The 107,928-nt window shown below is 67.5% G+C and carries 99 protein-coding genes and 2 pseudogenes; 68 read left to right on the top strand and 33 right to left on the bottom strand.

Translation table 11 applies throughout. The features are described 5' to 3' along the window. Nucleotides 1-587 precede the first annotated feature (587 nt). Both H4687_RS45635 and H4687_RS45630 read left to right on the top strand, forming a co-directional pair. Complete coding sequence (locus tag H4687_RS45635) at nt 588-1,430, top strand: GNAT family N-acetyltransferase (protein ID WP_192781852.1); 843 nt, start codon at nt 588-590, stop codon at nt 1,428-1,430. A 1-nt stretch (nt 1,431) separates the two neighbouring features. Continuing rightward, nucleotides 1,432-1,884 (top strand): hypothetical protein, encoded by a 453-nt coding sequence (locus tag H4687_RS45630; RefSeq protein ID WP_046913088.1) that lies wholly within the window; start codon nt 1,432-1,434, stop codon nt 1,882-1,884. A 411-nt stretch (nt 1,885-2,295) separates the two neighbouring features. On the opposite strand, the gene H4687_RS45625 is transcribed toward H4687_RS45630, so the two are convergent. From H4687_RS45625 to H4687_RS45590, 8 genes are all read right to left on the bottom strand, one after another. After that, nucleotides 2,296-2,499, bottom strand: coding sequence for a hypothetical protein (locus H4687_RS45625; RefSeq protein ID WP_046913087.1), 204 nt, complete (start codon nt 2,497-2,499; stop codon nt 2,296-2,298). A 20-nt stretch (nt 2,500-2,519) separates the two neighbouring features. Next, nucleotides 2,520-3,086: a mobilome CxxCx(11)CxxC protein gene (locus tag H4687_RS45620; RefSeq protein WP_046913086.1), complete on the bottom strand. Its 567-nt coding sequence runs from the start codon at nt 3,084-3,086 to the stop codon at nt 2,520-2,522. Between the two features lie 133 nt (nt 3,087-3,219). Continuing rightward, nucleotides 3,220-3,480, bottom strand: coding sequence for a hypothetical protein (locus H4687_RS45615; RefSeq protein ID WP_046913085.1), 261 nt, complete (start codon nt 3,478-3,480; stop codon nt 3,220-3,222). After that, nucleotides 3,477-3,782 carry a DUF6247 family protein gene (locus tag H4687_RS45610; RefSeq protein WP_046913103.1) on the bottom strand — a complete coding sequence of 102 codons (306 nt, stop codon included), beginning with the start codon at nt 3,780-3,782 and terminating at the stop codon, nt 3,477-3,479. Before H4687_RS45610 ends, H4687_RS45615 begins: the two co-directional genes overlap by 4 nt. 77 nt (nt 3,783-3,859) lie before the next feature. Next, nucleotides 3,860-4,429, bottom strand: a complete 570-nt coding sequence (locus H4687_RS45605) for a hypothetical protein (RefSeq protein ID WP_046913084.1) — start codon at nt 4,427-4,429, stop codon at nt 3,860-3,862. A gap of 14 nt (nt 4,430-4,443) precedes the next feature. Next, entirely contained in the window at nt 4,444-5,001 is a 558-nt protein-coding gene (tpg, locus tag H4687_RS45600; protein WP_046913083.1) for a telomere-protecting terminal protein Tpg, read from the bottom strand. A gap of 3 nt (nt 5,002-5,004) precedes the next feature. Beyond that, the gene (tap, locus tag H4687_RS45595) at nt 5,005-7,152 is read right to left on the bottom strand and encodes a telomere-associated protein Tap (RefSeq protein ID WP_046913082.1); all 2,148 of its coding nucleotides are present in this window, start codon (nt 7,150-7,152) and stop codon (nt 5,005-5,007) included. 581 nt (nt 7,153-7,733) lie between these two features. Continuing rightward, nucleotides 7,734-8,177, bottom strand: a complete 444-nt coding sequence (locus tag H4687_RS45590; protein ID WP_159026067.1) for a hypothetical protein — start codon at nt 8,175-8,177, stop codon at nt 7,734-7,736. 216 nt (nt 8,178-8,393) lie between these two features. Here H4687_RS45590 and H4687_RS45585 point away from each other — a divergent pair, with 216 nt between their 5' ends. Both H4687_RS45585 and H4687_RS45580 read left to right on the top strand, forming a co-directional pair. Further along, on the top strand, nt 8,394-8,795 hold the full coding sequence (locus H4687_RS45585) for a restriction system modified-DNA reader domain-containing protein (protein WP_046913080.1): 402 nt from the start codon (nt 8,394-8,396) through the stop codon (nt 8,793-8,795). Nucleotides 8,796-8,892: 97 nt separating this feature from the next. Then, nucleotides 8,893-10,695, top strand: coding sequence for a zeta toxin family protein (locus tag H4687_RS45580; RefSeq protein WP_233443619.1), 1,803 nt, complete (start codon nt 8,893-8,895; stop codon nt 10,693-10,695). Here H4687_RS45580 and H4687_RS45575 read toward each other — a convergent pair. Next, the gene (locus H4687_RS45575) at nt 10,659-10,889 is read right to left on the bottom strand and encodes a hypothetical protein (RefSeq protein ID WP_046913102.1); all 231 of its coding nucleotides are present in this window, start codon (nt 10,887-10,889) and stop codon (nt 10,659-10,661) included. The two genes, H4687_RS45580 and H4687_RS45575, sit on opposite strands and share 37 nt — an antisense overlap. Before the next feature lie 296 nt (nt 10,890-11,185). Here H4687_RS45575 and H4687_RS45570 point away from each other — a divergent pair, with 296 nt between their 5' ends. Then, entirely contained in the window at nt 11,186-13,846 is a 2,661-nt protein-coding gene (locus H4687_RS45570; protein ID WP_046913078.1) for a YfgM family protein, read from the top strand. Between the two features lie 84 nt (nt 13,847-13,930). Here H4687_RS45570 and H4687_RS45565 read toward each other — a convergent pair whose 3' ends face one another. From H4687_RS45565 to H4687_RS45525, 9 genes are all read right to left on the bottom strand, one after another. Then, on the bottom strand, nt 13,931-15,439 hold the full coding sequence (locus tag H4687_RS45565; RefSeq protein WP_046913077.1) for a hypothetical protein: 1,509 nt from the start codon (nt 15,437-15,439) through the stop codon (nt 13,931-13,933). Nucleotides 15,440-15,873: 434 nt separating this feature from the next. Further along, nucleotides 15,874-17,034, bottom strand: coding sequence for a protein kinase domain-containing protein (locus H4687_RS45560; RefSeq protein ID WP_046913101.1), 1,161 nt, complete (start codon nt 17,032-17,034; stop codon nt 15,874-15,876). A 139-nt stretch (nt 17,035-17,173) separates the two neighbouring features. Beyond that, complete coding sequence (locus H4687_RS45555) at nt 17,174-17,698, bottom strand: hypothetical protein (RefSeq protein WP_046913076.1); 525 nt, start codon at nt 17,696-17,698, stop codon at nt 17,174-17,176. Between the two features lie 21 nt (nt 17,699-17,719). Then, nucleotides 17,720-18,625 (bottom strand): DUF721 domain-containing protein, encoded by a 906-nt coding sequence (locus tag H4687_RS45550; RefSeq protein WP_233443620.1) that lies wholly within the window; start codon nt 18,623-18,625, stop codon nt 17,720-17,722. Continuing rightward, nucleotides 18,622-20,877, bottom strand: a complete 2,256-nt coding sequence (locus H4687_RS45545) for a hypothetical protein (protein ID WP_050399366.1) — start codon at nt 20,875-20,877, stop codon at nt 18,622-18,624. The genes H4687_RS45550 and H4687_RS45545 overlap by 4 nt, the downstream gene beginning before the upstream one ends. Nucleotides 20,878-21,850: 973 nt before the next feature. Beyond that, a complete protein-coding gene (locus tag H4687_RS45540) occupies nt 21,851-23,080 on the bottom strand; it encodes a tetratricopeptide repeat protein (RefSeq protein WP_107082295.1) in 1,230 nt (409 codons plus the stop codon). 365 nt (nt 23,081-23,445) lie between these two features. Continuing rightward, entirely contained in the window at nt 23,446-23,778 is a 333-nt protein-coding gene (locus H4687_RS45535; RefSeq protein WP_046913075.1) for a hypothetical protein, read from the bottom strand. A 79-nt stretch (nt 23,779-23,857) separates the two neighbouring features. Beyond that, complete coding sequence (locus tag H4687_RS45530) at nt 23,858-24,418, bottom strand: UTRA domain-containing protein (protein ID WP_046913074.1); 561 nt, start codon at nt 24,416-24,418, stop codon at nt 23,858-23,860. An 84-nt stretch (nt 24,419-24,502) separates the two neighbouring features. Continuing rightward, a complete protein-coding gene (locus tag H4687_RS45525) occupies nt 24,503-25,315 on the bottom strand; it encodes a GntR family transcriptional regulator (RefSeq protein WP_233443621.1) in 813 nt (270 codons plus the stop codon). A gap of 475 nt (nt 25,316-25,790) precedes the next feature. Here H4687_RS45525 and H4687_RS45520 point away from each other — a divergent pair, with 475 nt between their 5' ends. The 19 genes and pseudogenes from H4687_RS45520 (at nt 25,791) to H4687_RS45430 (ending at nt 41,399) form a co-directional block, all read left to right on the top strand. Next, nucleotides 25,791-26,357 carry a hypothetical protein gene (locus tag H4687_RS45520; protein ID WP_046913097.1) on the top strand — a complete coding sequence of 189 codons (567 nt, stop codon included), beginning with the start codon at nt 25,791-25,793 and terminating at the stop codon, nt 26,355-26,357. A gap of 268 nt (nt 26,358-26,625) precedes the next feature. Then, the gene (locus H4687_RS45515) at nt 26,626-27,111 is read left to right on the top strand and encodes an ATP-binding protein (protein ID WP_318787742.1); all 486 of its coding nucleotides are present in this window, start codon (nt 26,626-26,628) and stop codon (nt 27,109-27,111) included. Nucleotides 27,112-27,192: 81 nt separating this feature from the next. Beyond that, nucleotides 27,193-27,513, top strand: coding sequence for a WhiB family transcriptional regulator (locus H4687_RS45510; RefSeq protein WP_192781851.1), 321 nt, complete (start codon nt 27,193-27,195; stop codon nt 27,511-27,513). A gap of 212 nt (nt 27,514-27,725) precedes the next feature. After that, complete coding sequence (locus H4687_RS45505; RefSeq protein ID WP_046913094.1) at nt 27,726-27,917, top strand: DUF5999 family protein; 192 nt, start codon at nt 27,726-27,728, stop codon at nt 27,915-27,917. A 110-nt stretch (nt 27,918-28,027) separates the two neighbouring features. Further along, entirely contained in the window at nt 28,028-28,393 is a 366-nt protein-coding gene (locus tag H4687_RS45500; protein ID WP_233443622.1) for a hypothetical protein, read from the top strand. 58 nt (nt 28,394-28,451) lie between these two features. Then, complete coding sequence (locus H4687_RS45495) at nt 28,452-30,665, top strand: coiled-coil domain-containing protein (RefSeq protein ID WP_046913072.1); 2,214 nt, start codon at nt 28,452-28,454, stop codon at nt 30,663-30,665. A gap of 124 nt (nt 30,666-30,789) precedes the next feature. Beyond that, entirely contained in the window at nt 30,790-31,281 is a 492-nt protein-coding gene (locus H4687_RS45490) for a hypothetical protein (RefSeq protein WP_046913071.1), read from the top strand. Next, entirely contained in the window at nt 31,278-31,514 is a 237-nt protein-coding gene (locus H4687_RS45485) for a hypothetical protein (protein ID WP_159026066.1), read from the top strand. The genes H4687_RS45490 and H4687_RS45485 overlap by 4 nt, the downstream gene beginning before the upstream one ends. Nucleotides 31,515-32,096: 582 nt before the next feature. After that, the gene (locus H4687_RS45480) at nt 32,097-33,923 is read left to right on the top strand and encodes a hypothetical protein (protein WP_046913070.1); all 1,827 of its coding nucleotides are present in this window, start codon (nt 32,097-32,099) and stop codon (nt 33,921-33,923) included. Nucleotides 33,924-33,938: 15 nt separating this feature from the next. Then, on the top strand, nt 33,939-34,355 hold the full coding sequence (locus tag H4687_RS45475; protein WP_046913069.1) for a hypothetical protein: 417 nt from the start codon (nt 33,939-33,941) through the stop codon (nt 34,353-34,355). Nucleotides 34,356-34,435: 80 nt separating this feature from the next. Continuing rightward, nucleotides 34,436-36,532, top strand: a complete 2,097-nt coding sequence (locus H4687_RS45470) for a hypothetical protein (RefSeq protein ID WP_050399368.1) — start codon at nt 34,436-34,438, stop codon at nt 36,530-36,532. A gap of 81 nt (nt 36,533-36,613) precedes the next feature. Next, nucleotides 36,614-36,802: a hypothetical protein gene (locus tag H4687_RS45465; RefSeq protein ID WP_046917524.1), complete on the top strand. Its 189-nt coding sequence runs from the start codon at nt 36,614-36,616 to the stop codon at nt 36,800-36,802. Between the two features lie 68 nt (nt 36,803-36,870). After that, nucleotides 36,871-37,425: a DUF6197 family protein gene (locus tag H4687_RS45460; RefSeq protein ID WP_050399369.1), complete on the top strand. Its 555-nt coding sequence runs from the start codon at nt 36,871-36,873 to the stop codon at nt 37,423-37,425. Between the two features lie 119 nt (nt 37,426-37,544). Beyond that, nucleotides 37,545-38,354, top strand: a complete 810-nt coding sequence (locus H4687_RS45455) for a hypothetical protein (protein WP_046914984.1) — start codon at nt 37,545-37,547, stop codon at nt 38,352-38,354. A gap of 260 nt (nt 38,355-38,614) precedes the next feature. Beyond that, on the top strand, nt 38,615-39,079 hold the full coding sequence (locus H4687_RS45450) for an RRQRL motif-containing zinc-binding protein (protein ID WP_046914985.1): 465 nt from the start codon (nt 38,615-38,617) through the stop codon (nt 39,077-39,079). 119 nt (nt 39,080-39,198) lie between these two features. After that, on the top strand, nt 39,199-39,663 hold the full coding sequence (locus H4687_RS45445; protein ID WP_046914986.1) for a Pycsar system effector family protein: 465 nt from the start codon (nt 39,199-39,201) through the stop codon (nt 39,661-39,663). Continuing rightward, the gene (locus H4687_RS45440; protein ID WP_046914987.1) at nt 39,660-40,016 is read left to right on the top strand and encodes a hypothetical protein; all 357 of its coding nucleotides are present in this window, start codon (nt 39,660-39,662) and stop codon (nt 40,014-40,016) included. Before H4687_RS45445 ends, H4687_RS45440 begins: the two co-directional genes overlap by 4 nt. Then, nucleotides 40,013-40,162, top strand: a pseudogene (locus H4687_RS45435) (ATP-binding protein); the annotation flags it as partial. The gene H4687_RS45440 and the pseudogene H4687_RS45435, both read left to right, overlap by 4 nt. Nucleotides 40,163-40,559: 397 nt before the next feature. Continuing rightward, on the top strand, nt 40,560-41,399 hold the full coding sequence (locus H4687_RS45430; protein ID WP_225968463.1) for a hypothetical protein: 840 nt from the start codon (nt 40,560-40,562) through the stop codon (nt 41,397-41,399). Nucleotides 41,400-41,939: 540 nt separating this feature from the next. On the opposite strand, the gene H4687_RS45425 is transcribed toward H4687_RS45430, so the two are convergent. Then, nucleotides 41,940-42,836, bottom strand: coding sequence for a helix-turn-helix domain-containing protein (locus H4687_RS45425; RefSeq protein WP_046914989.1), 897 nt, complete (start codon nt 42,834-42,836; stop codon nt 41,940-41,942). A gap of 255 nt (nt 42,837-43,091) precedes the next feature. Here H4687_RS45425 and H4687_RS45420 point away from each other — a divergent pair, with 255 nt between their 5' ends. From H4687_RS45420 to H4687_RS45400, 5 genes are all read left to right on the top strand, one after another. Beyond that, nucleotides 43,092-43,586 (top strand): (2Fe-2S)-binding protein, encoded by a 495-nt coding sequence (locus tag H4687_RS45420; protein WP_046914990.1) that lies wholly within the window; start codon nt 43,092-43,094, stop codon nt 43,584-43,586. Next, the gene (locus H4687_RS45415; protein WP_046914991.1) at nt 43,583-44,578 is read left to right on the top strand and encodes an FAD binding domain-containing protein; all 996 of its coding nucleotides are present in this window, start codon (nt 43,583-43,585) and stop codon (nt 44,576-44,578) included. Before H4687_RS45420 ends, H4687_RS45415 begins: the two co-directional genes overlap by 4 nt. 169 nt (nt 44,579-44,747) lie before the next feature. Beyond that, entirely contained in the window at nt 44,748-46,931 is a 2,184-nt protein-coding gene (locus H4687_RS45410) for a xanthine dehydrogenase family protein molybdopterin-binding subunit (protein WP_046914992.1), read from the top strand. Between the two features lie 259 nt (nt 46,932-47,190). Continuing rightward, complete coding sequence (locus H4687_RS45405; protein WP_046914993.1) at nt 47,191-48,363, top strand: XdhC family protein; 1,173 nt, start codon at nt 47,191-47,193, stop codon at nt 48,361-48,363. Between the two features lie 171 nt (nt 48,364-48,534). Continuing rightward, nucleotides 48,535-48,870, top strand: coding sequence for a YnfA family protein (locus tag H4687_RS45400; protein WP_046914994.1), 336 nt, complete (start codon nt 48,535-48,537; stop codon nt 48,868-48,870). A 458-nt stretch (nt 48,871-49,328) separates the two neighbouring features. Here the strand turns inward: H4687_RS45400 and H4687_RS45390 are convergent, their stop codons facing one another. From H4687_RS45390 to H4687_RS45380, 3 genes are all read right to left on the bottom strand, one after another. Continuing rightward, the gene (locus tag H4687_RS45390; RefSeq protein WP_046914995.1) at nt 49,329-51,446 is read right to left on the bottom strand and encodes a hypothetical protein; all 2,118 of its coding nucleotides are present in this window, start codon (nt 51,444-51,446) and stop codon (nt 49,329-49,331) included. Then, entirely contained in the window at nt 51,443-53,104 is a 1,662-nt protein-coding gene (locus H4687_RS45385; protein WP_159026140.1) for a hypothetical protein, read from the bottom strand. Before H4687_RS45385 ends, H4687_RS45390 begins: the two co-directional genes overlap by 4 nt. Before the next feature lie 74 nt (nt 53,105-53,178). Beyond that, nucleotides 53,179-54,681 carry a tyrosine-type recombinase/integrase gene (locus H4687_RS45380; RefSeq protein ID WP_233443623.1) on the bottom strand — a complete coding sequence of 501 codons (1,503 nt, stop codon included), beginning with the start codon at nt 54,679-54,681 and terminating at the stop codon, nt 53,179-53,181. Between H4687_RS45380 and H4687_RS45375 the strand changes: the two genes are divergently transcribed. The 15 genes from H4687_RS45375 to H4687_RS45305 all read left to right on the top strand — a co-directional run bounded on the left by H4687_RS45375 (nt 54,589) and on the right by H4687_RS45305 (nt 63,476). Further along, on the top strand, nt 54,589-55,572 hold the full coding sequence (locus tag H4687_RS45375) for an ATP-binding protein (RefSeq protein ID WP_078907521.1): 984 nt from the start codon (nt 54,589-54,591) through the stop codon (nt 55,570-55,572). The two genes, H4687_RS45380 and H4687_RS45375, sit on opposite strands and share 93 nt — an antisense overlap. After that, a complete protein-coding gene (locus H4687_RS45370; protein ID WP_046914998.1) occupies nt 55,569-55,769 on the top strand; it encodes a hypothetical protein in 201 nt (66 codons plus the stop codon). The genes H4687_RS45375 and H4687_RS45370 overlap by 4 nt, the downstream gene beginning before the upstream one ends. Nucleotides 55,770-55,875: 106 nt before the next feature. After that, entirely contained in the window at nt 55,876-56,181 is a 306-nt protein-coding gene (locus tag H4687_RS45365; RefSeq protein WP_046914999.1) for a hypothetical protein, read from the top strand. A gap of 92 nt (nt 56,182-56,273) precedes the next feature. After that, entirely contained in the window at nt 56,274-56,951 is a 678-nt protein-coding gene (locus H4687_RS45360; RefSeq protein WP_046915000.1) for a GGDEF domain-containing protein, read from the top strand. Next, nucleotides 56,948-57,388, top strand: coding sequence for an ASCH domain-containing protein (locus H4687_RS45355; protein WP_046915001.1), 441 nt, complete (start codon nt 56,948-56,950; stop codon nt 57,386-57,388). The genes H4687_RS45360 and H4687_RS45355 overlap by 4 nt, the downstream gene beginning before the upstream one ends. After that, nucleotides 57,385-57,675 (top strand): hypothetical protein, encoded by a 291-nt coding sequence (locus H4687_RS45350; RefSeq protein WP_063778521.1) that lies wholly within the window; start codon nt 57,385-57,387, stop codon nt 57,673-57,675. Before H4687_RS45355 ends, H4687_RS45350 begins: the two co-directional genes overlap by 4 nt. Nucleotides 57,676-57,695: 20 nt before the next feature. Beyond that, nucleotides 57,696-57,869 carry a hypothetical protein gene (locus tag H4687_RS45345; RefSeq protein ID WP_167358664.1) on the top strand — a complete coding sequence of 58 codons (174 nt, stop codon included), beginning with the start codon at nt 57,696-57,698 and terminating at the stop codon, nt 57,867-57,869. Between the two features lie 12 nt (nt 57,870-57,881). Further along, nucleotides 57,882-58,709 (top strand): Lsr2 family DNA-binding protein, encoded by an 828-nt coding sequence (locus H4687_RS45340; protein WP_046915002.1) that lies wholly within the window; start codon nt 57,882-57,884, stop codon nt 58,707-58,709. Beyond that, a complete protein-coding gene (locus H4687_RS45335) occupies nt 58,709-59,179 on the top strand; it encodes a hypothetical protein (protein ID WP_046915003.1) in 471 nt (156 codons plus the stop codon). The genes H4687_RS45340 and H4687_RS45335 overlap by 1 nt, the downstream gene beginning before the upstream one ends. Next, complete coding sequence (locus H4687_RS45330) at nt 59,179-59,361, top strand: hypothetical protein (RefSeq protein ID WP_046915004.1); 183 nt, start codon at nt 59,179-59,181, stop codon at nt 59,359-59,361. The genes H4687_RS45335 and H4687_RS45330 overlap by 1 nt, the downstream gene beginning before the upstream one ends. Before the next feature lie 94 nt (nt 59,362-59,455). Continuing rightward, a complete protein-coding gene (locus H4687_RS45325; protein WP_078907522.1) occupies nt 59,456-59,899 on the top strand; it encodes a RapZ C-terminal domain-containing protein in 444 nt (147 codons plus the stop codon). Beyond that, nucleotides 59,896-60,564 carry a hypothetical protein gene (locus tag H4687_RS45320; RefSeq protein ID WP_046915005.1) on the top strand — a complete coding sequence of 223 codons (669 nt, stop codon included), beginning with the start codon at nt 59,896-59,898 and terminating at the stop codon, nt 60,562-60,564. The genes H4687_RS45325 and H4687_RS45320 overlap by 4 nt, the downstream gene beginning before the upstream one ends. Then, nucleotides 60,561-61,088, top strand: coding sequence for a hypothetical protein (locus H4687_RS45315; RefSeq protein WP_046915006.1), 528 nt, complete (start codon nt 60,561-60,563; stop codon nt 61,086-61,088). The genes H4687_RS45320 and H4687_RS45315 overlap by 4 nt, the downstream gene beginning before the upstream one ends. Before the next feature lie 253 nt (nt 61,089-61,341). Then, nucleotides 61,342-62,547 (top strand): ParA family protein, encoded by a 1,206-nt coding sequence (locus H4687_RS45310; RefSeq protein ID WP_046915015.1) that lies wholly within the window; start codon nt 61,342-61,344, stop codon nt 62,545-62,547. Beyond that, nucleotides 62,544-63,476: a ParB/RepB/Spo0J family partition protein gene (locus H4687_RS45305; protein ID WP_046915007.1), complete on the top strand. Its 933-nt coding sequence runs from the start codon at nt 62,544-62,546 to the stop codon at nt 63,474-63,476. The genes H4687_RS45310 and H4687_RS45305 overlap by 4 nt, the downstream gene beginning before the upstream one ends. A gap of 245 nt (nt 63,477-63,721) precedes the next feature. Here the strand turns inward: H4687_RS45305 and H4687_RS45300 are convergent, their stop codons facing one another. Continuing rightward, nucleotides 63,722-64,282 (bottom strand): hypothetical protein, encoded by a 561-nt coding sequence (locus H4687_RS45300; RefSeq protein ID WP_046915008.1) that lies wholly within the window; start codon nt 64,280-64,282, stop codon nt 63,722-63,724. Nucleotides 64,283-64,726: 444 nt separating this feature from the next. Between H4687_RS45300 and mobF the strand changes: the two genes are divergently transcribed. Next, nucleotides 64,727-66,631, top strand: a complete 1,905-nt coding sequence (mobF, locus tag H4687_RS45295; RefSeq protein WP_078907563.1) for a MobF family relaxase — start codon at nt 64,727-64,729, stop codon at nt 66,629-66,631. A 104-nt stretch (nt 66,632-66,735) separates the two neighbouring features. Continuing rightward, complete coding sequence (locus tag H4687_RS45290; protein WP_046915009.1) at nt 66,736-67,467, top strand: hypothetical protein; 732 nt, start codon at nt 66,736-66,738, stop codon at nt 67,465-67,467. 546 nt (nt 67,468-68,013) lie between these two features. Here H4687_RS45290 and H4687_RS45285 read toward each other — a convergent pair. Continuing rightward, nucleotides 68,014-69,225: a hypothetical protein gene (locus tag H4687_RS45285; RefSeq protein WP_046915010.1), complete on the bottom strand. Its 1,212-nt coding sequence runs from the start codon at nt 69,223-69,225 to the stop codon at nt 68,014-68,016. Nucleotides 69,226-69,595: 370 nt separating this feature from the next. Here H4687_RS45285 and H4687_RS45280 point away from each other — a divergent pair, with 370 nt between their 5' ends. After that, nucleotides 69,596-71,578, top strand: a complete 1,983-nt coding sequence (locus H4687_RS45280) for a helix-turn-helix domain-containing protein (RefSeq protein ID WP_050399371.1) — start codon at nt 69,596-69,598, stop codon at nt 71,576-71,578. A gap of 1,019 nt (nt 71,579-72,597) precedes the next feature. Here the strand turns inward: H4687_RS45280 and H4687_RS45275 are convergent. Beyond that, on the bottom strand, nt 72,598-73,026 hold the full coding sequence (locus H4687_RS45275) for a hypothetical protein (protein ID WP_046916111.1): 429 nt from the start codon (nt 73,024-73,026) through the stop codon (nt 72,598-72,600). Nucleotides 73,027-73,326: 300 nt separating this feature from the next. On the opposite strand from H4687_RS45275, the gene H4687_RS45270 reads away from it, so the two are divergent. The 6 genes from H4687_RS45270 (at nt 73,327) to H4687_RS45245 (ending at nt 78,538) form a co-directional block, all read left to right on the top strand. Continuing rightward, nucleotides 73,327-74,412, top strand: coding sequence for a replication-relaxation family protein (locus tag H4687_RS45270; RefSeq protein WP_046916110.1), 1,086 nt, complete (start codon nt 73,327-73,329; stop codon nt 74,410-74,412). A gap of 239 nt (nt 74,413-74,651) precedes the next feature. Continuing rightward, nucleotides 74,652-74,855 carry a cold-shock protein gene (locus H4687_RS45265; protein WP_046916109.1) on the top strand — a complete coding sequence of 68 codons (204 nt, stop codon included), beginning with the start codon at nt 74,652-74,654 and terminating at the stop codon, nt 74,853-74,855. Between the two features lie 138 nt (nt 74,856-74,993). After that, complete coding sequence (locus H4687_RS45260) at nt 74,994-75,260, top strand: hypothetical protein (protein WP_046916108.1); 267 nt, start codon at nt 74,994-74,996, stop codon at nt 75,258-75,260. Nucleotides 75,261-75,849: 589 nt separating this feature from the next. After that, entirely contained in the window at nt 75,850-76,275 is a 426-nt protein-coding gene (locus H4687_RS45255) for a hypothetical protein (RefSeq protein ID WP_046916107.1), read from the top strand. A 212-nt stretch (nt 76,276-76,487) separates the two neighbouring features. Then, a complete protein-coding gene (locus H4687_RS45250; RefSeq protein WP_046916106.1) occupies nt 76,488-77,066 on the top strand; it encodes a hypothetical protein in 579 nt (192 codons plus the stop codon). 407 nt (nt 77,067-77,473) lie between these two features. Next, the gene (locus H4687_RS45245; protein ID WP_046916105.1) at nt 77,474-78,538 is read left to right on the top strand and encodes a hypothetical protein; all 1,065 of its coding nucleotides are present in this window, start codon (nt 77,474-77,476) and stop codon (nt 78,536-78,538) included. A 376-nt stretch (nt 78,539-78,914) separates the two neighbouring features. Here the strand turns inward: H4687_RS45245 and H4687_RS45240 are convergent, their stop codons facing one another. The 4 genes and pseudogenes from H4687_RS45240 to H4687_RS45225 all read right to left on the bottom strand — a co-directional run. Beyond that, nucleotides 78,915-79,871 carry an ATP-dependent DNA ligase gene (locus H4687_RS45240; RefSeq protein ID WP_046916104.1) on the bottom strand — a complete coding sequence of 319 codons (957 nt, stop codon included), beginning with the start codon at nt 79,869-79,871 and terminating at the stop codon, nt 78,915-78,917. 146 nt (nt 79,872-80,017) lie between these two features. Then, entirely contained in the window at nt 80,018-80,227 is a 210-nt protein-coding gene (locus H4687_RS45235; RefSeq protein ID WP_046916103.1) for a DUF6207 family protein, read from the bottom strand. A gap of 396 nt (nt 80,228-80,623) precedes the next feature. Beyond that, nucleotides 80,624-80,971: a hypothetical protein gene (locus H4687_RS45230; protein WP_046916102.1), complete on the bottom strand. Its 348-nt coding sequence runs from the start codon at nt 80,969-80,971 to the stop codon at nt 80,624-80,626. Between the two features lie 359 nt (nt 80,972-81,330). Continuing rightward, a pseudogene (locus H4687_RS45225) lies at nt 81,331-81,846 on the bottom strand (DUF6233 domain-containing protein); the annotation flags it as partial. A 772-nt stretch (nt 81,847-82,618) separates the two neighbouring features. Between H4687_RS45225 and H4687_RS45220 the strand changes: the two are divergent. From H4687_RS45220 to H4687_RS47865, 3 genes are all read left to right on the top strand, one after another. Next, a complete protein-coding gene (locus H4687_RS45220) occupies nt 82,619-82,837 on the top strand; it encodes a hypothetical protein (RefSeq protein WP_046916101.1) in 219 nt (72 codons plus the stop codon). A 267-nt stretch (nt 82,838-83,104) separates the two neighbouring features. Further along, nucleotides 83,105-83,743: a sigma-70 RNA polymerase sigma factor region 4 domain-containing protein gene (locus H4687_RS45215; protein ID WP_225968454.1), complete on the top strand. Its 639-nt coding sequence runs from the start codon at nt 83,105-83,107 to the stop codon at nt 83,741-83,743. Continuing rightward, nucleotides 83,740-84,567, top strand: coding sequence for a hypothetical protein (locus tag H4687_RS47865; RefSeq protein WP_046916116.1), 828 nt, complete (start codon nt 83,740-83,742; stop codon nt 84,565-84,567). Before H4687_RS45215 ends, H4687_RS47865 begins: the two co-directional genes overlap by 4 nt. A 106-nt stretch (nt 84,568-84,673) precedes the next feature. Here the strand turns inward: H4687_RS47865 and H4687_RS45205 are convergent, their stop codons facing one another. Further along, nucleotides 84,674-85,669: a hypothetical protein gene (locus H4687_RS45205; RefSeq protein WP_225968453.1), complete on the bottom strand. Its 996-nt coding sequence runs from the start codon at nt 85,667-85,669 to the stop codon at nt 84,674-84,676. 501 nt (nt 85,670-86,170) lie between these two features. Here H4687_RS45205 and H4687_RS45200 point away from each other — a divergent pair. Genes H4687_RS45200 through H4687_RS45185 form a run of 4 tightly spaced genes read left to right on the top strand, consistent with a single transcriptional unit; the run spans nt 86,171 to nt 89,243 of the window. Continuing rightward, on the top strand, nt 86,171-86,320 hold the full coding sequence (locus H4687_RS45200; protein WP_167358666.1) for a hypothetical protein: 150 nt from the start codon (nt 86,171-86,173) through the stop codon (nt 86,318-86,320). 19 nt (nt 86,321-86,339) lie between these two features. After that, nucleotides 86,340-87,512 (top strand): ribosomal protein uL16 3-hydroxylase, encoded by a 1,173-nt coding sequence (locus tag H4687_RS45195; RefSeq protein WP_046916099.1) that lies wholly within the window; start codon nt 86,340-86,342, stop codon nt 87,510-87,512. After that, nucleotides 87,509-88,420, top strand: a complete 912-nt coding sequence (locus H4687_RS45190; protein WP_046916098.1) for an aldo/keto reductase — start codon at nt 87,509-87,511, stop codon at nt 88,418-88,420. Before H4687_RS45195 ends, H4687_RS45190 begins: the two co-directional genes overlap by 4 nt. A 19-nt stretch (nt 88,421-88,439) precedes the next feature. Further along, entirely contained in the window at nt 88,440-89,243 is an 804-nt protein-coding gene (locus H4687_RS45185) for a hypothetical protein (protein WP_225968452.1), read from the top strand. 16 nt (nt 89,244-89,259) lie between these two features. Here H4687_RS45185 and H4687_RS45180 read toward each other — a convergent pair whose 3' ends face one another. Continuing rightward, entirely contained in the window at nt 89,260-90,318 is a 1,059-nt protein-coding gene (locus H4687_RS45180) for a hypothetical protein (protein WP_046916096.1), read from the bottom strand. Nucleotides 90,319-90,571: 253 nt separating this feature from the next. Between H4687_RS45180 and H4687_RS45175 the strand changes: the two genes are divergently transcribed. The 7 genes from H4687_RS45175 (at nt 90,572) to H4687_RS47225 (ending at nt 98,583) form a co-directional block, all read left to right on the top strand. Then, complete coding sequence (locus H4687_RS45175) at nt 90,572-90,742, top strand: hypothetical protein (RefSeq protein WP_159026176.1); 171 nt, start codon at nt 90,572-90,574, stop codon at nt 90,740-90,742. A gap of 256 nt (nt 90,743-90,998) precedes the next feature. Beyond that, nucleotides 90,999-92,957: a helicase HerA domain-containing protein gene (locus H4687_RS45170; RefSeq protein ID WP_046916115.1), complete on the top strand. Its 1,959-nt coding sequence runs from the start codon at nt 90,999-91,001 to the stop codon at nt 92,955-92,957. A 111-nt stretch (nt 92,958-93,068) separates the two neighbouring features. Beyond that, nucleotides 93,069-93,878, top strand: coding sequence for a hypothetical protein (locus H4687_RS45165; protein ID WP_050399381.1), 810 nt, complete (start codon nt 93,069-93,071; stop codon nt 93,876-93,878). A gap of 199 nt (nt 93,879-94,077) precedes the next feature. Further along, the gene (locus H4687_RS45160; RefSeq protein WP_159026175.1) at nt 94,078-94,908 is read left to right on the top strand and encodes an AbiTii domain-containing protein; all 831 of its coding nucleotides are present in this window, start codon (nt 94,078-94,080) and stop codon (nt 94,906-94,908) included. Then, nucleotides 94,905-95,702, top strand: coding sequence for an AbiTii domain-containing protein (locus tag H4687_RS45155; RefSeq protein ID WP_159026174.1), 798 nt, complete (start codon nt 94,905-94,907; stop codon nt 95,700-95,702). Before H4687_RS45160 ends, H4687_RS45155 begins: the two co-directional genes overlap by 4 nt. 378 nt (nt 95,703-96,080) lie before the next feature. After that, on the top strand, nt 96,081-96,701 hold the full coding sequence (locus H4687_RS45150; RefSeq protein ID WP_159026173.1) for a hypothetical protein: 621 nt from the start codon (nt 96,081-96,083) through the stop codon (nt 96,699-96,701). A gap of 208 nt (nt 96,702-96,909) precedes the next feature. Further along, complete coding sequence (locus tag H4687_RS47225; RefSeq protein ID WP_225968451.1) at nt 96,910-98,583, top strand: competence protein CoiA family protein; 1,674 nt, start codon at nt 96,910-96,912, stop codon at nt 98,581-98,583. A gap of 141 nt (nt 98,584-98,724) precedes the next feature. Here the strand turns inward: H4687_RS47225 and H4687_RS45140 are convergent, their stop codons facing one another. Next, nucleotides 98,725-99,384 carry a hypothetical protein gene (locus H4687_RS45140; protein ID WP_159026172.1) on the bottom strand — a complete coding sequence of 220 codons (660 nt, stop codon included), beginning with the start codon at nt 99,382-99,384 and terminating at the stop codon, nt 98,725-98,727. A gap of 331 nt (nt 99,385-99,715) precedes the next feature. On the opposite strand from H4687_RS45140, the gene H4687_RS45135 reads away from it, so the two are divergent. After that, on the top strand, nt 99,716-100,234 hold the full coding sequence (locus tag H4687_RS45135; protein ID WP_159026171.1) for a DUF4760 domain-containing protein: 519 nt from the start codon (nt 99,716-99,718) through the stop codon (nt 100,232-100,234). Nucleotides 100,235-100,304: 70 nt separating this feature from the next. Here H4687_RS45135 and H4687_RS45130 read toward each other — a convergent pair whose 3' ends face one another. Beyond that, a complete protein-coding gene (locus H4687_RS45130) occupies nt 100,305-100,538 on the bottom strand; it encodes a hypothetical protein (RefSeq protein WP_192781850.1) in 234 nt (77 codons plus the stop codon). Nucleotides 100,539-107,928: the final 7,390 nt, after the last annotated feature.

Raw genomic sequence — 107,928 nt, 5'->3', positions numbered from 1 at the left:
GGACAGTGGATACCTGAAGTCAGGCTCATGAACACCGCCTTGGGCAGCGAGCGCCGTCACGGCGCTTCGGGGTCGTCACGGTTCGGACGGTAGAGAGCGGCACTGACAACCCGTCACCCGCAAGAGGGAACGAGGGGAGTCGCGGGCGAGAGATTCACCCGTACGAGGAGGCGCGGCGTCCTTGGTGACATGGAGGGCAGGGCGAACACAACGGCGGAAGCCGCCGGTATCACGGGCTCCCTCACACCCTCACAGCCTCATAAGTTCACCGCGTCTAACTGGGGAAACGCCCTGTGAGTCTCTCAGCCTCACAGTGTGACGCCGGGTGGGTGACCCCTGTCCGCAGTGCATTTGGTGCGCACAGCGTGTCGCCGCCGACGGCGGATCGCTGCTTGGTGACGGTCGTCCCTCCAAGGGATGATCTCGGGCCGCTGGTGGGGCGAAATGCCAAAGCAGCTCGTTGGGAGGGCATGGGACGAGCATCGCGGGTGCGGGCGGCGGGGCGGGCGCAGCGTACGGCGAATAGTGGGCTGCTGGTTCGGGAGCCGCGCCCGGCTGACGAGGCGGCGCTGGCGGAGTTGCTGGGGATGGTGGAGTTCACCCAGCCGGGGATCGGGGCGGAGATGGCTCATGCCGTCGCGCTCCGGCACCGGCTCGAGCCCGCTTGTGGTGTGCGCGCGTCGTGGGTGGCCGAGCGGCGGCGTGGCGAGGTGGTGGGTGTGCTGACTGCGGCGCCGCCGCTGGGGTGGATCGGTTCGATCGAGATGCTGAGCCCGGAGCACCGCTCGTACGTTGCCCACCACATCGTGGAAGCGGAAGCGCTGTCGATCGCGCCGCAGGTGCGCGGGCGCCGGCTGGGGCATCGCCTGATCGAGACGGCCGCCGTGCACTACGCAGGTCTCGGTTACCGGCTGATGCTCGGTACCACCACTGTCCTGTCCCTGGCGCCGTACTACCGGCAGGCGGGCTTCACTGTGCTGGAGCCGGGCGAGGTGATCTCAGTTGTCGATCCGCTGGGCATGGTTCTTCACCGGCCTGCGGATCGGCACGTCGTACAGATGTGGAAGGCCCTGCACGCGGAGGTAACGGTCGTGGGCAGCCAAATGCCGGACGGCACGCCGCTGCAGCTGCTGACGCAGGTGTTGGTGCCGCCAGCCGGCTCGCCGGAGGTGGTCCGGCATGACGACGGGAGTATGACGATCAGCGGCGGCGGTGTGCGGCAGATCATGGACGCCCGGACGGCGGGGATGATGGAGCGGATGTACCGGACGCCGGTCACGGAGGGGGAAGTCCGGGAGGGAAAGGCGGAGGCCTTGCGCTACGGCTTCGAGCCGGTCATGGCGGCCAGGCTCCGCAAAGCGTCCGGGTACTCGCTGCCTGAGCTCATGGGTCCCCCGCGCGGTGCCCGGGATTCGACGGGGCGGCAGTAGCGTGTCCATCGAGCCGCTGAAGCTGCGCAGCGACACCGGCGAGCCGTACCTGCTTGCCGTGCCCCACCGGCCGATCACCGACTCCCGTCTTTCGGCGGCCGACGTCGGTGTCTACATGCGGTGCCGGTGGCTGGGGGAGATCTGCGCCCCGTACGGCGACCTCGACTGGCTGATCGCCGAACTCCAGATGCCCCCGGCGGAAACCCGGGCCTCGGTCCGGCGCTTGGTCGAACTCGGCTATCTCGACACGGCCGGGCCCGTCGAGATCGAGGCCATCACGGCCCAGGACATCGCGGCGCGTGTCCGTGATGCCATCGAGGCGACCATGGACGAACTCACCCCGGCCGAGCGCACAGCTGCGGCCCGCCTTGCGGATCTTGTGGACCGGCGCCGGGACCGGGCCTTGGAGGCGGCGCTGGACGCCCAGATAGGGCGTGGACATGGCCTCCAGTGACCGGGGACGGATCCGTCGAGCTGTGCCGCGGGCGGATCACGTCTCGGGCCGGCAGCGTCGCCGCCCGGCTGGCTACTGGTGGATACGGCGGTGGCTACGGCGGTGGCTACGATCAGAAACGCCCTGCTCCCGTCAGTTGCAATGCCGGGAGCAAGGCGTTGTCGCGGGTGGCTATCCGAGCCAGGTGATGGTTAGGACGGACAGGCGGCGCAGCGGCCGGTTCACCCAGTAGGTGAGGGAGAGCTGCCCGACGGACGCGGCGCGGACGTCTTCGCCTTCCGGGTCGCCGGCGTCCAGGCCCTCAAAGCTGTGTCCTGATCTCGGTCATCCGGCGGAGCGCCACGGCGCTGTCCTACCAGTCCCACAGCCAAGCCGTGGCGGTGCGTGCCGTGGGTCGGGAGGGGTCGGCTGCTACCGGCCGCAGCAGGGGCAGTTCTGTGAGGTCGGCCCCAGATCGACGTGGGTGATCCAGTCCCTCGCGGAGTCTTTGCGAATGCGGTCTTTGGTTAGCCAGTCACCTTCGATGTATCTGTTGACGGCGGTGACGAATTCGTCGCGTTGGGTTGGGGTGAGGGCGATGAACCCCTGCACGACCGCAGCTGCCTTGCTGTCCATCTACTGGTCCTTACTGGTTGTCAGAACTGTCCGCAGACACCGCAGTTGGATGGCTCCATCGTTGTCGGTGCTTGGTGGCAGGTCGCGCACTGGCGCTGAAACTTCCGGAGCGCGGCGCGCATGCCCATGCGGCGCTCCTTATCCGTTACGCCCTTCTCGTTGTCCCTGTCCCGCCTCGCGGTGTCTTCGACGGTGAGCTTGTCGACCTGGGTCCGCAACGTCTGAAGCCCTGGGGGGTCTTCACCGAGTGCGGCGAATCTGGAGGCCAGCGATTCGTTGGCTGTGGCCGAGGAAGAGGAGTAGGCCAGTTCCTCCGGCCACCGCTTGACGAGGGACCACAGGCTCACAACGAGCTGTACCGCCGCGATCACAGTCCCGACAGTAAGGACGACGCTCCAGAGCTTGTTCTGACCGAACGTTCCTACTAGCGCTCCGATAAGCAGCGGGACTGCGAAGCCGACCCAGGTCAGCACGTCGGTCTTGCGCTTCAGGTTGGCGGCCCGCTTCTGGAAGATGTAGCTGGTCCCATAGGCGTGCAGAGCCGCGTCCCAGCACCTGCGCCGGTAGTCATCGATGCCTGCCGCCATGTGTCCTTATTCATCGCAGTTCCTCGCCGTCCGGCCGAAGGCCAGAGGTCATTGGAGTCTACTGGGATGCCTGAACTCGCCTGGCCTGCTCCCGTCAGTTGCGATGCCGGGGTCAGGGCGCCTGCACGGGTGGCTATCCGAGCCAGGTGATGGTGAAGACGGACAGGCGGCGCAGGGGCCGGTTCACCCAGTAGGTGAGGGAGAGTTGGCCGATGGAGGCGTGGCGGATGTCCTCGCCCTCGGGGTCGTCGGCGTTGAACTGCCGGAAGCCCCACGGGTCGCCGGCGGCGGCGTCCAGGACGTCCCAAGCCATGTCTTCGACGTGCTCGGGCAGGGTGGCGAGGACCTTGGCGGCCTGGGCGGAGAAGCGGACCGCGTACGGCTGTCCGGTCACCGGCGCCTGCCGCGGAGCTCCGCCATGTCGATGAAGTCGCTGTCGTTGTAGCCGGAGGCGACGAACGCGTCGACCGCCGGAGCCGAGGCGATGAGGCCCTGCCACTCCTGGACGACTTCGTACAGCCCGGCGAGGGAGAACGTGCGGCGCGATTCCTCGAGGGCGGCCGCCCACTGCTGCTCGAAGGCCGGCACCCACTGCGCGGCGCGCCGGTCGGCGCGCAGCTGGGCGAGGAGTTCGGCCGGAGCCCCGGGCGCGGGAGCGTGCGGCGGGACGGGTGCGTGGTCGGGCTGCGCGCTCATCAGGTCCTCCCGGCGGGTCGTCACCTCACCGTACGCGCGCAGGTGGGCCGTGGATGCGGGCATGGACGGATCCCCTTCTACCGGGTGCGCAGGGTGCGGGCGACGGCCTGGGCGTGCTCGCGCAGCGGCAGGTCCTGCTTGTCCCAGGTGGCGGCCACGTAGTTGAGGAGTTCGGCCGTGGCACGCTCCGAGTCGCTCGGGTCGCTGGCGAGCAGCTTGTCGGCGGCGAGGGCGACGTCGACGGCCGGGGTGGACAGGTCTTCCTGGGCGAGGGCGTTGCCGCGGTCGACGTCCAGGACCAGGAGGTGGCGCACCTGGTTGCGGGTCTGGACGGTGATGGTGTCCTCGCGCGGCGAGTCCGCGTCCGCGGTGACGAAGCCGGGGTGGTTGAGGATCGCCGCGGCGATGGCCTCGGTGAGCACCGGCTCGAGCAGCAGGTCGTCGTCGGTGGGCTCCGCGTCCTTGAAGGTCAGCGTGTAGTTGATGCCGGCCTCGCTGGTGAACCACACCGTGTCGCCGCCGGGGTCGGCGTCTGCGGCGGCGAAGTGCGGGCTGCGGCGCAGCGCGTCGGCGATGCGGACCGGGTCGTGGTCGGCGTCGAACAGCGGGCTCTTGTCGCGGTCGATGGGCGGAAATTCAGCGGTCATGTATTCGCTCCTATTCAGTAATCCAGATCCAGGTAATCAATATCGTTGATTTCCACGTCCGAGAGTCCCATAGCGCGACCACCGCCGTCCTGGAAATACACGTCCTTAAACCCTTCAGCGATGATCCCACGCATCTGCTGGTCGCTGGCACCCGCGTCGCGGGCCTCGAACAGGCGGCGGGCGTACTCCGGAGGGAGGTGCACGGTGAGTCGCCGGAACCTCCCGTCGTCGGTCGTGCCGACCGGCGCGGTGTAGCCGAACCGGGCCCGGGTCTCCACCGTGATCCCGCCGGTGGTGGCGGCCTGGCGGTGCCGGCGCTTGCGCACCTGCGGCTGCCACCGCTGCCGTACCGCGTCGTCGATCTTCGCGGCGACGTCAGCGCGGGCGTGCTTGCGGGCGCCGCGCCGGTAGCGGTTGACGGAGTCGGCGGTGACCCCGAGCTCCTGCGCGACGGCCTTCGCGCTCCCCAACTGCTTGAGCAGGTAGCCGATCTGGCCCTTCAACGTCTTCGGCGGCTCGCGGGTGAAGGCTTCCCGGTCGGCCCGCTCGATCGCGTCGTCGATCTCGCCCACCGGTTACTCCCCTTCGTCCAGGACGGCGTCGCCGCCCTTGATGTGGCGGGCCGGGTTGAGGCCCTTCTCCATGAGGTCGACCGCCCACAGCATCGTCTGGACGCCCTCCAGCTTCGCCAGGCCCGGCGTGGGCCCGAGGCGGAACCCGCCGGGCTGCGGCTTGCCGGACGCGGCGTACGGCAGGAAGTCCAGCGGGCTCTCCCCCGGCGAGGGGTAGACGACGCAGTCGGACAGCACGGCGAGCGGGTACAGGCCCGTCATCTTGACCATGTTGTTGAGCTTGCGGTGCATGTTGACGCGGGCCTTGCTGATGACGGCGGCGCGGATGTCGGGGCGCCAGGTCGGCCGCTGCAGGGCCGGCCACGTCTCGCCCTCCTTGTAGGACTTGCCCTGCGGACGCTCGCGGAGCTTGCCGACGCCGCCCTTCACCGTCGCCTTGATGGCCGACAGGACAGCGGCCAGGGCCGGGTCGTTCTGCTTGTGCTGCTCCATCGCGGCGAGGAAGGCCCGGTCGTCCAGGTCCCGGGTCACGCCCAGGTCGGCGAGGGTGTCGACGTAGGCCGTCTTGAGGCGGTCGTGCCACGGATCGAGGTAGGCGCCGGTCTCGCGGCGCAGGTACGCCTCGATCGGGTGCACGTCGTGCCCGAGCTCCTGGGCGTAGGCGACGGTGTGCGTCTGGTACCAGGCCGGGCCCGTCGGGCGGGTGCCGTCCGGGGTGAACGGGCTGGGCAGGCGCGGGTCCAGCTCGATGTGGGAGAGGTCGACCAGCCAGGAGCCGGGGATCTTCGGGTTGAACTTCGGGGCGTGGAAGTGGTCGGGCGCGGACAGGCCGGCGACCAGGCGCGCCGCGGCTGCGAGGAACGCCGTGTTCAAGTCGAGGCCGACGGCGAAGGGCAGGGTGCACTCCTCATCGGTGAGGGTGTCCACCGACCGCACCCACTGGTACGCCTCTTCGTTGAGGAACCCGCCCCTCCAGCCGGAGTTCACGACGACGGGGTGCTCCGGGGTGGCCTCCGGCGGCGCCGGGTCCATCGGCTCCGTCCCCAGCGAGCCGGAGTTGTAGCCCGACACCCAGTTCCCGGTCTCCGGGTCCTGCACGGCCTTCGTCGGCGGGCGCAGCGCCGTCATCAGCTCCAGGCCGGACACGGCCGTCGACCCGCGCGGAGTGATGACCCTGGTCGCGTACACCCCGAGGACGCGGGCGACGTCGGCCGGCTCCATGTCTACGACGCCCGGCCAGGACCGCTCATCGAGGGCGTCCCACGACAGGATCGCCAGCTGCACGCACTGCCGCTCGCGCCCCTGGGCCTTGCGGTAGATCCGTGCCCACGGGCCGAACCCGCGCTGCGTCAACTGCCACTTCGCCTTCGCTACCTGCTTGACCACGGGGTGGTCCTCGGGCAGGCGCAGGGAGCGGCGCTGCTCGTGGCCCTCCAGGCGCTCCGGCAGCCCCAGCTTCACGGCGGCCGCGGCGGTGAGCACGATCAGCGGATCGGAGTCCTTGCCGTACCGGTTGAGCTTGGCGGCACCGAGGCCGGACTCGCGCAGCGTCCACTCCACCAGTTCCGGGATCGTGGTTGCCGGACAGTCCAGTACAAGACCGTCGACGCCGTACGCGCTGCCGTCACCGTCCAGCACAGCGAGCGGGCCGTGCGGGAAGCGCGGGTCGACGGCGGGCTTCGCGGTCTTCTTTGCCACCGGGCGGCGCGACGACGTCGACGGGCGGGGCGCCGCGGGGTGCTGCGGGGTGCTCTGGTCTGTGGTCATGTCCGCAGCCTCCGCCGCCGGACCTGTGGACAGTGTCCGCCGATCACTGGCCTCGGGCACGGCCGGGCCCGTGAACGTCTCCGGTGCCACCGGCTGCGGCGCGGCGGCCGGGGCCGGAGCTGCCGGGGCGCCGTGTGCGGGGTACTTCGCTGCCCAGCCCTTCAACAGGCGCTGGTACGCCTCGAGGCGCGGCGGCTTCGGCTCGGAGCGGCCGTTCTCGTAGTTCTTCACCGTCTGCGTCGACGTCTTCAGCGCGACCGCGAGACGGGCCTGGGTGATCCCAGCGGCCTCACGCAGCCGGGCACGCTCCGCCGGGGGCGGGAGCTGCGGCTCCTCTTCCAGCAGGGCGTCGATGTTCGCGAACAGCTCTTCCTCAGTTGCCATTTGTATCTACCTCCACCACGAACAGTAGCACCCTTACCCCATATATTTAACTCAGTTTTTTAACCCGATCGGATTCTTTGCTCGGGGTGGAAAGTGACGGTTTGCGTACCGGTAGCCCAGACCCCGGCTCGCGCTTCCAGGCTGTCCGGTCCCAGCGAAGTGTGGGCAGTCCCGCAGTTCTGTAGGCACGCAGGTCAACGGCCTGCGGCTGGACACGAACCCTCAGAACGTCATCCCGCACAAGTCGAGGCACCGCAGGTCAGCGACTCACGATGCCTCGACATATCTGGGACCGGACACAGGCCCGTGCCGCACCGCGTCTGCCTGGGCAAACGCCGTGTGAGGCTCACAAGGAGCGCCGGTCCGGTCGGCCAGGGCGAGTGTCCCGTGCGCGCTGAAGCCGCTCCGCCCCGAACCCCCGGCACATGGCCAGGGGTTCGGGGCGGCGGGACTATCGGCTCAGGGTGGCTACTCGCCCTCCTGGGCCAGCCGCGTCGGCCACATCGAACTGGGCCATTTCTGGTTCTCTCCCGAGGGCGTCGCGAGCCTGCCGCACATCGTGGAGCACGAGCTTGCACACATCAGGCGCGCACCCGGCGAGCGGGACCACTGCCCGCCAGTGTCTTCGAGGTCCGCGCGGAACGGGCGGTACCCGCCCAGCCGAGGCGGGCACCGGTCACGGCCAGGGTGATGCGCTGCAGGCCGTGCGTCGCGGCGAAATCCGCGGCCCGGGCTTCGACTCGGCGCATCCGTTCCACCTCGGCCGCCAGTTCGGCCTCGTGCGGCTCCCACGCCCGGTCCCGGTACACGTCCCACGTCATCTGCTGGCGCCACAGTCTGGTGAGCCGTGAGTTGCCCAGGGCGGTGAACCCCAGTCCGGCGTGTAGGCCGCCGGTGACGAGCGCGGAAATCAGGACGAAGACCAGGGATGTATGACCCCGGTCATGGGCCACGGCCATGGTGCCGATGATGACGGTCGCCACGGTCACTCCGCCCCACCTGTGCAACACCCATTCAGCAGCCACGGAGTTGACCGTATCGGTGCCGCTGCGTGCTGGGGAACCTAGGCCGGCCTGTCCGCCGACCTGCCGGATGTCGTGCCTTGTCGAAACCCCCAGCCCCCTCGCCCCAACTTCTACTGAACTGCTGAAATCAGGAGTTGAAATAAGCTGCTTGCACTGCTTAAGATCGAAGTTGAAATAAGCGGAAGGCTCCTCGGGAGCCCACTGGCAGGAGACCGCATGGCCACGCTCAGCATCCACTTCGACCCCGCCGTCATCGCCCGCCTCACCAGCGCGAGCGGCGACGACGCCATCCACGTCACCCTGTCCCTCGGCGGCGGGTCCGATGGGGCGCCGTCCGCGCCCGTCGTCCCCCACGGGCCGCTCGCCGCGCTGATGCAGGCCGGCCTGCTGAAGCCGGACACCGTGCTGACCTTCACCCAGCGCCGCGCGGGCCGGTCGGGCCGTGCTGTCGTGACCGCGGACGGTCAGCTCATCGTCGACGGCCACTCCTCGCCGTTCCCCTCGCCGTCGAAGGCGGCGGAAGCCGTCACGGGGAACGTCATCAACGGCTGGACCCTGTGGCACACGCCCGACGGCTCCACCCTGGACCAGCTGCGCCACAAGCTGGACACCCAGTAGGAGGCCGGGGCCGGTCCGGCCTGCGGCGGTGTCACGCGCGGGCCGGACAGGCACACCGGATCGGACAGTAGAACTCGAACGCGGCCGGGAGACGTTGGTGGAGGAGTACGGCGAGCTGCTCGCCGAGGTGATCATGCCGAAGCTGACGGCGGGCGCGGTCACACAGGAGCACCCGGTGGTGGTGTTCGTGGCCGGGCAGGCCGGCAGCGGCAAGACGCTGGCGATGGACCTGGTGCAGGCGGCCCTTGAGCAGCGTGGCGGCGCGGTGCGGGTGGACCGGGACACCTACAAGGCCGTCCATCCGCACTACTGCGGCTTTTTGGCGGAGGACGTGCGCACGGCCGGGGTGCGGGTGCGGCCGGAGACCTACAGGTGGCAGGCCGAGCTCGAGGCGCACGCCCGTACGCGCCGCTACGACGTGGTCGCCGAGGAGGCCCTGGCCGACCCGGTTGCCTTCAGGGCCACGGTCGCCGCCTACCGCCGGGCCGGGTACCGGATCGAGTTCGTGGCCCTGGCCGTGCCGGAGGCGGTCAGCCAGCTCGGGGTGCTGGACCGTTACCTGCGCCTGGCCGAAGAAGGCCGGGCCCGGTATGTGTCCTGGGACAACCACGACGCCTGCGCCCAGGCTCTGGTCGACGTCCTGGCGGACATCGAGGCCGAGCACCTGGCCGACCGGGTCGTCGTCGTACGCCGCAGCGTGCAGGTGCTGTACGTCAACGAGCACACGGCTGGCGGGCAGTGGTCCCGCTCGCCGGGTGCGCGCGAGACGGTACTGGCCGAACGCGCCCGCAAGTGGACTCCGGCCGAGACCGGCGCCTTTCGCCGTCAGCTCGCAGATGCCGACCGGCGCGCCCACGATTCGCGCCTGCCCGAGGACTGGTCGCTGGCCGTACGGCGCAACGCCGAACGCGCCGCTGCCCTGGCGGAGCCTGTCCGGCGGATCGCCCAGCCCAGGAGTGAGGCTCCCGGCGTCGACTACCACCGGCTGACCGGCGAGGAACACCGGTGGATCTTCGACAACCTGATTCTGCCGGACCTCGCCGCGCGCACCAGCCCGCAGGACAGGCCCGTCGTGGTCTACCTGTTGGGCCAGCCCGGGTCCGGCAAGACGAACATGACGCGGATGGTCCTGCGCTCCCTGCGCGGCCGGCCCACCCGGATCAGCGGCGACGACTTCAAAGCAGCCCACCCCGACTACTACCAGCTGCTGCAGGAGGAACCCCGCACCGCCGGCGCCCGCATCCGAGCGGACTACCGGGCGTGGCAGGTCCTGGCCGAACAGTACGTACGTGAGCGGCGCAGCGACGCGGTCATCGAGATCGCCCCCTCCAGTGCGGCCGCGTTCGTCAACGCCGCGCTGCTGTACCGGCAGGCGGGATACCGGGTGGAAGTGGTGGTGCTCGCCGTGCGGGCCGCCGACTCGCGCCAGGGCACCGCCGGTCGCTGCGCGCAGCTGCTGCAGCTCGGCTCAGTGGGCCGGTTTACCACCGCCGACGGGCACAACGAGCACTTCGCGGCGCTCGGGGAGGCGGTGGCAGCCGCCGAGCACGTGCCGGTGGCCGACCTGGTGACGGTGATGCGGCGGGACGGCAGCGTGCTGTACCGCAACGAGCGTGGCCCCGCAGGGATGTGGGCGCGGCCGGCGGGTGCGCTCCACGCGCTGGTCGCCGAGCACCACCGCCCGTACACCGATCAGGAGGCCGCCCGGTTCTGGGCGATCCAGCGGCGGCTGCACACGCAGCTGCCGCACTACCGCCGCGACCTGGAGCAGATCGCCCAGCTGGCACGGCTGCTGATGCCCGAGCACCTGCTGCCGCACCGGCTGAGCGGGCCCGCCGCTGTGGCCGCCCTGCCCGCACGCCCCTACGAGTCCTGCAGTTCCTTCAGCCGGGCCGCGTAGAGGGCCGCGAGACGCGCCACTTCCTCGGCGTCCGCTTCCGGGAGGCGCGCGCGGTCCTGTACGCAGGCTCGCTGCTGGGCGAGCAGTTCGTCGAGCCGCCGCGGATCCGATCCGCCCCGGCGTTCGGCTTGGATCAGCTGGGCGTACCGGGCGAGCACCTGCGTCAGCAGGCCTGCCGTCGCCGCATCGTCCACCGTTGCCCCCCTGCCGTCCGGGGGCGCAGCCCCCGAGTCCTGGCCGGGCTGTGAGTCAGCGTCGGGGTCGGGGAGCGCGGGGTCGTGCACAAGAGCCACCAAGTCGAAGTCGAACGAGAAGGGCTCATTCTCAAGGCCCCGCCACATCCCGGCAAGCTGCGCGCTCCTCCACGGGCTGGCGCGCTGCGGCCGGATTAGGCCCGGCACCGGGCGCGGCGGCCGGGCTGGGACTGCCGGGCGGGGCGGGCACGGGCATAGGCTTGAACGCCTGGTGATCATTCGGTGGGGGGAATCAAGTGACCGACCTGCGTGCCCTGTTCAGCTCGAACGAACCCATCGACACGAGCGAGGCGTTCACCAACCGCGAGCGCCAGTGGGAGCTGTTCGCCACCGCGCTCGAAGAACACCTCCGGCACGCCACAGCGCCCGGCTTCGACCCGGCCGACCTCGAAGCGCCGCGCACCAACATCGTGTCCTTCCATGGTGTGGGCGGCGTGGGCAAGTCGACCTTCCTGCGCAAGGTCGAAGCCGCCCTCGGCGGCGTTGGTCAGCGGCCCGCCCAGTGGGGCGAGCCGGTATGGGCCGGGCAGACGATCCTTCCCGTCCGGATCGACCTGGCCCGCTCCGCCGGCACCAGCTTCGAGGACGTCGTGCTGACCATCCGGGCCGCGCTCGCCGCAGCGGTGGCACGGCCACTGCCCGCCTTCGACCTCGCCCTTCGCCGGTACTGGGAGGTGCGGCACCCCGGCGACCCGTTGGAGTCCTACCTCGAACGCGGCGGGCTGGCCGGGCGGTTCGGCAAATCCTTGCCGCAGCAGACGCAGAGTGCCCTGAGCGACGTCGCCCAGGCGCTGCTGCTGCCCGGCACCGTCGGCTCGGTGGTCGGGCAGGTCACCGGCGCGCTGGTCGGAGCGCTGCGCGAGCGGCGCCAGACGGTGAAAGCGCTGGCCGGCTGCGCGCGGCTGGCCCCGCTGTTGGAGGCCGAACCCGACCTGGAAGCGCTGTCCTTCTACCCGCATCTGCTGGCATGGGAGCTGAACCGGCTGCCCGCGGGCAGGAAGGTCACGCCGGTGATCCTGCTGGACACCTTCGAGGACGCCGCCGACCGCCACCGCGACTTCGAGCGGCTGCTGCAGCGGGTGGTGTGGCTGATGCCCGGCTGCCTGTTCGTCGTCAGCGGCCGCTCCCGCCTGCAGTGGGCAGATCCGGCCCTGCACGGGCAGCTCGACTACACCGGCCCCACCGCCTGGCCCGGCCTGGCCACCACGTCCGGCACGGTGCCGGCACCGCGCACGCACACGGCGGGCGTGCGGCAGCATCTACTGGGGGACCTCTCCCCCGAGGACTGCGACGACCACCTCGCCCGCCGTCTGGTCAAGGACGGCCAGCCCCTCATCAGCCCCGCCATCCGCACCGTGATCACCGACCGGTCCCACGGCCTGCCCCTCCACCTCGACCTCGCCGTCGGCCGGTTCCTGGAGATCCGCCGCACCGGCCGCACCCCCGAGCCAGCCGACTTCGACTGCACCTTCCCCGCGCTCCTGGCCCGGGTGCTGTCCGACCTCACCGCCGACGAACGCCACGTCCTTCGCTCGGTGTCGCTGCTGGACGCCTTCGACCTCGAGCTGGCCACCCGCGCCGCGGGCCTGACTCACCAGGCCGTGGCCCGGCGCCTGGTGGAACGCCCCCTCGTCACGGAGAACCCGTTCGCCCTGTGGCCCTACCACCTGCACCGCGCGATCCGCAGCGTGGTGCGCACCGACGACCACAGCGAGGACCGCTGGACCGACACGGACTGGCACCAGGCCGCCGCCCGCGCCCTGGCCGCGCTCGGCGAGCAGTGGACTACCGCCGCGGCCGCGACACCCAGCCGCGTGCTGCTGGTGGCGTGCCTTCGCCAGGGGCTGCTCCTGGCGCGCGACCACCGCCTGACCGGCCTGGGCTGGCTCATCGAAGCCGCCCACGCCTACACCGACGACTCCGTCTGGGAACCCCTCGCCCTGCCCACCCCCGCAGACCCGGAACCGGACACCCCCGCCGACGCCGTGACCGAGCTCCTCACTGCGATCACCCGCCGCCAGCACGAGCACCGCCAGCGCACCGTCGACCGTCTCACCGCCGTCCTGGACACCGGCCTGCTGCCCGCCGAGCTGACCGAGATGGCCTTGTACTACCGGGCCAAGGCCCACAAGGACCTCAGTCAGAACGACGCCGCCCGCGCAGGGATGCAGCAGGTCGTCGACGCAGACGGCCGTCTCGCGCCCAAGGCCCGCCGGGGACTTGCCAACCTGGCCCGCCTCGCCGGCGACTTCCCCACCGCCCTGGCCGCCGTCCCCGCCCTGGGCTGGAAAGGCCGCCGCTACCGCGTCCTCGGCGACATCCACTGGTCCCACGCCGACACCACCCAGGCCGTCGCAGCATTCGAAGCCGGCCGCGCCGAAGCCGAGCAGCACGGCGCCGTCGGCGAGCGCGCCATGACGCAGGTCCGCCTCGCGCTCGCCGTCTCCTTCGCCGACCCCGACCGGGCCAGCGATGAACTCGCCCTCGCCCACCAGTACCTCGACGGCCTCGACCAGCGCTCCAACACCCTCCTCGCCCAGGTCGTCACCCTGATCAAGGACGCCGGAACCCACGGCGTCACCCACCGCGCCCAGCACCTGCACACCAGCATCGAAACCGCCGGGCTGCCCTACCTCCAACGGTTCGTTGAACTCGCCCTCGCCTTCCACCACGCCGTCCGCGGTGAGCACCAGGACCTGGCTGCCACCATCGACCGACTCCGTGACCTCACCGCTACCGGCGACTTCGCCTACTTCATCGACATCGCCCACTTCATGGCCGCACTGCCCCTACCGGAGCCCTCGGTTACCCGCTGGACCACGAGCGAAGACGACGTCCGCTCCGCGTGGCGCGGCCTGGTCCAGGCCCGGCAGGAACACCTGCCCGCCGGAAACTGAAGCCGGAAACGCATGGCGGCCCCGATCAGAACGCTGGTCGGGGCGAGGCCGGGACGCGGCGGCCGGGCTGAACTTGATGGCAGCTCAGCGTGTGCGGGGCGGGGTCATGCGGGCGTGGAGCAGGGCGGCGCGGGTGAGTTCGGCACCCTTCTCGTGCTCCTCGTTGAACAGGGCGGTCAGCCCCTTCGGAGATTCCCAGTGCTCGTGCAGGTCGACGGTGGCACCGAGGTCGTCCAGGAGCTGGTCGACGACGGCCGCGGCTTCACTGGCCCGGTCGCCCCACCCGTCGCCCCACCACAGGTGCTCGGTCGGCGTGCACGGCGCAGGGTGGACATGACCGTCACTGGTGAGCGCCCACAAGGTGTGGTGGAGGACGACCGAGGCGAGTTCCGCGCCGCCGGCCGGGAGGGACAGCGGCGCGTAGAACCGCCACACCTGCTTGCCGCCGTCGCCGGGCGTGCGCAGGACAGGCATGTCCGTGAGCGGGTCGATGAAGAACGCCTCCGCCTTGGCGTCCTGGGCGAGGACGGCGTGGGCGGCGGTCGGGTCGCACATCGCCAGCCGCTGGGTCCACCGGTCGCTGACGGTGCCCTGCTGGACGGGGATCTCGGTGACGGCCCCGAAGGGCAGCAGGTCCGGCTCACGGCCGACGGCCACCTCGAGCGCGGCGACGGCGTCAGGGTGGGTCTGCAGGCCGAGCGTGTGCCAGCCGGCCTTGAGAGGCTCGCGGTCCCCGTCGCAGGGCAGCGGGTGGCGGCTGGTGTCGGGCACGGCGCCGGGGACGACCTGATTCGGCGTCTTGCCGTACCCCTCCTTACAGAAGATCTCGATGTCGTTGCGGGTGTGGTCGATCCGGTTGTTGCGGATGCCGTTGGCCATGTCCGTCGCGGCCACCCGCGAGGTGACGTCGAAGCCTTCGTTGGCCGCGACCCTGCGCAGGATCCTCTCGTTGCCGTTCGCCGGGATCTCGACCACGGCCGCCTGGGCGCCGGGCTCCCACTCACGGATCAGACTCGAAAGGCGCAGCAGGTCCGGCCACCACGGCAGCACCTGGCCCACGTAGGCCGCAACGTCGCCCCAACCGGCCTCGTACTCGATACCCGGGTGCGCGGTGTCGGCGGCCACCAGCGCAGGCCCCCCAAAGCCCATGTCCCCGTACAGGGCGCACACAGTAACGACGCCGTCCTCGTTGCCACTGCTGGCAATGGCGGAGGCCACGTCGGTCGCGGCCTTGGAGTCGTCGCAGTGCACGAGGCGGATAACGCCGATATCGGTGTGCCAGTCCAGGGCCGGCCCTCGCAAGGTGTCCCTGTATCCGAGCCAGCGGCCCGGAGCCGGGTCCTCGGGCGCAGGGCGCAGCAGAACGGCGCCGCGGTGGACGAACTCAGCCGTCCCAGCCGCCCAGGAGTAGACCTCGGTGGCGTCCCAGACCTCCTCGGGCTCCTGGCGGTTGCGGTTGAACGGGCTGTACGGCCTCTCGTCCGGCTTCGGGAACTTGTCGTACTTCCGCGCCAGCCGCCACATCCCGAACGTGGTCACACCCAGCAGATGCTGCACTTCCACCCTGGTCAGATAGCTGTGGCTCACGCCCATATCGCTGCTCCTCACCGTCCCCGGGCCGATGCGGCCCCAGGCCAGAGCATGGGACAAACCAGCAGGTCGCCGCCCGCAAAGCTGGTGCCGTGCCCGGTTCCCCACCCGCATTGGCCGAGAAAGCGCTGTTGCCGGGTCTGGATCGCCGACGGCCAGCCGGGTGCGAGGGACGGTGCCCCCAGCGGCCCCATCCCTCGCACGGGGGCGAGCACCCACCCTGCGAGCAGGAACCGAACGCGGCCGGTGCCGGCAATCGTCCGGCCCGCCCCGTCAGGGGAGCCCTCAGCAGCGAGATCAGGCGCGTTCGGGTCGGCCACGACATGAGTCTTGGCGACGGCCACGGTGCCGTGACGGCCATCGGGCCGGAGATCACCGCAACGAGCGGTCCTCGCCGTCACTGTTGACGCGGCCGCGGGCGTCGGGCCGACCGCGCTTCACACCTCGACCCGTATGACGACGAAGAGGTCACCCGCCTCCCCGCCGTTCCTTCCAGGCCAGCCCAGTCCTCTGAGTCGCAGCCTCTGTCCGGCCCGAACTCCTGGTGGAAAACGGATCCGGTGGGTTGTCTCTTCGAAGACCTCGCCCGTGCCATGGCAGGACTCGCAGCCCTCCGCACCGCGCGCATCCGGCTTGGAGGCGCAGGCCGGGCAGGGATTCCTGTCGGTGAGGATAAGTGGTCTGACCCCGCCGGCGACGGCGGTCAGGGGGGTCAAAGAGGCTCGGACGTATTTGTCCGGCCCACGGGTGGGCAACTCCTCGTCGAAGTACCGCCGGTCAATTTCGCGGAGGGCCAGCATGACCTCGAACGCGTCGGCCGGGCGGTCGTCGGGGTTCTTGGCCAGGAGCCGGGCGACGAGCGCCACCAGCTCCGAGGGGGTGGCGAGCCGAAGTTTGAGCAAGGGAGCCGGTTGCTCGTTGAGATGCTGGTTGATCAGGTGCCAGGAAGTCCCGGTGAAGGGCGGGTGCCCGGTGATCATCTCGTAGAGCACGCATCCGAGCGAGTACAGGTCGGAGCGGTGGTCGAAGGCGCCGTCGAAGCACTCGGGTGCCATGTAGGCGGGGGTGCCGATCAGGACGCCGCTGGTAGTGATGTCATGCCGTTCGTCGCTGCTCTTGGTGATGCCGAAGTCGACGACCGTCGCCTTGCCGCTGGAGCGGACGATGATGTTGGACGGCTTGATGTCCCGGTGGGTCAGGCCTGCCTGGTGCGCGGTCCCCAGGGCGTCGGCGACACAGGCCGCTGTGCGCACGGCGTCGGGCAGGGGCAGTCGTCCGGCGTCCAGCACCGCGCTGAGGGGCTTTCCGCGAAGTAACTCCATCACCAGGTAGGCATGCAGCCGTCCGTCGTGCATCGCGGAGCCGAAGTCGTGCACGGTCACGATGTACGGGTGAGACAGACCGCCGGCGACGGCGGCCTCGCGGGCAAACCGGGCGACCTGCCGGTCGTTGTCCGCGTTGCCGTCCTCACTGAGGACCTTGACTGCCACCAGGCGGTCGATTTTGGGATCGTGCGCTGCCCAGACCTGCCCGAACCCGCCCGCACCGATCGCCTCGATCAGCCGGTAGCGGCCGTCCAGCACGGTCCCTTCCTGCACCACTCCCCCTTCCCGTACTCACCGCAACGCACGGTGTACCGGGCGTGTACCCGTCACGCTACGCCGGGACAACCACCAGTAACAGGGAAGTGCTGATCACATGCAGGGGACAGTAAAGAAGGGCAGTCCGCTGCCCTGGTCAGATGTCGTTCCATCTCTCCTGGGCGGTGATCCACTCCCGTCGTGCGTAGACGCGGACGGCGTCCCGCTCGGCATCGGTACAGCCGTCCTCCAAAGCGGACGGGATGTTGCCGGTGGTGCTGGTCCCGTGCTGGTGGTCGTGGCGGACCAGGTCGCTGGCGACGTCGGAGGCGTCGGTGCGCAGCTCCACATCCCTCGGTACCGGGTTGGAGTCCTCCTGGTAGGGGCGCGGCAGGTAGCTTCCGTGCCCGTGGCACAGGGCGAGCGCGTCCAGGACGGCGGCGGTCTCCAGTAGGTCGTCCCGGCACTCCATGGCCAGGCTGCTGACCTGGGAGTCGATGAGGTCCTGGTTGCGGGCAGTATGCGCGGCCGCCAGGTGTCGGCGGTCCATGACGTTCGAGTACAGGAGTACCGGGATGAGTTGGCCGATGCGGACCAGATGTTTGCCGTACGCGGCTTGAGCCGCCCGGCTGGTCGACCAGCCGGGCCACGGCTCATCCGGGGAAGCTCGGTGTGCGCTCATATCGCGGGAAGTTACCCACTCTCAGCAGCAGCGGGGCGGGAATCGATCATCCAGGCCGCGACCGGCATCGCGTTCCGGCCTAACGCCGTCGCTCCCCACCAAGGCCCGGCTCACGCCGTGGTCCGCAGCGCAGTCGGCTGCGGGACGGCTACCGCCGTCCCGGGCAGCACGTTCTGCCCTGGCCCGGCGTAGGGCGGCTGCCTCGGTGACCGCGGCCTGGCGGCGGCGCTGCGCGCGGGCCTGCTCGATCGGTGCCGGCGCATCGTCCGGGACGACGTCGGGTTCGGGGAACGCCCGGCGGCTGAGCTCCCGCATCGCACGATTCTGCCGCTCCACCGCCTCCGCAATGCCGGGGTCCACCCGGGACGGCGGTGTGGCCTGGCGGTGCGCGGCAAGGGCGCGGCGGTAGCCGTCGCACGCGGTCTCCCTGGTCTTCGCCGGCCCCGTGGGCGCGGCCGCGGCTGCGGGAGCATCGGCAGGGTCGGGCACAGGTACAGAGCCGGGTGCCAGGATTCGCAGGGCGTGGACGACCGTACGGCCGGCCGACTTGTTGGCGGCCTCGATGACACGGGCTTGCTCCAGGCGCGTCTTCGTCGCCCAGGCCGCCGACTCCGGGCACACGGTGAGCTGACCGGAGTCGGCGTCGTAGCCGACCGCCACGACGTGCCCGGCGAGCTCGGGGGCGATGGCCTCCCACCGCTGGCGAAGCGTGGCGCCGGCGGCCGGGAGCTCCCAAGCCCGCTCGGTGACCAGCGCGCCGATCGCAACACCGAGCCCCATTGGCTCGCGCCCGTCACGCCGCACCGTACGGACCGGCTGCGTCTTCTTCTTCACCTTCTGGCCGCTGCCGTTCTTCCGGGCCGCCTCCATCGCGGAGCGCAGCGCGACCCGGGCCAGGTCGACCTCGGACACCTCGCCGCCGCTCACGCCTGCCCCCAGGTGGTGTAGCCGAGGTCCAGGTGCCCGAGGCCGGAAAGGCGCGTCACCTGGTCAACGAACCGGCTGGTGAACAGGCGCCTGGCCGACACCTCGCCGTAGCGGTCGATGTGGTCGAACACGACCTGGTCGTCGCGGGCGGCGCGGGTGCGCCAGTCCAGGACCTGCTCGCGGGTCAGGTCCTCGAGGACCAGGTCCCGGTCGACGTCGTTGGCCTCCGGCTGCGGTGCGGGCGCGGCGAGGGCCGGACGCGGGGCGGGCAGCACGACCGGGGTCGGCGACGTGGCCGGCTCATCGAGGGCGGGGTGCACGGTCGCGGCTTGGGCACGGTGCTTGGCGGCCGCGGCCTGCCGGGCCCGGACCTGCTCCCAGCGGTGCTCGCGGGCCCACGCCTGGGCGGTCACGGTCTCGTGCAGCTGCCGCTCGGTCGCCGCACGGCGCTCCGCCTCGGAGGCGTACGGCATCGCGGTCTCTACGGCGGCCTCCACCGCCTGCCGCTGGGCACGGCTGCTGGCCTGCCGGTCCTCGCAGCGCGGGCAGTCCCGGCCGGAGTCGAGCAGCATGCGGTCGTCACACAGCCGGTCGCCGCACTCCTGCCGTTGGGGCAGACCTTTGCCGATCAGCCATCCCACCGGGTCCTTGATCGGACCGCCCAGCCGCAGCTGGTCCTCCAGGCGCCGGGCGAGCCGGTCAGCGAGGACCTGCGGCGCGTCGATCCGGCCGACGAACCCGCTCACCGTGACCAGCTCGGCACGCACGGCGGCCTCCACCAGACGGCGGGCGGCCGGACGCTCCAGACGCGCCCACAGCAGCCGGACCGGCTCCAAGATCACCCGCAGATTCTCCGGCGGCAGGACCCCCCTCCCCTGCTGCTGCCTGCCCTGACCCGCACCGTCCACGACCCGCACCAGGGCGCCGGCCACCGGCCCGCAGTTGCCGTTCTCGCTGATCGACGACGGGGACTTCTTCCGCTGTTCCCCGCGCAGCGGGCCGTCCTCGCCGTCGACCAGACGCAGCCCGTCGACAGCGTCAGCGTCCACGGCCTGGTCCTCGCGCTCGCACGCGCGGTCCGGCAGATCACCGGACCCACCACGGCCTTCGCCGGAAAACCCACCAGAGAGCGAGAGAGAAGAGACGTCAGTACCCACAGGAGAGTGATCAGTGTGAAGGGCTGCCGTAACGTCGGGCTCTGTCACACCCGCCTCATCCGCCACCGGCACACCGCTGACCTGCGGCTTTGTGACCGGCTCGAAGGCCTCACTATCCCCTGCCGCAACGTCGGGCTCTGAAAAATCGGGGTCCAGGGCGGTCGCACGGTCCTCCCGGGCACCGGCGGCACCGCGCTTGCCGTGTGCGGCGGCGACCGCCGGCACGATCAGCCGCGTACGGTGACGCAGCCTGGACGCCGTCCCCACCCGCACCCGCTGCACCAGGTCCCGGTCCTCCAGCCGCTCCAGGACCCGCTCCCCCGTCGACGCCTTGCAGCCCAGCAGCCGGGCCACCGTCGCCGCCGCGCGGCCCCGCTTGGTGTCCACCGTCCCGCCGCACTGCCGCACCCGCCCGTTGTCCCGGGCCTCCAGGACCAGCAGGAGCAGCGCCAGCCGGTCCGTCGCCGCCGCGCGACCTGCACGCGAGCCGAGCAGCCCGGCCGGGGTCACCCTCCCGTCCTTGTGCGCCCAGCCCGGCGCCATCACGGCCTCCAGCAGCCGCAGCAGCGTCGCGAACTCCTTCTTCTCCAGCGCCAGCGGATGCCCGACCACGCCGTACGCGTCCCACACCGGCAGCACCCGGCACTCCAGCCCGATGTCCTGGCCGAACTCGCCCTCCGCCGTGTCGATGGAGACCAGGCCGGACCGGCGCAGCGCCGGGACCACGTCCGAAGCGACGTACGACGCCGACAGACCCAGCCACCGACCCAGCTCGGGCGTACGGATCTCCACCACGCCCGTCTCGGACGGGGTCCGCGACGCCAGCACGATCACCGCCAGCCGGACCGCGTCCGACGCGCCCTCGAGGCCGGGGGCATCCAGCAGCGCGCGCACCGCACCGCGAAACCGGGCCTGGGCATCGCGCCCCAGGGCCAGCGGAGGTGCCGGACCGCGCTCCGGCACCGGGCCGGCCTGTGTCGGCACCGACCGCAGCCAACGCCGAGAGCGCCCGGCCGGAGCCCCGTCGACGGAGTTGTCGACGGATTCCCACAGGGGGTGATCCAGCGTGGCGGCCGACGCCGCTCCTGCGCTCACAGGAACATCCCCGAGGTCAGGCGGTCCGCCGAACCGGCGTCATCCGTGTGACAGTCAAGGGGTGTGATGTACGTCATAATTCCGCCAGGAGGGACACCACAACCAGCAGAAATCACCCCCGGCGGGGTTGACGCCTGGTCGTGGTCGACCTGACAAGACGACTGAAGCTCGTGCACTATGGCGATACCGACCTTCCATATGGATCAACGCAGAGGGGCCCCTTGGCCGGGGCCGATCTCGATGGCTCGTGTGGCGGGACAGGTGAGCCCCCTCCGTGAGGAGCGGGCGACAGTACGAAGGCCAGAGGCGGATCTCCTTCCGTTGACGACTTGGTGCTGGTGTTCCGAAAGCCCTTGGCCGGGCCTCGGAACGAGAAGCGGTACTTCGGTACTGCGACCGCGAAGCCCCTTGGCGGGGGCCCGCGGGTGTTGCATGGCCCTGATAAGGGGCCGGATTGGTAAGAGCGGCTTGATAAGCCGCAGCTCAGAACCGGTTAGAGCCGGGATCTGAGCGGACCGCTCTGGTGGCGAATCCAGGCGGTAGACGGGCCGCGCGAGGCCGAAGGGGATGGCGAGTCCACTTCTCTTGGCGCGCGCGGCCGATGGCCACTAGGTCATCCCAACCCCCTGAATCCGGAGGCTGGCGTCAAGCTGCGCGCATACAGCCCGGATGGCGTGATCGCGGTGGAAGAACGGCGTAGCTGCGCGTGTAGTTCCACGCGCGCGGGTAACCTTCATCCCGCGAGCACCTCCCATCAAGGTGTGTCGCCCAACGAGGCTTAGCCCCGTTCGAGAAGCCCCAGTGGACCAGGCACGGTCCCTGGGGTTCTCGCCGTTTTGGATCACGTCTGCGAACAGCCTAACCGCACAACCGGACAGAACTGCGAGGCGAATTCGCACAACGCCCGAGGTGCCCGGAATGCCGAGCCCGCCAGACGGGAAGCGCGCGGCAATTTGCCCGCCACACGGGAAAGTCACTGGCCGCCCCGCAGTTCGCGTAGGTGGGTGACGAACTCCTGCGCCTCGGAGGCGTGTCCGTAGTGAGTCTGGAGTGCCTGTCCGAGGTCGGCGGCCACCATGGCGAGTGAGGGCAAGGATTTCCGTTCCCCCGTCAGGGCCCGTTCCCCGTAGGCGAGTGCGGTGTCCAGGTCGCCTTCGCGCGCAGCGACCACGCCAAGAGTGACGCGGGCCTCCGCGATCCGCATGGGTGACCGCTCCGTCCCGTCGAAATCCGTGCCCGCTCGGATGACCTCATTGGCCAGCTGCTCAGCGAGCCGGTTCTCGCCGGACTTCCTGAGCGCGTCCATGCGATAAAAATCGTATTTCGCGGGGTCGACGACGAAATGGTTCTCGATGTTCTCCGGATAAGGCTGCCGCTCCAGGATCTGACGGCCCTGGTCAAGCGCGACTTCGGTCTGCGACCGGTCGCCCAGCCGGGCCCATGCCTTGGCCTTCTGGGCGTACAGCTGCGCCGCGACGCTCTCGTTCGGCGCCACAGCGATGCCGGCCTCCGCGGCCGCGATGACGCCGCGGTAGTCGCCCCTCGTCAGCGCGAACCACGCCCGCATCTCGTGCGCCCAGCCCTGCACGCTCAGCTCCCCAGCCTCCTGACCGAGCATCAGCGCGGCCTGCCGGGTGGCTTCGGCGTCACGGGGGCGACCGGAGTCGTACTCGACACAGCCCACCAGGAGCGACAGCTTCCCGGCGAGCGCGATGATCTCGCGGTGCTGCGCCAGGCTGACCCGCTGGTGCTGGAGGCCGACGACGCGTGCGAGCCACGCCCTGCCTTCCAGGAGCAGCTGATCGGCTGGCATGTACGCGTACTCGCAGCACAGTCGGTCCGCCGTGATCCGCAGCGCGTCCAGCGTCGCGACATCGACGTCACTGGCGCGGAGCCTGGCGATGATGTCCACGGTGTCCATGCCGCTCACCTGCAAGATTTCTGCCCTACCGTCACGGCGGCTGCGCTCGGGGAAGAAGGCTCCGGTCGTCGTTCCGAAGGTGCTGGCGATGGCCGACCTGTACTTCGTGGGCTGCGCATCGCCCCGCTCCCAGCGCTTCCACTGGCGGAGAAGATCCTGCTCGCTGACGTCCTGGTCCTCAGGGAGCCGGACCATCAGCGCGCGGACCGCGTCGGCCTGCGACCATTCGCGCGCCGCACGCTCTTCGACCATCCGGCGTGCCCAGTCGGGACGTTCATCCATCGCCGATCCCTTTCCCCGTACGGTCCTGCGGCGCAGCCTGTGCCCGGACAGGGTGATGCCCGCGAAGCGGAGGCCGGCCCTTCTGCGGCCGAGCATGGCACGGCCCTTTGATCGCGCGGAGGTGACAAGTGCTGGTGACATTCGAGATGTCACCAGCCGTCGTCACTTTCCGCAGCGGCTCATGGGGCGCACGGTGTGTGCGATCCACACGAGTTGATCCGCGACCCGGCAGGGGGCGAACCGCGCATGCTGAGCCACTTACGACGTCACCAGCGAACTCGCGAAGGGCTGAGTGCAGAGGGTGCTTCACGAATCCTCCTTCGCGACGGCTGCAAGATCCATGACAAGCGGGACGGCCAAGCGCCTTACGTGACGTTTCCTTCGGAGGCCGCGCGCTGGGCTTGGAGGACGTACGCATACGCCGCTCCAAGGTGTCCGTACTGGTCGCTGGCGTCTGCGGTGAGGGCCAAAGTCGCCGACTCCGCTGCGCGCTCGAGTTGGCGGGCGACGGAGGCCGGGATGGTGGGGGCCGTCGCGAACTTCTGCAGCAGGTCGGCCACTTCCGTGAGCCCGGCGTCGTCAGACAAGCCAGCCGGCCCCGCCGGACGCGAGAGTGCGGGGATCCACCCGTCCGTCACGTCCAGGGAGCTGCGGAGCTCTTCCACAAGCTCAGGGGTGGTGAGACGCTTCTCGTTCATGCGGGGATCGGTCTCCAGAAGTCCAGAGGGGCCAGATGCGGAGGCGCCCCGGCGAGGCCGGGGCGCCCAGGGTGGTTTGTCAGGCGAGCGGGGCGGCGTACCGCAGCTTCCAGCCCTTGCCCAGAACGTGCTGGGTGACCTCGACCACGCGCCCGTCGGCCGTCGCGCCGATGTGGTTGATGGTCACGACCTCCGCGCCGTTGGACAGGCCAAGGATGGCGGACTCCTCCGAGGTCGCGGTGCGGAGCTCGATGTCTTCGACGGCGGTGTCGCCCTGGTCGTACCCGGCTTCCTTCATGCGGCTGATGATGCCGCCGACACCGGTGTCGACCTGCTCGATTCCCGCAGCCTCTGCGATGTCGACGGGGATGTACGTGGTGGCGATTTGGATGACGCGGTCGCCATCGAACATCTGCCGAGCTCGTACGACGACGTCACCTTCGACGCCCAGGAGCTCAGCGACGTCGGCCGGCGCCGCGGCCCGGCTGACGGTGACCTCGGTACGCGGGCTGCGGCCGGATCGGCGCAGCTCAGCGTCGAACGCCCCGTGCGCACCGTTCTCTTCGCGCTGCCCGGTGGTGTACCGAGTGCGAGCGTCGCGCAGGATCACGCCGTTGTCGTCGATTTGGTTGCTAGCCATGTACTGAATGCTCCTAGCTGGTGTGGTTATGGGTACTTGTTCCGTTCTGATGCTCGCGTTGTCAGCGCGGGCACTTTTTGCTGGTCAGCTGGTGTCAGTGGCGTCGATGACCCACTCGTATGCCAGCCTCCATTTCGAACGCGGCAGGACGTGCAGGCCGATCTCGACGACGCGACCTTCAGCGGTCAGCCCCTTGTGCGTGATCTCCATGACGGCCTGCTCAACCGGGATGCCGAGCGCTGCCGCCTCCTCCGCGGTCGGGGATCTGACCTCGATCTCCTCTCGCAACCGGACCTGCTTGAATCCGGCTTCCGCCATGCGGGACTTGCTCCCCCCTGTACCCGTGTTCTTCTCAGCGAGTACAGGGCAGGCGTCTGCAACGTCCGGCGGGAACCACGACGTGGCGACCTGAACGACCTCCTCGGCTTCATCGTTGCCGGGCAGCCCCACGGGCATGATCCGTTCACGCTTGAGAGTTTTTGCGCGGTGGTGCATCCCGAAGATCTCGGCGACCTTCCTGGGCGGCACATCCCTGGCGATGGTGAGAGTCGCTGGCCGCGTCTCGAACCCCATCGCTCGCATCTCAGCCTCAAAGGCGCCGACCGCTCCGCCGGCCTCCCTCAACTTCGGGAGGTAGCGCTGGTTTCGCTCAGACACGATCTTGCCGAGCACCAACGAGACGTAGGTGCCCTTCCCTTGCCGAGAGAACAGCAGGCCTTCGCTCTCCAGGAGGCCGTAGATGTCACGGGCCGTTTGGTACGCGATGCCGTGCTCTTTCTGAAGCTGAGGCACGCCGGGCAGCCGCGACCCAGGCGCGAGTACGCCCCGCGCGATCTTGTCCCGGATCTCAGACGAGATCCGTTCGACCTTCCCTGGTTCCTTCTGCTTGGCGGCCACTGCTCCCCCTCTCATGCGCATCGTGTCGCTAGCGGATCTCGCTACCCGACGCGCACAGCATCGCATGTCTAGTTGTTTCCCGAAAGCCGAGACTCGCTGGCGTTTAATGACGACACGAAACTAGCAGGTCAGAGCTGGTGCAAGAAACTACTTAGCTAGACAGGTTGACCCTGGGGGGATAGCGGGGTTCTAATCGAGATGCGCCAGCAAGCGGTGAGTAGCCGGATGCAGGGCGTAGCCGGTGCTGTACCTGCACGTTTTGGTACCTCGCCGGTCGCAAGACCGCAGGAAGTCGTCCGCCCCTCGGGGTGGCCAGGGTTGATGCACCACTAAATCCCCTGGTCTCGACTCACCTGCATGCACGTCGCAGCGCTATGCGCTGTCCGTCCTCCAGGACGCCGGGTCTCCCGTGCGCCTGGCGGGCGGAGAGAGCACCGCGACGCAGCCCCTCCCCTCCGTACACAAGGAGATCCGCATGACCATCACGTCCGCGATGCCCACGGCCCGCAAGCGTCCGACCCGGACCCGCACGAAGCAGGTCAGCAGCCTCCCCGCGATCGCCGTCTCGAAGCTGCCCCCCATCGACATCGACCTGCTCCCCGGCACGGAGAGCCTGGTCTGCCCGAACTGCAGTCGCTGGTGCCCCATCACCGGGCACGACGGCCGCAACCCGAAGCTGGTCCCCCACCACACCGGCCGCGCCGGCACCGCCGAACCCCGCCGATGCATCGGCAGCAACCGGCGAGTGAAGCTCGATCTGACGATCGCTGAGTGGCGGGAGCTCCTGGCCGACGCCATCACGGAAGCCTCCAGCCGCCAGCCCACCGCGGTGCTCCCCAAGGCGTTCAGTCCGCAGACCGACCGGACCCTGCGGGCTCGTGCGGAGCGCACGCCGACCAGGCGCGTGGCCGACTGGAACGCGGTGCTGCCCCGCGTGGCAGACGCCGACAAGAACCGCCAGGAGGTGCCCGCTGGTGACGCTCCCACGGAGGGCCCTGCGGTTCCGCTGACCACGCTTCACCCCAAGCGCCCCGCGCACTGAGCCGCCCCGCACGAACGACCACGGCCCCGGCCGACCCGATCACCTCGGGTCGGCCGGGGCCGTGGCTGCTCGTACGACCAGCCAAAACGAGCGGCCCCGGGATTGCGCCCCGAGGCCGTTCAGCAGGTCATCCCCTTCGCGGAAGGACAACAACCTTGAGCTACATGATGACATCCCTCGCCCCGTTCGGTGCGCAGGGGGACAGCGACCCGGACATGGACGAAGCGCTGCGCCGGGTCCGCCAGGGCGGCAAGGGCGGCGGTTCACAGTGACGACGCTCACCGTCTCGGGTACCGGAACGATGGTTGCGGACCGGCCGGCGCTTCCGGCCTCCGTCCCCGGCTTCCACCTGCGTCACCGCGCGGGCGGGTTCGTCGCCCACATCACGGCCTCCGAGTTCGCCTTCAGCACGGTGCGCGGTCTGACCGTGTCGGTGCCGATGGCGTACGGGGCTGGCCAGGCGACCGCCGACACCGCTGAGTGGCTCGTCTCGGAGCTGCTCGGCAACGCTGTGCGGGCCTGCGGTGATCACGTGCCGCTGGTCGTAGAGGTGTACGTCACCGGGCGCAGCGTCCAGGTGAACGTGCACGACCCCGCCGCCGATCTGCTGCCTCACCGCAGCGCGGTGGCGATGGACAGCGACAACGCGGAGTCCGGGCGCGGCCTGGGTCTGCTGGACATGCTGGCGCCCGGCTGGGACATCGTGCCCTCGCCGGTCGGCAAGCAGATCCGCTGCCGCATCGACGCCAGGTAGTTCAGCCCGCAGCCAACACACGAGGCAGCCCCGGGGTACCGCCCCGGGGCTGCCTCGTACACGGATCTTTGGGAGGCCCAAATGAAGATGCGAGTGTCCGTCGCCGTCGTACGCAGCCACGCCTACGCGCCCGTCTCCACCGAGGCCCCGGACCGGCCCCGTCCGGCCTGCGCCGAAGAGGACCCCGAGCTGTTCTTCCCCATCGGCGACACCGGCCCGGCGCTGCTCCAGATCGAGGAGGCCAAGGCCGTCTGCCGCCGCGGCTGCCCGCTGATCGAGAGCTGCCTCCAGGGCGCGCTGGACCGCAACGAGTCGGGCGTGTGGGGCGGCATGTCCGAGAAGGAGCGCCGCTCCCTCAAGCGTCGCGCCGCCCGCGAGCGCGCCGCGGCCGTCTCCGCCTGACTCCCGCCGGACGGGAGCGGCAAGCAACTCCCTGTCCGCACCACGCTGTTCGACCAGGCCAGCCGCCCGCCGGACGGGCAGTCGGCCTTTCGCACGTCTCCAGCCCGGGAAAGTCTCGGGCTCGCTTCCCCTCGCCAGGAGAGCTCATGCAACGCAGCACCCAGCTCGACACCGCGACGACCGCCACCGGCACCACCCGGTTGCCGGACTCGCTGTGCACGCACACCCCGAAGTGCCCGTCGGCCAGCAGCTCGGACCGCGAGGCCGCCATCGTCGTGGCCGCTCACCCGGAGCAGGGCTGGAGCCTGCTGTGCAACGACGTCGTGCTCTTCGAGGACACCGGCGAGCTGCTCCCCGACGGCCAGGTCGTCGCCCCGCACCGGCCCCTCGCGGCCGCGGCCTGACTGACGGCTGCCTGATCCGCCCGCACCGACCGCCCACCACCGTGGCGGCCGGGTCGGGCGGTGACGGGGAGCCGGACAGTCCGGACCACGTGAGCCGCCAAGGAGTTGCCGTGCGCGACAGCGCCCAGAGCACCACCCCCGCGATCAAGTTCCAGCGGGGCCAGTTCGTCCTGTACCGCGACCCGGAGATGTTCTGGACCGGGCAGGCCGGCCACACCTTCGTCTGCCGCGTCGACCGGGTCTGCCTGGACAACACCTACGACCTGACGCCGCTGCCGTCGGGCAGCTCGATCTACTTCGCGAACCCCGAGTACATGCGCCTGCTGCCGTCCGTCGACGCGATGCGCGACATCGACACCGCCCCGCTGAACACCGACAGCGCGGCCGACGACATGACCGCGGCCGCCCTCGCCTGGCTCACCCAGCAGCACGCGACCGCCAACCAGCGGCCGGAGCTGCCCGTCCAGCGTGACTGACAGAACCACCCCTGAACCGCCGCCCACCCGGGCGGCACCCGACCTGAAAGGAGGCGGCGTGGCCGCCACACGAACCCGCAACAAGAGGCCCACCGCTCGCAAGAAGGCGGCGGCGACCCGTCCGGCTTCGCAGCCCACCGCCTCTCCCACCCCCGACACCTCCCCGGCCCCGGCCGGGACCACGCAGACGGAGACGGAGGTCGTCGACCTCGAGGCGCTGGTCCGCGTCGCGGACGCCCGGGACCGGGCCGCCGACGTCATCGACACCGCGCGCGAGCAGGCCGCCGCCCTCCAGGCGGAAGCCGAGAGTGCGGCCGCGCGCACCGTCGCCGAAACGCACGAGCACGTCACCGTGCTGATGACCGAGGCGCAGACCCGCGCTGCGGACATCACCGCTGACGCCGACCAGGAGGCCACCGCCCAGCGCGCGGCGGCATCGAGCGACCTGGAGGCGGCGCGCGGCGAGGCCGACCGGCTCCTGAGCGAGGCCCGCGACCATGCCGAGAGGCTGGTGGCGGAGGCCCGTGCGCAGGTCGCCGACCTGACCGAACTGGCCGCCACCGACCGCGAAGCGACCGGCAAGGCGGTTGCCGAGCTGCGCCGCCTGGCGGAGGCCGACCTCACCGAGATCGCGGCTCTGGTCGACCAGCGCCGCATCGACGCCGGCCAGATCCTCGCCCGCGCCCAGGAGCAGGCCGACGAACTGGTGGCCGCTGCGCAGCGCGAGGTCGACCAGGCCCGCGAGCGGTTCGCCCAGCTCGCGGCGACGGCGGCTGAACAGTACGACGGCCGCCGCGCGGAGGCGGAGGCGCTGTACGCGGACGCGGTCAAGGCCGCCGACGACCGGCGCCGCGAAGCCGACCAGCATGTCGCCGCCGCGCACACCGAGGCGGAGCAGGCACGCACGGAGCTGCGGACGAGGCTGCGCGAGCTCACCGACCAGTTCGACACGGAGGCCGCCGCCAAGCGCAAGGCCCTCGCCGACGAACTCGCCGGGCTCAAGCAGGCGTGCGACAAGCAGCGCGAGCGGCTGCGGGAGGAAGCCAAGACCGTCGCGGCGCAGCTGCGCGAGGCCGCCCAGAAGGAAGCGAGCCGCATCACCACCGAGGCGGAGCGCAAGGCGAAGGGCATCACCGACCGGGCGCAGGCCGATGAGGCCCGCGCCCGCCGGCTGCTCGATGAGGCCCGCGAGGCCAAGCGGGCCAACTCCCGCTTCCGGGGCTGGCAGCAGAACCTCAGCCGCAAGGCATGGAAGACGGCCCCGTGGATCGCGCTGGCCGCCGGCGTCGGTCTCGCCGCCTCCGGCGAGTACGAGCTGGCCCGCATGGTCGGCATCAACCAGTACGTTGCCCCGCTGCTGCCCGTCAGCATCGACGTCTACTGCGTCACCGCCTTCCGCGCGAAGAAGGACATCCCGTACGCGCTGCTGCTGATGGCGTCGGCGAACGTGACCTACCACCTGTCCGAGCAGGCCCACATCGTCAAGCCGGGCGAGTCGGCACCGTGGCAGCTGACCACGTTCGTCGTGCTGATCTTCGTGGCCGTCATCTGGCGCGTCCACACGCTCATGCACGACGACGGTACGGACAGCCACGGCAGTACAGCCGCTGCGGACGGCCGTACCGGTACGGACAGCGGAAACGGAACGCCCGCCCGTACAGGTACGCACCGGCGTCCCGACGGGACGGACACCGCGTCGTCCAGCCGTACAGGGGCCGCCAGCCGCGACCAGTACGCCGCTCACGGCTCGGTACGGCCGGACGGAACGGGCATCGGACGGGACGGTACGGACCCTGTACATGCCGCGCCTCACCCGCCGCACGATGGCGGGAATGAAGCGGCGCTGACCAGGCCGTACAGCGACCGTACAGACGGCGTACACACCGCCCCTGACGGGGCGCGGCGTACAGGTACACCGGCTGCGGGACGCACCGGTACGGCCAGCGCGGCCGTACAGGGGCGTACCGGCACGGTCAGCGTCCGTACACAGTCCGGCGGCGACGGCGTACCGGGCGCCCGTACCGGTACGGACGCCACGTCCTCTCCCGCAACCGGAACCAGCGGCGCGGCGGGTGCGGACCGTACCGGTACGCCTGTACGGACGGATGCTGAACTCCTGCCGCTCGTACAGAACCTGCCGCGCGACGAGGACGGCTTCGTCACGCTCTACCAGGCCCGCACCAAGCTCAGCGTCAACCAGCCCCGCGCGGTCCGGCTGCTGAAGGAGGCCGGCCTGCTGCGTCCCGAGGACGCGGACAAGTACCTGAAGTGATCCACCGTCCGGCACACGCCAGTGAGGGCCAGCCCGCAGCAATCGGGCTGGCCCTCCGCTGCGACTGCCGGAAGCAGTCAACAGCCCCCCGAGTACAGCAGATCCGACCCCCACGGAGGACCCCGTGAGCACCGAAGACAAGCCCTTCTTCGACGACCCGAACGCGGCGCTGCGCGAGATCGCGCAGAACCCCGCCGCCTACGCGCACTACCTCGCGGACTTCCACCGGGTCGTGCTGGACATGCAGGCCAAGCTGGAGATCCTCCAGCGCGAGACCCGCGTGCACTGCCGAAAGGCGCGCGTGGAGGGAGACAAGTGGGGTCAGGCCCGGCTGCGCTCCTTCCCGGTGGAAAAGTCCCTGACCGACATTCTCAAGAACCTGAAGGGCGTTACCGCCGGACTGGAAAAGAGCGCCCATAAGCGCGCCGCCCACGACGAAAAGCTGAAGGAGGTCAAGAAGCAGCGAAAGGAAAAGGCGCAGCTCAAGGAGCGTAAGAACAACCCGCCGCTCCAGGCCGCCCCGGAAAACCCGGGGCAGCAGGGTGTGCAGAGCCCGAATATGGGCTATGGTGGCCCCACGTCGATTTACAACCTGGACCGCAGGGAGTCGGCGTGAGTGCAGGTCGCCCGCTCACGAAAGCAGAGCGGAAGGCGTTCAACCGTGCGGAACACGAGCGAAAAATCAAACAGGATTTGATTGCGCAGCACGGGAACGAACTCGGCACTTTCTACGCCTGGCTCCGAGTTGTGAACATCCGGGGCACGCAGGCTTACCGCGGCGGAGACACGGCGTTCATCCGTGAGGTCGTACTCGCCCTGCAGAACGTCCACAACCGCCACTCCGGCTAGCTCCACACGCCCCGTCACGAAGGGCCGTCTCCGATCCCGGGGACGGCCCTTCGGCGATCCCAACGCGTGTCGCGCGTGACGCGTGCCGCGCGTGGCGTGCGCGCGTGTACGCGAGGCCGGTGCCGACTGTCAAGCTCAGGAGGAGGGAGTCGCGTGTCCGACGACACCGACAGCAACGTAATCAACCTCCCCACTCGGGGCAGTGATTCCGGCGGAATGCCGGATGCCCCCGACGGTGGGGATCTGTTTTTCTCCGAACCGCCAGACGGCGGTTCCGGTGGCCCTGTCCCTCCGGAGTCCCCGGCAGAGACGACGATGGAACTCCCGGCTATTCGCGGGCCTATTTCCCCGGAAACTGCTCTGCGGGAAACTGGAATGCCCGACGCTCCGGATTCCGACGACGGAGAATACGAGGAAGGCGAATACGAGCAGCCTCGTTCTCTCGCCGATCGCCTCGGTGACTGGCTGGAATACCGGCTGGAAGTGGCGCGGGACCGGCACGCTGGAGAAGCGCCCTTCCGTGAGGCTGAAATAGCGCGCAAGGCAGCGCTTTTGGAAGCCCGCACAGCCCAGGAAACAGCGATGATGGAGCAGAACGCCAAGCTCCACACCGCGCAGATGAAAGCGAAGGCCGACAAGACGGCGGCGCGCGGCAAGGCCGACGCGGCGCGGTCCTCGAGCTCCGGCCTGGGCGCTGACAAGGGCGGCCGCTCGAAGGCCGGCGGCGGGGGCGGCTCACGCGGAGGCGGCGGCAGCTCCGGCGGCTCGGGCCGGGGAACCGGCGGCGGCCGGGGCTCGGGCACGAACGGGTCCGGCGGCTCCGGGCGAGGCTCTGGGGGCAGCAACTCCCCCAAGGGCGCCGGGAAGGGCCCTGATCGTTCCGCTGGCGGCCGTGGGGGCGGCTCGAAGGGCAATGAGTCGTCCGGCGGCCCCAAAGGCCGTCAGAACGGCTCTGGCGGCTCCGGTGCGGGTAAGTCCGGTACCGGCAAGGGCAGTTCGGGCGGCCCCGGCGGCAAGAACGGGTCGGGCAGCTCCGGGTCCGGCAAGGGCGGCTCGAAGGGCGACGGCGGTAGGTCGAAGGACTCGCCGGCCGCCAGCCCTCGGGCTGAACGTGCCCGCGGCCGCCAGGATCGTGCCACCGCCCGCCAGGCCGCCCGCCAGCAGCGGCGCGCCGCCGACCAGGCCGCGAACCTCACCGACCGCAGTAAGGACCGCGACCAGGACCGCGCCGCCAACCAGGCGGCGCGCGAGGAACGCCGCAGGGCGAAAGCCGAGCGGAAAGCCGCGAGGAAGGAGAAGCGGGAGGCCGCCAAGGCCGCCGACGACCGCACCACCCTGGGCGCGGCCGTATCGGAGGAAGCGCAGCGCCGCTGGGACAAGCGCCGCGCAGCCGAGAAGGACAAGGCCGCGAAGGACGGTGAGGCCAAGGACTCCACCGGCGGCAAGGACTCCGAGGCCACCACCAAGAAGATGACCAAGGACGACCCTGAGTCGTCTTCTGACGGCCCGAAGGACGACTCCGCGACCAAGGAGCCGGACGACGGCAAGAAGAGCGGCGAGAAGCCGTCCGACGGCTCGGGCGACAAGGACGCCAAGGACGGCACCGGGGCGGACGACGGCCCCAAGCTCGACGACGTCAAGGACCCGCCGGACTCGGGTGACAGCGACGACAAGCGCTCCTTCAAGGAGAAGCTCAAGGACTTCTTCACCAAGCCCGGCGAGGACACCACCCCGCCTGAGCCGGAGGAGCCCTCAAGGCTTCGGCCCGAAGACCTGAAGGTCACGGTGGACAGTCCCGGTCGGAGCAGCCGTCCCCCGAAGTCCGAAGAGGCTGAGGAGGACATCTGGGACGCGGTCGTCGTCGATGACCCGTCCGATCCCTTCGGGGCCACCGTCTCGAGCACGGCGAGCCTCCCTCGCGCCCCGGAGCCCCACACCGAGCGTCCCGGAACCAGCCGACCCACTGCACAGGAGGACCCCGTGGCATCGGAGGTCAACAAGCCCGCGTCGGGCCAGGCCGGTATGGCGGCCAAGCACCGGACCGACATCACCTTCGGCGAGTACCTGATGGAGATCGTGAACATCGCGATCGCCGCCGCACTCGACAAGGACCGCGCCCAGGACCTGGCCATCGCACTCGGCAAGGTCGCCGACGCCCTTCGGGACATGGCGGCCGACCTCGGCAGCGACCACAACATCGCCACCGAGGTCGTCGACCAGATCACGGACCTGGCCGACGCCGCGGCCCGCATGAAGCAACTGGCCGAACGGTGCGCCACCGAGTGCGAGATCGCCTCGGAGGCCGCCCGCCTCGCCGCCATGTCGGTCGGCCGCGTCTACGGCGAGGACATCCAGGCCATGGACGACGCGGGCCTGGCCAACGCCTCCGCCGCCGCCCACCACGACTAGGAAGAAGGTCCGCTGATGAGCGACCTCGCGCCCACCACCGGCGGCGGTGCCGCCGCCCAGACGGACGGCGACAACCGGTACAAGGCCGTCCAGCAGAAGCTCAAGGTGCTGGGGCAGGCCATGGACCTGGCCAGCAACGAGCTCGAGGCGCTGCTGCGCGGCATGCGCACGAACGCCCAGCGCTCCGAGGGCTTGGCCGTCGACATCGCCAACGCCGAACTTGACCGCAAGTTCATCGAGATGACCAACCAGGTGTCCGTCGCCCTGGGCGGCGCCGCCGTCGAAGTGAAGAAGCTCCACGAGACGGCCCAGGAGGTGTCCGGCCTCGCCCACGACGCGCGGCGCAGGCACGCGCGGCTGTACGAGGGCCTGGACACCATCCGCTCCAGCCGCAAGGAGCGCACCCCCAAGCCGGGTTTCTTCGCCCACTGACCCCGAACCACTGAAACCCCCTGATGGGCGGCCCGCCACCGACGGCGGGCCGCCCATCGTCACTCCCGAAGGAGAACCCCGTGTCTGTGCCGCGCAGCGTCGCCCTGGAGCGCACCCTCTACACCCTGGCCGCCCCGGTCCTCGCCGCGGCCCCGAACCTCTCCCCCGACAGCCCCGTCAACACGGTCGTGCAGCTGGCGGGCGCCGCCGGCGTCGGCGGCTGGTTCCTCGCCTACAAGAGCGACGAGTCCGGCGCGGGCCGCAAGATCCTGCGCTGGTCGCCGCTCGTGTTCGCCGCCGCCGTCGACATCGCCGCGAAGAACACGATCGGCTGGGGCCCGTGGTGCCTGGACGGCCTGCTCGCCGCCGGATGGGCGGCGGCCGGTCTGCTGGTCCTGCCGCTCTCCCGGCACACCCGCCGTCGCCACCGGCCCGCCCTCGCCGCCCCGGCCCCCGCGCCGCAGCTGCAGCCCGCCGCCCCCGAGGCGTCCCCGGACGACGGCGCCGACCAGTTCACCCAGCAGGTGCGCTGGCTGTGGGAGAACCGCGGCCTGCCCGGCCGCACCATCGTCGTCAAGGCCACCCCGCACGAGGGCACGCGACACGACCTGTCGCTGCTGCTGCGCGCCTCCGAGGCAGGACGGCCGATCTCCGGCCTCACCGAGGAAGTCGTCGCCGCCGCGTTCGGCGTCGACGTCACCGACGTGCACATCAAGGAAGTGGGCCGCCAGTACGGGCGGGAGGGCGGCCCCGGCTGGAAGGAAGTCCACGTCACCCCCGACGCGAACGAGCGGCGCCGCAAGGCCCCCACCGCCCACGAGTGGTGGGCCGACCGGATCGCGAGCGGCCCGGTGCCCGGCTCCCAGTTCGTCAAGGAGGTCCGCGACCACGCTCGCCGGGTCACCCACTACATCGCCCAGGTCCCCGACGAGATGGGCGAGCCGCGCGTCAACCAGCACGCCCTGGCGGCCGCGCTGAAGACCAAGTACGACGAAGGCCGACTGTTCGTCACCGTCGACGGCAACCAGATCCTGGTCTCCCTGTGGGACTCCAGCCCGCTGGCGCAGATCTTCCCCGCAACGCGGGAACTGCTCACCCCGGACAAGGACGGCCGGTGGGTGACCGGCTACCTGGGCAACGGCCAGCCCGCCCGCAACCGCGTCTACACCGACCGGGGCGCAGCACACGGCCTGTTCGTCGCCCCGTCCGGCGGCGGCAAGACCCAGCTGATGGGCCTGCACGTCGCCGCCGACGCCCTGTTCGGCGCCGTGGTCTGGCTGGCGGCGGAAGCCCCGGACGAGAAGGCCGCCAAGTTGGGCGAGTACACCGACCGCTACGGCGTCGGCGCCCTCTACATGATCCGGCTCCTGCGGGCGCTGGACGCCCTGATGGAGATCCGCGGCGAGATGCCGTGGGAGGACGGAAAGGTCTACGACTGGGACCCCAACCTGCCGGGCTGCCCCTACCGGATGCTGTCCGCCTACCTGGATGAGTTCCTCTCCGCTGCCCGCCACGGCGACTACGGAGCGGAGATCATGGACCTTGCCGAGAAGGTGTCGGTCAAGGGCCGCAAGTACGGCATCGGCATCAAGGTGGCCGGCCAGTCCATCTACGTGCAGGACGGGTTCACGCAGCTGTTGTGCGAGAACCTCCGGGAGAACTGCATCCCGGTCGTGCTGAAGGTGGCGCCCAAGAAGGTCGGCGACATGTTCAAGGCCCTCGGTATCCCGTCCGAGCACACGCCCGACCCGCTCCCCCGCTCCTTCTCCCCGGAAGAGGCGGGCCGGATCGACCGGGTGATGCGCGGCGAGCCCGAGCCGCCCTCCAACTCCAACACCGGCGGCGCTGGCTGGATCGTCGAAGCCAAGCAGCCCGAGGTCCTGCGCACGCTGTTCATGGACTTCAAGGCCGGCCTGGACGACTACTTCCCCGACACCATCGCCACCCTCACCGACTACGAGATCCGCGAGCTCGAAGCGCGGGACCTGTGGTTCGACTGGACCGAGCCGCCCCGGCCCGGCGAGTTCGGCGACGAACCCGATGACGAGGACGGCGACGACGACGCGCCCAAGAAGGGCGGCGGCAAGCGCCGCGGCGGGAAGTCCGCCGCGCGCCGCGACGCGGTCACCTCCCCCCGCCAGGCGCTGGAGGCCATCAAGAACCTCTCCGGCGTCTGACCCCGCCCCGCACCGCTCCACCCTCGCAGGGCCCGGCCGCACTGGCCGGGCCCTGTTCTCACCTGGAAGGACACATCGCTCGTGGCCGTATCGATCTCCGCCGTCGTCCTGCTCGGCATCGTCGTCTTCGTCCTCATCCGGGGCGGCTACGTACGCCTCGGGCCCGCCCTGGCCTGCGCCGGGTTCGGCTTCTTCCTCGCCTTCACTGGTGCCGCGCCCACCATCACCGACGCGATCAGCACCGTCACCGGCTGGCTCTCCAGCTTCTGACCACGCCCGGCCGCCGGCGTCGAAGGCCGCCACCCACCCCCGCGCCTTCGACGCCCCCAGGAGCCCCGATGCCCCAGACCCACCCCGCCCCCGCCATAGACCAGACCGCCCCGATCCCCGCAGCTCCAGCGCCGCCGACGGCACTGTCCCTCGAGGAACGCATGGCGTTCATCAACGCGGCGATGACCGTGCGGCTGGACGAAGCCAAGGTCGCCTACGAGGTCAACACGGCGCACATCGACACCGAGCCCGTGGACCTGGCCGACGTCGTCACCGTCCCGCTGACCCCGACGCTCCAGCCGCCGCCGCAGCAGTCCTACCCGACCCCGGTCGCGGACCTTCTGCAACGCGCTCACCACCGGCTGCTCACCGGCGGCTGGTGCAAGGACGCCCTGGTCGACGAAGACGGAGCTCGCTGCATGCTCGGGGCCATCCGGATCGAGGCCCGCGGCGACAGCGGCCTGGAGGCCAGCGCGGCCTCCGTGGTCCTGGACGCGATCCGCCGCAAGTTCGGCGACGACGTCGACTCCGTGCCGTCCTTCAACGACGCACACGGCTCCGGCCGCGTCCCGATGCGAATGCTCGACCAGGCCGCTGGCCTCGCCGACGCCCGCGGCCTCTGACCCCAGCTCTCCGGACCACCTGCCTCGCACCCGAACCCTCGCGGTCGGGTGCGGGCCAGGCCGTCCGGCCTGCGCACAACCCGCCCACCACAGCCGCCCGAGCGAGGGAGACGCCCCGCATGCAGTCCGACGACAAGCCCGTCAACGGCCAGCCCAGCCCGAACAGCCCGAGCTTCTTCGACCTGTTCGACCAGACTCCCGAGCCGCCGGTCACTGGCCGGGACAAGGCCCCCGGCGCCAAGCGCTTCGCCCGGCTGCGCGAGGCGTGGGATGCGTCCTGGGAGCAGGGCGGTTTCCTGTACGAGCGGTGGGAAGAGGTGTTCCAAGCCCGGCAGGTCGGCTGGCACAAGATGGCCAACTGGATCAAGGCAGTGCTCATCCTGGCCGGGGTGTGCGCGTTCATCGTCCTGCTGGACACCGCAGGTGACATCGTCTCCGCCGTGGCCGACCGGCTGGTCACCGCGACGCCGACGACGCAGGCCGCAGCCGAGACCTCCAACGGCTTCTGGGCCGTCATCGACAACCCGATCCGCTCCTACATCGCTCGGCATACCGGCCCCGGCCTCGCCGTCAGCGGATCCGCCGTCTACGCCTTCTGGCAGCTCACCGGACTGTTCGGGCTGATCGGAGGGTTCGCCGGAAGCACCGGCGCCCGCATCACCTGGACCCTCTGGGGGACGGCCAGCGTCGGCGCCGTGTGGTCCGCTTCCCCCGACGACGGCCGCACCATCGCCACCGGGATCGCCGTCCTGCTCTGGACCATGGCCTCCACCGTCGCCCTGCGCGGGCTGGGCCTGCGCCCGGTCATCCACACGGGCTTCCAGCCCCAGATCGACATCCGCCCCGAGATCCACATCCCGCCGCAGCCCGTCCCCGTCCACGACGGCCTGGACGACGAACCGGACAACGTCCACCGGCTCCAGCACTGACCCGACGCCCTGCCTGGTCCTCGCCCGCCCCGCACCGGGCGAGGACCGTACAGGCCGCCCGGCCAGCCGCCTCACCGTCTCCCGCGCCCGCCGACGAACCGACGTCGGCGGGCGCGGTGTGTTGCCCACCCAACCCGCTGGAGGAGATCACTCGTGCTCATCCCCCGCCCACGCCGCCGCATCGGCCGGCCTCGCCCGCAGCGTCCCGGCCCCCGCTACCCGCACCGCCCCGACCGGCTGCCCGGCGCCTGGAGCAGGTGATGCCCCGCCCCCGGAAGAAGGGGCGCCGCCGCGAGGTGAAGCGCGTGCCGCGCAGCGACGCGCTCCTGCCGGAGTACGACCGCGGCGCCGTCCCCGAAGGCCTGGTCACCCGGCGCCAGTTACGGGACATGAACCTCAGCCCGGGCGGCAACGACGGTCCGGTCGCGATCTTGCGCTGTAAGTGGTGCTCCTACCGGCCGCAGTGGTCGTGCATCCACCCCACCAGGGGCTTCCTGCTCCGTGTCGACCTGGCCGTGCCCAAGCGCGTGCCGACGCTCGCTCAGGAATGGGCCCTGGACCGGGCGATGGCAGCTCGGCAGACCTGCGGCGACTGCCGGAGGCGTTTTTACATCTGCCTCTCCAAGAAGCTCGGGTGCTGCCTGGAGTGCTTCGACGGCACTCCCGCGGACCCCAGCAGCTACCTCGCCCCCACGACGTCCGGCACTCACCTGCTGGTCGCGTGAGCCGCGAACCCCGTCCCGGCCACGCAGGCCGGGACGGGGCCACACACCCGGGCGGCCGCAGCACCGGCAAAGGCCGGCCGCCCACTCCCTCACCCCTTCGAGATCGGGAGAAACCCAGCATGACGACCTTCACGGCCCCCGACACCGCCACCGACAAGAACCTGGACACCGCCTGCGCCTCCATCGTCAACGAGATCGGACGAACGGACGGCAAGTCGTCCTTACTGCTCGCCTTCAACGGAGCCGTCCTCGCCGGCCTCGCGTCCGTCGCCGACAAGGACCTGCCGCCTGTGACGAAGGTTTTCGGCGCGCTCGCCGTCCTCGCCCTGGGCGCGGCCGCCGTGCTGCTGCTTCTGGTCGTCAGGCCCCGCCTGCGCGGTGACGACAAGGCGTCTTTCCCGCACTGGGCGCGCCTGGACGAAGACGAGATCCGCGGCTGCATGGTCGGCGACAACCGCGCCGCCAGCATCCGGGTCCTGTCCGTCCTCGCCGTACGGAAGTTCACCCTCTTGCGGCGCGCGGTCGACCTGTCCCTCGCCGCCCTGGCCCTGCTCGCGCTGGCCGCCGCCAGCCTCGCGCTGTGACGGCGACCGCGCAGGCCCGCACCCGCCTGGAACGCATCCGCGCCTCGGTCGGCATCGCCCAGCTCGCCCTCCAGCAGATCGAGGACGACCTGAGCGCCAACGACGTCGACCAGGCGCAGCTTGCCGCGATCCTGCGCGAACTGTCCGAGGACACCGACCCGCCCGGCGGGTTCATGGCGTCCGTCGCGCAGCTGCTCACCGCCGCCGCGAAGCGAGCCGAACAGATCGAGCCCGACCGCGACGGCGACGCTTCCTGCCCGCTGCACGAGGCCGCCGCCCTGATCACCGACAACGCCGGGATGCGCCTGATCTGGGCTGCCCGCTCCCTCGACCCGCAAGGAGATCTCGTATGACCTCGGTGCTGTACCCGTCCCTGCCCGAGAACGGGCTGATCGTGCTGATCGGTGCCTCCGGTGCGGGCAAGTCCACGCTGGCCCGCACGTGGCCGGCCTCCCAGGTCCTCTCGCTCGATGGCCTGCGCGGTGTGGTCGGTGACGACTTCTCTGTCAAGTTCAGCGTGTTGAACTGAGCTTGTTCTCTGCACTTGTCAGGCGAGCGGCTGTGAATCTGTTGGATCTTGCTGGCTGAGCGTGACTGCCTTCGCGGCGGCCCCGGAGCAGCAGCGGCGGAGGTTGAGCGCGTGCCTCCCGACAGCGGGGGCCCCTCGACCGTCCACGTCAGCACGTCCGTCATGCACATCCCTCCCACCGCGGAACCTATGCGGGAGGCCGCCGCCCCAGCCCGGGAATCCCCGAGGCCGCCCGTGACGGACGATCACGTGCTAACGATCTCCCGCCCGACCAGCACAAGTACCCCGCCGAGACATCACACCAGCCCTGCTGACCAGCAGGAATCAGGATGGTGGATCTTCATTGGAAGGGCTCTAAGTGGACGGCATGATCTTCGGGATATGCACTGTGGCCGGCTTATTGGTCACCGCTCTCTGCACCAGGAGAGCCGTCGGCAACCCGCGTGTGTCGACCTGGTCTATCGCCGCCGCCTTCGGTATCTGCACCCTCGGCGTCTTCTTCGCCGTCCCCGTGGTCGCTCAGGCAGCGGAGGACGCCACCGGTGTCGCCAACGTCGGCAAACTGATTGCCCACATCTGCGCGATCCTGTGGTGCGCCGCTCTCCAGATCACGATGGTTGACCTGACCTACCGTTCCGAGTACTTGCGCGCCGCGATGTTCCAGCGGGCCTTCGCGGCCATGGTGGAGCTGGCGATCATGGTGCCGCTTTTCCTGGCGGCGAACGAGCCGGACATGGAGTTCACCACCGCGTATGTGCACAACGAATCGGTGGCCGCATACCTGCTGATCTACCTGTCGTATGTCTTGGTCACCTGCGGTGAGTTGGCCTTCATGTGCGGAAGGACTGCGCAGCGCAACTGGGGCATCCGACCCTGGAGCGGCGCTGGCTATGCTCTGTCCCCCATGGCCGCGACGCTGGGCATCGCTTACACGGTGTCCAAGGGCTCGTACATCATCTTCTACCTCGTGGACGATCCTTGGCCTCTGGACGTCGAGGAGGTCGTGAGCCCTTCCCTCAGCGGCCTGGCCGTGTTGTTCCTCTTCTTCGGCTTGACGCTTCCCATGGTGGGTGCCCTCCGTGAGCGGCTTCGTCAGCGGAAGCAACCGGCCGGTACACGCAGGCGTCGTAGTGCTGTCGCAAGGAGAACCCATCGTCCTCGACCGCAGCCCTATCGCCCGCTCGGAGGTACAGCTCACCTGCTGTGAGCATTCGCCAACCCGAAGGACACCGCCGTCTACAACGCGGTCCTCGAGCGTATGAAGCAGGCGCAGAAGGACGCCAGGAAGCCGAAGAAGTAGGCGCATTGCGCCAACGCACGGAGTCCCGGGCCGTAGGGAGCGGCCGGGCCTCCGTACACGTGAACCTCGCATGCATTATGGGGCAGTTGGTGAACCGCTGGGCCGAACGTCCGCGACCCCGGCGCCCCACTCGGGACTGTCCCGGTAGGGACCACCAGCACGAACGGGAACCTGCTGCGCTTTCAGCTCAGGCGGTAGCTGAGAACGGCGAGACCGGCAGCGGCGGCGCGGTGCTGGTAGACCCGCAGTCCGGGGGCGCCGGGCGGGAGACCCGTGTCGTCGAGTGTGCAGGTGACCGGGAGGGCGAGCCCTCGGTGTTTATCCGATCTCTGGTGATTGGTTCTTTAGGTGGGGGGCGCAACGGTGTGGGCACGCCATGCCCACCGATGGCACGTTTCAGCCTGCCCACCCAGAGGGCCAGTGACGGCGACGGTTTCGCCCGTGGTCTCAGCGGTTCCGCCGTGGGTCGGGCTTGGGCGCCGGAGGGGGAGCCTGCTCGCGGTCGATGGTGGCCGCCCAGCTGGCAAGGAGTCCGAGCGCGTCTTCGGAGGGCGAGCCGGGTTCGGGGCTGAAGGAGATGAGGGTCAGGCCGGTGTCGGCCTCGATGGACATCAACTCGTAGGCCAGGGAGAGGTCGCCGACGATGGGGTGGTGGAACTTTTTGACGCCGTTGCGGTGCACGTGCACGTTGTGTGCCGCCCAGCGGGTGCGGAAGAACTCGCTGCGGGTGGACAGTTCGCCGACCAGGTCGGTCAGTGCCCGGTCATAGGGGTTGCGGCCGGCTTCCCAGCGCAGAACGGCGACGGTGTCGTTGGCGACGTCCTCCCAGTCGCCGAACAACTCCTGGGCTTTCGGGTCGAGGAAGACGAACCTGGCGTTGTTGACGGGCAGGGGCCGGTCCTGGAGCACTGGTGAGAACAGGGCCCGCCCCAGGCGGTTGGCGGCCAGGGTGTCGGAGCGTGCGGTCCACACGAGGGCGGGAATGGTCAGGGCGTCCAGGAAGCGCTGGACGGCGGGACGTACCTGTGCTCTGGCGGCCCGACGGGGGCGGGTGGTGGCGTTCGCGGCGCGGACCAGGTCGAAGAGGTGGGTGTGTTCGGCCTCGGTGAGTTTGAGCGCTCGCGCGAGGTTGTCCAGGACGCTGTCGGAGACCCCGCGGCCGTTGCCGCGTTCGAGCTGCGTGTAGTAGTCGACGCTGACTCCGGCCAGGAGCGCGACCTCTTCGCGGCGAAGTCCGGGGACGCGCCGGGAGCCCCGGCCGTAGACGGGCAGCCCCGCCTGCTCGGGCGTGATCCTGGCCCGGCGGGAGGTCAGGAACTCACGGATCTCTTTTCGCCTGTCCATTCTTCGAGGTTAAGTCCCCTGCCGGCGGTCTGGGGGGTGCTGCCAGTACCTGGGTCATCAGACTCTCCCCCATCGGCCGCCCTCCCTGTTGCATGGACCGTGCAAGGACCAGTGGCAGGACGAGCTCGTCTACGCCTGACCGACCGATCTTGTGAGGGTTGAAGCGGTTCATGCTGTCGCGCCGCTTCAACAACGTACGCCCGGGATACCCCGACGGATTCGGCATCGGCTGGTACCCGAACGCGAACCGGAGGTATGAAACGGGTGGAGATCGAGCTTCGGATCAATGGATCCGCGCGAAGACTGGACGTCTCACCACAGGTGAGCCTGCTCGACGCGCTGCGCGAGTACCTGGGCCTGACCGGTACCAAGAAGGGCTGCGACCAGGGCGCGTGCGGTGCCTGCACGGTGCTCGCCGACGGCCGGCGGATCAACGCGTGCCTCGCGCTGGCGGTGCAGTACCAGGGTCGTGAGATTACGACCATCGAGGGCGTCGACCACCCGTTGCAGGAGGCGTTCGTCCGCACCGACGGATTCCAGTGCGGCTACTGCACGCCGGGCCAGATCTGTTCGGCGATCGGCATGCTCGCCGAGCACAAGGACGGCGCGCCCAGCGCGGCGACCGAGCACCTCGCCGCCACCGGCGGTGAGCTGGACGACGAGGAGATCCGGGAGCGGATGAGCGGCAACCTGTGCCGCTGCGGCGCCTACAACGGCATCGTCTCGGCGATCAGGGAGGTCGCGAAGTGAAGTCGTTCTCCTACGTCAGCGCACCGGACATCGGCACGGCGCTGCGCACGATCGCGGACGGCGGTGACGTGAAGTTCCTTGCGGGCGGGACGAGCCTCGTCGACCTCATGCGGGAGGGGATCGAGCAGCCGTCGACGGTCGTGGACATCACCCGCCTGCCGCTGACCGGGATCGATGAACTGCCGGACGGCGGGATCCGCGTCGGCGCGCTGGTGAGCAACAGCCGGCTCGCGGCGGACCCCATCGTCCGCACCCGCTACCCGGTGCTGGCGCAGGCGATCCTGCACGGAGCGTCCGCCCAGTTGCGGAACATGGCGACCGTGGGAGGCAACCTGCTGCAGCGCACCCGCTGCATGTACTTCTACGACGAGAGCGCCGCGTGCAACAAGCGTGCGCCCGGCAGCGGTTGTGACGCGATCGGCGGGTTCTCCCGCGGCGGCGCGGTCCTGGGGGCGAGCGAGCACTGCATCGCGACCCATCCCTCGGACATGGCGGTGGCGCTGGTGATGCTCGACGCGGTCGTCGAGGTGGAGAGCGTGCGCGGCACCCGGCGAATACCGGTCGCCGAGTTCCACCGGCTGCCCGGCGACACGCCCCATATCGAGACGGTGCTGGCCGCCGACGAGCTGATCACGGCCGTCGAGCTGCCGCCGGTGCCGGTGGCAGCGAACTCGCGCTACCGAAAGGTGCGCGACCGTGCGTCCTACGCGTTCGCCCTCGTCTCCGTCGCGGCCGCGCTGGCCGTCGAGGACGGCGTGGTCACCGAGGTCCGGCTCGCCCTGGGCGGCGTCGGCACGAAGCCGTGGCGCGCCACCGAAGCCGAACGCGTGCTCCTCGGCCGGCCGGCGGCCGAGGAGGCCTTCCGGGGGGCGGCGGAAGCCGAACTCGCCGCCGCGGAGGGCGGACCACAGAACGCGTTCAAGATCGAACTCGCGCAGCGCACGATCGTGGCGACTCTGCGGCGCCTGCTGACCGACGGGAGCGCCGCCTGATGCCGAGAGGAAGCGGGACAACACGGTTGCGGCTGCTTCCGCCCGCGGCGGATCAGAAGGATCAGTCCCCTGAGCGATGTGGGGCAGTCATTGTGAAACCCATCCCTGTCCGGCTCGCGCGACTTTCGCGCAGCGAGCGACCGGGCCGTACGGAAGAGGGCAGGGCGGCATGACCACGATCGGACAACCGCTCGACCGCGTCGACGGCGGCGTCAAGACGACCGGTGCGGCCAAGTTCGCCGCCGAGCACTTCTACCCCGGCCTCACGCACGCCGTACTCGTGCACGCCACCATCAGCCGCGGCCGGATCACCGCCCTGCACACCGACGAGGCCAGTGCGGTGCCGGGCGTGGTCGCCGTCCTCACTCACCTCAACGCGCCCCCGCTGAAACCGGCTCCCAAGCCCGGCGCGTTCAACCTCACCGTGATGTTTTCCGGCACCTCGGTGAACTATCTGCAGAGCGACGAGGTGCACTGGGAGGGGCAGCCGATCGCGGTGGTCGTCGCGGAGACCTCCGCCGCCGCCCGGGAGGCCGCCGCGCTGGTGCGCGCCGAGTACACGGTGACGAAGTCCGTCGTGGACTTCGAAGGGTCCGAGCAAGACGCACGGCCGCAGCCGAACAACCCGCTCCTCCCCCGAGGGGCCAAGAAGGGCGACGCGGAAGCCGCGCTCAAGGCCGCACCGGTGGCGCTGGACCTGCGGTACACCACCCCGCCGCAGAATCACAACGCGCTGGAACTGCACGCCACCACAGCGAACTGGGACGGCGACCGGCTCACCGTCCACGACGCGACGCAGACCATCGACTGGTTCCGCACCCACCTCGCACTGCGGTTCGGGGTCCCCAGGACGAACGTGCGGGTGCTGGCGCCGTTCGTCGGTGGCGCCTTCGGCGGCAAGTCCGCGATCTGGCCCGGCACCATCCTCGCTGTGATGGCAGCGCGGGCGACCGACAGGCCCGTCCGGCTGGTGCTCTCGCGGGAATCGGTCTACCGCACGGTGGGCGGACGCACCCCCTCCATCCAGCGGGTCGCGCTGGGTGCGGACCGCGACGGCAGGCTGACCTCGCTGATACACACCAGCATCATCCGCACCGGCCCGATCGGCGGTCCTTTCGAACAGGTCACCTCTGCGTCCCAGCATCTCTACGCTGCCGAGAACATCCTCGCGCGGCACGACCTCGTGTCGCTCGACCTGCTGCCGAACACCTTCATGCGGGCGCCGGGCGAGGCGATCGGCACCTTCGCCCTGGAGTCCGCGATCGACGAACTGGCCTGTGAGCTGGGCATGGACCCGATCGAGCTGCGCCTGCGCAACGAGACCGCGGTCGACCCGATCGGCGGCAGGAAGAAGTTCTCGCACCGCAGGCTGCGTGAGTTGTACGCGCTGGGCGCGGAGCGGTTCGACTGGCACGAGCGCAACCCCGAACCGCGTTCCACGCGCGACGGCCGGTGGCTGGTCGGGACGGGCGTGGCGACGGCGTTCCACCGGGCGTTGACGTTGCCGGTCAACGTCACGGTGCGCCTGTCGGCCGACGGGAGCGTGCTGGTGCGCTGCGGCTTCCACGAGATGGGCATGGGCGCGGCCACGGCCCAGGCCCAGATCACGGCCGACGCGCTCGGTGTGCCGTTCGACGCCGTTCGCGTGGAGTACGGCGACTCCGCGCTGCCGCTGGGACCGTTCGCCGGTGCATCTGCCCAGACCGCGAGCGTCGCGGCCGGCGTGGTCCAGGCGTGCGAGGAGCTCAAGCAGACGCTGAAGTCCATGGCACGCAAGACGGGCGGTGGCACCAACGAGGAGATTCTCCGGCGCGCGAAGGTGCCGCACGTCGAGGCCGTCGTTGGATCGGATACGCGGCTCGGCCGGATCGCCGGGCGGGCGCGGTTTCTCCCGAACTTCCTGCTCGATGCCCAGCGGTGGGTGAAGGCCGCCTCCGGTGTGCACTTCTGCGAGGTCAAGGTCGATGCCGAGACCGGCGAGACGCGGGTGTCGAGGTGGGTCGGGGTGTTCGACATCGGCAGGGTGATCAACCCGAAGACAGCGGCCAGTCAGATGCGTGGCGGCATCGTGATGGGCCTGGGCCTGGCCATGGCGGAGGAGACCCTCGTCGACCCGCGCACCGGACGGATCATGAACCCCAGCCTGGCCGAGTACCACGTCCCGGTGCACGCCGACATCCCGCCGATCGACGTGTCCTTCCTGGACGACCCGGACCCCAAGATGCCGCTCGGCATTCTCGGCGCCGGCGAGGTGTCCACCGCGGGTGTCGGTGCGGCCGTGGCGAACGCCGTGCATCACGCGACCGGCAAGCGAGTGCGGGACCTGCCGATCACCCTGGACAAGCTGCTCTGACATAGAGGCAGTGAGGCGGCGGCAGTTGTGGGCCGTCGACGCGCACGGCCTTTGGGGCGCCGCGTGCGCGACGACGGCCCGCGCCGTCTCACTGCGGATCGGCGGGACCCCCCTTCGATCGGAATCGACATCGCCGAAGTCCTCACAGAACCGACGTTCTCGATGCCGTGAGACCCAGGGAGCGACTGAGGACGACACCTGGGTGTCCGCCGTCGCCCACCACCCCACGCAATCGGATGCTGACGAGAAAGAAGTCACCATGCTGGACATCGCCGATGAGTTGAACCGGTGGCTCGGGGAAGGCCGGGACTTCGCCGTCGCCACGGTCGTGGCCGTCAGCGGCAGCGCGCCGCGCGGGCCGGGCGCCGCGCTCGCCGTCGACACCGACGGAACGGCCATCGGATCGGTCTCCGGCGGCTGTGTGGAAGGCGCTGTCTACGACCTGTGCGCCCAGGCACTCCAGGACGGCGAGGCGGTGCGCGAGCGGTTCGGTTACAGCGACGAGGACGCCTTCGCCGTCGGACTCACCTGCGGCGGTGTCCTGGACATCCTGGTCACGCCGGTGCCCGCCGACGGACCGGACCGGAAGGTGTTCCAGATGGCGCTGTCGGCCGCCGCCCGGGGCGAGGCGGCGGCACTCGCCCGCGTGGTGAAAGGCCCGGCACAACTCCTCGGCCGGGCGCTGGCGGTTCACCCCGACGGATCGTACGAAGGCGAACTCGGCGGACACCCGGACCTGGACCGCGCCGCCGCCGACGAAACCCGCTCCCTGCTGAACGCCGGCCGCACGGGCACCTTCGACATCGCGCAGGACGGAACCCACTGCGAGCCCGGCCTGACCCTGTTCGTCGAGTCGAGCGTGCCGCCGCCCCGCATGCTCGTCTTCGGCGCCATCGACTTCGCCGTCGCGCTGGTGCGCATGGGCAAGTTCCTCGGTTACCACGTGACGGTGTGCGACGCCCGACCCGTCTTCGCCACCCGATCACGCTTTCCCGAGGCCGACGACATCGTGGTCGACTGGCCGCACCGCTACCTGCGCCGAACGGACACCGACGACCGCACGGTGGTGTGTGTGCTCACCCACGACGCCAAGTTCGACGTGCCCCTGCTGGAAGCGGCCCTGCGGCTGCCGGCCGCCTACGTCGGCGCGATGGGCTCGCGCCGCACCCACGAGGACCGCGACCGCAGACTCCGCGAGAAGGGCCTCACCGAAGCCGAACTGGCCAGACTGCACTCGCCGATCGGCCTCGATCTCGGCGCCCGCACGCCCGAGGAGACGGCCCTGTCCATCGCGGCCGAGACCGTCGCCGCCCGGCAGGGCGGAACAGGTCTGCCGCTGAGCGGCTCGCACACACCGATCCACCATGACCGAGCGCGTCATCGTGGCGACGTGGAGCTCGTCTCGATGGAGTTCCACCCCCAGATTTTTTGATGCCCTCGCCGTCGTGCTGGCCGTGCTCGCCGGTGGAACCTGGTGGTTGGGCCAGCGCCGCCGCTCTTGCTCCTGCGCGCCGAAGACCACAGGTGAGGGTGGATGCGGCTGCCAGACGTCCAAGGACCCGCTGAAGATCACCGACACAGTCCGTCGGTAGGGTCAGCCGGTATGACCGTCGCTCGTTCAGTTGCCCTGTTCGTTGTCGCCGCCCTGTTCGAGATCGGCGGGGCCTGGCTGGTGTGGCAGGGCATCCGCGAGCACAAAGGCTGGATCTGGATCGGCGCCGGAGTGATCGCCCTCGGGCTCTACGGTGTCGTCGCCACCTTCCAGAGCGACGACACCTTCGGTCGGATCCTCGCCGCGTACGGCGGCATCTTCGTCGCCGGGTCGATCGCCTGGGGCATGACCGCCGACGGTTACCGCCCCGACCGCTTCGATGTCATCGGCGCCTTGGTCTGCCTCGCGGGCATGGCTGTGATCATGTACGCGCCCCGCAGCCACTGATCGCTTCCACTCCCCTGCGCCACCCCGGTGGCCGGGCCCGGCTGGTGCCGTAGGGCGCCGGAGCTGCACGGGCAGTGCCCTGACCACAGAGGTGCGCTCCGCCAGTTCGTGGCGGAGGAACTGGTTCTCGGTCGTGGCCTGGTGCAGCGCGCCGACGAGGCCTTCGACGTCGGCCTTCAGGCGGGCGATCTCCTCTGCGTCGGCAGCCCGAAGTTCCTTGAGCTTGCGGAGCTGCTTTCGCAGCCGCTGCTCGCTGTCCGGGGTGCCCCCGCGGGCGCGGACCTTGTCGTAGAACTCGTTCTTCAGGTCGGTGTGCCGCTGGGTGAGTGCGTTGCGTGGGACGCCGGCCTCGGTGGCCAGGGCGACGATCGTCAGCGCCCCGTTGGAGTGCTCGGGTGCGCTGTCCAGGATGCGGTCCATCGCGGCGCGGATGCGGTCGCGCTCATCGGGGGCTGGGCTCATGAGGTCGGCTCCTGGGGGTGGATGCGGTCGTGCTCGTGGCGGTCGGCCAGCTCCCGCAACTGGTCGGCGCGCCGGGCCAGCCGTTCGGCGAGCGGGCCGGGCAACGCCTCAGAGGCGGCCTGTTTCTCCAGGATTTGGGCGTGCTGGAGGAGCTGGGCGGCGTGCTGGTCGGTGCGTGCGACGTTCGCGCATGACGGCTGGCAGCGGTCCAGCCGCGGGGCGTCGGTGACGTCCAGTCGGTGACACAGCGCTCGGTCCCGGTTGTAGACGCACATCAGGAAGGAGCGGGGGTTGTCGTAGACCGTCAGGGCGGGGTTGCCCAGGATGTCGCGGGCCTGGCGGTGGGTGCGGATCGACCCGGCGAAGGTCGGGGCCTGCGCTGCCGCGTGGATGGCCCGCCGCGCGGCGGGCCCGGAGATGCCGACCCCGTGGGTGAGGTCGTCGTTCAGGGTGGTGAGCGTGTCGGCGGTGGCCCGGGCGGTCTCGATGTCGAGCAGTTCGTGGATGCCGTCGCGGCCGCGGGCGGCGTATCCGGCGCTCATCGCGGTACGCATGTGCCCGTACTGAATGGCCAGCGCCACCAACCCGCCCGGGCGGCGCGCGATGTGCCAGGCCAGGGTGCGGCGGAAGCGGGCCAGTCCGATCGCGCCGTGCCGGTCGTCGGGGACGATCTCGTGGTCGCGACCCAGGCGCCGGGCCAGACGGGAGGCCCAGGTGGCGAAGGCCTCGATGCGCCCTCGCAGCCCGTTCTGCCGGATGGAGGCCGCCGGGACGGTGGGCGTGTTGTGGAAGGTGTGCGCGGCCGCGTCGAACAGCAGCCCGCCGTCGGGGACGAGTCTCTCCAGCACGCGGATCGCCGTGACCACCGGTGGGATCGCCACCCAGGGGACCTCGCGCAAGTGTCCGGCGGAGTGGTGGTTGCCGTCCTTGTCGGCGGCGTTCTTGAACACCCTCCCGTAGATCAGATGGCGACCCGAGGCCGGGTCGGGACAGCACCCCGTCTCAAGACCCAGCACCTCCGCCGGGCGCATCCCGGTCAGGTAGGCCAGGACGATGAAACACGCCGTGCCCAGATGCCGCATGAGCTCGCGGGTCTCGGTGAAGTCGATGAACGCCGTCCACGGTGTTCCGTCCACGAGGCCGGTGACCGGGGTGGCCAGGGGGCAGGGGCCCGGGTTGTTGCGCACGTACTCGAGCAGATGCTTCCACGGCTCGGTGACCAGCAGGCCGTTGATCTGCGTGGACGGGCAACCGACCTGCCCGGCGATGTAGATGTTGGCCAGGGCATGGGCGTAGCCGGCGTTGGGTCTGGAGGGCACCGGCTGGCCGCGGTCGATGCGGTCCTGCAGGTAGCGCTTCAGGCGTGCCTTGGAGGCGGGGCTGCACTCGGTGTGCGCGGCGATGTCGGCAAGTCGTCGGCTCTCGGCCCAGGCGGCCAGGATGTCGTCGGCGAAGTCGTCGACCATACGCAGCGCCCAGATCAGCAGCGGCCCCATCGTGGCCGCAGAGATCGGCTCGGTAGTGTTCTCGCCCCGTCCGGCCGTCGCCTGGGCGGGGAGGAAGTCGTCGACGCCCAGGCGGTTCCACGGCGGCATCGGCATCCCGGCCGGGGCCGGGCTGGCCGCGTCGAAGGCCCACAACCGGGTCAGCGCCACCAGGTCCTTGGTGACATTGCCGCGGCGGGCCCCCCGCTGCCGGGCCGCGTGGTCGGCCCAAGCGGCGAGAACCTCGTCGGTGACCTGGCTGAGGCCGTCAAGGCCCTGGTGGTGCAGCCAGATGGTGAACCGCTGCCAGCGCAGCACGGTGTCATAGATCCCGTGCGGGCCCAGGCGGGAGTGCCAGGTCGGATGCCCGACCAGCACACTCGTCGGCAACGGCGTGTTGATCATCGTCCAGGCCGCCAGCTGCACCTGCGGCCGCAACGGCGCGGGGAAGCGTGCCCAGTCCAGATGAGGCCGGGAGGCGCTGGGGTTGGCGACCAGCTGGGCGAGCGACCAGATCTCGTCGGCGTAGATCGAGACCGGGACGGGGCCGGGGGCCAGGACCAGCGACGGTGCGACCACCAATGTGTCCCAGGCTGGAAGCGCCGGCAGTTCGGCGGGCAGAGCACTCAATTGTCGAAGTCCCCCATCAGGAGCTGGTCGATGATCGTGTGGTCGGTGTCGGTGACCGCGTCCAGCGCGGCCTGCCAGACGGGAGCCCCGAGTCGGCCGCGCAGGTCGGTCAGCCGGGCATGGGCATCGGCCCAGTCCGCGTCCCACACGGCTGGCTCCACGACGCCGCGCAGGTTGTCGAGCGCCTTCAAAAGGTGGGCCAGGCGCGGGAGGTGGGCGGGCGTGACCCGGGCGTTCGGGCAGGCCGTGCACAACAGAAACGACGCGCCGCAGCCCTGACCTGCCGGGCTGAACGGGCTGTGCTCGAAGTCCGCGCAGCCCGCGGTCGCCGTCTCGCGATCCTCGGGCGCTGGCTGGTCGGCAAGGCGGGCGGTGAAGACGGTGCGGCGGGCGGCATCCAGCGCCTCCAGCGCGCCGTCGGCGAAGACCGGCACGGCGGCCTGCTGGGCCTGCGGCTCACCGACGACGTAGACACGGTCGTGAGTGTCCTGCGTGTTCTGTCCCGGCTCGCGCCGGTGCAGCACGTTCACCGTCTTACGCAGCCGCCGCAGAGGGGAACCGGACAGGCCCACCGAGCGCGCCCACGCCGCTCCGCCCGTCTCGTCCACCCCGAACCCGAACGGGCCGACCCGCACAGCCTTGGGATACCCCTGCCCGTCGTGCGGGGTGGTCTGGCGCCAGATCAGCAGCCGGTCGACGTCCCCGTCCAGCTGGCCCAGGAGCAGGCGGGCGACTGCGGTCGCCTCCAGTGCCTCGGTGATGATGCGCCCGGAGGAATCGGCGCCCGAGTCGGTGAGGTTGCGGCTCTCGAACCGGCCGCGGTGCCCCGCCCGGCGCCGCTTCTCCAGCCCCAGGCGGTAGACCGGCACGCCGGCCTCCGCCGTGCCCGGCAGCGTCTCCGGCACGGGCATCTCGGAGACCGTCGTGGCGTTGAGCCCAAGCTCCGCGACGATGAGCACGGCCAGCGCGGCCGCCTCCTTGCGGCTGAGGTGGAGTCGCCCCCAGGTGTACTCCGCGCTGCCGCCGACCAGGGCGGCGCGGTAGCGCTTGCGGACCGTACGGGGGTTCTCGTAGACCGGGACATCCCCGGTGCGGGCCAGCACGTCCAAGGCCTCCCCGAGCAGCCACTCCCGGCCGCCCTGGACGAAGGCGTTCCCGCGCCAGGCGGCCAGGTGGGCGGTGTTCTCCCTGATCCGCAGCAGCGCCGCACGGAACGTCCGCCGCGCCGCCAGTCGGATCTGATCGAACGCCTCCGGGGAGTAGGCCTGTTCGCGGCCCGATGTCCAGGCGAACCGCTGGGCCATGGCCTCCCGCACCTGCTGTGTCAGCCGGGCATCCAGTTGCAGCAGTGCGGACACGGTGGAGTATTTGGTGTACCCGGTCGAGGACGGCGGCAGGCTCAGACGGTACGCCTGCCAGTGCCCGGTCGTCAGCCGGTCCACGTCCACGGGCACCTCGTTCAGCTCGCTGACGAACTCCGCGAACGGGCGCACGACGTACCAGCTCGCCTCGCTGGACTCGACGCTGTCCCAGCCGCCGCCCGGGGCGCACTTCGCGGCGAACAGCGCTGCCAGCGACCGCTGGAACGGCTCCGGGACGGGGAACGAGCCGAAGTCGTAGCTGCGCTGCCTCCCCTGCGCATCCCGGTGCCTCACCATCAGGCCGTCCTCCTCGAGGACCGTCGGCCGCTGATGTGGTCTTTCGGGCAGGGCGGCCGCGCGGCCGCGGCGGCTCACTGCGTCACCAACTGCTCGTCCAGGTCCTGGATGCCCTCGCTCTCCCGGGCCAGCCGCGTGAACAGCGTGGCCAGTTCCTCCTCCGAGACCGGGCCGCCCGCCGGCACGTAGTCGGCCAGCAGCGAGCGCAGCTGGAGGTCCGCGACCGGCGCGAGGTAGATGTGCTTAGTGGTCTCCAGTTGGGCGTGGCCGAGTAGATCCTGCACCATCCGCCACGGATCGCCGTAGAGCAGACGGAAGTCCCGCCGCTCCTCCGGCGTCAGGCCCATGCGCCGGTCCATGACGTGGTTGAGGACCACGAGCATCACCAGCGCGAAGCTGTGCCGCGCCATGTGCGGGGTGCAAAACGGCGGCTGGCTCAGCACGGGCGACAGCACCGTCTCGCACCGCTCGTTCGCCGACCGGAAGACGCCCTCCCACGACGCCGGACGCAACGGCAGCCCGGACTCGTTCAGCCACAGCCACAACGGCTCCGGACCATCCGGGCCCTCGGTGAACAAGCTCATCCGCTCGTCGACGGTCGCCTCCGTCAGCGGTATCCGTCCCACCATGCCGTTCCGGTCACGCCAGTGCAGCAGGCGCCGGTGCCGGCCGCTCTGGTGGGTCACGAGCCGCATCGGCAGGTCGTCGTATCGCCCCATCGCCTGCGCGCGCCGCACCACCCGGGCGCGCGAGGACTCCACGTACCCCTCGATCTCTCCCACCACCACAGAGGAGGCATAGAACGTGCGCGCCCGCTTCGACTTGGTCACCGCACGGGCCAGACGCCCCGCGTAGTAGCGACCGCCCTCCAGCTGAAGATGCGGCACTTCCACCGTCAGCAGCGAGGCCCCCTCCGCCAGCCGCATACCGGAGGAGAACAGCAGGTTGGCGAAGGCGGCATTGCGGTCGGCCAGCCGACCTGCCCACCCGGCGGCCGCCAGCCCGTCGGCGTCGCACCCGCGCAAGCCCACATCCACCCAGCGGCGGAAAGCCCGCGGCGTCAGCCAGCGCACCTCGCTGGTCCGAGCGTTCTTCGCCCGAGCCCGCGGCACCAGGACCGGCTCACCGTTCCGGCCGACAACCGACCGCATCAGCACCGGGTTCACCAGCATGTACTCGCGCTGCACTGCCCACTCATACAGCCGCGCAAGCGCGGCCAGACCCCGGTTCCACCGTGCCCCGCCGATCTTCCACGGGTTCCGCGGGGACCGGGTGCGCCAGTCCTCGAAGTCCCACAGGTCGTCCGCTGAGGCCTCGCTCCACCACCTGCCGCGACCCCACAGGAAATCGAAGAACAAGCAGTAGTCGTCCGTGTAATTGCGCTTCGTCTCCGGCGCGAGGCGGGCGAACGACGACCGGCACAAGTACCAGGTCAGCACCTCGTCGATCCGGAAGTCCGGAGAAAGAAGAATCGGATCCCCAGGATGAATCCCAACACGATCCTCACGAACGGCCAGGTCCTTCCACCCGGCCAGAACCGACACCCGATCCCCCGCCACCCGACGATCCTCGGGCACCCAGAACGTACGCCAACCCGGCACGCATCCACCCCTGCTCGATCCGCTTCAACACGCCGATCCAACAGGGAAGGCGACCCCGGTCGGCAGGACGTCACGGGCGATGCCGCCGACGTCCTCAAGCTGATCCTGGAGCGCCGGATGGCCCGCAGGCTCAACACGGTCATCGACGCGACCAATTGCGAGCAGGGCGTGAGGGTGGAGCTGGTGATGGCCGCCAAGCGGCACGGCATGCCGACCGTCGCGGTCGTCGTCGCCACTCCGCTGAACGTGTGCCTTCAGCGGCAGGGCCCGCGGCCGGACAACCGGCGCGTGCCCGAGGACGTCGTCCGTGCCCAGCACCAGGCGATGACGTACTCGCACCAGCAGCTGGCCGCCGAAGGGTTCAACACCATCGTCTTCGCCGGCAACCTCCACCGCCTGGAGCCGTTCCTCGCGCGGCTGTCGGCCGCCCGGGAGGCCGACCTCGGGCGTGATGGAAGCGAGGGCTTGGGCGACCTGCTCCTGGTCCGCCGCTTCTTCGGCGCGGAGATCCTGCCGCTGTGGACGTGGCGGCCGGGCTCGGACCTGGTGACCGGCCGGGACCGCGTCGCGGAGATCCGCCTCGGGGAGCAGCACATCATCCTGGCGTTCCGTGCCGACGCCGACGGCGAGGGCGACTACGGCTTCGATGTCCTGCTGCCCTGCCCCGTCGACCCGGAGTGCTCCGGGCAGGCGTGGGCGCCGGTCTACTCGGTCACCGACCTGCACAAGGCGCTGACCGGCGCCATGGACAGCGACCCGGACCTCGTCTGCACCGTCCACGGTGACGGCGTCGACGACGACCAGGACGACGACCCCGAGGGCCGTGCGGACCTCGAGGCGCAGTTCGCGGACGCGGTCCGCGCATGAGCCGTGCCGCCGACGGCCCGCACCTGCACCCGCTCACCCCGGCCGAACTCCCGGCCGGGGCTGAGTGGTGGCACGGCTGCCGCGACTGCTACCTCCCGATCCAGGGCGGGTCCGCTGGCCTCGCCGCGCACCGCAGCACCGTCCACACCAACGCCGGTGACCCCCGGCGCCCGATCACGATCCACCTGGAGTTCTGACCCGCCCTCACCGGCGTGACGGACGCTCCGTGCCGCCCCGGCCTCCCGATCGACGGAGGTCGGGGCGGTCGCGGTGGTCCCTCACCACCAAGTGCAACGAGAGGAGATGGACGTGACCCTGCCCTATTTCGAGGTCGACGTCCCGATCAGGAACACCGCCGCCGGTCTGCGCGGTGTCCACGTCTTCACCGGCCCGGCCGACAGCCGCAGCGCTGCCGTACGGATCGCGCACGAGGTCTACGACGCGGCCCGCGCCGCGAAGGAGGCCGGACTCGAGATCCCCGGCAAACGGCCGGACGGCTGGGGCGCGAGCGGCTACCGGCCTGGATGGGAGCCCGACTGGCTCTCCGCGATGGCCGGCCGCTGGGACGACCCGTACAGCTGGCTCCGCGTCAGCGACTTCGACCTGTAGCTACGCCCCGGGACGGCCGTCATCGGCCTGGTAACCACGCCGGCCGTCCCGGGCCCACCCAACCCGTACGAGACGAGAGGGAGATCCTCAGTATGGACTCCGTCCTGCGCGTTCAGGGCCGGATCGGCCCGCGCACCCTCCTTCTGACCACCGCCGCACTGCCGTTGACCGGCTGGGCCGTGCACGCCATCGCGCTGCACAAGCAGCTCGCCGCCACCCGCCGTGACCCGCTGACCGGGCTCCTGCGCCGCGACGCCTACACCGCCCGCGCCCGCCGGATCCTGGCCCGCCACGGCGACAACACGGCCGTCGTCATGATCGACGCCGACCACTTCAAGGACATCAACGACGGCCTCGGACACGCGGCCGGCGACGCCGTCCTCGCCGCGTTCGGCGCCCGGCTCACCGCATGGGCAGGCCCGCACGCCGCCATCGGCCGCCTCGGGGGCGATGAGTTCGCCGTGGTCCTGGAGGTGACCGCCGACCAGCGCGCACACCGCCTTCAGCAGCTGGTGAGCATGCTGCGCACCCCGGTCGTCCTGGACGACGGCCGCACCGTCGACGTCGCCGCCTCGGTCGGCGCCGCGACCCCGGACGTGATCGCCTCCCGCGACCTGACCGTTCTACAGCGGGCCGCTGACGCCGCCCTCTACGACGGCAAGCACTCCGGCCGCGCGACCCTCGCCACCGAGCAGCACGCCACGGTGCCGTCAATCAACGGCCGCCGCGCTGGCCGACCGGGCACCGCGGTATGGGGGCGAGCCGCATGAGCCTGCTCACCCTGCCCGAAGGCGACTGGATCCGCGGCATCACGATCCGCCAGCCCTGGGCCACCTGCATCCTCGCCGGGAAGAACCCGGAAAACAGGCCCGTGAACTGGCCGTGGCAGGGCTGGATGCTGATCCACGCCGGGCTGAAGCTGGAGCAACCCGCCCTGCATGACCCGCTGGTCGCCACCGCGATCCGAGGCCGCGAACTGCCCCTCGGTGCGGTCATCGGCGTCGCCCGCCTCACCGGCTGCCACCCCGACCAGGGGCCCGAGAAGTGCACCAGCCCCTGGGCGCAGCGCGGCGGACACCACCTGGTCTTCGACGACGTCCAGGAGCTCGCCCTGCCCGTGAACGCCACGGGCGCGCTCCCGGCCTGGAAGCCGAAGCCGGACCTGGTGACGCAGGTGTTCCAGCAGCTGCCCGACTTCCGGCCGTGACCCGCACGGGACGCAAGAAGGAGAAGCCGCCGTTCGAGCCAGGCCTGATCCCGGCTCCCGGCGCTCTTCTCGTCTGGCGCGACAGCCAGCACTTCGACCACTGGCAGGACCTTCCCTGCACGCTGTGTGGCCAGCCCACGCCCATGCGCTCCCACTCCGGCGAGCCCGTGCACAAGGCCTGTGCTGAGAAGTGGATCGCCGCCAACCCCGTTGAGGCCCGCCTCGGGCGGTTCGCCTCCGACCTCACGCCGAAGCCCAAGTCCAAGGGCCAAGGCGACCACTCCTGACCTCCACCTGGAGGACTTCCATGAGCAGCACCCAACGCGACGTCGACCACGCCCTCGCCTACCCCGAGCCGCCCGCGTCCCCGCTCTGGCACCGCCACGGCGCGCAGGCTCGGCCGCTCACCGACGCCCAGAAGAAGCGCAACCGCGAGCTCCTGGACCTCGCGCAGCGCAAGCCCCGCACCACCGCCGCGTAGGAGGACCCGGTCATGTTCACCGACATGAAAGAGGCCCTCGAAGCCGAGGCCCTCGAACTCACCCCGATCGGCAGCAGCCAGAGCACCGCCGCCTCCCTGGTGGTCGCCCACCACGCCCGCGACAAGGACGACCTCGCCGACCTCCTGGGAGCGCTCGGACTGCCCTGCGCCGAAGACGACCTCGTACGCCTGCTCCCACACCTCACCACCCCCGACACCCCGACGACCGGAGACCCAATGCCCGCCACCGCCTACACCGCCACCGCCGCCTCCATGCTGAAGAACGGCGACAGCCCCGACCACGTCCGCGAGACCCTCGGACTGTCGGAGAGCGAACTGGCCGAAGCCCTCCAGCACACCGACCAGGACGCCCCCACCCAGGACACCGACGCCACACAGGCGGCCGCCCTCTCCACCGACACTCCGGTGGACAGCGACGGGATCGAGGCCCTGCTCTCATGGGCGAAGAACCACCCGGCCGCCGTGATCCGTAACAAGGCCGCCCGGATCCGCAGTGACCTCTACGAGCTGACCGCACGTCGCGAGACCGACGACGCTCAGCGCGAGGCCGAAGAGCGCGTCGCCAAGCTCAAGGCGGAGCTGGAGCAGGCACAGGAGACACTGCGCGCGGTGAAGGCCGGCGGCCGCCCCACGGCCCCCACCGTCGTCACCCCCGCACCGGCGGCCAGCACCAAGCGCAGCAAGGAGCAACTGGCCGCGATCCGAACGTGGGCGCGCGCCAACGGCCACCAGGTCGCCGACAAGGGCAATCCGGCCAAGGCCGTCATGGACGCGTACGACGCCGCCCACCGCGCCACCAACCTGGTGGAGGCGAGCTGATGGACACCAAGCCCCTCACGGTCGACGGGTTCCTCTACGCCGTCCCCTCCCCCGGCACCCGGCCAGGAACCGCCCAGTTCGAGCTGATCACTTCACCCACCGACGACCCCGCGGACGACACGGTGTTCTCCTGCACGACCGAAGAGCCCCGCATCGCGAACGCGCTGCTCACCGAGATACAGCCCGGCGACCTGCTGCACGTCGCGGGATTCCTCACTCAGCCCGCCAGCCCGGCGGATCCTGCACGGCTCACCGTCGACGCCTTGGAAGTCCTGGCCACCGCACCGGCGCGGGCGCTGCAAGAGATGGTCCTCGACAGGTACGGCGACTACGTCGTGGTGTTCGACGCCGACACCGACGCCGTGCCCGTCTTCACCGCCCTCGGGCAGTGGGTCGGCCTGGCCGACAACCCCGACGCCATCGCCACCCTGATCGACATCCACGAGCGCGTGAACGGCGGTGACGCCTGATGGCCACGACCAGCGAGCAGTCCCGCACCATCCTGGAACGGTTCCCCGCCGGAAGCCCCCGCGGCTCGTGGCCGGCGGAAGAGTACGCCGCCACCCAGCGCGCCCAGGGAACGGACGCCCAGGTCGTGATGGACCTGCCCAGCGACCAGTTCCTCGTGGTCACCAACGCACCCACCCAGTAGCACCCGACACCACCGAGCGCCGCGCCCGACCTTCCCGGCCGGGCGCGGCGCTCCCGTCGTTCCTGTCCTTCACCAGCACTCCGGAGGTCCCTTCGTGCGCCACACGATCCGCCTGATCTCGTTCGGCTACCTGCACCTGCCCACCGGCCCGGACGGCCAGCCCGTCCCGCCCGCCGCCGACCGGATCGAGGACGTCCGCGACCGGTTCCGTGACCCTGCCGCCGCCCGCGACATCCTCGACCTGGACGGCCTCCACCCCCGCGTCCAGGACGTCGTCCTGAACACCCCCGGCGCCCGTGAGCTGCTCGCCAACCTCGCGGACTACGCCGACCTCCCCGCCGGCCCCCGCCGCATCGCCATCGGGTGCGCAGGCGGCAAGCACAGGGCAGCCGGCATCACCGAGCTGCTTGCACGCGAACTCCGCGCCCGCGGCCGCCGGGTCGACGTCGAACACCTCCACGTCCATCTGCCGCGCGTGCTCAAGACGCCCGCTAACGGCACCGCCCACCCCAGCTCCACGCAGGAGGCCGCCCGATGAAGCGTCTCTTCCGCCGCTGCGGCCACGCGCCCGGCGCCCTCAGCCCCGAGGACAGGGCCGCCGTCGACCAGTTCCGCGCACTGCTCGCCGCCCTGCGCGACCCGCAGCCCTGGACCCCCGGCCAATGCCAGGACCTCGCCGTCCGGGTCGGCCCGTTCGTAGAGCGCGCTCACCCGCGCCCGGGTGACGACCACGGACCCGACATCATCGCCGTCGCCCTGCAACACCCCGGCGGCTCGTACGCGCCCTACGGCGCCCGCTACCGGAAACTGGGGTGGCTGCGCTGCGAGACGACCACGATCCTCGGTGCGTGGAATCCGGCCTACGAGCCGCTCACCCACGCCGCGGCGGGCCGGGACCTCCCCGACGACGTCGGCATGGCCCCGGCGAACTACGGCGTCCACGTCGAAGCACGCCGCAGCGACGGCACCGGCTACACGCTGCTCCGTATCGGCCCCTACTTCCAGACCTGGCTCGCTTCCCGCGACGCCGACCGCCTCAACACCGAGCTGGCGGGCAAGGCGGCCACCATCGTCCCCGGATTCACGGTCACCGCGAAGGCCGCGCCGTTCGACGTCAGCGACCACGAGAGCTACGACAACCCGTACGAGACGGACGCCACCGTGCTCCTGGCGGCCGCCATCGCCCGAGAGGTGTCGGCATGACCACGGCCCTGTACGAGATCGAGACCAGCGAGGCCGACGACGGCACGACCGTCCCCGCCGAAGCGATCTGGACCCCCCAGGGCCAGGACGCGGCCGACAACGGGTTTGTCATCTACGGCGGGCTGTACGTCGCTGGCATCGGAGCCCCGAACGACGACCGGCCGCACCCGGACAGGTTCATCGTCCTCGGCCACCAGCGGTGGACGGACATCATCGAGGCCGCCGCCGCGTACATGGACAGGGTCCACAGCTGGCGGACCCTGCACCTCTACCCGGGCGACGACCCCTCGGCGCTCATCCCCCGTATCCCGCGCGCAGTCCACACCCAAGGCGTCTTCTTACGGCACAACCACCCGGACCATGGCTGTGGCTGCGAATGGGACGACACCTGGCGGATGGTCTGGGCAGCCGACACCGGGCCCGGCGCCGTCCCGATCACCGCCATGCGGCATCCGGCCGCCCCGGTGACCGCAGCTGGCATCCCCAACCCTGACGAAGTCGCGCCGGCGACCTGGGCAGCCTGACCTGTACGAGTGGCACGCCACGGCCCGTACTCCCCCGCGAAGCACTGCGGCGGGGGTACGGGCCGTTTTGCGTTTCGGGGCCCGTACGGCGAGTCGGGCCCGCTTCGGTCCGGGACGGCGGCGTCGTACGACAACCGAGGGTTGGGGTGCTTACCGGGTAAGCACCCCAACAAGCAGGAACTAACGCCAAGACGAGTGAAATGTGCGTCTCGTCTGCCCGCTTCCAATCATGCGTGGCAGTATGCTGCCGCGCATGGCATCTCCGACATCGGGAGGTGAGCGGGAGAAGCTTGTATCGAAGCTGCCCGCATCTCTCCGACAAACCCTCAAAGTCCGGGCAGCGCAGCTCAGTACGGACGTGCAGGACGCCGTCACAGACGGCATCCAGGCATGGCGTGTCCACCCGGGGCCGCTCCCCACAGTCGATACGGCAGGAGCCGAGTCATTCGGCACGTGGCTACCCGAAGGTCTCTACGACGCGTTCAAACGGGACTGCGCAACCCGCGGTGTTTCCTACATTCAGGGCCTTGCCCAGGCGGTTGCTCTCTGGCTTGAGCAGAACCCGGCCGTCGGTGAGAGCACGCCAACGCGGCGCATCGTCGTCTGTAACCAGAAGGGCGGCGTAGGCAAGACCGCCGTCACAGCCGGCCTCGCCCAGGCGCTGGCGGAAGACCCCAAGCAGTGGACAGATAAGACCAGCAGCCCGCAAGACCTCGCCCGGTGGGCAGCCCGGCTGGGACTCCGTGTCCTCATGGTCGACTACGACCCCCAAGGGCACCTCTCCCACCAGCTTGGCCTTAAAGCCATCCCAGCCGGCGGGGAAAGTCTGATCACGCACATGCTCAACAGGGAGCAGGTGCGCACTCCCCTGATCGATCTCACCGTCGCCATAGACGAAGCACGCTTCGGCGACCGACTGCGCATCCTGCCTGCAGCGTTCGATGCCTTCCTACTCGACTCCGGCCTCACCATGTTCCGCGGCCCCCGGCACGCGGCGCTCGAACGAGCCCTGGCCCCGCTGGAAGAGGACTTCGATGTCATCGTCATCGATTCTCCGCCCAGCCTGGGCCTGGCTATGGACGCTGCCATCTACTACGGCCGGCGCCGCGACGCTGAAAAGCCGGGCTCCTCTGGCCTGGTCATCCCCGTCGAAGCCGAGGACACCTCCGCGCAGGCATACGGCATGCTCATCAGCCAAGTCGTGTCCCTCACCGCCGACTACGACATTGAGGTAGAACAACTCGGGCTCGTAGTCAACAAGTACGACTCTCGCCGCGGCTACATCGCGACCTCTTCGCTGGACAAGTGGAAGAGCCTCGGGACACCGCCTGTTCTCGCAGTCATCGGCGACTTGAAGGAACAGCGTGAAGCAGTCCGGCTCCAGAGAGGACTGCTCGCTTACTCCCCCGAATCCGACCAGGCCCACCACATGCGTGAGATCGCCAGGAGACTGACATGAGCAAGGCCGACTCCCTCGGAGGCTCCGCCACGTTCGACGCCGTTGCCCAGCCAATGAGCAGTCGCGCCGCCAGTTTCGCTGCCTTCTCCGGACAAGCCCCTGCGCCTTCGGCCGCAGGGGACAGCTCGCCTCAGACACCCCGGGTCCCCGTCGGCAGCCTGACCCCGAACCCCTACAACCCCCGCGTCACCTTCGCGGCCATAGAAGAGATGGCGGACAGCCTCGCGAGTAAGGGCGTCATCCAGCCCCTCACTGTTGTCACCTGCGAAGCCTTCCTGGCAGCACACCCCGACCATGCCGAGGACCTGACGTCAGCGGAGTTTGTCGTCGTCGACGGCAACCGCCGCCTCGCCGGCGCCAAGCTCGCGGGCCTGGACGATGTCCCCGTCTACGTCGACGACGCCCTTGCCCATGACGCCGACACTCTGCTGGAGACAGCCCTCACTGCCGCTGTCCAGCACGAAGACCTGGAACCGCTCGACGAGGCCAAGGCACTTGAGCGGCTCGTTGAAGTGCATGGTTCACAGCGGGCGGTGGCCCGGGCGCTGGGGAAGTCCAGTGGCTGGGTCACCCAGCGCCTCGCCCTTCTGAAACTCACCCCGGAGCTGAAGAAGGCCCTCGAGGACAAGACGCTTCCTGTGAAGGTTGCCCGCACGGTCGGCCAGCTCCCTGAACAGCAGCAGCAGAGCGCCGCTGAAGAAGCGCTGGTGCAGCGAGCGAAGCAGAAGAGCGAGTCTGCACGGAAGCCGAGGAGTGCTTACCCGGTAAGCACTCCTACGGCATCCACAGCCATTGCTCCTCAAAGCAAGGCTGCCAGCCCTCCCGACGGCACGGCCCCGGAAGAGAACCTGATGGCCCTGGCCACAGACCTGAAGCGACGCCTCACCCCCCAGCAGGTCGAGGAACTGGCTGAGCTGCTCCTCAGCTAAGGATCGGGGTTGGCCAGCGCGAGGACAGCAAGATCAACAGGTGCTTACCCGGTAAGCACCTAGGGAAGCTGCAGACGCCGAACCGCCAAAACAGTGAGGGGCGGCAGCCGAAAGAATTCGGCTGCCGCCCCTCACCGTGAGGGCCAGGGCCAGGACCCAGCCGGCGTGCAGGTGCTGGTGGAAGTTGTGGCGCCGGGCGAGGCGATAAAGGCCATCGATGCATCGGGACAGCAACGACTCCGTTCTCACTCCCGCGTTTGCCGGCGGTCTTCCCCCTGCACGCCGCACTCAGCGATCTGCCTGCCGACGAACTGCCAGGTGGGCTCTCGCTGGCCTTCAGGCACGGGCCTGCCCATCAGCCCGGCCAGCAGATCAAGTGCTTCCTGGTTGACGTAGCGGTCAGGGTCAGGAGACTGCAGATGACGGCGCAGCAGGTCCGCGTCCAGTCCTTGCTCCTGGAGATACCCGGCAAGCGCCCCGACCAGCAGGAAGTTGTAAGCGAGGGCGTCAGTGAGGGCGTAGAGCACCAGACGGTGCCAATCCCCCGGCTTTTCGATGTGCTGGTGTGCCGCGCGGACGGCGTCATCCAGATGTCGCTGGCCCCAGCGAACAAAGTCCTGGACGAGAGCGATCAGCTCACCCGGTACCACCGTCGCGTTTGCCTCGCTGCTTGGCACCCTTGCCGCGGTTCGGGCCTGCGGAGTGGGCGGGAGAGTGTTGCGGATGTCCTGCAGCGCTGCCCGACGGTTCACCCCAGTGAGACTTTCCTGCCGTCGCGCGGCGTTCTTACGTGCGTGCGATGCCATCGTGGTCCTCGTGCGCGATCCCATGACTCTGCGCGGACAGTGGCTAGCCACGAACCCTCTGCTGCGATGACGCGGCGCGTCTAGGGCCTACAAATCCTCCGGTCATGGGCCGGAAAAATCTCAGCCGGGCACCGTCGCGGCAGCGTCAGGCGGCACCAGCGACCTCAACGAGCTGATGCCGCATGGGTCACGGCGAGTCGGGCCCGCTTCGGTCCGGGACGGCGGCGTCGTACGACAACCGAGGGTTGGGGTGCTTACCGGGTAAGCACCCCAACAAGCAAGGCTGGCGCGCAGCATTTACATGGCCCCGGACGCTGTTCGCCAGGCGGGCGCCATGTCGGCGCAGATGCCCGCCCGGCGGGATCGGCCGTGAAGTTCCGGTGAACTCTCCCGCCCCACGGGATCGGGCTTTTTCGCAGGTCAGAGCGGGTGTTCGCTGCCTGCATGATCAGTGTTGCGAAAGTGCAGAGGCGAAATGCCTGGCGGTACTACGTGCGTGGGGTTGCCTTCGGAGACGGCCGTCGTCCGGCCCGTCAGCCGATGAAGGGCGCCCAAGAGAAAGCCGGCCTCCCGCCCGGGGTGTGGATGGGGCGCGGTCTGTCCGCGCTCGGGCTCACCGCCGGGGAGACGGTGACGGAGCGGCAGATGGAGCTCCTGTTCGGGATGGGTCGGCACCCGGACGCCGACCGCATGGAGCGCGAGCTCCTGGACGACGGCGCCGACCCGGAGACGGCACGGCTGGCCACCGTCCTCGGGCAGCCGATCGAGGAGATCGAGGCACGCAAGCAGACCCCGTTGCTCGCCCTCGACTTCGTCTTCCGCCCGCAGGCGTCCCTGATCGTGCTGTGGGCGCTGGGGGACAAGAGGACCCGCCGGGTCATCGAGCGGGCGCACGAGCGGGCCATCGCCGCGAGCCTGGGCTGGCTGGAGGATGAGGTCGCGGAGGTCCGGTGGGCGTCCGGTAGGAAGCGCGCGAAGGCATCGGCCCTGGTGGTCGCCCGGTGGAGGCACTTCGACAACCGCGACGGTTTCCCACTACTTCATGACCACTGCCTGATCCTGAATCGGGCACAGCGCCCGGACGGCACCTGGAACGCCCTCGACACGGTCCGCCTCTACCAGCACATCGTGGCCGCCGGGACGCTCTACACCCTCACGATGACCACCGAGGTGTGTGAGGAGCTCGGGCTGGCGACCGTGCCCCGGGAGGTGACAGTGGGCCTGCGTCCCGTCATGGAGATAGCCGGGGTGGACCAGGACCTCATCGACTGGTCGTCCACCCGCCGCGAGCAGATCGACGCGGCCCTGGAGGGCATCACCGACCGGTACGTGAAGAAGCACGGGCGGCTGCCCGACGAACGCGCCCGCAACGGACTCGCCTGGTGGGCGGCGCAGGACACCCGCCGGGAGAAGAAGACCCCCAAGCCGCTGGAGCAGCTGCTCGCGTGGTGGCGTGCGTCCGCGATCCTGCGCTTCGGCAAGGCGATGGTCGACGGGCTGCTGGAGCGGTGCCGCGCGGCCGGTGCGGTGATCCGGGACCGGGTGGGCGAGCGGGTCGACGTTGCGCTCGCCGCCGTCGACGTCGCCGCGGTCGTCTTCACCGTGCGCCGTACCTTCGCCCGTCGCCACGTCCTGGCCGAAGCCCGCCGGCACCTGCTGGAGACGCTGCGCGGCCGCGGGTTCACACACGGCCTGGACGACTACATCGCCAACCGCGCCCTGACCCGCCACTCCCGCCAGCTCACCGTCCCCCAACCCGGCCGCCGCGCCCCGGCCCCCGACCAGCTCACCTACACCGCCGATTTCGCCTGGCCGCACCGGTGGTGGATCGCCGGGACCGAGGGCAAGCCGCCCCGGGAGTCGAGCCGGTACGAGCGGGCCCGGGTCGCCAGCCTCGCCTTGCAGAACGCGATGCGCGACGCCCGGATCCTTTCCGCCGCGCGGGACGGAAGGCCGGCCGCGACCGCGTCGGCCACCGCGCGCACCGGTGACCCAAACCATGACCAGGCGGCTCCGCACGCCGTCGACCACCCGGACCGGGACGCCGCCTTCACTCCGGCGCAGCAGGCCGCCGCCGTCCAGGCCCACCAGCAGGCCGCGATGCCAGAGGAGTACCTGGAGGGCCGCACGACCGACCCGGCGACGTGGATGCGCACACCGAAGAATCTCGAACGGTTCGCCGCCATCACTCGCGCGGCCGACGCCCGCCGCCGCGCATTCGAAGACCCGGAGCTCCCCGCCCCGGCCATCCCGGCCATCCCGGCGGCCGACCCGCGCCGCCAGGAGCACGAGCAGCACCACCACACGGCGCAGCCCGATCAGGGCAGGGGAACGGGCCCCAACCACTGACGGGGATGTAGATCGGCCAGCGGGTGGCCGATCTACGACTTCACCCGCGAGGCCCGTCGGACCGGACTGAGAATCGGGCGTTGGCACCCGGCACGGGAGGAACCTTGACCTTCGAACCAGTCGACCTGAACCTGACCGACCCGACCACGGGCTACCTGCACTTCGTGCTCTACACCGAGGCCCGCCTTGGCATCGCTTCGTCGTCGCTGAACGCCGAGCTGGACATCGAGGCGTCCCAGACCGTGACGCCTCACTTCCAGGAGTGGCTGAGCAGGCTGGAGCGCTGCGAGCCGAACGCGATGCACTGCACGCTCGTGGAGCCGACGAAGATCCCGTCCCTGTTCCACCCGTGCGTCACGGAGGACCAGAACAGCCCGGCGGCTATCTCTGGATCGGGCTGTACCTGCCGCCGGGCCTTCTACGACCCCCAGTTCGGGCTGCCCGTCGTGGGCGAGCACTTCAAGCATGTGGGCACCGGCGACACGGACCAGTGGAGCTACAAGACGTACGCCCCGCTCGAACTGCGCCCCGACGACATCTTCAGCAGCTTCATCACCGGCCGCGGCCTGTTCTGGGCCCGGACCGACAAGGGGGACCTGTCGATCCTGCCGCAGAAGCACGCCCTCGGTTACAACATCGGCTACAGCGGCGGCGGCCCGCACGCCCTGGCCGCCTACCTCACCCAGATCGCCCGCAACAACGGAGGGACCACGCCCGCCGGCACCCCGTACGAGGATGCGCACCCGGCGATCGTCGCCTGGACGCAGAGCAGTGCGGCGGACCGCGGCACGAACGAGCTGTCGCTGAGCGACCTCCAGGCCATGCTGGAGAGCTGACCGGCGCACCCAGCGGGGCGCCCCACGGACCAGCCGTGATGCTGTTGGTTAACCAACAGCATCACCAGCCGTCCGTGGGGCGCCCCTGTGCATGCCTCAATGCCGGAGAAGCGTGCGCCCCACCCTGCGGGACGGCCGGCGAAGTCGCCGGGTCACCTGTCGGGAGACGGTCGCAGCGCACGTCCTGGACGCGGCGGGGACCGGCGAAGGTGCGGGGAGCGACTTACAGAAGCACGGAGGCCCCGATGGTCGACCCGGCCCCGCCATACCTCTCGCCGAAGCAACTGGAGCACCTGGCGCAGCTGATCGACGCGTCCAGGCTGCGCGTCGCGGCGCTGTACCGGTCCCCGAAGCCGCCGCCGGTCCGGCGCCGATCGAGGCTGTACTCCGGTGACCGGCCGAACCCGTGGCGGTCCGCGCGCCTGCGCCGACGCCGTCAGAGGATCAGGACGGCGAGCGGTAGGACGACAAGATCAGGTTGAAGGGCGCCCGACTCCCCCAGGAGCGGGCGCCCTTCCGCGTACGGGCACGACACACCGCGCTGGGTCAGCGCCGCCAGCGCCGCGGTAGCAGATGTCGCCAGCTGAACCGTCGGCCCTTGGAACGGATGCGGGGGAGGGATGTCGTCGACGGCGGCTGGGTGGGGCGCGGCGGGACCGGTGGGTGCGTGGCGGCCGCCGTGGCCGTGTCGGCCAGCGGCTCCGTCGGCACCGGGGGTGCCAGCGGGGGCGGTACGTCATCCGTCGACGCTGCGTCGTCTGCCGGCACTTCGAGGAGGAGTAGGTCGGCCGCCGCGGTGACGGGGTGGTCCTCCTGGCTCTGGGCGTGCTCCCGGGCGAGGCGTCGGCGGTGGGCTTCGCGGCCGTGCTGGACATTCTCCAGAGCGGTCATCAGGCGGAAGGCAGGGGCCGGGCGGAATCCGGTGTGCTGTCCGAGGGCGAGCAGTTGCTGGGGGACCAGGCCCCACCAGGCGGCGCCGTCGGCAGGGTAAGGGTGGGAGATCTTCCAATCCTTCGACCAGGACGCCATCTCGCCGCTCCAGTCCTCGCCCTCGAGGACGGGGTAGGTGCCGGGGTGGCCGCCGTAGGGGATGAGGACGGTGTCCTTGGCGATCCAGCAGACCGCTGCGCCCGCCTGGATGATCTGCCGTTGGACGGGAGTGGGGCGCACCTTGTGGTGGGTGTCCGGCTTGCCGTGCGGGCGGACCTTGACAGTGCCGGCCGCGTCGTAGTGCAGGACGTCGTCGCGGTCGAAGAACCACCAGTGCGTTGCGCGCTCGCCGTGCTGGGTGCGCACGGTCTTCAGGCGGGTGTCGACGACGGGTGTGGTCAGCAGGCGGCGCGGCCGTTCGATGATGACCACGTCGTCGCCGCGGCGGACGATGAGGGCGGGGGGCAGTTCCCAGCGCTGCCCGGCGAGTTGGGGGTCGATCTGGAGGCAGATGGTCGCGCCGGGCAGGGCGCGCACCAGCTGGTCGCGCAGGTCGAGGATGACGGTGAGGTCGGCCTGGACGTCGGCCTGGTGGGGGGCCGGTGCGCCGCACCGGTCGCTGCCGGGGGCGCTGCCGTCGTGGCGGAACCGGGGTGTGAAGCCGGAGCCGGGGGTGGCCGGGCCGGTGAATATCAGCTTCGCTCCGCAGGAGCAGCAGCGGTAGCGTCCGCCGGCCTTGCCCCGGGGCAGTCGGTCGGCGGCGTCTCGTTCGCGGCTCAGGTCGATGACGCGGCCGCCGTCGCCGGTGTCGATCGCGAGTTCGCTCATGCGGGGCAGACTGCTGCGCGAGCGGCCGCAGCGTGATCGTTTTGTGGGGATCGTCAGCTGTCCGGTCCCTGCGGTGCGGGCCCCGGTGCGGCGGGGGTTGGACGGCGTGGTGCGGGCGGGGGCGACTGAGCGGGGCATGAAGAACGACTCCAGGGTTGGGGGACGGCACTGAAACGAGACTTGCCCAGCTGGAGTTGTCCGTCAGTTGTCCGGTCGTGTTTGCGCAGGTGGCGGCCGGACATGGCCGGACTGGCCCGGACATACGACTTCGGCCGGACAACCTCTAATCGCGCTCTGTCGCCAGGTTCTGACTGTCCGTACGCTGATCATCGGTGTACGGCAGGGGAGAGCCGGGTGGCGGGGAGAGGTCATGGCAGAGAAGAAGTCGGGCGGCCGGGGATACGGCGGGTTTCACAAGGACGCGACGCCCGAGAGCGTCGAGCTGGCGAAGTACCTGCGGGGCCTGGTGAAACGGGCGGGCAAGACGCAGCGGGACCTGGAGGAGCCGACCGGCTACGGAAGGACCACCATCTCCTCGTTCCTGAACGGCGAGGTCGTGCCTCCTCAGGCCTTCGTGAACAAACTGGTCACCTACGTCACCCCTCCCCGCCAGCAACCGGTCTGCATGGGGGAAGCCTTACGCCTGTTTGTTGCTGCCCAGCGGCCGAAGGCCACCCCAGAGCTTCCCTCCCCGCGGGCGACAGCGGACGCCGATCCATCAGGGACGGCTTTGGCCAGTGTCGCGGCCACCGCCCAGGACCAGGCCGCCAAAGCCCACGATCAACTCGCGCAGGCCCACGAGCGCAACCAGGAACTGATGGAAGAGCGGGGTCGTACCCAGCAGCTGGTGCTGAGCCTCAGCCGGTTCACCGCCGATTTGCGACAGCAGGTAACGACTCTCCAAGACCAGTACGACGAGGAGAACGAGGAGAACGAGGCACGTCTTGGCCAGCTCACCGAACAGTTAGATGCGGCGCAGCGGGAGCTGCGCCGGGCCCGTACCAGCCGGGACGAGACCGAGGTTCTCCTGACTCGACTGCGCAAGCGAAGTGACGAACTGGAGGAGCAACTCGCCCAGTCGCGCCGGTCCGTCGCCTCGGCCGAAGAGCCCGGGCTGCCGCCGATGCCGGAAGAGCTACAGGAGGCATTCTTCCGCGCCGACTTCGACAAGGCTTTGAGCGCCGCACAAGGGTTCCTTAACGACGGCCAGCAGCGGCGGGACGCGGTCAGCGATGAGTGGAGTTTGGTCAAGCCGGGTCGGTCAGCGGCCCAAAGCATCGATCGACTGCGGACCGCCTGCCATCTGCTGGGACGCGCCTTGGGGTGCCTGGCGATGATGTCCGCAGCAGCGCTGCACCTGGCGGCCACCAGGTCCGGAGCGGACGGCTGGACGATCATGATCGACCTGCTGATGCTGGTCGGCATCGGCTTCGTCAGTGATCCGTGGAGCCCGCTGGCTCAGCTATGGCCGGCGGTCCGCTCCGGCTTCCGCCGTGAGCCGATGCCCCGGCCCATTACGGTCAGCTCGCAGGCCATAGCTGTACGGGTGGGGCGGTGTCTGGTCGCCGGACTCGCCGCGACCGGCGCCGCGTTGAGCGTGGAATGCTCGGTGGAGTGGAGCGCTTGGTGGCTGTTTCCGCTGCTGCCGGCGACTGCCGCCTGCGCCATGTACGCGGTCTTCGGTCACGACCGGCGCGTTGTCCTCCTGGTGCAGGAGGCTCTTGGGGAACTGGGCGCGGACTTCAAGGCTCCGCCCAATACGCATCGCGCGCCGACGGCCGCACTGGGGATGACGTCACCGGTCGTCGTGAGCGATCCGGAATGGCTTGAGGCGCGGCGCCAGGAAGTCGGGGACTCACTGACGGGCGGCTGGAGCGAGAGCGTCATCTGGATCAAGCTGGTCGTCCTGCTCTCGGTCAGCCTGGTCGGCATCGCCGCAGTCGGGGTGTTGACCAGCACTGTGTCGCACACGGCTCGCACGTGGCATACGCCGGCTGGCTGGCACTGGAACGATGTCGTCGCGACGATTGACGACCCGGTCCACGCCTATCTGACCGAGCACTCCGCCGGGCTGCCCCTACCCGTCACCTCGCTACATCTGCTGTGGGTCGCCAGCGGCGCGGCGTTGCTGCTGATGAGCTTCCTGTTCGGCGGCTTCGGCGCGCGGACGACCTGGGTCGTGTGGGGTGCCATCACCGTCTTCATGGTGTGGTCGGGCACGCCGGGGTCCGCCCGTCAGGTAGCAGCCGGCCTCGCCACGGTCGCATGGGGGCTGGCGTCGGTCCTGGCGATGCGAGGCCTCAACCTGCGATCGATCGCGTCGCAAAGCGTGGTCGTCTCCAAGGACTCCTAACGTCCGCATGAGGGTGCGCCCCTTCCAGAGCGGACACGGCGGACCTCGCCAGGCGTCCGGCGTGCAGCCCGACGATGCAGCGGCCGGAGAGTGGAGTCCACCGTGGTGCGCATCGGGTGGAAGTGGACTCCACTCTGGTGAGCACTCGCCGGTGGGGAGTGGAACATCCCGGCATCCATTGCATCGCAGGCACCAGCATGACGATGCACGGCATTGTGCGCGCACCGATGATGCCGTGCACTCCCGCCGCCGCACCGGTGCGCATCATGGTGCGCCACACTCCCCGGCCGCCGCACTCCTGGTGCGCGCACGGAGGTGAGGGTGCGCGCCCCGGTGGCCTCTGGCGCGCGCACCACATCCTCGGTGCGCGCACCGAGCGCATCGCCTGCCTGGGCAGGTGCGCACCGCCCGGCCGTGGATGCGGTGCGCACCTGCCGGACCCGCCCTCGAACCCATTTCGTGTGACCTGCCACACGTGCGCGGGCCCCAGGTGCATATTCGGGACTTTGGCCGGACGGCGGACAAGGGGCTGTGTGATATAGGAACTCGGCTCGATCCGACTCCTCTTGGCGGCGGCATCGCGCGCCACTCCGCGCGCGCCGCGCGCCGCGATACGCGCCAGGTACGGACGGTGCGCGCACCATCCCCGCCGCCGCGCCGGCGGTGCGCACCGCCGCTCCGCACCGGGTGCGCACCACCGCACCGGCGATGGGCGACGCGCGCACCGCCGGTGCGCGCCACCGGCCGGGAGTGGACGACATCGTGCGGAGTGGACCCCACTCGGTGGGCGCCACCGCACCCGATGCCCGGGCAGTGGACTCCACTCGATGTACGACATCGGCCGGGACTGCACGACATCGCAGTGGGGGAGCGCGCAGTATCCGATGTCCATCGCCGGGGCCGGGCTGGTGCATCGTTCCTTGACCGGGTTCGCTACGTGCGACATCCCGCCCGAACGGGACAGCGCCCGAGGGAGGAGAAATCTCCCTCCCCGGGCGCTGCACCGGCTTCCGCTCCGCTCAGGTCGCGGCCTGCCCGTACCCGGCGCCGACGTTGCCGCGGATGTCGACGAGGAACTGGTGGACCTGGTCGACATCCTGCATGCACTCGATCAGGAACACTGCCGCGATGTAGGCGGCCTGTGCCCCGCCGCCCGCGTGGCACCAGCGCCTCAGGTACCGGCTCGTGACGGCCACCAGGTTCCCGAGGACGTGCCCGGCGTCGCAGTCGGTGTGCTCATCGGGCACGACGCTGATGTAGTCGGCCAGCAGCAGCGCGCCGAACTCACCCATCAGCAGCGCCAGCTCGAGGCCGTCGGCGTGGAACTCAGCCAGCGCGGCCTGGTCCTGCTCGCTGCCCTGGGGCCGCCAGACCAGCTCTATGTAGTCGGTGGCCCGCGCGATCTGCTCCGGGGCGAGCTCGGGCAGCTTCGACGTCGTCGTCTCCATGACGCTTCCTCACTGTTCGCACACCGGGCGCCTGTTGCGCCCGGCCGGTCGCCCTACGGTGCAGGCACTTGCCTGTGGATAGATTCCAGAGCTGGGCGGGGCGGTGCTCGTGACGTCGATCACGGACAAACCCGTTGGTCTATCGGGTCAACCAGGTGAAAGCGGACGCCGACCGGCGGTGATCGTCAGGTCGCGGACAAGGGGTGGCTTCGCACGGTGGCCCCGGCCCGCACCACTTCGCGTGCGGGCCGGACCTGTCACCGATCCGGCCACGTACGGCCGGAGAACTCCGAGGACGCGATGACCACCGCACCCGCCCCGCACACTCCGCCGGCCCCGGCGGACACCGCTGCGACGGCGAGCCCCGCTCCGAGCCCTGTGGCGAGCCCCGCTCCCAGCCCCGCAGCCCCGAGCCGCCGTCTGACCGTTGTCGCTGATCAGACGCCCGATTCACCCGCCCCGGCCGGTTGCAACTCCTCTTCTCCTACTACTGATGTACCTGGAGAAGCGTCCCGGGCCCGCAAGGCGGCGGCGAAGGCCGGAGCGGAGATCCGCGGCGAGGTCCTGCTCACCCTCGCTCAGCTGCGCCTGGCCACACCCCGCCAGCTCAAGGCGCTGCTGCTGGCCCACCAGCAGGACACCGACCACGTCCGTCGCGCGCTGCGCAACCTGCTCGCCGAATCCCCCGCTCTGGTCGGCCGGACCCACCGCGCCCAGCAGAGCTACTGGTACTGCACCCCGGCGGGCCTCGCCGAAGCCGCCGCCTCCGGTGAACTCGCGCCGACGGCCGGCCGGACCACCGGGAAGCGCATCGCCGCCAGCAAGACGGGCCTGCGGGAACACGGCCTCGCGCTGGTCGACACCGTCGTCGCCTTCCACCAGGCGGAGGTGGCCGACCACGCCGACTGGCAGGTGGAAGTCGCCCACCCCACCCCGGCCGGGAACCTGGTGCCCGACGGCGTGGTGCTCCTGGCAGGCGGCTCCAGCGCGTTCGTGGAGATCGACCGCACCATGTCCTACGCCCGCCTTCTCGCCAAGCTGGAGCGCTACGACGCCTACCGCAACGCGCCGCCGTCCGGACGCGGCAACGCCGCCCGGGCCCCGCGCAGCCACTGGCAGGAGACCTACGCCGGGCCGTCCCTGGACCGGCCGTTCCCGCCGGTGCTGTTCGTCTTCGCCCCGGCCCCGCGCCGTGCGGCCCCGGCAACGAGGGAGGCCGTCTTCCATGAGCGCGCCCGCCACGTCTCGGGCGTGAATTACCGGCTCACCGTGGCGACCACGACCCTGGCGCAGCTGACCGGGCAGGGGCCCGACCAGCCGGTGTGGCGGGTCGTCGGCCACGGCGAGGACCGCCTCGCCCTGGCCATGCTGCCGAAGGCACGGTGAGCGCCGCGGGCCCGGCCTCCACCCGGTGCTGGTGGCGAATTGCCTGCCTGCTGGGCGCGTTACGGCTCCCGTAGACCGGAGCCGTAACGCGACGAAGTTCATCCCCATGGGTGAGCCCCAGGTAGGAGGGCGGATTTCGCCGCGGCGGGAGGAAAAGGTGCAAGTGCCGAAGCCTGCTCGGTTGGGCTGCGGTCGGGGCGTCCAGATCGCACCGTGGCACCGAACGAGGGACGGCACTGATGGCAACAGGCGTTGTGAAGTGGTTCAACCTCGACAAGGGGTATGGCTTCATCAGCCAGGATGATGGCGGCGCAGACCTGTACGTGGAATCCGCAGCCATCCAGACCAATGGCTACAAAAGCCTGGAAGAGAACCAGCGGGTGGAGTTCGAGGTCACCCAGGGCTCGAAGGGTCCACAAGCGGAAATGGTTCGCCCCCTGTAACCCCTCGTTCTGTCTGTGCTCTGCTCCATCCGCGGGCCGATGGGGCAGGGCGCAGCCCCGGATTCGTCAACAGCATCCCGCTCAGGCCGGGCGCGCCGCCCGTACCTCCTTGTCGGTGGCGGCTGGAAGGCTGGCCGGATGAACGGAGACGAGCAGCTGCTGCGGGGCCGGCCCGGCCCGCTGCCGTGGCAGACGTACGCCGCACTGGTGGGCGGGCCGCTGGACGGTCTGCTGCTGGACATCCACGGCTGGCGGACCGAGGAAGTCGACGACGGCGTGGCCCTGTCTACCGAGCTGACGCGGTGGCCCGGTGGCCGCGCCCTGTACGACCCGCGCCCCGGCGAGCCGCGCGCACTGGGCCCGGGCGTGAGCTGCCGCCTGTACTACTCCGGCGACGCCCCCTGACCGCAGCCCCGACCATCAGGCCGACCACGGCAGGTCAGCGCGCTGGTGCCCTGACGTCGGTGATGGCGGGCAGCTGCTGCTCGGGTGCCTGGTGCCGGTGGTGCTTTTAGGCTGGGAGGGCACGGTGACCGCCCGCCGCCTGTCCGCCGCCGCTCTCGCGGCCGCCGCGATCGTCGGGGCGGTCTGCTGTCGTAGTCGACGCCCAGGTCGTTGAGGCGGGCGTGTGCGTCGACGGCTGCCTCGCAGGGACCAACCAAGCCGGCAGGGACCGCCCTTGTGGCAGGGCCAACGTCAACTCGGGAGTGGTGTCGTTCACCCCTGCGGATGACGGGATGGGTGGTGGGAGAGCCGTATTTCCGCCGTTGTGGAGCGCGATGACGGGTGAACGCCTGTATGGAGAAGGGTTTCTGCGTGCGGGGGGCCCTTGGTGCAGGACCGGAAAGTCGGATTAAACCCGTAAGGAGGGATTGGCCTGCCGGTCCCTGGGCTGCCTACCGCGACTGCGGGTGGTGCCGCTCTCATAGGTCCGTGCTGGCGGCATCAGCACCCGGCACGGTCAGTGTGTATCCCGGCGCGGCAAAGGAATGGCATGACGACTCCAGCGAATTACCGGAAGGGCTCGACGTGGCTCCAGACCGTCCCGGTCGACTTCAACCACCCCCTCTCCGGCGCCGATCGCGCCGATGAGCGGATCTCCGAGGTCGAGGAACTCAAGATCCTCCACCCCGGGGTGTGGGAGATTTCCTACCACGCCCGCTCGTACACCGGCGGAGCGGGTGAGCTCGTGCGCACCGCGCTGTTCAAGAACGGTCAGCTCATCCCCGGCACGGAAGCCCTCACCGGCGGGAACGCGGTCATGCAGACCACCGCGGGGCAGACGATCCTGGAGAAGTTCGACGTCAACGACGTCATCACGCTCCACGCGTACCGCATTGGTGGGGGCAACACCGCCGTCCTCAGCAACGGCGACGGACGTACGGGAGTCATGGCGCACTGGGTGAGCCCCGGGTTCTAGGCCATTCATTTCGGGCGGCAAAGCCGGACAAGGGCGGCAGGAACAAAGAGGGGGGCGGGGGATGGCGCCCGTCATCGAACTTCGGTGCGGGATCCCGACCTCCCGGCCTGGACGGAAGCAGGGGCCGCGTCCCGCAGCGGGGGCGCTGAGGGGCTTTCCGGTAAGGACCGTCCGGGTTCGAGACAGACATCGGCGGACAAGGGGAATTCCAGATGGCGAACGAGCTCAAGTACGGTGATCTGATCCACCTGCAGAACGGCTACGGCGGCTGGCAGGGCGGCTATCTCGACACCAACAGCGGCAACCCCGCACAGGGCTCCAAGTACGGCGTCTCGACCACCAACACACCGGCCCGCGCGCAGGGCACCGGCACCTGGGAGATTTTGTCCGCCTCCGGCAAGGCCGCGGGCCAGCCTGTCACCAGCGGCGATCTGATCTACCTGCGCAACCTCTACGGCGGGGACGGCGGCTACCTCGACACCAACAGCGGCCCCACCACCACCCAGGCGAACGACGGCGCCAAGTACGACGTCTCCACCTCCCCGGCCAGGGACCGCGCACCGGGAACCGGACGCTGGCGGATCTTCGCCCAGACCTCCGCCCCCGCCGACCAGAAGGTCCGATTCGGCGACACGGTCCTCCTCTGGAACACCTGGGACGACAACGGCGGTTTCCTGGAGACCAACGGCGGCAGCTCCGACACCGGCGCCAAGTACGACGTGTGCACCAACGCCTACTTCAACCGCAGCTCCAACGTCGCCGACTGGAAGATCCACCAGGCCCAAGGCTGATCACACCAGCGTGCGGGCTCCGGCGGTCACAGACTGCCGGGGCCCGGCGTATTCCCGGCTCGCCCGGCTCCCGGGCTCACGCCGGGAGCCGGGCGAGCCCCCCACCGGAGATGCGGTGGCGAACTGCCTGCCTGCTGGCCGCGTCACGCCTCACCGCACAGGGGAACCGGCCCGCGCCGCCAGAGCACGACTCAAGCCTGTCCGCTGTGCCGTTGGTGACGTTCGCGGCACCTTGGCTCCCGCCACCTAAACCGGATATCACCGCATCGGATGGACGCCAGTCCAACCCGGGCGTGTCCTGCCCGGCGACTGCGAATCTCCGGGAGCCGGGAAGGCGCGGGTCACCCACAGGGGACGCGAGCCGACCCGGCGAGCCATGTCGTGCTGTGTGAGCAGGGGAGAGTTCTATGGCACCTTCCACCACCCCCGGTCTGGTCTGGTCATCGCAGGCGGTCGCCCTCGGCGGCGGCGTCAGCTTAGATCCAGCCGTCGCCCCGAACGCCGACGACCGCCTGTCGGTGTTCGTACGGGGCCTGGGCCCTGACCTCTACGTCAAATCGCAGAAGCGGGACTGGAGCTGGGAGGCGAACTGGACACTGGTCGCCGGCACCCAGGGCACCGTCGCGGGCACCCCCGTCGCCCTGCGCGGCCCTGACGGTATCGTCAACGTCTTCTGGCGCGGCCCGGACGACCGCATCTGGGCGTTGCGCCAGAGCGTCATCAACAGCACCTACGACGTGGTCACGCCGATCGCCTCCGGAGCCGCGAGCGACCCGGCCGCGGTCCTGAACGCGGACGGCCGCATCTCCGTCTTCTACAACGGCACCGACCGCGCCCTGTGGCACGTCGACCAGCACGATGTCGACTACGCGACCTGGGACCCGCCCCAGAGCCTGGCCGGGGACACCGGCACGAACAACCATCTGGCACCCGCCGCCGCCCGCAGCGGCGATGGACGCATCCAGGCCTTCGTCCACGGCCACCAGGACGAGATCTGGGGGATCAGCCAGCAGGACCCCGACAGCACCAGCACCTGGACCAGCTACTTCCCCGCCTCCGCCCAAAACGCCGGAGTCGTCGGCAGTCCCACCGCTGCCACCGACGCCGACCAGCGCATCCGCGTCTTCTGGCGGGCCGGCACCACCGGCTACCACGCCGTCCAGCCCGCCGGCTACGGCACCACCTACGGCACGCCCGGCACCACCCAGGGGACCATCGTGGAGACACCGGTGGCCATCCTCGCCATGGACGGCCGCCTGGAAGTATTCGTCGTCGCCAACGACCGCAGCCTCTACATCTGCGAGCAGAGGCAGCCCAACAGCAACGCCTTCGCCGACGCCGAGCGGCTGGGCGGCAACCTCCCCGGACCCGGGGTGCCCGTTCCGGCGAAGTACCACGACAACCGCATCGTGGTCCTCCACCGTGGCTCCGGCGGCCCCAGCATCTGGGGCTTCGAGCAGATCTTCATCTAGCACTGTCTACGGGGCCGGGTCTGGCGGCTCGGCCCCGTACCGCAGCACCACGATGGTGTCGGTGCCCATCAACAAACCCACCCCGGCCGCCGCTTCACCTCATAAGGCCCGGCGTTGCGGTGGAGATTGCGTCAAGTGTTGCGCTGGGGGTTGCGGTAGGTGTTGCGCCGGCCTCCACAACGTCCCGGAGTCCGCCCAGGTCACCACGAACATTCGGCGTGGTCGGGCCGCTGACATCCCCGTGGCGGCCCCCTTCGACCATGCCCTGGGCTGGAGTTGAGGATGAGGGAGGGCAGGATGGGCGGCGCGGACGCAGCCGGGGATCGGCGCGCGCTCACCCGTTGCGCGTCGGCGGGGCCTCCGCGCCCGGCCGCCGTCAGCGCGGCGGCAGTGTCAGGCGGGGGACGTCGACGGAGGAGAGGTCGGGGCGCGCACGGTGCCAGCGTGCGGGATGCCGCCACCGGCCCGCAGCGTCGCGGGCGACGTCGACGCCGACTTCCACCACCAGCTCGGGTTCCACCAGCGTGACGTTCAGTGTCTCGCGGCTGCCCCACCCGGCGGAGAACGACCAGCCCGTCCACGGATGACCGTGCTGCGCCGGAGCAAGCTGGCCGGCGACCGTAGCGCTGGCCGTCCGGGTGAGCGTGGTGGTGCGGCCGGTGTACTGCAGGCGCCCGTTGTCGTCGTACCTGCCGAGCAGCAGACCGCGGGGAGCGGTCAGGGAGCCGGTGACAGCACCGACGATCGCCTCCGTGGTCTCGCGCACCTTGTATTTCTGCCAGTCTCTGCCGGAAGGCCGGTAGGGATCGCCCAGCCGCTTGAAGAGCACGCCCTCGATGCCGACCGAGGTCCACGTCAGCCACTCGCGCACGGTGTCCGGGTCGGTGGTCGACGGACACAACACCCACGGCGCGATGAGAGCGCGGGCGGCGAACACGGACTCGAGGGCGGCTCTGCGCCGCCGGTAGGGCCATCCGGTCGTGTCCGTCCCGGACAGCCGCAAGACATCGAACGCGACGAAGTGGGCCGGCCACTCCTGTGCCGCCCGGGCCGCCCCGGCTCCGCGCCGGGCAAGCCTGTTCTGCAGCCGCTCGAACGCGAGGCGGCCCGCGGCATCCCATACGACCAGCTCGCCGTCGAACGCGGTCGCATCCGGTAGCTGCACGGCCCCGGCCACGATCTCCGGAAACGATGCCGCCATCTCCGTGCCTCGCCTCGAGCGCAGCACCACCCGGCCCGCGTCGATGGACAACAGAGCCCTGAACCCATCCCACTTGGGCTCTGCCGCCCACCCGGGCAGCAGAACCGGCTCGGACACAGGGGCGGCGAGCATCGGTTCTGGCAGCGTCCACGTCACAGCCCATGCCTTCCATCCGGTCTGTCCGTCCGCAAACCGAGCGGCGCGTGCACACCGACCACCGGCCCGACCATGAGCCCGACCACGGCTGGTCAGCGGACCGCGGCCGCCCGCCCGCAGCGCTACGAGCCGGGTTCCTGGCGCAGGTCCAGGAAGCAGCGCAGCCGTACACCGGGCTCGCCTGGCTCCCGGGTCGTGCGGTCCGCCGCTGCGATCGCGCACCGCGCGGCGAGCAGCTCCTGGACCGCAAGCGCGGTTTCGTCATCGGCGGCCGCGACCTCCACGACAGCCAGGCCCGGCTCTGCCACGTGCGCGTCCATGATCTCCCTCATGCCTGGCACTACGTGCCGCAGCCCGCAGAAGTTCTCCGCCCCTGGCGTCTTCACCCGACTGAGTAGGTCCCGGCCGACACGGTGACCAGCCCGCCCGCCGGGCGCCTCGCCTTGCAGGGCCCCGGGTTGCGCTGGGTGTTGCGGTAGAGGTTGCGCGGGCCGTCACCGTGTCATGGAGTCCGCCCAGGTCACCACAGGCGTACGGCGTGGTCGGGCTGCTGACATCCCCGTTGCGGCCGCTTTGCCCATGTCCCTGCTGGAGTTGGGAGTGGGAGGGCGGGATGGGCGGCGCGGGCGCTGCCGGGGATCGAGGCGCGCTCCCCGGTGTTGCGCGCCGGGCGGGCCGCCGCGCGGGGGCCGCCGACGGTGTGGCGGCGGCCGGGGAACGGTCGGGGGCTAGCTGGAGGCGTCGGCCATCTGCTCATGGTGGTGCTTGAGCGCGGTACGGGCCGCGAGGACGTCGGCCGCGGTGAACTCGCTCCAGTACGCGTGCGTGACGATCGTTCCAGCGAGTTCGAGCTCCCGCTTCCGCAGCCGGGCGATCTCCATCGCGTCCTGGGGATCCCAGCCGGGGGAGGCGGGACGGGAGGCCTGGCGCCAGGCGTTGTCGTGCGTCTCCCAGGCGTCCAGAGGTTCGGCCGACCACGGCACCCGCTGATAGAGGGTCCGCAGTTCAGCGCGGACCTGACGGAGTTCGTCCTGAGCGTCGGTCAGGTCCTGGGGGAAGTCGTACGAGGCTGCCACGGGGCAAAGGTACTGCTGTTCGAACCGTGCTCCGGTCTGCCGCGCGGCAACATCTCCTGCGCCAACCCTTGCGTCTTCTCCTGCGGCATCTCTTGCGACTTCTCTTGCACGAGCTCCGCCGACGCCGCCGCGTCCGTGCAGGTCACCTCCACCGTACGGGCGTGGTCGGGCCTCTGACATCCCCTCTACGCCCCCGGACCACGCCCCACAGCAGGAAGAACAAGGAAGGTGGGTGGTGGGTGAGGTCCCGGGCGGCGGGCGAGGGGATCGGGCGCGTCCGCTGGTGTTGCGCGCCGGGCGGGGCCGCCGCGCCGGGGCCGCCGACGGTGCGGCGGCCGGGGGCAGGAGTCGTCGGGGGCGGAGTCGGTGATGTGGTCGAAGCCACGGAGCAGAGGCGTCAGCTCCTGCGCGGCTCCGCACAGGGTGCACAGCCGGGTGCCCGGGTGCTCTGCCGCGTCCAGGGCACGGTCCACATCGAGCAGCGGCGCGCCCGCCGGTGCTTCTTCGCAGTCCGGGGCGTGCAGGACGGACCGGGCCGGGCCGCGGCCGTCACGCAGCTTCGCAAGCACCCATCCCGAAGGCCGGCGCTCCCCGAGGGCCTCACGGACCACCGACTGCGGTGACCGCTCCTGCTTCTCGGTGACGACCTGGTCGTAGTCGACGCCGTCGACCGGCCGTACGTGGTCGGGGGCGCGCACCCACACCCGGTACTCCGCCGCCTCCACACCGCCGTCCTCGCGATCTCGGTACGACGGCATGCCCACCAGGTACACCCAGCCCGTTTCCGTCTGCCGACGCTTCCACAGCCGTGCGACGACTTCCTGCTCGGGAGTGCCCAGCACAGGATCAGCGGGCAATACGACGCGGATCGGCACCGGCTTGGGCCTGGCAGCATCGTCGGAAGGCGTTGTCACAGGCCCCACGGTAAGCAGCGGTCCAAACGGCCACGAAGCCGACGGCCTCGCTTGGGCCTGGCAGGTGCGAGCGGGCCAGCCTCCAGATCAGACCAGGTCCGTTCCCGCTATGCGGTTGCGAGTGCCGAGGGGCCGCTCCCGATCGCTTTGGCGACGTCCTCGGGAAGCTCTTGCACGGCAGGCCGATCTTCTTCACGATGCGCCGTAGGGTCTGTGCCCTGGTCGTGCAGGGGCCGGAGGCAGTTCGCCGTCAGCATCGCGGGCGTTGATGTCAGTGCCGTGGTCTACGGTCCTCGTGTCCCGGCACGGGACTGTTGTGCTCTCGCCTGGCCTTAGGGCTGGCCAGGCGAGAGCGGCATGGCCCGCTTCCCCCCTTGACGGGTTGGCACGGGGGCGGGCCCTTCCGGATGGAAGGCCGACACCAACGGCGTCTGTTCTATTGACGTCTCTTCGACGTGCAATTGCAAGGAAATCCGGGAACTTCCACCCGTCCGCGCGCCTGCTTGCGTTTCTGACCGACGTAGTTCTGAAGCGAGGCGTTCGGATGGTGCCGGTGATCGCCATTGTTCCGTGATTCCTTGATCACGTGGCGTCACAACTGCCGTTCTGGCCATGCTGGTTCACCTCCCCGGGCACGGCGGCTTGGCACCCGCCCGCCCGGGGTGCGCGGCGGCCCCTTCCGGATGGGCCGCCGGATCCCTGAGGCCGACCCTCCGACAGCAGAGGAACCTGGATGAAGTCCCGTCAGATAGTCGTCACCGCGGTCACGGCAACGGTGTTCGCCTGGAGCATCGTGCTGGTCGCCGCCGGCCAGACGGCCGCAGTGGCCGCGCTCGCCCCGGCCCTTGCCCTGACCGTGCAGCAGATCGTGCACGCCTCCCGTTCCCACACCGCGCCCGGCACCGGCAACCGCGTGGACGCGGCCACGGACAAGGAGGACGACGCCCCGTGATCACTCCTGCCGAGCCGCCGGTACCACCCGACAGACCGTTCATCGTCCGGCCCGGCCGCAAGCTCGGACCGATCGCCTCGTTCGTCGGCAGCGCCCATCGGGCCTGGCTGGACCCGATGCGCGAGAGCTATCTCGCCAGCGGTCTGACCCTGAGCGATCTCAGCACACGCGTGCGGTTCGCCAAGTCCAAGCTCTCCGAACTGCTGCGCGGTGTCGGTCTCTACCCCCCGCTGGGAGATCGTCTACTTACTGGCCACGGAGCTGGGTATGCCGAACTGGCCCCTGTACCAGCTGTGGTGCCAGGCCGCGCTCGAAGCCCACAGGAGCAGCGAGTGGGTCGACGACTGCACCGAACGGACCCCCATCCTGACCGCCACCCACACGGCCGCACCCTTGGATCACCGCGCGTTTCGCGAACTCGTGGAGCTGGACTACCACCTCTACGCCCAGGTCTTCCTCGACGACGACCGGCGTGACGCCGCTGTGTCCAACACCTTCGACATCCTCTGGCTGTCCTGGGACGATGCCCTGGCCAGCCAGGACACCCGCCGCTATGCCTGGAACGTCCTGCGCGCCACGGTCATGGCCGGCACCCCGCACCGGGACGGACGGCCCGAGCTGGGGATGGCCGCCTTCGACACCGCCGCCCTTCAGTCCCTCGCCGACCCGGCCGACCGCATGGACCAGATCGCCGAGAGCCTGAAGCTGTTCGCGGCCATGAGCCGCCTGCCCGGCAGCCAGCTCGATGTCATGGTGCTGCGCCGGCTGTTGAACCGCCCGCCCGAGACCGTCTCCGCCCTCCTGGGCGTGCCGCTGGCCGCCGTCCGCTCGGACGAGCGTCACGCCACCCGCTTCCTGGAGAGCGTCCTGTGCCCGCCGCCCCCGACCGAAGGGAACACCCCGTGACCGGCATCGAAGAAATCCTCTCCAGAGCCATGCTCGTCCGCGAGCGCACCCTTCCGCGCGACATCGTCCACGCAACCGCCCCATCGTCCGCACCCGATGCCGACCACACCGGCCACGGCTCCCCGGGCGTTAGCCGCCATGCGGCGGCTGAGGACCTGCGCACTCTGTGCGAAACGCTCGTCTCGCACACCCCACCGGGCACCGTAGCCAAATTCGTCACCGACCAAGTCCCCGAGCCTCGTGCCGCCCTGGTCCTCGCTTGTGTCCTGCAGCTCACCGACACAGACGAAGGCGCCCGCTTCTGGTGGCAGTACGCCGCCGGCGCCGGACACGCAGCCGCCGCCTACTGCCTCTACCTCCACCACCTGGCACTGGGGGAGAGGGACACCGCCGACTTCTGGCACCGGCAGACCGACGACGTCCAGCCCCCACCCCAACCCCCCGCGTTCGACGACGGCGGCACCTGGCACCCGGCAGAACACCGCATCACCAGCACGACCACCACCCACTTCATGCGGCTCCTCGGCAACCTCGCCAAGCAGACCGTCCGCTCCCGGCCCGCCGGACTCAGCAAACTCATGGCCTACATCCCCACGGCCGTCACGGCCGGCTACCTCCGTGAGCCCGACACCGAGCTCCCGCTGCCCGGCCACGAGTTCGCCCGCCGCATCAACAGCCTCCTTGCCGCAGCCGACCACCCCTCCATCTGGGCCAGCCGCCCCAGCCGCCCCACCCCCGGTCCGTACACATCCCCGGACACCAGAGCGGTCGACCGTGAGCACAGGCAGACCACCCCCGAGCAGATGGGCACCGCGAAACGCTGAACACCACAGAGGGGACGGGGCTGGACACACCACGAGCCCCGGAGGCGAAGCCGCCCCTGGGCCCGGCATTTCAAGCCTCTTCGCACACGCTCCGGACTGCCGGACTTCAGGCCGCCAGGACGTCTCGCAACTCACGCACGGCGAATTCGCGGTGGTGCTGGGCGGGGATCGCTTCGTACAGGTCCTGTGCGCGGCGTCGTACGAGTCCGGTGCGGTAGCCGTCCGGCAGCGCGGTGAGCGCGGCGACCGTACGGTGGCACGCTTCTGCGCTGTCGCCGTCGTGGTGGGAGCAGGCCGCGCTGTCGATGTGCAGCAGGGTGCGCGTCATGGTGCTGGTCGGCGCGGACAGCTCCAGCGCCCGCTGCTGGCTCTCGTGAGCGCGGGCCGTGTCTCCGAGCGTGGTGTAGGCGTGGCTGAGGTGCACGTGATGCTTCTGCTCGGAGTAGGTCAGCCAGGTGTCCGACCGCTCGCCCTCGGGGAGCCGTTCCATGAGGGCGTCCGCGTCCGCGAGCGCGGATCGGGCCTGCTCGCTCTGGTGACTGAGGGCGTAGGCGCGGGCGGCGACGGCGGCTGCCAACACCGCGGCGGCGGTCGGCCGGTTCCCGGCAGCGTGGCGGGCCTGGTCGGCGAGACCAGCCGCAGCCTTCGGGGCGCCGTAGTTGAGCGGGACCATCGCCTCGCGCGCCCGGACCCAGGCGTACAGCTGGCCGTCGCCGGATTCGGAGGCCGCCCGGGCGGCCGTGTTAAACCAGGCGCGGGACTCGCGGCGGCTGCCCAGGTCGTGTAAGACGATCGCGGTCATCCCGGCCATTTGCCCGGCTGTCCGGCACAGCCGCGCCCTTACCGGTGCGGGCTGCGGGACGGTGAGCAGCGGGCGCAGGGTCGTGAAGTCGGTGACCAGGTCAGCCAGGACACGGGTGGGTTGCTGGCCGTGGTAGCCGTACCCGTAGCTCTCGGCAGCGGCCTCAAGGTCGGCCAGGTCCTGAGGGGCGTCGGGGGAGAGGGTCTGGTCGACATCGGTCCGGGCGGCGGTGAGGGCGGCGAGGGCCGGAGCGGTGAGGCCGGCGGCGAGCGCGCCACGCAGCAGGTTGCGGCGCTTCATCGGATCATCTCCATGGTCGGACTCCGTGCTGAGAGCGGCGGTGTCCTCCCAGGGTTGCGCAGCAAGCCCCAGGAGGGCACCGGGAATGCGCAGACCGTCGGCGATTCTCTCGACAGTTGCCAGCGCAGTGACCGATGCGGTGCCCCGGGCGATCTGGCTGACGCGATCGGATTTGAGCGCACACGCTTCGGCGATCCGGTTGAAAGAGATCCCCACGTCGTGGGCCATCGCAAAGACCACGGTGAAGTCCCGCTCGTACAGGGCCCGGACGAACCCGGGATCGGCCAGCAAATGGCGCGGCACTTGGGCAGGTGACGGCGGTAAGTCGTCGTCCACAAGTCCCCCTGAAATCCCGTGGAATGACAGTGCGTCAGCCCAACGACCATACCCACCGTGGGGGCCCCATGACGGGGTTATCGCCAGGGCTCGCCGTGGCTGTACTGGGGGGTGTTCGCGGCCGTGCCGTGAAGGGCCCGGCTACCAACCACGCAGGAGGATTCCATGCAGAGTCCCGCCACGCCCCCGCCCGCCACGTCCGGGCCGTCGACCGGCGGCCTGGTCCGCTCCCGCCGGGCCATCGTCGCCGCCCGGGGCCGCAACGCCATCCCCTCGGACGGCGGCGGCACCGGCAAGAGCGACGGCAACGACTGACGAGCGGGAGCCCTACGCGATGACGCACACGTCCATCGCGGCGTGCCTGGGCGAGGACTTCCTCGCCCAGGCACTGCACCGCGAACACCGCCACGTACCCGGCGCCCTCGACGTCGCCGGACTGATGACCTGGGACGACCTCAACAACATCCTCGGCAGCCACCGACTGGAGCCGCCCCGGATGAGGCTCTCTCGCGACGGGGAGACGCTGCTGGTCGGCGGCTACACCACGCCGGTGGCCACGCGCCGCCACACCGTGTGGCACCGCCTCCACCCGGCCGAACTGCACACCCGCCTCACCGAGGGCGCCTCCCTCGCCCTGGACAGCGTCGACGAACTTCACCCGCCCCTCGCCCGCCTCTGCGAAGCGATCGAGCGCGACCTTCGTACCCGTGTCCAGGCGAACCTCTATGCCTCGTGGACCAGCACTGAGGGCTTCGGCGTTCATTGGGACGACCACGACACCGTCATCGTCCAGCTGGACGGCGCGAAGCGGTGGCGGATCTACGGCACCACTCGCCCGTTCCCGCTGTACCGCGACATCGAGGATCCGGGCGAGGCACCCACCGAGCCGGTCGCCGACCTGGTCCTGTGGCCGGGCGACGTGCTGTACGTGCCGCGCGGCGTGTGGCACGCGGTCTCCGCCGACCAGGGCACCCGCTCCCTTCACGTCACCTGCGGCCTGCAGACCCACACCGCGACCGACCTGATGGCGTGGGTGTCCGAGCAGCTGCTCACGCACGAGGACTGGCGGCGCGACCTGCCCCTGCTCGCCGCACCGGACGTCCAGGCCGACGCCGTGGACGAGATGCGCAAGCGGCTCGCCGAACTGCTGGACGACCCTGAGCTGCTCGCCCGCTACCGGGCCGCCATGGATGGGCAGGCCGTCGGCAGGATGGTACCGAGCCTGCCGTACATCGACGGCGTCCCGGCCGACGGCGCTCTGCGGGTCCGGCTGACCACCGCCCGCGCCGTGCTGGACGTCGGCGAGGACGCGGTGACTCTGTCCGCCGCCGGGAGCACGTTCGGGTTCGCGCCCGAAGCGGAGGCGGTGCTGCGCCCGCTGGTCGACGGGCAGACCGTGGACCTGGCCGCGCTCGCCGACACGGCCGGCCTCGCCCTGGAGGACGTCGCCGGGCTGGTCCAGGAGCTCGTTGCCGGGCAGGCCGCGACGGTGGGGAGCCTTCTGTGACGGCACAGCTCGCTCTGGGCACCTACCGGTGCCGGGCGATCTCGGAGGCGGCCGCCCGTGCGGCCGCCTCCGGCGCGCAGTGGATCGACACCGCCCCCAACTACGCCACCGGCCGCGCACAGACTCTGCTCGCCCCGGCCCTGGCCGCCCACCCATCGCTGCGGGTCTCCACGAAGGCCGGCTACTTCACCGCGGCCACCGGTGTTGAAGCCGTGCACGCCGGTGCCCTCACCGAGGACCAGGCCCCGGCTGGGCACAGCCTTGCCCCGGACTACGTGCGCTGGCAGACCGGCCGCAACCGCGAGCAGCTCGGGCGCGACCGGCTGGACCTGGTCCTGCTCCACAACCCCGAGCGCGCCCACCCCGGCGACCGCCCCGCCCTGCACTGCGCGATCCGGGCCGCGTTCGTCGTCCTGGAGGAAGCCGCGGCGGCCGGGCATGTGGCCGGGTACGGGATCGCCACGTGGGCAGGCCTAGACGAAGAGGCGTTCACGGTGGGGGAGCTGCTCGCCCTGGCCGCCGAAGCCGCCGGCGGGCAGAGTCACCACCTGGTCGCGGTCCAGATGCCGGTCAGCCTGGTGATGATGACCCCGATCACGCAGGCCCTGGACGGGCGGGGCCCGCTCCCGGCCGCCGCCGATGCGGGGCTGCGGGTGATGGCGTCCGCGCCGCTGCACGGCGGTGAGCTGCCCGGCATGGTCGACCAGGAGCTCGCCGACCTCATCCGGCCCGGCCTGACCTCCGCACAGGCGTGCGTTCTGGCGGTCGCGTCATGCCCAGGAATGACGGACGTCCTCATCGCCGCCTCGAGTGCGCCACACTGGAGGGAGGCGGCCGACGCCGTTGCTCACCCCTCCCTGACCGCCGCCCAGTTGCGGGAGATCACTGGTGTACTCGCCTCCCCCTGACCCGGACACCGAACAGCGCATGCGCGCCCAGCACGCCCGCGCCGCGAAGGCCCTGGACGTGCAGATCGAGCCGGGCTCGGAGTTCTGGGGTTGGGCCGGGCGCACCCTGAGTGCCCCGGCCCGCACCGCCGCCGGGCAACCGGCGTGGCTGCGGCTGGTGTCCGCGCCGGAAGACAAGGCGTCGGGGAAGCTGTGGGACGGTGCCCTCGATGCCCAGCATGCCTTCGGCGACCTCGACGGGCACCGGCCCGCGCTCCTGGCCGTCCACGACGCCTTCGACGTCGGCACCGCCTACCGGGCGGAGCTTTCGGTGCGCGTCGATGAGCCGGTCCTGTCCGGCGACCCGGTCCTCCAGCAGGACCTGCAGCTGCCGGACTCCTGGTGGGCCGACCTCGCCGGGACGCTGGAGAAAGTGGCGGCCGTCGACACCGGCCGCATCGCTGTACGGCAGCAGTACATGAACCGGGCCATCCCCGAGTTCGTGGGCATCCCGGCCCCGGCCGTGCCCTGCTGGACCACCGCCCACGCGGACGTTCACTGGGCGAACCTCACCTCGCCGCTGCTCCTGCTGGACTGGGAGGGCTGGGGCCGAGCTCCGGAAGGGTTCGACGCCGCCACGCTCTACGCCTACTCGCTGCTCCAGGAGGACGTCGCCACCCGCGTCCGCGACGCCTTCCCTGTCCTGGGCAGCCCGGCGAGCCTCGCCGCCGAAGCGACCGTGTGCGCCCAGCTGCTCCAGACTGTGGCCCGCGGCGACAACCTCACCCTCGAAGGCCCGCTGCGGGGCTGGTCCGAAGAACTGCACCGCCGACACACCCACTGAGGCCTTGCCCGTGCGGCTACTTCGTCGGCGGCTCGCTCTTCTTGCGCGCCCGGGCTTCTGCCGCCCTGTCTGCGCTTTTCTGCCGGAGGGTGAGTTCCCTCAGGCAGATCTTCATCGCGTCGTCGTTCAGACCCATGTCGGTAATCTGCCAGCGGTACGGCTCGTACCGGTCCCGCTCCCAACGCGCCATGTGGTTCACGATCATGTTGCCGAAACCGGTCGGATCGCTGTTGAGGTCGCCGGCGTGGGCGTGGCGGATGAGATCGAAGTCCAAGAGCCGCTGACACGCGTCTTCCCAGGGGTTCCGGCGCATGCCGAAGTCTTCCTCGCGGGCCTTCCCGTACAGGTAGACCCCCAACTCGGTGTGACTTTTGCGGGCCCACTGACTCAGTGCTCGCAGGATCAGCCAGGTGGCGATCTCGGTGGGGTGAAGGACCTGGACCCACCCGTTGAGAAAGAAAGTGGCGGGGACAGTGACGGTCTTGACGGACCATACGTTCCTGGGCACGACGTACGTGTCGGCCGTCTGGTAGCTGCCCCGGCCGGTCTCCTTCATCAGTGTGAATCCGACGTACTGCCGACGCCCGCCGTTCTCCGCCTGGGGCACGGTGACCAGGGCACGCTCGGGTCCGAGTTCTTCCAAGGTCCGCAACGCCCCCTGAATCTGCCGGAGGCGCAGATCGCTTCTGGTCCTGCCCTGCTTGGTGTCACGCATGTACGTCTGGGTGCGGGTGTCGTATGCGCCGTCAGTGGCGATGAAGTCCGACCACGAGCCTGGCCCCCTGAGCGGGCGGCTGTTGGTCCAGGTGGCATCGACGGGCAGCCGACATTGCGCATCGAAGAGGGCCAGCAGGTAGAAACGGAGCGCGATCCCCTGGGACTTGATCAGGTTCACCAGCGGAGCGTCTCCTTGCTTCTGCTGTATGAACTCCAGACGCAGCACGACGTTGTCCGGCTTGAGGCCGACCGACCACGTGTCCTTGAGAGCCCGGTTCGCCATATCGACGGCCTTGGTCTTGTCCATCTCGCCCAGACGCCGCAGCCGGCGGCGGTTCGTCTCCTGGGTGTCTGCCATACGTCTAGTTACCCCGTCTTGATGGCAACGTCTTGATCCACATAAAGACACCCTGATCTAACTAACTAGATGTCTTAAATGTGGATCAAGACGTTTTCGTGACTTCGCCGACGACTCCACTGGGAGCCGGAACATAGAGACATGAGCTTCCGTCAACGGGGCTCAGCGGCAACGCCGTTCGCGCGAACGCGAACGGCCCCGGGGTCCATCCGGGGCCGCGCCACTCAAGAACTCGGCACTCAAGGAGTCCTACATGGGCAACCGTACGTCAAACAAGCAGCCCGAGCGACTGCCCCAGCGGTGGGCGCTCATCTTTACCGGGGCCGTCGTAGCGGGAGCGATCGTCTTCGCTCTCGCCGGACCGGCGGCCGCGCTCGGTGCGGTGGGAGCCACCGTGGTCGGCCTTCACACGTTGGTGGCGTAACCGAGCCCCCGGGGGCGTCCCACCAGGGGACGCCCCCGCTTCCATCACGATCACGAAGTCGGTGTCGCCCGCGCGTTCCGCGCGGGCAGTACCTCAAGGGCACCAGTCCCATGCTCAAAGTATCCACAGCCCTCTGCTCCAGCGCCGGAAAGTATCCACAGGCGAACCGTTTTAGCGTCGTCGTCCGGCGTGGGTGTCCGCTTCCGGCGGCACCGTTGCGCCCCACGCACACCCGGCACGAAGGGCGTTGGACGGCATGGCGCAGACGAAGTTCGACAAGCAGGTGGAGGAGAACGCCGAATCCCTCATGTTCGGCATCGGCCGGGTGCTGGCCGGGCGGGACCTGGACGGCGTGAAGCGGACCGACGCCACGTTCTGGCGGCCGGCCACCCGCGTCCTGCCGAAGGTGGAGGGCCGCGTACCCCGCCGCTCCTACCGGGCCGGGTGGCAGCGTCTGTCCTTCCGCCTGGTGCTGGGGGCCGGGGTTGTCGAGAGCGGCTATCTGCTCAGCCGGGATCCCGAAGCCACCGCGCGGACCTTCCAGGACCTGTGGGGGAACAGGGACGTCACCCTGGCCACGCTGGAGACGGGCGGGATCGGCGCGGCTTCCGCGATGGCCGTCGGCGGTGTCGCGTACGGGCTTCTGACCCGTGAGCGCCGGGAGTTGATGCGTGAGTGGGTCGTCCCGCTGCACGAGGCGCTCACGATCCCGCTGGGGATCGCGGAGCAGACCGCACCGCGCCGTTACCTCCACATCCCGAAGAACTTCACCGACGACGACGCCCAGATACGCGTCGACCTGCCCACGCACCTGCGGTTCTCCCGCGACGTGGTCGCCGATCTCATCACCCAGAAACTCGCCCTGGAGGGCGTGACGTTCTCCTGGCACCCGGCCGGACGCAAGCCGTACGTGCTGGTGAAGAAGACCCGCAAGCCCCCGGTGAAGGCCGCCTTCAAGGACCCCTTGGTGCGCGAGCTGGTGGCCAGGGCCAAGGAGTCCGCACCGGTCATCGGAATCGGGTCCAGCAACCGGATCGTCTCCGTCGACCTCGACGCCGACTCCCCGCACATTCTGGTCAACGCCTCCACCGGCGGCGGCAAGTCGGTGACCCTGCGCTGCATCGCCTGCCAGATGCTCCACCACGGCTCGCTCGTGTTCGTCCTCGACTTCAAGCGGATCTCCCACCCGTGGGCGCGCGGCATCCCGGGCGTCACCTACTGCGCCGACATCGCCGACATCCATGACCAGCTCATCGAGCTCGGTATGGAAGGCCGGCGCCGTACCCGGGTCGCCGACGAACTCGGCATCGACGCCGACCCGCACGCCATCGGTCCGCGGCTGCTGATCCTCCTCGAAGAGATCAACGCCACGATGAAGCAGCTGGCCCGCTACTGGGAGAGGATCCGCGAGTCCGGCGACCCGAAGGTCTCGCCGGCCGTCGACGCGCTCAACGAGATCCTCTACATGGGCCGCCAGCTGCGCATGCACGTGCTCCTGGTCGCGCAGTCCGCGACCGCCCGCGCCCTGGGAGGACCGGAAGTCCGCGAGCAGTTCGCGACCCGCATCCTGGCCCGCTACAGCGTGAACGCCTGGCGCATGCTCGCCCCCGAGGTCCACCCCGCCCCGAAGTCCACCAAGCACCATGGGCGCGCCCAGGTCGTCATCGGCGGTACCGCCCGCGAGACGCAGGTGCTGTTCTTCACCGAGGCCGAAGCCCGGGAGTGGGCCACCACGGGCAAGGCTGCCCCCGATCCGAAGCGCGCGGCCCTCCCGACGCAGCTGCAGAAGCCGCCCGCGCCCGACGCACAGCCCGCCACGTCCGCTGACCTCCTCACTGACGCCTGGAGCACCGCACCAGCCGCACCCGAGCCGACCCAGGCCGCCGACCGCGACTTCCTCGCCGACGCCTGGAGTATCGAGCCCCAGGCCCCGGCCACCGACCCGGGCGGCGGCGCAGCCGACACCACTACGGCGATGTCGCTGGCGAACTCGGCCGTGGTCGACGACGACCAAGCGGTGGGGCTGCGCCAGGCCCACGAGCACCACCTGCCAGAGATCACCCTCGCCGCGCTGCGCTTCGCCCGCGCCAACGATCCGTCCTTCCCGGACCCGGCGGGCAAGCGGGGCGCCGAACTTCTCTACCGCGTCGGCGACCTCAAGCGCTGGGCACGTAACCGGCCCCGCGCCGCCTCCGGCACCACCGACCTGGGCTGACGACCCTGGGCCGTCAACTCGAAGCGGCCCTGTCCGGTTTGGCCGACACGATCCCCCGCACTGGAGAACAACCGGTTCACCGGGCACAGCACAGAAAGGGAACACCGCACCATGACGAACACGACCGCCCTCCCGAAGGTGCTCCGCCTCACCGACCCCGGCCTGCGTGCGCAGCTGGAGGCGCTGCCGGCCTCTGCCGCACTGATCGGCATCAGCACCGACGGAACGGCGATCGCCGTCGACGTTGACAACGCGCCGCACATCCTGGTCTGCACCGGCACCGGCGGCGGCAGCACGACCATCCTGCGTACCCTCACCGCCCAGTTCCTGTACCAGGGCGCCCACGCCCTGCTCCTCGATGCCACGCGGATCTCTCACCTGTGGTCGAAGGAACTGCCGACAGTGACGCACCGCGGCAACGTCGCCGGCATCCACGACGCCCTGGTCGGCCTCGCCACCGAGCTGAAGCGCCGCACCAACCTCGACGGCGACCTCGACGACGTGCCGCGCCTGATGGTCGTCTTCGACCGGGCCGACGACACCCTGCGGCACCTCGCCCGCTACTGGGAGACCTTCCGGCAGGAGGGAGACCCCGAGAAGTCCCCGGCCATCACCGCGCTCGAGGAAGTCCTGTACGAGGGGCGCCAGGCCCGCATCCACGTCCTCTACAACGGCCGGGCCTCCGGCGGCGGCCTTACCCCCTCGGCCCGCGAGCAGTTCGCCACTGTGGTCCTCTCCCGGGTCAGCGCGGGCACCTGGCAGCGGCTCGCCCCGATAGCCGGCCCCGCCCCGAAGCACACCGCGCACCCGGGCCGCGTCCACGTTGTCCAGGACGGCACTCCCCACCAGACGCAGGCGCTTCTCCTGACCGACGCCGAAGCCGCAGACTGGCTCACCGCCACTGCGGCCGGAGAGATCTGACTCCGAGTCGGACACCAACGGGCCCGGGGATCAGCCGGCACATTCCCCCGGGCCCGGCGTGCGGAGTCGAGCTGTTCACCGGGCCGGAACGCTCGGTCGAAGGCATTCGTCGGTCAGGGGGCCAGGGCCTCGACCGTCGTACGAGGGTGGGAACAGGAGTCGGCCTGTGTTGTCAGTGGGGCGGGGCACACTGGATGCCGTGACAACACCCGATGTTCAGGGACTGGAGCGGCTGGAGAGCGCCGTCCTGGACGACGCCGCCTCGCTTGCCTCCGCGCTTCGGCTCTGCCTGATGTTGGGCGGCTACGCCCACCATGAGGAACTGCGGGCCTGGGCACTCAAAGAACTGGAGGGGTACGCGACGGCCGATGAGCTGCCCTCGTACCGGAAGGTGCCGGCTGCGCTCGAGATCACGGTGAACTTCAGCCTGCTGGGCACCCTCCTTCGGAACGAGATCCGACGGGTCAGCCCCGGTCAGCTGCCCCAGCACGCTCGTGATCGCGGCATCGGGGAGAGCGCACCGCTCCGGCAGGGAGTCCGAGAGCTCGAAGCCATTGTGGCCCGCAGCGACAGTGTGGTGCGCCTATGCCCGCCCGGCTCGGCTGAATATGTCCTTCTGATGACGGAAGAGCAACACCAGCTGGGAAACGAAGAGGCTGACATCACGTCCTTGCACTGGGACGTCTCCGTCGCAGGCATCGAGGGCGTCCTCGATCACATCAGAACCCGTCTGACCCGATTCGTCGCGGAAGTGAGAGCAGCCATGCCGCCAGGCCAGCAGAACCCCGACCCCAACCAGATCAGTGCGGCCGCGCAGCAGGCCCTCAACATCACAGGAGGCGACGGCTCCACCTTCAACATCGTCGCGCCGAACGCGAAGGCGGACCGCGGCGCCACCGCGAGCGCCAACGTCAACGAACCCGCGCCTGCAGCTCCGCAGCCCTGGTGGCACCGCACCACGGTTATCTGGGGTGCCCTTGCCGCCGTCGCCGCAGTGGCTGGCGTCATCGTCACCGTGGCTATGAGATGAGACCCCGCCGAAGCCGCCTCGACCGGCTACAGCGTGCTCTCCGAGACGAGAATCGCCCGCTCGCCCCGGTCCTGCGGGAGGTGATCATGCTTGGTGGGGACACGCATTCCACAGCACTGCGCACGTGGGCTCTGCACGAGCTCCAGGGCTACGAGAACAGCGACGTGCCGATCCCCGACTACCGACGGATCCCCGCACCGCTGATGATGGACTACGCCGCCGGAATGGGCATTGTCACCGGCCACCAGGTCAGTTACTTCGAGCTGCCGGACTTCGCACAAGACGACCTCGGCGACGAACTCCGGCTCGGCATCGGAGTCCACCAGATCGAGTCTCTGATCGCTTCGCATCGCGACCGGACCGTACACCTCGGCCCTCCCATGGCGGCTGGCCTGGCCCAGTTGATGAGCCAATCACTGGGCAGACACATCACCAGGCTGTACTGGTCGGTCCACGTCTCGGCCCTGGAAGGTGTCCTGGACCAGATCCGCACACGCCTCGTCCAACTGGTCGCCGAACTGAAGGCCGCGATGCCACGCGGCCAGCAAGACCCCACACCGGATCAGGTGGACCAAGCCCTCCAGCACATTCCCAGCATCAACATCACCGCAGGCGACAACTCTTCCATCAACGTGACCGCACCCGTCGCGATCGCCAACCAGGGCGGCTCAGCGAGCGCGAGCGCCACCGAAGGGGATCAACGAACGATCTTCCACCGACCCGCACTCCTGTGGGCCATCCTGACGGCTTTTGCAGCGGCGACGGCGATCACTGCATGGGGCCTGTGGCTCTGACACCCTGCCTGTTGAGTCGGACGGCCATGAGGACGGAATTTCCGGGGGCCGTGGAGTCCCCTCCCCTCCGACCTGACACGCCACAGAAAAGGCAGGGCATGGGCGTGTTGATCCCGTTACGCTCCTGGGATGGCTGACAAGCGTCCTCCGGGCACCCTGGGCGTTGACCTGCGTAAGCCAGGGTCGCGTTCCTGTGGACTGTGTGGCGAGGTACGCGAGATGACAAGGGCGCATGTGCCGCCCCAGACTGCTGGCAACCGGGACAAGGTGACCTGCGCGACCGTTCGTGTCCACAACCAAATACGCAGCAACGGCCGGCCGACCGCTGGGGGAATGTGGCTGCGGGGCCTATGCGGCGACTGCAACAGTCTCGCGGGGTTGCACTACGACACGGCCTACGGCGACTTCACCACGGCGCTGCACACCTACGCCCGCACATCTCCGCGCCTCCACCTTCCCCGGCCCGACCCGGCTCCGCCCGTGCGTCTCGCACCAGGACGGGTCGCACGGTCGATCCTGATCGGCATGTTCGCCACCACCCCCCACTTGCGCGTGATGTTTCCCGGCCTCGCCAACGACCTGCGGGAGCGGCGCGACCACATCACCATGCCCGACGGAGCCACACTGCGCATGGCCCTGTATCCCTACAGAGGAACGCGCCTGGCCAGCATGTTCAACGGAATCAGGGTGCTGAAGGCCAGACAGCATTACGACGTCTTCTCCGAGGTCTATTTCCGGCCCCTCGCATGGGCCCTCACTCCCAGCGGCCGCTGGTACGACGAGGACATGGGCGAGTCAGTCTTCGACAACCCCAGATGGGCAGTGGTGGACGACTGGCTCCAATACGGGGAGGACGTGACAGCGGCGGACTTGCGTAACCTCTGTCGTCAGGGGGTCCCCCTCATAGGCCACCCTCTGCTCGGGGGTGACCAGGACGAATGGGTCCAGTTCTTCAGCGACCAGGTGACCGCGATCTTCGAAGGGGCGATCCCGGCGTAAATCCCCAAATTTGACTGCCGTCGGCGTCCCTTGGGGTCCGTCACCGCCCACCTTGGGCGCAGGTTCGTCTGACGGTCGGTGACACCGGGCTGGCCCCTTATCACCGCCGACCGTCTGCTGAGTCTTTTCGCCCCGTTCTGGTTGTCAGTGCTGACCCGTACCTTGAAAGCAGCGCCTTTTACGCATTGCTACCGGGTGGGGGACATCTGTGGCGAACGGTGTATGGCATTCCGGCCTTCAGCGGATTCTGGAGCTCGACAAAGAAGACCTTGGCCTGGGCACCTGGCCAGGCGTGGCGGGGCTGAAAGAAAGCCTGCTGCGGCCGGTGGCCGAGAGGGATCGGGAACTGCTTGTCTGCGTGGAGAGCAGCCGGGGACGTCAGTGCAAGGCCGAGCTGAGCGGGGTCAAGAGCCCTCACATGTATGTGCGCAGGCACCGCGGCCCCGATGGTGTTCTGCGGTTGCGCGCTGTCCATCTCCCCACCGTTCACGAGATGACGCCGGAGGAGAGCGACCGGCACAAGGCCATGAAGGACTTCCTGGCACGCACCGCACAGGCAGCCGGTCTTGAGGTCTATGTGGAGAAGGCCACCAAGATCAGGACGTCCCGGCCGGACGTGACGATCGTCGGGGCCGGCGGTGTGAGCCTGGGATGCGAAGCGCAGTACTACAACGCCAGCGCGGGCACCGTGTTCCGGCGCTCGAAGGCCCACGCCGACGCCGGGCTGGCCGCCAACTGGATCACCCACGATGACAGGTTCCACCTCATCGACCGGTCGAACTGGATGCTGACCAGGCCAGTGACCTGGCGGGAGATCAGCAACGCGGCCGACCTCGTACTCGTGGGCGGCTTCCGCTCGCTCGTCGAATGGCGGTGCACGGCGAGTGCTGAGCGTCCCTGTCCGAACAGCCGACTGAAGACAGGCTGCGGAAAGGTGCACCTTCAGTGGGACACCCCTCGCCGACTGGACGACGAAGGCACGGGATGGACCGGCCATGAGGGCAACACACGAGGCATCACGGTCGGCCAGACTCTGGTCGCCGCGGCCACCGGCAGCGTGGCGCCCTTGTTCGTTTCATCACGCAAGGACCAGCGTTCTGGCGCCTACATGTGGGTCTCCACAGACGACCGGACCAGGTGGACCGACTACCGGAGCGAGGAAACCACCCTCCTCGAGGAACAGCAGCTCGCAGAAGAAGAGATCCACTTCTCGGGTAACGACGCGGACACGGAATGCCACTTCGGCGACGACACCTGGTTCCCCGGCGCGCCTCTGGAGCGCCGCGGCGTCTACGGCGTGGAGCTGACAATCACAGCCGACGATCCCGCACCTGCCCGAACCTCCACTCCAACTCTCGACACTCACATCGCCGATGAATCCTGCGCAGTCCGACATTCCACAGCCCAGAACGTCCCGCAACCTCGACCAGACGGCCCAATCCCCTTGCTCGACGAAGAAAGCCCCGCACCAACCCCTGCGCGTACGAACCCGCCCACACACCGGCCCGGCCCAGCTACGCCAGCTCCCACGTCGCACCCCCTGATTCCCGCCCAGCCGCCCGCACCGGCTGCCGAAACGGTCGAGCCCGACTCAGCAGCCACACCAGCGGCCGCCCCCGAGGCCAGCACAAGCCGAACCGGCCTGCCCGCATCCCTGATTGCCTTGCAACAGGCCGCCGACCTCGAACGCCAGAAACTGGAACTGCTCGACCGCCACGACGAACGCACTCGACAGCGCCGGGCCTGGTGCGACGCGGCAGCCACAGCCCAGGACGCCGTCACCCGCTACGCCCGAGCCGAGGGCCTGAACCGTTTCGAGGTCGCGCAGGAGCTACGGCGTACCGTGGGGGAATTCCGCAACCACGAAGAGTCGGCCCGCTGAGCGGTGCCGACTCTCTGGGGCAGTCTCATGGGTGTAGCGGTGATGGCAGTTGAGGGGCGGTACACCATGTTTCCGCTCCACTGCCTTGAGAACGGACCTCCGATCCTTCGGCGGCTGCGCGGCAGAACCTTCGACGCTGATTTATTTCGCTGTCTCGGCACAAGATTTAATGGTCTCGACAGCACGCCGATTCTTCAGCATGGCTGTTTTGGCGTCGTGTTCTTTTGACATCTTCAAGAAGGTTTTAGTTGTATTCTCTGACTTGACGATTTGCCCGCCGGATCGTACCCATGTCACTCCGTTTCTGTCGACGAAATTGATCATCCCTATGGATGTGCTGGAATTAACTGGTTCCTTGATGGGTGTCGAGTCGGATGCGTGTCCTTCTGTGACATCCGACGCGGAGATTGAGATGCGTGAACAGGGCTCGATCGTGCCAATAATCACTGCGTAGAGACCGAACTGATTCCAAAATTTCCATTTTGGATCTCGATAATTAGGTGTCAGGTCCGCTTGCATTACAGATATGTAGATGAGTGTCTCTGTAAGCGGGTCAGCGGAACGATTTACGACGTGCATCAAACCTTTCTGGTCAGTCCAGTAGTTGACCAGTGAGGCCTGGACCTTCTCTTCCCTCTCTGCGTCTTCCTTTGACTGAGCCAGGGTTGCACTGGCGACTCGTGCGTCGTAGTAGGTCGCCGATGCGGTCAAGATTAGCCCGGCAGCACCGACGAAAATTCCTGTGATCGTTCCCCATTTCCCCCAGTCCACACTGCGCCACCAGCTGATGAAGGAGCGCATCCGATTCTCCGGAAGACTCTCCTCCACTTGTCGCTCTCGTTGGCGGACGCGAATAGGTTGAGGGCGTTGGCGGGCCAGGCGGATCCTGGTTCTCCGGTCGGTGCTATTGGTTGACATCTCCCCCACTTAGCTATTTGTTCATGTTGCATTGATATCTAGGTGAAGCCGCTATGAATTTTTTTGACGCTGCCCGGTCCAGACCGAGGTAACCAGTTGCTGGAGTTCGTCGGCGGTGGGCTTCCCGCGGCGGCCCTTCGGGTATTCCGTTGGCAGCAGGACCGGGACCCTGCCGGGGAAGACGAGGACGTGTGGCGGTCTGTGTTCGGGAGGCGTGGTGGGTGTTGCGGCGTTGATGGTGTCGGTGGTGGCGCTGGGGGTGTCCGGGTGGGCGTCGTTGCGGCAGTTGAGGTTGGCGCAGCATGCCAACACGCTGCCGGTGCTGGTGGATCTCTTCCGTGAGCATCGCAGTGCCCGTCTGGCCGGGGCGCGGCAGTTCGTGCATGAGCGGCTGCCGGGCTGTGATCTGTCGGCAGGACTGGACGGGGTGCCCGAAGCCGAGCGGGAGTTGGTGCGTGAGCTGGCCTGGTTCTACGACAACCTGGGCGCTCTGGTCGCGCATGGTGTGGTGGACATCGAGCCTGTCTCCGGGTACCTGGGCGGGTCGGTGGTCTCGGTGTGGGAAGGGATGCGGCCGCTGGTAGAAGCGGAGCGGGCCAAGAGGGCGAGCAACGCCATGCCGGATCCGAACCGCTGGCAGGAGTACTTCGAGAACCTCTACCACCTGGTCCGTGAGATACCCGCAGACCAAGCCCGCGCGCGGACCGAGCTGTGGCGCCTTCCGCGCCCATGATGCCCGACGCGGTACTGCTCCAGGCGTTCACGCTGCCCAGCCTGCGGCTCCTGCCACGACAGACGACTGGTCACTCTCTGCCAGTCCCGGGATCCAGATGTTCCCGGATCTGTCGGTAGAGGTCGGTGACCGGGGTTGGTGGGTTGGAGTGGTGGGCTGCGAAGTGGGAACCGACGCGGGGCTTGCTGCGGCCGTGCTCCTTTTTGGCCTGTTCGTACAGCTCGGGATCGAGCTCGGTGAGCAGGGCTTCGAATTCGCCGCCCTTGTTGCCGTCGGTGCCGAATTCGCGGGCGAAGGTGAACACGCCTGCTTCCTCCCAGTAGTCCTTCCAGCGGGTGCACTTAGATCGATTTTGTCCTTTGCTTTTGTGATCATGTTCTTGTCTAGCTATTTTAAGGCAGGCGTAGCTTCCTTGGTGGAGGTTTACCGTCGGCTTAATCATTTTCATCCTCGTCTTTATCAAGTTAAGTACTCTTTTAAGTTATTCCGACTACAAATCATGAGATAATTCTTCTATATTTTCCCAAATTTACTAGATTATTTACCAATGAATCTTTCTCGAGTACTGTTATTTTCAACTCCTGCAATCTCTTTTCTCCTCTTTCCTTTCCTCTAAGTACATCCTCATCCCTCAAGTATCTCAACCTACCATCTCATTTTATAGCTCCCTACATTTCATCTTTTTTTTACTCCTAATTTTCCTCATTTATTTTATCATTTTTCCTAACTTTCAATATCTATAACCTCTCCATTTTTCTTTCTATCTCCCTTAATCTGCTTCTCATTCTTTATTACCTTAATCTTCGTACACTATTCTCATCCCTTCTTCCATCCTTAACTATCTCCTTTATTACTCTTCTTCAAATTCTTTTCTTCTCCTTTCTCTTACCAACATTACCCTACCTCTCCTTATCCTTAATCGCATATCTTACTTTCACTTTCATCATCCCCTATTTACATACCATTTCCCCAATTTCATTTTACTTATCTCCTTCCTTTCTAACAATCTTTAACTACTCCTACTCACCATTAATTCCTACTCCTTATTCTTTTCTATTTTTTCTCCTTATAACCTTCTCCTTCTTTATTTTATCACATTCATCAATTTCTTATTCGTTAATTTAGAATTCTACTTCTTAAATACTCTTACCTTATCCTCTTTTTCCTTTCCCTCATATTCTTTCTTTATTCATTACAATTTTTATATCTCAACCCTTCCATATATCCTTTGATCTTCTTTACATCATTTATCAGACACCTGTTAGTGTTTCTAATATCCCCGTTTTTTAAAAATATTTGTTAGTACTTTATCCTACTTTTAATTATTTCCCTTTCTTTCTATTTCCCCCCTCATTTTCATATCATATTTTTTTATTTTTCCCACTTCTCTCCTTTATTACATTTTTTTTCTTCTATACTATCATTCTTTGTTACCATTTTCCCCCCTCATTTTCACTCTATTACTCTACTTCTTACCCTACCTATTTAATTCTTCATTTCTTCTTATAACATTCACCTCACTCCTAATCTCCTTCTTCCCCTATAACTAATCACCCTACTCATTACCTTCCCATTCCTTCCTATTCTTCTCTAATATTTATACCTTACTTCACTCATTTTATTTTTAATACTATCCTCTCCTACATCACCTACCACATCTTTATTTCAATATAACTTTATTTCTCCCATTAATCCTCCCTACCTCTCTCATCTCGACACTCTAATCCTCCTCTCACACCAAATCCCTTTTTCCACTCAAATCCAACTTTCAAACCACCTTTTATTTCCTTTTTCAAATTCTCTCACATCTATCTTTTCCCCATCCCTCCTCAATACTCTTAATCATTTTCTTACAATCATAATTCCTTCCCCTCTAACACTCCTATTCCCCTCAACTATTTCAATTTTCCTACCTCCCTACTTTTAACTTATCACCATTTCTACTACATCATTTTCTCCTTACTCCTCTGTAACTTCTATTATCCCTTTACTCATTTATTTTATTATTTTTCTTTCCCCTATTTTTCTAACCCCCCTCTCTCACAGCTATTTAATATTCACTATCTATTCTTCCCTCTCACTATTATTATCTTATAATTTATTCCTTCTTCATCTCCTTCTCCCCCTTCTCAAATTTTTCTACACTACACCTGACTTATAAACTCAGTCTATATCTTCTTCCATTCCTATCTTACAATCTTCCTACCCTCCATCGCCCTCTTCTGCTTCCATTTTTCTTTTTCCAGTCTATTCTGTGTTTAGTTACCATCATTGTCTTCCACTCTTTTTCCTCTATTCCTTTATTATATCCTAATATACTATTTATTCTCTTTCCTTCTAGATTTCTTCTTTACCTCAATCTTTTTAATCATAATTTTTACCCCTCCACCTACATTGTTAATCTCTACTACTTTCTTCTATTATTTGTTGTTTCGAGCGATCACACGACTTTGAGTTTTTATTCTCCTCCCTCATATTTTTCTATCTTCCCTATTCATCATCACCATTTATCATTCTTCATCTATTTCCTTCTCTTTCCTTCAAATTACTCCCCATCCACTTCCTATATTCTTCATACCTTCTTTTTTTCTTAAATATATTCAACACCATTTTCCCTTCTTTTTACTTCCTAACTTCTTCATCTTCTCATTCCATATATATTTAAAAGTACCTTTGTCCCATTTTACTTTACTTTACTTTCTTTAACTTATTACTATATTTTACAATTCTCCTATCCTTACTCCTCTTCTCCCCCCCATCCTAATATATCTTGATTATTTCTCTCTCTTAACCCTTTAAACTTCCTCGTATCTTATCCCTCTAGTCCTTCCTCTACTTTAACTTATAGTCTTTTATCCTATATATCCTCTTCCTACTTTTACATATACTTACAGATCATTGATTCTTTTCTTTTTTCGTCTTCCGTCTCTTGTATTTCCATTACCCCAGCCTTCTAGTTCCTCTTAGACTCCTAGTTTTAAGTCTCTCGTACTATTCGTATCCCCCTCAAAGACTCCTTTCCCATAAAATTATTCATTTCTCATCCAAACTATTATTAATTGTATAAATTCTTAATGCAGATACCTTTCTATATTATCTTCTAACATTTTTTCTTTGTATTACTCTTTATACCCATTCCTCCTTCTTGTGTAAATTCCCATTCTTGATGGATTCTTTCATAACTTATATTCCAACTCTTCCATCTCATATTATTCTGTCACCTTTCCTTCTTACTTTATAAAACTTAATTACCTCATCTATCCTCATTCCTTTTATTAATTAATACCTTATAAATACATTTTTTCCTCTCTAACATAACCCTCTTTCCATTCCTCATTACTTCCTATCATCCATAATATTATATTCTTCCTCATATCACTCTCCTATTCTCTTATTAATTTATTTCTAACCCCTTCCTATCCATTCCATAATATTTTTTTTATAAATTATTTCACTCTCCTTCTTCTTTACTCTCCCCCCATACCCCCATTATTCCTCCTCCTATTTATCTACCTTATAATTACCTATCTTATTACAAAATTATCCCCCTCCATCTTCACTTCATTACCATCATTAATTTCTTATTTCTTATCCTCTTCCCCTAAATCAACACCAAAATTTCTCATTCCCTTTCATATCTTCCCTTATTAATTCCTTAAAACTTTAACTTAAAATTCAATCTTTCCTTCCTATTATTTATTTCTCTCATTCTCAATCCCTCCCCTTAAATTCTTTTACCCTTACTCCTTTCCTTATAATAACATCACATCTTTAATTATTTTATTCTTCACCTTCACTATTCTTTTCTCATCACACTCATTATATTATCTTATCCCCATCCTACAATCCAACTTTTTTCAATTCCTCTAATCATCTCATACTTTACCTATTGATACATAACTCATCTTTTACATTTTCACTTTACATTTATATACCACCCTATCTTATCACACCTCTTCAATTATATTCTCCATTTCAAAAACTCATATTTAATTACTCCTACGTAACCTCTAAAACTCCCATTCAATAATTCCCTTCTCTTCCTCATTATTTTATTTAAACCCTTCTTCTGTTTATAATTTTCTACAATATTCCTTCTCCTCCCTTCTCACCCCCTATTTTTTCCTCCATATCCATTTTACACTTCTCCCATTCCCTCATCCTTATCTTCCTAACCTTAACCACTAACAACTCTAATTACATGTCATACTTCTTATCACATCTTCTTATTCCCACTTCCTCTATTATACCCCCCCACCCAAACTTACAACCAAACAGCATATGTCACTCACTCTCTACTTCACTATCACTCAAAAAATTTAAATCTATGCCACCACTCCTGCCACACATCCTTCCCCCCTTTACATTACAACTAAACTCTTATACTCTATATAGTATCTCATACTCCCCACCTTCCCCACCCCTTCCTTTAATCCTTTATTAAAAATCTTCCCCCCCCCACCCCCCTTCCCCCTCACCACTCCCTCACTTTCCACATTCATTTCATTCTCTCTATATATAATATTTCTTCTCTCTTATTTTCCTTATCCTATTCTCTACTTACTTTCACATTTTTCCTTCTCTACCCCCTTACCTCCTCTTTCAAATTTAAAAAATTTTTTACAACTTCCCCTTATTACTCTTAACACTCATAACACATCTCTTAACTTCATTCATTTAATCACTACAATTCCACATAAACCTTTTCAATCCCTCTCCTCTCTTACTTCTCCTTACCCTCTACCCCCATTCTCCTCTTCTTAATATACTCCCCTTCTACTCCCAAACTACTTAATTTCCCTACCCCTACCATCTCTAACCTTCTTACCATCCCTCCATCCCCTCTGTCCTCTTTCACCCCCCCCTCATACCTTCCTCTCACCTCTTCTTAGTAATTAATATCCTCCACCATTCCTCTCCTTCCCCTCCTTCCCACCCCTCTCCCCCCCCTCCTACCTTCTCTAACTACAACCCTCCTTTACTTTCCTTTTCCCTTCACTCATTTTTTTCCGCCCTCCTATCCACTCCATTAAACCATTACATTATTTCTCTTCCACCCCCTAAAGCTTCAACAATTCACCATCACCATCCCCCCACTAACTATTTTTCTCATACCCCATCTACTTCTCCTTCATATTCTCCCTCCACACAAATTACCTCCCTCTCTTCCATATATTCTTTTACTTATACTCTTCATTACAACCTCTATTAATTCTCTATATTCATTTTTCCCATTTCCCTAACCTTCCATAAACTATTATATTTTCACCACAATTCTCCATTCTCCAACTCTCCCCTCTATATATCCCCCATTACCTACCCCTTCCTCTCTCTCTTTCCTCTCCTTACCCCTTCTCATTACCCACTTTCATACCATCACTTAAATAATCACTACTAAAAATCTATCTCATCCCTCAACCCTCTCCCCAACTCCACACATAACATCCTCGTCATCCACCAACACTCGCTCCCATTCAAAATTCCCACTAACTTACAACTCTAATAACAATTCTCATCTCATAACTCAAAACAATTATTCATACCTCCTTCCTCATACTCCACCTTTCCCCCTAACAACTCACCATTCTCCCCAAATATCCTCCTTTATCCTTTACTCATTTTTCCCCATACCTACTTCACCCACCCCAAATCTCTACCCCTCCCTCTCCCCTCATATCCTCCACCCTTTATCAATCTCTCCCAACCCACATATATTCTCCTTCCACCCACTTATCCTTAAATCTCTCCTTCTCCTTCTATTCCTACACCCTTCCTATTCTCCTCCCCCATATACCTCCACCCCATCCACCTACCCCCATCTCATCTCTTACCTTCCTACCTTTTCTCAATCTATAATTTCCAATTACCTCTACTACATTCCTCATCCCCTTAACTTCCATTCACTTTTCTTTCTTTTATCCTTTATTTTCATATTATCTTATACCCTTTTCTCATATCTATTAATACTATTCTACTCTCTAACATAAAATTTTACGCTTACGTCCTTCATAATCACTCAACTTTATTTTTCTTCCTGTTCTTCTAGTTCAGTCTCTGTGTCTTCCTCATTATTTTCATCATATATTTATCTAAATTCTCTTATTTTCTTAATTTTTTACTCTTTTTTATCTCCTATTTCTCATTTTCTCATGTCTTTCTTATATTATGATTTTTTTCTTTAACTACTTCCTTTTAATTATTTTTCATAAACTATCTCTTTTAATTTTTATTACTTTAATTTTTTTTAAATTTATATTCATATTCATTCCCCTTAACACTTCTCATATCTATATTTCTAATTCGATTCTAACTTTCTTATCTTTCATATCTTATATAATACTACCTCTACTCTCTCCCTTTACTTTCTTTTTTTCCCTTATACCTATTCCGATTCAATATACTTACTAAATCTCCCTTTCAAAACAAAATCTATATAATCTCTTTTTTATACATATTACTATTACCATTACTTATCATATTTCCCAACTTTCTCACTATTACATTTATCATCTCCCTTTCCCCTCATCTTATTCATTTCCTCTAATTCTACTTATCATCATATATAATACATTTTACACTATAACTATAATACTTTCTTGTATACCATCATTATCCCCAAAACTCTCATAACTATTTAACTTCCTTTCTACTCCATTAATCCCTCCAATCTCTTCCTTTCCTCTCTCTACTATTACTTTCTATATCACACCTCATTACCCATTCCATTACATCCACATAACTACTTACTCTTCTATTCCCATACACTATTTATCACCATATTTCTTTTCTACTTTATTTAACTCTTTTCCCCCTTATTCCTATTTAATACTACCATCTAATCCACTTCACCCTTTTTCTCATACCCTACCTTTTTCTATTCCAATTATTAAACCACTCCACTCTTTTCATCATATCTTCATCTATTTCCTTAACATTATATCTAACTAAACTTTACAATATCCTTTTTTCTCATCCTCTCTCCTCTCCCCATTTTCTTTATTATTCCACCATATCTTTAAATCCTACCTATTAATCCATCTATTATAAACCTCCTCCCCTCCTAACTAACTTCCTTTCATCATCAATAACCTCCTCCTCATTCTTATCCTTCCCTTAAACAAATTCTTACCTCACTATCTTCTCATCCACCTAATCCTCATACTTACTCCATTACCCCTTCATAAACTTACTTAACTCATCCCCTCCTTTTTCCCCTCACTCTTCTTACTTCTTATCACCTTTTTCCCCCTTATACTCCTACTCTCCATTCCTTATTTTTATTTTCCCCTTTCCTCTTTCCAACCCCCCAAATTTTCAAACTTTTCATCCCAACTCCTCCCCTCTCTTAATTTTATCCTCCATTCCAACTACATTACCTCTCTTTTATTACATCTTTTTCATATCCTCTTAACTCTACTCCTATACTACCACTACAATTCCTCTATACCCCATACATTTTCATACCCCTCTCATCCTCATACATATAACTTTCTATTCTATCTTTCATTTTTTTTCCACTCACTTCTCCTCTATACCCATTTAATCTACTCATAACTAATCCATATTCCCTTTTAACAAATACTTCACCTTTATTCTATATTATACTTCTCATGATCATATTACTTTATCTTTCTAATTTTCATTATTCCCCACCCTTTATTTTTTATTATTTCCCCAATTCACCTTATCTATTC

This window comes from Streptomyces stelliscabiei (assembly GCF_014873495.1).
Taxonomy (GTDB): domain Bacteria; phylum Actinomycetota; class Actinomycetes; order Streptomycetales; family Streptomycetaceae; genus Streptomyces; species Streptomyces bottropensis.
This window is presented reverse-complemented; position numbering and strand designations above follow the sequence as displayed.

Excerpts from the sequence above, each read along its gene's own strand:
- H4687_RS45635 (WP_192781852.1), top strand. The coding sequence starts at position 588 with ATGGTGGAGTTCACCCAGCCGGGGATCGGGGCGGAGATGGCTCATGCC.
- H4687_RS45625 (WP_046913087.1), bottom strand. The coding sequence starts at position 2,499 with ATGGACAGCAAGGCAGCTGCGGTCGTGCAGGGGTTCATCGCCCTCACC.
- H4687_RS45620 (WP_046913086.1), bottom strand. The coding sequence starts at position 3,086 with ATGGCGGCAGGCATCGATGACTACCGGCGCAGGTGCTGGGACGCGGCT.
- H4687_RS45610 (WP_046913103.1), bottom strand. The coding sequence starts at position 3,782 with ATGAGCGCGCAGCCCGACCACGCACCCGTCCCGCCGCACGCTCCCGCG.
- H4687_RS45605 (WP_046913084.1), bottom strand. The coding sequence starts at position 4,429 with ATGACCGCTGAATTTCCGCCCATCGACCGCGACAAGAGCCCGCTGTTC.
- tap (WP_046913082.1), bottom strand. The coding sequence starts at position 7,152 with ATGGCAACTGAGGAAGAGCTGTTCGCGAACATCGACGCCCTGCTGGAA.
- H4687_RS45585 (WP_046913080.1), top strand. The coding sequence starts at position 8,394 with ATGGCCACGCTCAGCATCCACTTCGACCCCGCCGTCATCGCCCGCCTC.
- H4687_RS45565 (WP_046913077.1), bottom strand. The coding sequence starts at position 15,439 with ATGGGCGTGAGCCACAGCTATCTGACCAGGGTGGAAGTGCAGCATCTG.
- H4687_RS45555 (WP_046913076.1), bottom strand. The coding sequence starts at position 17,698 with ATGAGCGCACACCGAGCTTCCCCGGATGAGCCGTGGCCCGGCTGGTCG.
- H4687_RS45540 (WP_107082295.1), bottom strand. The coding sequence starts at position 23,080 with ATGGATGAACGTCCCGACTGGGCACGCCGGATGGTCGAAGAGCGTGCG.
- H4687_RS45535 (WP_046913075.1), bottom strand. The coding sequence starts at position 23,778 with ATGAACGAGAAGCGTCTCACCACCCCTGAGCTTGTGGAAGAGCTCCGC.
- H4687_RS45530 (WP_046913074.1), bottom strand. The coding sequence starts at position 24,418 with ATGGCTAGCAACCAAATCGACGACAACGGCGTGATCCTGCGCGACGCT.
- H4687_RS45520 (WP_046913097.1), top strand. The coding sequence starts at position 25,791 with ATGACCATCACGTCCGCGATGCCCACGGCCCGCAAGCGTCCGACCCGG.
- H4687_RS45510 (WP_192781851.1), top strand. The coding sequence starts at position 27,193 with ATGAAGATGCGAGTGTCCGTCGCCGTCGTACGCAGCCACGCCTACGCG.
- H4687_RS45480 (WP_046913070.1), top strand. The coding sequence starts at position 32,097 with ATGATGGAGCAGAACGCCAAGCTCCACACCGCGCAGATGAAAGCGAAG.
- H4687_RS45475 (WP_046913069.1), top strand. The coding sequence starts at position 33,939 with ATGAGCGACCTCGCGCCCACCACCGGCGGCGGTGCCGCCGCCCAGACG.
- H4687_RS45460 (WP_050399369.1), top strand. The coding sequence starts at position 36,871 with ATGCCCCAGACCCACCCCGCCCCCGCCATAGACCAGACCGCCCCGATC.
- H4687_RS45455 (WP_046914984.1), top strand. The coding sequence starts at position 37,545 with ATGCAGTCCGACGACAAGCCCGTCAACGGCCAGCCCAGCCCGAACAGC.
- H4687_RS45450 (WP_046914985.1), top strand. The coding sequence starts at position 38,615 with ATGCCCCGCCCCCGGAAGAAGGGGCGCCGCCGCGAGGTGAAGCGCGTG.
- H4687_RS45445 (WP_046914986.1), top strand. The coding sequence starts at position 39,199 with ATGACGACCTTCACGGCCCCCGACACCGCCACCGACAAGAACCTGGAC.
- H4687_RS45430 (WP_225968463.1), top strand. The coding sequence starts at position 40,560 with ATGATCTTCGGGATATGCACTGTGGCCGGCTTATTGGTCACCGCTCTC.
- H4687_RS45425 (WP_046914989.1), bottom strand. The coding sequence starts at position 42,836 with ATGGACAGGCGAAAAGAGATCCGTGAGTTCCTGACCTCCCGCCGGGCC.
- H4687_RS45420 (WP_046914990.1), top strand. The coding sequence starts at position 43,092 with ATGAAACGGGTGGAGATCGAGCTTCGGATCAATGGATCCGCGCGAAGA.
- H4687_RS45410 (WP_046914992.1), top strand. The coding sequence starts at position 44,748 with ATGACCACGATCGGACAACCGCTCGACCGCGTCGACGGCGGCGTCAAG.
- H4687_RS45405 (WP_046914993.1), top strand. The coding sequence starts at position 47,191 with ATGCTGGACATCGCCGATGAGTTGAACCGGTGGCTCGGGGAAGGCCGG.
- H4687_RS45400 (WP_046914994.1), top strand. The coding sequence starts at position 48,535 with ATGACCGTCGCTCGTTCAGTTGCCCTGTTCGTTGTCGCCGCCCTGTTC.
- H4687_RS45385 (WP_159026140.1), bottom strand. The coding sequence starts at position 53,104 with ATGGTGAGGCACCGGGATGCGCAGGGGAGGCAGCGCAGCTACGACTTC.
- H4687_RS45375 (WP_078907521.1), top strand. The coding sequence starts at position 54,589 with ATGAATCCCAACACGATCCTCACGAACGGCCAGGTCCTTCCACCCGGC.
- H4687_RS45370 (WP_046914998.1), top strand. The coding sequence starts at position 55,569 with ATGAGCCGTGCCGCCGACGGCCCGCACCTGCACCCGCTCACCCCGGCC.
- H4687_RS45365 (WP_046914999.1), top strand. The coding sequence starts at position 55,876 with ATGGACGTGACCCTGCCCTATTTCGAGGTCGACGTCCCGATCAGGAAC.
- H4687_RS45360 (WP_046915000.1), top strand. The coding sequence starts at position 56,274 with ATGGACTCCGTCCTGCGCGTTCAGGGCCGGATCGGCCCGCGCACCCTC.
- H4687_RS45355 (WP_046915001.1), top strand. The coding sequence starts at position 56,948 with ATGAGCCTGCTCACCCTGCCCGAAGGCGACTGGATCCGCGGCATCACG.
- H4687_RS45345 (WP_167358664.1), top strand. The coding sequence starts at position 57,696 with ATGAGCAGCACCCAACGCGACGTCGACCACGCCCTCGCCTACCCCGAG.
- H4687_RS45340 (WP_046915002.1), top strand. The coding sequence starts at position 57,882 with ATGTTCACCGACATGAAAGAGGCCCTCGAAGCCGAGGCCCTCGAACTC.
- H4687_RS45335 (WP_046915003.1), top strand. The coding sequence starts at position 58,709 with ATGGACACCAAGCCCCTCACGGTCGACGGGTTCCTCTACGCCGTCCCC.
- H4687_RS45330 (WP_046915004.1), top strand. The coding sequence starts at position 59,179 with ATGGCCACGACCAGCGAGCAGTCCCGCACCATCCTGGAACGGTTCCCC.
- H4687_RS45320 (WP_046915005.1), top strand. The coding sequence starts at position 59,896 with ATGAAGCGTCTCTTCCGCCGCTGCGGCCACGCGCCCGGCGCCCTCAGC.
- H4687_RS45315 (WP_046915006.1), top strand. The coding sequence starts at position 60,561 with ATGACCACGGCCCTGTACGAGATCGAGACCAGCGAGGCCGACGACGGC.
- H4687_RS45310 (WP_046915015.1), top strand. The coding sequence starts at position 61,342 with ATGGCATCTCCGACATCGGGAGGTGAGCGGGAGAAGCTTGTATCGAAG.
- H4687_RS45305 (WP_046915007.1), top strand. The coding sequence starts at position 62,544 with ATGAGCAAGGCCGACTCCCTCGGAGGCTCCGCCACGTTCGACGCCGTT.
- H4687_RS45300 (WP_046915008.1), bottom strand. The coding sequence starts at position 64,282 with ATGGCATCGCACGCACGTAAGAACGCCGCGCGACGGCAGGAAAGTCTC.
- mobF (WP_078907563.1), top strand. The coding sequence starts at position 64,727 with ATGATCAGTGTTGCGAAAGTGCAGAGGCGAAATGCCTGGCGGTACTAC.
- H4687_RS45285 (WP_046915010.1), bottom strand. The coding sequence starts at position 69,225 with ATGAGCGAACTCGCGATCGACACCGGCGACGGCGGCCGCGTCATCGAC.
- H4687_RS45280 (WP_050399371.1), top strand. The coding sequence starts at position 69,596 with ATGGCAGAGAAGAAGTCGGGCGGCCGGGGATACGGCGGGTTTCACAAG.
- H4687_RS45275 (WP_046916111.1), bottom strand. The coding sequence starts at position 73,026 with ATGGAGACGACGACGTCGAAGCTGCCCGAGCTCGCCCCGGAGCAGATC.
- H4687_RS45270 (WP_046916110.1), top strand. The coding sequence starts at position 73,327 with ATGACCACCGCACCCGCCCCGCACACTCCGCCGGCCCCGGCGGACACC.
- H4687_RS45265 (WP_046916109.1), top strand. The coding sequence starts at position 74,652 with ATGGCAACAGGCGTTGTGAAGTGGTTCAACCTCGACAAGGGGTATGGC.
- H4687_RS45260 (WP_046916108.1), top strand. The coding sequence starts at position 74,994 with ATGAACGGAGACGAGCAGCTGCTGCGGGGCCGGCCCGGCCCGCTGCCG.
- H4687_RS45255 (WP_046916107.1), top strand. The coding sequence starts at position 75,850 with ATGACGACTCCAGCGAATTACCGGAAGGGCTCGACGTGGCTCCAGACC.
- H4687_RS45250 (WP_046916106.1), top strand. The coding sequence starts at position 76,488 with ATGGCGAACGAGCTCAAGTACGGTGATCTGATCCACCTGCAGAACGGC.
- H4687_RS45245 (WP_046916105.1), top strand. The coding sequence starts at position 77,474 with ATGGCACCTTCCACCACCCCCGGTCTGGTCTGGTCATCGCAGGCGGTC.
- H4687_RS45240 (WP_046916104.1), bottom strand. The coding sequence starts at position 79,871 with ATGCTCGCCGCCCCTGTGTCCGAGCCGGTTCTGCTGCCCGGGTGGGCG.
- H4687_RS45235 (WP_046916103.1), bottom strand. The coding sequence starts at position 80,227 with ATGAGGGAGATCATGGACGCGCACGTGGCAGAGCCGGGCCTGGCTGTC.
- H4687_RS45220 (WP_046916101.1), top strand. The coding sequence starts at position 82,619 with ATGAAGTCCCGTCAGATAGTCGTCACCGCGGTCACGGCAACGGTGTTC.
- H4687_RS45215 (WP_225968454.1), top strand. The coding sequence starts at position 83,105 with ATGCCGAACTGGCCCCTGTACCAGCTGTGGTGCCAGGCCGCGCTCGAA.
- H4687_RS45205 (WP_225968453.1), bottom strand. The coding sequence starts at position 85,669 with ATGAAGCGCCGCAACCTGCTGCGTGGCGCGCTCGCCGCCGGCCTCACC.
- H4687_RS45200 (WP_167358666.1), top strand. The coding sequence starts at position 86,171 with ATGCAGAGTCCCGCCACGCCCCCGCCCGCCACGTCCGGGCCGTCGACC.
- H4687_RS45195 (WP_046916099.1), top strand. The coding sequence starts at position 86,340 with ATGACGCACACGTCCATCGCGGCGTGCCTGGGCGAGGACTTCCTCGCC.
- H4687_RS45185 (WP_225968452.1), top strand. The coding sequence starts at position 88,440 with ATGCGCGCCCAGCACGCCCGCGCCGCGAAGGCCCTGGACGTGCAGATC.
- H4687_RS45180 (WP_046916096.1), bottom strand. The coding sequence starts at position 90,318 with ATGGCAGACACCCAGGAGACGAACCGCCGCCGGCTGCGGCGTCTGGGC.
- H4687_RS45175 (WP_159026176.1), top strand. The coding sequence starts at position 90,572 with ATGGGCAACCGTACGTCAAACAAGCAGCCCGAGCGACTGCCCCAGCGG.
- H4687_RS45170 (WP_046916115.1), top strand. The coding sequence starts at position 90,999 with ATGGCGCAGACGAAGTTCGACAAGCAGGTGGAGGAGAACGCCGAATCC.
- H4687_RS45165 (WP_050399381.1), top strand. The coding sequence starts at position 93,069 with ATGACGAACACGACCGCCCTCCCGAAGGTGCTCCGCCTCACCGACCCC.
- H4687_RS45155 (WP_159026174.1), top strand. The coding sequence starts at position 94,905 with ATGAGACCCCGCCGAAGCCGCCTCGACCGGCTACAGCGTGCTCTCCGA.
- H4687_RS45140 (WP_159026172.1), bottom strand. The coding sequence starts at position 99,384 with ATGCGCTCCTTCATCAGCTGGTGGCGCAGTGTGGACTGGGGGAAATGG.